Genomic DNA, 112,417 nt, shown 5'->3' on the forward strand with positions numbered 1-112,417 from the left:
AGGCCGTGGGCTTCACGGGCTCGCGCGCCGGCGGCCTGGCCCTGATGAACGTGGCCAACAGCCGCCCGGTGCCGATCCCCGTCTACGCCGAAATGAGCAGCATCAACCCGGTGTACCTGCTGCCCGAGGCGCTGGCCGCCCGCGGCGAGCAGATCGCCCGTGACCTGGTCGATTCGCTGGTGATGGGCGTGGGCCAGTTCTGCACCAACCCGGGCCTGCTGCTGGCCATCGAAGGCCCGGCGCTGGAGACATTCCGCGCCGCGGCGCACGGCGCGCTGACCGGCAAGCCGGCCGCCACCATGCTGACGCCGGGCATCCATGCCGCCTTCGAGCGTGGCGTGGCCCAGCTGTCGGAAATCTCGGGCCTGACCCGTGCCGCCTGCGGCGTGGATGCCACGGGCCCGAACCAGGCCCGCCCGGTGTTCTTCGAAACGTCGGCCGACAAGTTCGTGGCCGACCACCGCATGCATGCCGAAGTGTTCGGCCCGTCCACCGTACTGGTGGTCTGCAAGGACGCCGACGCGCTGGTGGATGTCACCCGCATCCTCGAAGGCCAGCTGACTGCCACGGTCCAGGCCGATGCCGGCGACCATGCCGTTGCCGCCAGGCTGCTGCCGGCCCTGGAGCGCAAGGTGGGCCGTATCCTGTTCAACGGCTTCCCGACGGGCGTGGAAGTGTGCTTTGCGATGGTCCACGGCGGCCCGTTCCCGGCCACGTCGGACACGCGCACCACGTCGGTGGGCACCACGGCGCTGGACCGCTTCCTGCGTCCGGTCTGCTATCAGAACTTCCCGGCCGCCCTGCTGCCCGAGGCGCTGAAGGACGGCAATCCGCTGAACGTGTGGCGCCTGAAGGACGGCGAGCTGGGCCACGCCTGATGTCCCGGCATCTGCCCCAATAGAAAACGGCCGCGTCTGCGGCCGTTTTTCATGGTGTCGTGCAGCGCGCGCTTGCCTTTCAGGCCGCGGCACGTTCCTTCTGCGGCGCCGCCACCGGCGCCGGCCCGATGGTCGTCACCGGCGAACTGGCGGGCGGCTGGATCACCGGCGCGGTGCCGCGCGAGCGGCCCGAGCTCAGGTAGTCGGCAATCGATTCCTGCGTGACTTCGCCCAGGTAGACGCCGTCCCCGTCGATTACCGGCAGCCAGCTGGTGTTGTGCTGGTACATGCGCGACAGCACGATGCGCAGGTGCTCGTCGAATGCGGCCGTGGTGGTGAACTGGCGCATCACGTCCGCGCACTGGCCGCCCTTGGCCAGCGCGTTGCGCACGTCGCGGCGCGTCACGTAGCCCAGCGCGCGCTGCGCGTCGTCCACCACGGGCAGGTGGCGCACGTCGGCATCGTCCATCACCCCGAACGCTTCGGCCAGCGTCATGTCGGGGCGGCAGCTTGGCGGCAGGGTGGCCGCGTCGCCGGCGCGCACCAGCAGCAGGCGCTTGAGCGTGTTGTCGTGGCCCACGAAGGCCTGCACGAAGTCGTCGGCCGGATGGGCCAGCAACGCGTCGGGATGGTCGAACTGCACCAGCCGGCCGGCGCGGAACACGGCCACCTTGTCACCGAGCTTGATGGCCTCGTCGATATCGTGCGACACCATGATCACGGTCTTGCCCAGCTGGCGCTGCATCTGGAAGAACTCGTTCTGGATGCTCTCGCGGTTGATCGGATCCACCGCGCCGAACGGCTCGTCCATCAGCAGCACGGGCGCGTCGGCGGCCAGCGCGCGAATCACGCCGATCCGCTGCTGTTGCCCGCCGGACAGCTCGCGCGGATAGCGTTTGAGCATCTTGTCCGGGTCCAGCTGCACCATGCGGATCAGCTCGCGCGCCCGTTCGCGGCATTGCTTCTTGTTCCAGCCCAGCAGGCGCGGCACGACCATGATGTTCTCTTCGATGGTCATGTTCGGGAACAGGCCGATCTGCTGGATTACGTAGCCGATCTTGCGGCGCAGCGTGACGCCGTCGATGCCGGTGGTGTCCTCGCCGTCGATGCGCACGGTGCCCGACGTCGGCTGGATCAGCCGGTTGATCATCTTCAGCGTGGTGGTCTTGCCGCAGCCTGACGGCCCCAGGAACACGCAGATCTCGCCGCGCGGCACGGTCATGCTGACCTCGTTGACGGCGCGCACTTCGGTGCCGTCCTTCTGCGGGAAGGCCTTGGTGAGTTTGTCGAGTTCGATCATTGTCGGATTCCTTTCGGTGTCAGGGCACGCTGCAGGCTTTGCAGCGCGACGTCGGCCACGATGGCGAGCAGGCTCACGAGAACGGCGCCCACGGCAAGCTTGCTCATGTTGCTCTGGCTGATCGCCTGCAGGATCAGCACGCCCAGGCCACCGGCGCCGATGATGGCGGCAATGGTGGCCACGCCAATATTCATGACCACCGCCGTGCGCACGCCGCCCAGGATCACGGGCACGGCCAGCGGCAGGTCCACCAGGCGCATGCGCTGCCACGTGGTCATGCCGATGCCGCGCCCCGCTTCCTGGATGCCGTCATCGATATGGGTCAGCGCGGTGTAGGTGTTGCGCATGATCGGCAGCAGCGAGTACAGGAACACCGCCGTCACGGCCGGCACGTAGCCCAGCGCGTGGCCGAAGCGCGCGAAGATCGGGATCATCAGCCCGAACAGCGCGATCGACGGCAGCGTCAGCACCACGGTGGCCAGCGCCAGCAACGGCGTGGCCAGGAAACGGTGGCGGGTGATCAGGATGCCCAGCGGCACCCCGATGACGATGGCCATGCCCACCGCGGAGCCCACCAGCGCGAGATGCTCGCCGGTGAGCCGCAGCAGCGTCGGCCAGCTATGGTGAAGGTAAGTCAGCAGATCCATGCGGCGCTCCTCAGATCAGGCCGTGGCTGCGCAGGAAGTCGCCTGCCACCTTGTCCACGGGTTGCTGGTCGATGTCGACCTTGTAGTTCATGTCGGTCATCGCCGCGTTGTCGAGCTTTGCTGCCAGCGCGTTGAGCAGCCCGCCCAGTTGCGGATGCGCGTCGAGCACCGCGCGGCGCACCACCGGCACCGCGTTGTACGGCGGGAAGTAATGCAGGTCGTCCTCCAGCAATACGAGGTCGAAGCCCTTCACGCGGCCGTCGGTCGTGTAGACCAGCCCCAAATCCACCTGGTTGTTCTTGAGCGCGGTGTAGACCAGGCCCGGATCGAGCTGGATCACGTCCTTGCGCGTGAACGGCAGCTTGTACGCGGCCTTCAGCGGCTCCAGGCCGTCAGGGCGGGCGGCGAATTCCATGTCCACGGCCAGCGGATGCTTCGTGCCCTCGCCCTCGGCGCGCATTTTCGCGGCGTAGGCCGACAGCGTGCGGATATCGCCGGCGCGCTCCTTCGGCATGGCGAATGCGTAGGTGTTGTTGACCTGCGAGGCATCGAGCCAGACCAGGCCCTTCGCGGCATCGAGCGTCTTCACGCGCTTGTAGCTTTCCGGGCCGTCGAGCTTTTCCTCGACCTTGTTGAACACGATCAGCGCGGTGCCGGTGTAGTCCCACACCACGTCGAGCTGGCCCGATTCCAGCGCCTGGCGCATCAGCGTGCTGCCCAGCCCCGAGGTCAGCGTCGTGTCGATGCCCTTGGCCTTCAGGTACTGCGTGGTCATCGACGACAGGATCAGCTGCTCGGTGAAGTTCTTGCCGCCCACCCGCACCGGGCCCGCGCCTTCCTGCGCGCGCGCCGGGGCCGTGGTCAGCAGCAGCACGGCCAGCGCGATCCCAATGGCGGCGGCCAGCCAGAACACGCGGCCTTCCATCAGACGATTCACGGATTTGGATTTCATACGATTCCTCACTGCGCCAGTCCGCGACGACGCAGGTAGATCTGGCCGGCGGCGGCGAACAGCGCGTCCAGCACCAGGGCCAGCAGCGCGGTAGCGGCGGCGCCCAGCAGCAGCAACGGCTGGTTGTTCAGGTAGATGCCCGGGAAAATCAGTTCGCCCAGGCTGTTCGCGCCGATCAGGAACGACAGCGGCACGGTGCCCACGTTGATCACCAGGCTGATGCGCACGCCGGCCAGGATCACGGGCAGCGCGTTGGGCAGTTCCACGCGCACCAGGCGCTGGCACGGCGTCATGCCGATGCCGCGCGCGGCTTCCTTGAGGGCGGGCGACACGGTGCGCAGCCCTTCGTAGGTGTTGCGCACGATCGGCAGCAGCGAGGCCAGCCACAGCGCCAGGATCGCCGGACGCTCGCCGATGCCCAGCACGGCCAGCGCCAGGGCCAGCACCGCCAGCGACGGCACGGTATTGCCGATGTTGAACACCTGCATGAGCCGGTCGGCCCAGCGGCGCATGCACGGGCGGCTCAGCGCGATGCCGGCCGGCACGCCGGTCAGCAGGGCCAGTGCCATCGAGATCGCCACCAGGCGCAGATGGTCGGCCACGTCGTAGAACAGGCGGTCCTGGTACTGGTGGATGACGTCAACGCCGATCCACGCGACCAGTCCGGCCAGCGCAACGGCAACGACGCCCCCCCAGGCCAACGCCCGGATGGTTCGTTTTGACATATTTCCCCTCTCCAACCCCGGTGCGGCCGACCATGCCAATGCAAATGCATGAATCACCACATCCCGGATGCGGAAAACAAAAGGGCCGGCGGAAATGTCGATGGGGTGCCCGCCGGGGCCCTGGTTCAGATTGCCTTGCCGCCATGACCGGCACGATTGCCAGCGGACGGACTATTGGGTGCGGCACCGGCCTGGAGACCGGCGAAACACCCGATTGATGGGGTCCAGGCATGAAGCCCAAACCCGCAGGAGCGGCGCAACCCCGAAAGGTTGGCCAGTGGCGGCGATTGATGCCCGACAGATGTCGTGTCGGTATGGCGCCGCCGGTCAATCGGCCGTTGCCAGACAACGGATTGCGGGGTTCGGGGTGCAGCCCCGACCACAGCAATTATTGGCAACGGATGACAAAGAGACCGCTATTCTACACAACTTCTGCGATCCTGTCATCTTCACCGTTTCCGTCTCCGAAATAACCGGGTTTCGCGCGAAATTTCCGAGTGCGGCTTCGTTGCATTAACGCGATCGATCGACGCCTCTCCGTTCCATCGGCAGAACAATCTGTTGCCTGCCGACCCTCTACCGCTTTCTGGCCAAACCCTTACATTGAGTGGGTAGACACGACGGCCGGAAGCCAGGGTTTCCAGGCCGTCCCAACAGGAGATTTCACATGACCACCCGTATCGCCACCGTTCCGGCCACCGCCACGGAAACCGTGCAGCGTTCGCGCGCCGTGGATCGCGTGGTTCGCGGCATCGCCACGTCTGACGGCGCCGGCGTGAAGCTGACCCGCGTGCTGACGCAGAACCTGCAACGCCGGCTCGACCCGTTCCTGATGCTCGACGCCTTTGGCACCGACAACAAGGACGACTACATCGGCGGCTTCCCCGATCACCCGCACCGCGGCTTCGAGACCATCACCTATATGCTGGCCGGCCGCATGCGCCATCGCGACAGCGCCGGCCACGAAGGCCTACTGGAAAACGGCGGCGCGCAGTGGATGGTGGCCGGCTCCGGCGTCGTGCACTCGGAATTGCCGGAGCAGGAAGACGGCCGGATGGAAGGTTTCCAGCTCTGGCTGAACCTGCCGGCGGCGGACAAGATGACCACGCCCTGGTATCGCGACATGCCGGCGGCGGCAATTCCGACCGTGGCCCTGCCGTCGGGTGGCACGGTGCGCGTGCTGGCCGGTGCCTCGCATGGCGTGGCCGGTGCCGTGACGCGTCCGGTCACCGAACCGCTGTACCTGGACGTGCATCTGCCGGCCGGCCAGTCGTTCACGCAGGCCCTGCCGGCCGGGCATAACGCGTTTGTGTACGTCTATCGCGGCGCCGTGACGATCGGCGACGCCGTGGTGGAAGCGCAGCGCATGGGCGTGCTGGACAACGCGGGCGAGTCCGATGGCGTGGTGGTCACCGCGAACGAGGACACCCGCTTCCTGCTGATCGCAGGCCAGCCGCTGAACGAGCCCATCGCGCAGTACGGCCCGTTCGTGATGAACACGCAGGACCAGATCTACCAGACCCTGGCCGATTTCCGAGACGGCCGGTTTGCGACGATCCCCGCCAGCGCCGCCTGACACGCGCAACTGATCCGGGTCAACCCTGACCGCCGCCCTGCCCTAGCCGGCAGCGCGGCGGTTTTTCTTTGCGGCTGTGGCCGGCACGCGACTTGCAACCTCCCGGTACCCGTTGTGGGGCATGGCTGGAGGGCCAAAGTGGTCCGCCCAGCCCCCACGCACTTATATAATCCACCCCAAATTCCGGGCATCACGCAATCATGATGATGACGACCTGCCTCGCGGCGATGCTGCGCCACGCACAGCCGTCGTCACGTGCTTAAAAACAGAACGTTGCTGCCACAACAATTCGAGCCGCCTCAGTGACATCACAACTCCCCCCCAGGCTGGCGCTTGCGCATATCACCAAGCGTTATCCCGGCGTGACCGCCAACGACGACGTCAGCCTGACCGTCGCGCCCGGCGAGATCCACGCCGTCCTTGGCGAAAACGGCGCCGGCAAGTCCACCTTGATGAAGATCATTTTCGGCGCGGTACGTCCCGACGCCGGCGAGATGCACTTCAATGGGGCGCCGGTTTCCATCGCCAGCCCCCACGACGCCCGCAACCTGGGCATCGCCATGGTGTTCCAGCATTTTTCTCTGTTCGACACGCTGACCGTGGCCGAGAACATCGCCCTGGGCCTGTCGCCCGCCGATGCCGGCAATATGAAGCAGCTTTCGGAACGCATCCGCGCCACGGCCGAGCGGTATGGTCTGCCGCTGGAACCGCAACGCCACGTGCATACCTTGTCCGTGGGCGAGCGCCAGCGCGTGGAGATCGTGCGCGCGCTGCTGGCCAACCCGCAGTTGCTGATCCTGGACGAACCCACCTCGGTGCTGACGCCGCAGGCCGTGGAAACGCTGTTTGTCACGCTGCGCCAGCTGGCGTCCGAAGGCACCAGCATCCTCTATATCAGCCACAAACTGGACGAAATCCGAGCTCTCTGCCACCACGCCACCGTGATGCGCATGGGCCGGGTGACCGGCAATTGCGACCCGCGCCAGCAAAGCGCGGCCGAGCTGTCGCGGCTGATGATCGGTGGCGAACCGCCGCGCGAAGCGCGTGTGGCCACCCAGCGCGGCGCGGTGAAGCTGTCGGTGCACAACCTGTCGATGCCGCGCGCGCACCAGTTCGCCACGGAACTGCAACACATTGCACTGGACGTGCACGCCGGCGAAATCGTCGGCATCGCGGGGGTGTCGGGCAATGGCCAGCAGGAGCTGCTGGCTGCGCTGTCCGGCGAGGATGCGCGCACGGCCGGCGCGGCCATCGATCTGGACGGCAAGCCCGTGGGCCGGCTCGATGCCCGCAGCCGCCGCCGGGCGGGGCTGGCCTTCGTGCCCGAGGAACGGCTCGGCCGTGGTGCGGTGCCGGGCATGAGCCTGGCGTCGAATGTGTGGCTGTCGCACCAGACGCCGCCCTACGTGCAAGGCGGCATGGTGTCGCCCAGGGCAGCCGAAGGCCTGGCCGCCAGCATCATCAGCCGTTTCCGCGTCAAGGCCAGCGGGCCCGCGGCACTGGCGCGCAGCCTGTCGGGCGGCAACCTGCAGAAGTTCATCGTCGGCCGCGAGATCGAGGCCGGCCCGAAGGTGCTGATCGTGGCGCAGCCCACGTGGGGCGTCGATGTCGGCGCGGCCGCGCAGATCCACAACGAGATCCTGTCGCTGAAGGCCGCCGGGTGCGCGGTGCTGGTGGTATCCGAAGAACTCGACGAACTGTTTGCCATCTGCGACCGCCTGCACGTGATCGCCAAGGGCCAGCTGTCGCCGTCGATCCCCGTGGATATCGCCACGCGCGAGCAGGTGGGCCTGTGGATGAGCGGGCTGTGGGACGGCGGGCCGGCCAGCCGGCGCGACAACGCCGACGCGGAGGTGCCGAGCCATGGCTAAAGTGCTATCTCCCGTTGTGCTGGCCCCGCGCGGCGTGCCGTCGCGCCCGATGGCCTATGCCTCGCCCGTGTTCGCGCTGGTGCTGACGCTGCTGTTCGGCGCGCTGCTGTTCCTGGCGCTGGGCAAGGACCCCGTGGCGGGCCTCAAGGTATTCCTGGTCGATCCGCTCAAGGACCAGCGCGCGATTGGCGAGGTGCTGCTCAAGACCGTGCCGCTGGTGCTGTGCGCGCTCGGGCTTTCGGTCTGCTATCGCGCCAACGTCTGGAATATCGGCGCCGATGGCCAGCTGATTGCCGGCGGCATCCTGGCCGGCGCCACGGTGCTCTGGTTCGATACGCCCGGCAGCACCTGGAACGGCCCGGTGGTGCTGGTGCTGGCCGCGCTGGCCGGCTGCGTCGGCGGCATGTTGTGGGCATCGCTGACGGCGCTGCTCAAGGACCGCTGCAATGCCAACGAGATCCTGGTGTCGCTGATGCTGACCTATATCGCCCAGCAGTTGCTGCTGTGGGTGGTCAACGGTCCGCTGAAGGACCCCAACGGCATGAACTTCCCGCAGTCGAAGGTGTTTTCGTCGATGTTCCTGCTGCCCAACCTGCTGCCCGGTTCGCGCCTGCATATGGGCTTTGCCGTGATGCTGGCGCTGGTGGCCGTCATGACCGTGTTCGTGTTCCGCAGCTTTGCCGGCTACCGCCTGCAGGTGGGCGGCACCGCGCCGCTGGCCGCGCGCTATGCCGGGTTCTCGTCGCGCAGCGCGCTGTGGACGGCGTTGATGATCTCCGGCGCCTTCGCGGGCCTGGCCGGCGCGTTCGAGGTGACCGGGCCGATCGGGCAACTGCTGCCGTCGATCTCGCCTGGCTATGGCTTTACCGCGATCATCGTGGCCTTCGTGGGGCGGCTGCATCCGGTGGGCGCCGTGTTCGGCGGCATCGTGATGTCGCTGTTCTATATCGGCGGCGAAATGGCGCAGTCCCGGCTGGGCCTGCCGTCGGCGCTGGGCTGGGTGTTCCAGGGCATGCTGCTGTTCTTCCTGCTGGCCTGCGACACACTGATCGACAACCGCCTGCGCTGGCGCGCGCGTGCCGCCTGATCCGGAGCTGACAACAATATGGAACAACTTGCTCCCCTGATCGCCACCGCGATCAACGCCGGCACCCCGCTGCTGCTGGCCGCGCTGGGCCTGCTGGTCAACGAGCGCGCCGGCGTGCTGAACCTGGGTGCCGAAGGCATGATGCTGGTGGCCGCCGCCTTCGGCTTCATGGTCGGGTATCAGACCCAATCCCCGCTGCTCGGCTTCGTCGCCGGCGCTGGGGCCGGCATGCTGATGGCCACGCTGTTCTCTTGGCTGGCGCTGGTGCTGGCCACCAACCAGGTAGCCACGGGCCTGGCGCTGTCGATCTTCGGCACCGGCTTGTCCGCGTTCATCGCCCAGCGGTTCGTCGGCTACGCCATGCCGGCCAAGGCCAGTGCCGTCCCGGGGCTGGCCGACATCCCGTTCATCGGCCCGGCATTCTTCCAGCATCACTGGATGGTGTATGTCAGCCTGCTGCTGTGCTTTGCCATCATGTGGTTCCTGTTCCGCACGCGCGCCGGCCTGACGCTGCGCGCCATCGGCGAATCGCCAGAATCGGCGCATGCGCTGGGCTATCCGGTGCGCTGGATCCGCTTTGGCGCGCTGCTGTTCGGCGGTGCCTGCTGCGGGCTGGCCGGGGCCTACCTGTCGCTGGTGTACACGCCGATGTGGGTGGAAAACCTCGTCGCCGGCCGTGGCTGGATCGCGCTGGCGCTGACCACGTTCGCCACGTGGCGGCCGGGCCGCGTGCTGGTGGGCGCGTGGCTGTTCGGCGGCGTGACGATCCTGCAGTTCTACCTGCAGGGCATCGGCGTATCGGTGCCGTCGCAATTCCTGTCGATGCTGCCCTACGCCGCCACCATCGTCGTGCTGGCCCTGATTTCGCGCAATCCGGCCTGGATTCGCCTGAACATGCCCGCATCGCTGGGCAAGCCGTTCCGTCCGGGCAACGCCTGAACACCCCTGTACCGCATCACCGAAGTCTTAAAAAAACAGCAGTATCCGAAGTACAACCTCATCACAAAAGACGTCTTACTAGGAGAGATCGAATGATCGTGACACGCAGGACCACGCTGGCTGCCCTGGCCGCCACCGCCGTGCTGGCCCTGGCCGGGTGCGGCAAGAAGGAAGCCGAGAAGCCGGCCGGGACCGCCGCGCCGGCATCCGCCCCCGCTGCTGCCGCCAGCGAACCGCTGAAGGTGGCCTTCGTCTACATCGGGCCGGTGGGCGACGCCGGCTGGACGTACGCCCACGACGCGGGCCGCAAGGCCGTGGAAGCGAAGTTCGGCGACAAGGTCAAGACCACGTACGTGGAAAACGTGCCCGAGTCCGCCGCCGACGCCGAGCGCGTGTTCCGCGATCTGGCCAGCCAGGGCAACAAGCTGATCTTCGGCACCACGTTCGGCTACATGGAATCGATGCTGAAGGTGGCCAAGGAATTCCCGGACGTGAAGTTCGAGCACGCCACGGGCTTCAAGACCGCCGACAACCTGGCCCAGTACGACGTGCGCACCTATGAAGGCGCGTACCTGGCGGGCGTGGTGGCCGGCAAGATGAGCAAGACCGGCAAGATGGGCGTGGTGGCATCGGTGCCGATTCCCGAGGTGATCCGCAACATCGATTCGTTCACGCTGGGCGCGCGCTCGGTGAACCCGAAGGCCACGGTCAAGGTGGTGTGGGTCAACAAGTGGTTCGATCCGGGCAAGGAACGTGAAGCCGCCACGACGCTGATCGGCCAGGGCGTGGACATGCTGATGCAGAACACCGACTCGGCCGCCGTGGTGCAGACCGCACAGGAAAAAGGCGTGTACGCGTTCGGCTGGGACAGCGACATGAGCAAGTTCGGCGAGAAGGCGCACCTGGCGGCATCGGTGATCTCCTGGGGCGTCTACTACACCAAGGTGGTGGACGACGTGCTCAACAACCAGTGGAAGAACAGCACCATCTGGTGGGGCCTCAAGGAAGGCATGATCGACCTGAAGGGCTTCAACGCCGCGGTGCCGGAAGACGTCAAGGCGCTGGTCGAGGAGCGCAAGAAGGGCATCGTCGACGGCAGCGCGCCGATCTGGAAGGGTCCGATCAAGGACAACGCCGGCAAGGAACAGGTCGCCGGTGGCGCCGTGGCCGACGACGCCTTCCTGCACAACGTGAAGTTCTACGTCGAAGGCGTGGAAGGCAACGTGCCGGGCTGATCGTTCAAACCCACCCGCCGGCTCCCCTCTCCCGCCCGGCGGGAGAGGGGAGAAAACCCTCAGGAACTTGAATCCCCCCTGATCGGCCCAAGCTACTCGTTCATGTCCTGCTGAACGTGTGACCAAGGAGGCCCATCATGTGGAAGCGACTGTCAGCCCTGTGGACGCTGGTACGGCGCGACGGCCGGCTGTTCTGGTTTGCCCTGCGCCACCCCGACGCGCCGCCCTGGCTCAAGCCAGCCGCGTTCGGCCTGCTGTGCTATGCGATTTCCCCCATCGACCTGATCCCCGACGTGATTGCCGGCCTTGGCATCGTGGACGACGTGGTCATCATTCCGCTGGCCGTTCATCTGATTCTGAAGCGCCTGCCGCCGCACATCCTGCGCCAGGCCGAGATGCGCGCCACCGCCACCACGGTCAGGCCGCGCTGACGCTGGCGCCCCCGGCGTCACCCAAAGAAAAACCGCTGCGGCAAGCAGCGGTTTTTTTCATGGGCGCGTGGCTGGCCGGCGATCAGGCCTTCGGCACGAAGCAGTGCCGCGCCAGTTCCACCACCAGCAACTCGGCCGTGGCCAGGTTGGTGGCGCACGGCACATTGTGGACGTCGCACGCCCGCACCAGCGCGTTGATGTCCGGTTCATGCGGCTGCGGGGTCATCGGGTCCCGCAGGAAAATCACCGCCGTGACCCGCCCTTCGGCCAGTTGCGCGCCGATCTGCAGGTCGCCGCCCCACGGGCCGGACAACATGCGGGTCACCTCCAGCCCGACCTCGGCCGCGATACGGCCGCCGGTCGTGCCGGTGGCGAGCAGGTCGCACCGGGCCAGGAAGTCGCGATGGCGGCCGGCAAAGGCGACGATGTCGTCCTTCTTGTGATCGTGCGCGATCAGCGCAATACGCGGCCGGGGCTCCGGCGCGATGTCCGATGGTCCCATCAGAACGTCCCCGGGTAGGCGCCGCCGTCCAGCAGCACGTTCTGGCCCGTCATGTAGGCGGCCTGCTTGCTGCACAGGAACGCGCAGGTGGCGCCGAACTCGGCCGGATCGCCGAAGCGGCGGCTCGGATTGGCGGCAGCGCGACGCTTGGCCATTTCCTCGATGCTGATGCCGGCCTTCTGCGCGCCGCCTTCCATCGTCTTCTTCAGGCGGTCGGTGTCGAACGGCCCGGGCAGCAGGTTGTTCACGGTGACGCCATGCTGCGCCACTTCGCGCGCCAGGCCGGCCACGAAACCGGTCAGGCCCGAACGGGCACCATTGGACAGGCCCAGCACGTCGATCGGCGCCTTCACGGCACCGCTGGTGATGTTGACGATGCGGCCCCAGCGGCGCGCGATCATGCCGTCGATGGTCGCCTTGATCAGTTCGATCGGCGTCAGCATGTTGGCGTCCAGCGCGGCGATCCACGCGTCGCGGCCCCAGTCGCGGAAGTTGCCCGGCGGCGGGCCGCCGGCGTTGTTCACCAGGATGTCCAGGTCGCCCAGCTTGGCCACGGCGTCCAGGGCCAGCTTGCGGCCTTCCGGCGTGGTGATGTCGGTGGCCACCGCGATCACGCGGCGGCCATGGCGGGCGCGCAGGTCGGCGGCGGCCTTCTCCAGCGCCTCGGCGCCACGGGCCACGATCACCACATCGACACCTTCCGCCGCGAGCGCATCGGCACACGCCAGCCCAAGCCCCTTGCTGGCGCCGCACACCAGCGCATGCTTACCGCGCAGTCCAAAATCCATGGCTTCCCTCTCCTTCCTTGGTTGGTTCTCTTCGAATGCGTTGTTTCAGGCCTTCCGGCTCGACAGCAGATACATACCACCCAGCACCAGTGCGCTACCGGCCAGCTGCACGCCCGTGACCGGCTCGCCCAGCAGCCAGAACGCCAGCGCCAGCGTGGACACCGGGCCGATCATGCCGGCCTGCGATGCCAGCGGCGCCCCGATGCGCGACACCGCGATCATCGTCAGCGACACCGGCAGCACGGTACAAAATACCGCGTTGATGACCGACAGCCACAGCACGGGCGCCGGCTGCGCCAGGTCGGCCAGCGGCCGGCCCAGCACCACGTACTGAATCACGCAGCACAGCGTGGAGACGCACATCGCATACGCCACCAGCCGCAGCGACCCCACGCGCTTGACCAGTTCGCCGCTCAGAATCAGATAAACACCATACGACATCGCGCTGGCCAGCACCAGCGCGCCGCCCAGCCAGACCTGCCCGCCGCTGACATCGAGGTCGTGCGCGAACACCAGCACGATGCCCGCATAGGCCAGCAGCAGCGATATCCACTGGCGGGCATGAATATGGCGGCGGAACACCAGCGCGGTGACCAGCAGCACGAACGATGGCGTCAGGAACAGGATCAGCCGCTCCAGCCCGGCCGTGATGTACTGCAGGCCCAGGAAATCCAGGAAGCTCGACAGGTAATAGCCGATGAACCCGAGGAACACCACCCGGCCGCGATCGGCCCATGACAGCGCCGGCAGCTTGCGCGCCTGCCACCACCCGATGGCCATGAACAGCGGCACCGCAAAGAGCATGCGCAGCGTGATGACCATCACGGCATCGACGCTGTAGCGGTACATGAGCTTGGCCACGATGGCCTTGGCGGAAAACAGCACGGCGCCGACGGCCGCGGTGGCAAGTCCGACGCGCTGTGCGGCAGGCACTTCGGCGGATGGGGAGAGGGACTTCTGGGAAGCAGGCACGGGGACGCGGGAATCTTGACGCCGGGCCGCGCCCACGCTCAACGCAGGCGGCACGGCGGAACCCGCCGATTGTATGTCAAAAGCCGCCAGGGCTCGGGGCACCGGCCCGCGGCGCCGGGGCATCCGGCGGCAATGCCTGCTTTCCCATACAATGGCTCGCGCCGGACCACGCACCGTCATGGTGCGTACGCTGGCCATATAACAACATTCCGGAGATTCCCGAGCCATGCCGCTCCATCGCCTTGCCGCGCGCCGTCGCGTTTTCCTGTCCGCCACCGTTCGTACCGCACTGGCCGCATCCGCCCTGCCGATGCTGGCCGGCGCCGGCAGTGCCCTGGCCGCCGACGCCTTCCCCAGCAAACCCATCCGCTTCGTCGTGCCCTACGCGGCGGGCGGCACCACCGACCTGGTCGCGCGCACCGTCGGCCAGCGCGTGGCCGAGAAGCTGGGGCAACCCGTGGTGATCGAGAACCGGCCCGGCGCGGGCGGCAACATCGGCATGGAAGCCGTGGCCAAGGCGCCTGCCGATGGCTACACGATCGGCTTTGGCGCCATTTCGACCAACGCGCTGAACCCGCATATCTACAAGCACGTACCGTTCGATCCGCGCCGCGATTTCACGGCCATCAGCCTGCTGGGCACCTCGACCATCGTGCTGGAAGTGAACAACGACCTGCCCGTGAAGACGGTGCCGGAACTGATTGCCTATGCCAAGGCGCATCCGGGCCTGACCTATGCCACGGCGGGCACCGGCACGTCGATGCACCTGGCCGGCGCGATGTTCTCGCAGATGACGCAGACCGGGCTGGTCCACGTGCCTTACAAGGGCAGCAGCCCGGCCATCAACGACATGCTGGGCGGCCATATCCAGGTGATGTTCGACAACCTGCCCGCGTCGCTGCCGCATATCCAGGCCGGCAAGCTGCGCGCGCTGGCCGTGGCGGGCAAGACGCGCTCGCCGTCGCTGCCCAACGTGCCCACGCTGGCCGAAGCCGGCCTGCCCGGCTACGCCGTGGAACCGTGGTTTGGCGTGTATGGCCCGGCCAACCTGCCCGCGCCGGTGACCCAGGCCCTGAACGCCGCCTTTGTCGAGGCCCTGGCCCGCCCCGACGTGCGCGACAAGCTGGCCCAGGCCGGTTTCAACCCGAAGGGATCGAGCGCCACCGAGCTGCAGACGCTGACGCAAACCGAGTACGAGCGGTTCGGAAAGGTCGCAAAATCGGCGGCCATCACGGTGGACTGACCGCCCAGCCGCCTCGCTCGGCCCGGCGCGCATCCATTACAATCGCGCTGCATCGGGCCCTCTCGCCTCAGGGAGGGCCCCTACCGTTTGCCGAGCCCGCCATGAAACAGGATCCCCGCTTCCCCAACCTCTTCATCCTCGATCACCCGCTGATCCAGCACAAGCTGTCGCACATGCGCGACAAGGAAACGTCGACACGCACGTTCCGCGAGCTGCTGCGCGAGATCACGCTGCTGATGGGCTACGAGATCACGCGCAACCTGCCGCTGACCACGCGCCGCATCGAGACCCCGCTGGTGGAAGTGGACGCCCCCGTCATCGCCGGCAAGAAGCTGACGATCGTGCCGGTGCTGCGCGCCGGCGTGGGCATGAGCGACGGCCTGGTGGAGCTGATTCCGTCGGCGCGGATCGGCCACATCGGCGTGTACCGCGACGAACAGCACCGCCCGGTGGAATATCTGGTGCGCCTGCCGGACCTGGAAGACCGCTCGTTCATCCTGTGCGATCCGATGGTGGCCACCGGCTACTCGGCCGCGCATGCGGTGGACGTGCTCAAGCGCCGGGGCGTCCCCGACGAAGCCATCACGTTCGTGGCGCTGGTCGCCGCGCCGGAAGGCGTCGAAGTGTTTCAAAAGGCACATCCGGGCGTGAAGCTGTTCGTGGCGTCGCTGGACAGCCATCTGGACGACCACGCCTATATCGTGCCGGGCCTCGGCGATGCGGGCGACCGCCTGTTCGGCACCAAGAACTGAGTGTCTGTGACGCCGGCTGGCGTTGTCCGAGCCGGCGGCATTTGATGCGCCTCAATGTTGATGGGGGCGGGCTGATCCAGACTGGAATGCCGTCTACGGCATATTCCAAGCAAGGAGCCACCCCATGGAAGCACTGAAAATCCTGACCTCCACGGCGACCGGCCTGGCCAGCCTGGCCGTCATCGCATTCATCATCGGCATGGCGGCCTTCTATGCCTGCCTGTTCGCCCGCAAGGCGCGCGAGGATGCGGAAGCCGCCAGGCGCGGCTCGGAATCATCGGGTCGCCCACAATAAAAGACGCCCGCGTAATGCGGGCGTTTCCACATGGCGGTCCTGGCGGATGACTACTTTCTCTTGCCGCCGCCCAGCAGGCTGCCCAGCACACCGCGTATCAGTTCGCGCCCGACCTGCGACCCCACCGTACGGGCCGCCGACTTGGCCACCGACTCCAGGATCGAATCGCCACGCCCGGTCTTGCCCGTGCCGCGCGTGAGCGAGCCCCAGACTTCACCGACCCAGCCGCCCTCTTCCTGTGCCGGGGCGCCGCCAGGCTGGGCGCCGGGCTTCGGGGGAACCTTCGCATCGGCCGGCGCGCCGTTGGGCGCCTGGGCCACGGCGCCGCGCAGTTTTTCGTAGGCCGATTCGCGGTCGATGGTCTGCTCGTACGTGCCGGCCACCAGCGAACTGGCGATCAGCGCCTTGCGTTCGTCGTCGTTGATTGGACCGATCCGGCCGCCCGGCGCCAGCACCCAGGCGCGCTCGGTCACGCCCGGCGTGCCCTTGGCATCGAGGCACGACACCAGCGCCTCGCCCACGCCGAGTTCACCGATCACCTGCTCCAGATCCAGCTTCGGATTGGCCCGCATGGTCGTGGCCGCCACCTTGACCGCCTTCTGGTCGCGCGGCGTGAAGGCACGCAGCGCGTGCTGCACGCGGTTGCCCAGCTGGCCCAGCACGGTGTCGGGGATATCCACGGGGTTCTGCGTCACGAAATACACCCCCACGCCCTTGGACCGCACCAGCCGCACCACCTGCTCGATCTTGTCGAGCAGCGCCTTGGGGGCGTCGTTGAACAGCAGATGCGCCTCGTCGAAGAAGAACACGAGCTTGGGCTTGTCGAGATCGCCGGCCTCGGGCAGCTTTTCGAACAATTCCGATAGCATCCAGAGCAGGAAGGTGGCATAGAGGCGCGGCGCGTTCATCAGCTTGTCGGCCGCCAGGATATTGACGACGCCCTGGCCCTTCTCGGTCTGGATAAAGTCGTCCAGGTTCAGCATCGGTTCGCCGAAGAACCTGTCGGCGCCCTGCGATTCCAGCGCCACCAGGCCGCGCTGGATGGCACCGATCGACGCCGACGAGATATTGCCGTACTCGGTGGTGAACTGGCTCGCGTTGTCGCCCACGTACTGCAGCATCGCGCGCAGGTCCTTGGCATCGAGCAGCAGCAGGCCGCCGGCATCGGCAATGCGGAACACCAGGTTCAGCACGCCCTGCTGGGTGTCGTTGAGTTCCAGCATGCGCGACAGCAGCAGCGGGCCCATGTGCGACACCGTGGCACGCACCGGATGGCCTTTTTCGCCGAACACGTCCCACAGCGTGGTCGGGCAGCCGCCCCACACCGGCTCGGGCAGGCCGTGTTCCGCCAGGCGGGCCTTGAGCTTGTCCGATGGCTGGCCCGGCTGGGAAATGCCGGTCAGGTCACCTTTGACGTCGGCCATGAACACCGGCACGCCCAGCCGCGAGAAGCCCTGCGCCAGGGTCTGCAGCGTGACGGTCTTGCCAGTGCCGGTGGCGCCGGTGATCAGGCCGTGCCGGTTGCCCATCTCGGGCAGCAGCACCATTTCGTGGTCGGCGTTCTTGGCGATGAGGATGGGATCGGCCATGGCGGGGTCTCGTCGGTCGGCGGTCAGGGCAGGAAACAGGTGCGCTGCGGACAGGGAACGGGTACGGGCGGGGCAAACAACCCATACATGGCACTGCGGCGGCAGGGGCGCGTGATAAAATCCTGCGCTGATTATAGCCAGCAGATTGGCACATCAATCACATGGCGTGGCCGCCGGATCGTCAGGATTCGTCCCAGAGACCCATCCGGCCCGGCCCCGCCGGCGCAATGCCGCCGGGTTCCCACACCACACGACACGTTTTCCGCTTCGGAGAGAAACATGGCCGGTCATTCCAAATGGGCCAACATCAAACACAAGAAAGCTGCCGCTGATGCCAAGCGCGGCAAGATCTGGACACGCCTGATCAAGGAAATCACCGTGGCCGCCAAGCTCGGCGGCGGTGACATCGATTCGAACCCGCGCCTGCGCCTGGCCATGGAAAAGGCCATGGACGCCAACATGCCCAAGGACAACATCCAGCGGGCGATCCAGCGTGGCGTGGGTGGCCTGGAAGGCGCCAACTACGAAGAAATCCGCTACGAGGGCTACGGCCTGGCCGGCGCCGCCATCATCGTTGACTGCCTGACCGACAACCGCACCCGTACCGTGGCCGAAGTGCGCCACGCGTTCTCGAAGCACGGCGGCAACATGGGCACCGAGGGTTCGGTGGCGTTCATGTTCACGCACTGCGGCCAGTTCCTGTTCGCGCCGGAAACGCCCGAGGACAAGCTGATGGACGCCGCGCTCGAAGCCGGCGCCGACGACGTGGTGACCAACGACGACGGCTCGATCGAAGTCACCTGCCCGCCCAACGATTTCGGCGCGGTCAAGGCTGCCCTGGAAGCGGCCGGCTTCAAGGCCGAACTGGCCGACGTGGTGATGAAGCCGCAGAACGAGGTCAGCTTTACCGGCGACGACGCCGTCAAGATGCAGAAGCTGCTGGACGCGCTGGAAAACCTGGACGACGTACAGGAAGTCTTCACCAACGCGGTGATCGAGGAATAAGTTTCTCGCGCCGCGCCCCACGGCGGCAGCCCGGATCCCGGTCCAGCTGCCGCTTTTCGCATGCGTTTCTTTTCTGGCAGTGGATCATGAAAGTTTTGGTTGTCGGTTCCGGTGGGCGTGAGCACGCACTGGCCTGGAAATTGGCCCAGTCGCCCAAGGTGCAGGTCGTCTACGTGGCGCCGGGCAACGGCGGCACGGCGCTCGACAAGCGCCTGCAGAACGTGCCGCTGACCGATCCCGAAGTGCTGGCCGCCTTTGTGGAGCGTGAAGGCGTGGCCTTCACCGTGGTGGGCCCCGAGGCCCCGCTGGCCGCCGGTATCGTCGATGTGTTCCGCGCCCGCGGCCTGCGCATCTTCGGGCCGACCAAGGCTGCCGCGCAGCTGGAATCGTCGAAGGACTTCGCCAAGGCGTTCATGCATCGCCACGGCATCCCGACCGCCTTCTACAAGACGTTCTCGGACGCCGCCGGCGCCCACGCCTATATCGACGCGCAGGGCGCGCCGATCGTGATCAAGGCCGATGGTCTGGCCGCGGGCAAGGGCGTGGTGGTGGCGATGACGCTGGAAGAAGCGCACGGCGCCGTGGACATGATGCTGGCCGACAACAAGCTTGGCGATGCCGGCGCCCGCGTGGTGATCGAGGAATTCCTGGAAGGCGAGGAAGCCAGCTTCATCGTGATGGTGGACGGCAAGAACGTGCTGGCCCTGGCCACCAGCCAGGACCACAAGCGCCTGCTGGACGCCGACGCCGGCCCCAATACGGGCGGCATGGGCGCCTATTCGCCGGCCCCGGTGGTGACGCCGGCCCTGCACGCCCGCGCGCTGCGCGAGATCATCCTGCCGACCGTGCGCGGCATGGAAAAGGACGGCATCCCGTTCACGGGCTTCCTCTACGCCGGCCTGATGATCGACAAGGACGGCAACCCGAAGACGCTGGAATTCAACTGCCGCATGGGCGATCCGGAAACGCAGCCGATCATGGCGCGCCTGAAGACCGACCTGGTCGACGTGATGGAAGCCGCCGTGGATGGCAAGCTGGACCAGATCGAGCTGGACTGGGACCGCCGCACCGCGCTGGGCGTGGTCATTGCCGCCTACGACTACCCGGAAAACCCCCGCAAGGGTGACGTCATCACCGGCATCCCCGCCGAAACCGACGACGCCGTGACGTTCCACGCCGGCACCACGCTGCAGGACGGCACGCTGCGCACGTCCGGCGGCCGCGTGCTGTGCGTGGTGGGCCTGGCCGACACGGTCAAGGCCGCGCAGAAGAACGCCTACGCCGCCGTGGAGCAGATCCACTTCGACGGCATGCAGTTCCGGACCGACATCGGCTACCGCGCCATCAAACGCTGACCGCGCCCGCGGCCGTCGTCAGACCGGTTTTGCCCGGATTCGCCCCGGTCCCCGTGGGGCGAATCCTGCCGGTACAATCGTGACACCGCGATGACGGCCGGCCCCGCCCGGCCGTCTTTGCCACCGGCCACCCTCACCCGCCCATCATGATCGATTCCCAGGCAGTCCGTGACTATCTGCTCGGCCTGCAAGACCGCATCACCGACGCCGTTGCCGCCATCGACGGCCAGGCGTTCCTGACCGACAGCTGGGAGAAGCCCCCCACCGAACGCCTGCGCGGCAGCGGCCGCACGCGCATCCTGGAGGGCGGTGCGGTCATGGAGCGGGCCGGCGTGGGCTTTTCGCACGTGCGCGGCGACACGCTGCCGCCATCGGCCAGCGCCAACCGGCCCGAACTGGCGGGGCGCAGCTTCGAGGCCCTGGGGGTGTCGCTGGTATTCCATCCGCGCAACCCGCATGTGCCCACCGTGCATATGAACGTGCGCTGCTTCATCGCCGTGAAGCCCGGTGCCGAGCCGGTCTGGTGGTTTGGCGGCGGCATGGACCTGACGCCCTACTACGGCGTCGCCGACGACTGCGCGCACTTCCACCGCACCTGCAAGGCAGCGCTGGCACCGTTTGGCGATGACCTGTACCCGCGCTTCAAGCAGTGGTGCGACGAGTATTTCTTCCTCAGGCATCGCGGCGAGGCGCGCGGCATTGGCGGCATCTTCTTTGACGATGTCTCCGCCCCGGGCTTCGACCAGAGCTTTGCGATGATGCGCTCGGTGGGCGATGCCTTCCTGGACGCCTACCTGCCGATCCTGCACGCCCGCAAGGACACGCCCTATGGCGAACGCGAGCGCGACTTCCAGGCCTATCGTCGCGGGCGCTACGTCGAGTTCAACCTGGTGTTCGATCGCGGCACGCTGTTCGGGCTGCAGTCGGGCGGCCGTGCCGAGTCGATCCTGATGTCGATGCCCCCGCAAGTGACCTGGCGCTACGACTGGCAGCCCCAGCCGGGCACGCCGGAAGCGGCGCTCTATACCGATTTCCTGCCGGCGCGCGCGTGGGCCTGAACCTGATGACCGAAGCCCCCCAAGCCGCCGCCCGGCTCGACGACCCGCAGCGCCCCTACCGCCTGGGTATCCTCGGCGGCACCTTCGACCCGCCCCATCGCGGCCATGTCGCGCTGGCGCAACTGTGCATCGACCACCTGGACCTGGACGAACTGGTCTGGATCCCGACCGGCCATTCGTGGCAGAAGGGCGACCACGTGACCCCGGCCGCCGACCGCTTCGCCATGACCGAACTGGCGGCCGCATCGCTGGTGCCGGGCCGCGCCAAGGTACGTGTCAGCCGCATGGAAGTGGACCGCGACGGCCCGAGCTACACGATCGACACCGTACGCCACCTGCGCGACGCCTACGGCCCGCATACGTCGATGGCGTGGCTGATGGGCGCCGACCAGTTGCTGCGGCTGCACACCTGGCACGGCTGGGAGGCGCTGTTCGAACAGGTGCACCTGTGCATCGCCACGCGGCCGGGCTTTCACCTGGAAGAACTGGGCGGGCCGGTGCTTGCCGCGCTGCAGGAACGCCTGGCGGACACGCACCTGATACAATGCTCGCCCTCCGGACATATGTGGATCGACCAGACGCTGGCCGTCGACCTGTCGTCCACCGGCCTGCGCGAGCACCTGGCCGAAGGCCTGTTGCCGGACCAGACGGATGACCGACTGCCGGCCGGCGTGGCACACTACATCGCGCGTCACGGGTTGTACCGACACCCCTCGCCCGACGCGCCCCTACCCGAATGAAGCTGAACAAGAAAGACACCATGGATATTCGTAAACTGCAGCGCGCGATCGTCGACGGGCTCGAGGATGTGAAGGCGCAGGACATCAAGGTGTTCGACACCACTCACCTGACCGAACTGTTCGACCGGGTGGTGATCGCCAGCGGCAATTCGAACCGCCAGACCAAGGCCCTGGCGGCGTCGGTACGGGAAACGGTCAAGGACGCCGGCGGCCATATCGTGGCCGTGGAAGGCCTGGAGACCGGCGAATGGGTGCTGGTGGACTGCGGCGACGCCGTGGTGCACATCCTGCAGCCCCAACTGCGCCAGTACTACAACCTGGAAGAAATCTGGGGCGACAAGCCGGTCCGCGTGAAGCTGGCCGCTGCCAAGGGCCTGGCCAAGGCCAGCGAGCCGATGGACGACGAGGACGCCGAACCGGCCCCACGCGTGCGCCGTGCGTCGAACCTGCGCCCGGCACTGGCCCGCCTGCCCGAAGGCATGAAGGAGCCGTCGCCGCCGATGGGCCACGAGGACACCGATCCGGACGCCATCGCCACGATCCGCAAGCCGGTCCGCAAGACCACCAGCACCGGCACGGCCGCCAAGGCGCCGGCGCGCAAGACCACCACGGCGCGCAAGACGTCGACCGGCACGGCCGCGAAGACCCCGGCCCGCAAGACGTCCGCCGGCACCACCGCCAAGGCCCCGGCCCGCAAGACCGCCACCGGCACGGCCACCAAGGCGCCGGCACGCAAGACGGCCGCCACCAAGACCGCAGCCGCCAAGACCGCCGCGCCGCGCAAGCGCGCCACGCGCTCGGCCTGAGCGCAGCCGGCCCACCGTCCTGAAGGTATTTCCACCGGGCATCGCACATGCAACTCGTGATCGTGGCCGTTGGCCACAAGATGCCCGCGTGGATCGAATCCGGCTTTGCCGAGTACACCAAGCGGATGCCGCCCGAGCTACGCATCGAGCTTCGCGAGGTCAAGCCCGAAGCGCGGTCGTCCAGCAACAACGCCGCCACGGTGATGCAGCGCGAAGCGGCGCGCATCGAGGCCGTGCTGGGTTCGCTGTCGAAGCAGTTGCGGATTGTCGCGCTTGACGAGCGCGGCAAGGACTGGACCACCGTGCAGCTGGCCGACCAGTTGACCGGGTGGCAGCGCGAAGGCGGCGACGTCGCCTTCCTGATCGGCGGTGCCGACGGACTCGATCCCGCGCTCAAGGCGCGCGCCCAGACGCTGGTGCGCCTGTCCAGCCTGACCCTGCCGCACGGCATGGTGCGCGTGCTGCTGGCCGAACAGCTATACCGCGCCTGGTCGGTCACGCAGAACCACCCCTACCATCGCGCCTGATCCAATCCCCCCCTGGCTCGCTCCCCTCTCCCGCTTGCGGGAGAGGGGCTGGGGGTGAGGGCATCGAGGTTCTGCTTGCCGACCCGTGGCAATTTGAACCGCCCTGCCCCCTCTCCCGCCATGCGGGAGAGGGGGACCAGGCCCACGCGGGCCGCGGAAGCCGATGCCGAGCCGGTACAATCGTCGCCAACAACTGCTGGCCGATCCCGTGACCTTCCTCCTCTATCTTGCTTCCCAAAGCCCGCGCCGCCGCGAACTGCTGACCCAGCTTGGCGTCCAGTACGAACTGCTGCTGGCCGATGCCGGCGAGGACGCCGAGGCGCTCGAAGCCATACTGCCCGGTGAATCGCCCGACGCCTACGTGCAGCGTGTCTGCGCGCTCAAGGCCGATGCCGCACTGCAGCGCCGCGTGCGGCGCGGCCTGCCCGATGCGCCGATCCTGACCTCCGATACCACCGTCTGCCGTGGTGGCGACATCCTCGGCAAGCCGACTGACGCCGCCGATGCCGCGCGCATGCTGGCCACGCTGTCCGGCACCACGCACCGCGTGCTGACGGCGGTGACCGTGGTGTCGGCGCTGGGCCAGCGCCATGCGCTGTCGATCTCGCACGTCACATTCCGCGCCATGGGCGCCGCCGAGATCGACCGCTACGTGGCCAGCGGCGAGCCGCTCGGCAAGGCCGGCGCCTATGGCATCCAGGGGCGCGCAGCCGAGTTCGTCGCGCGTATCGACGGGAGCTATTCGGGTATCATGGGCCTGCCCTTGTTCGAGACGGCGGCGCTGTTGCGCGAGGCGGGTCTGCGCTTCTGACCTCGCCCCCTCCGCCGCATCCGGCTAGGGCATGCAGGGGTCAGATGCCCGGTCTCCCCGGGCGACAACAACAAGCGCCGGCAGACCGGCGACGGCATCCATGGCTATGACCGAAGACATCCTCGTCAATATCACGCCGCAAGAGACCCGTGTGGCCATCGTGCAGCAGGCGGCCGTGCAGGAACTGCACGTCGAACGCACGCTCACGCGCGGGCTGGTCGGCAACATCTATCTGGGCAAGGTCGTGCGCGTGCTGCCGGGCATGCAGTCGGCATTCATCGATGTGGGCCTGGAGCGCGCGGCGTTCCTGCACGTGGCCGACATCTGGCATCCGCGCGACGGCGAGAAGAACGGCCACCTGGCCATCGAGAAGACGCTGTTCGAGGGCCAGGCGCTGATGGTGCAGGTGATCAAGGACCCGATCGGCACCAAGGGCGCGCGGCTGTCCACGCAGGTCAGCATCGCGGGCCGCACGCTGGTGTACCTGCCGCAGGACCCGCATATCGGCATCTCGCAGCGCATCGAAGGCGAAATCGACCGCGAGGCGCTGCGCTCGCGCGTGCAGGGCCTGGTGCCGGCCGACGAGCGCGGCGGCTTCATCGTGCGGACCATTGCCGAGGAAGCCAGCGACGAGGAACTGAGCAACGACATCGCCTACCTGCGCAAGATCTGGGCGTCGATCCGGCTGAACGCCACCACGCAGCCGGCGCCGAGCCTGCTGTACCAGGACCTGAACCTGGCCCAGCGCGTGCTGCGCGATTTCATCAACGACGCCACGGGCGTGATCCAGGTGGACTCGCGCGAAAATTTCGTGAAGCTCGTCGAGTTTGCCCAGGAATACACGCCGGCGGTGCTGTCGCGCCTGTCGCACTACACCGGCGAGCGCCCGATCTTCGACCTGTTCAATATCGACGCCGAGATCGAGAAGGCGCTGTCGCGCCGGGTGGACCTGAAGTCCGGCGGCTACCTGATGATCGACCAGACCGAGGCGATGACGACGATCGACGTCAATACCGGCGGCTACGTCGGCGCGCGCAACTTCGACGACACGATCTTCAAGACCAACCTCGAAGCCGCCCACACCATCGCGCGCCAGCTGCGCCTGCGCAACCTGGGCGGCATCATCATCATCGACTTCATCGACATGGAGAACGTGGAGCATCGCGACGCGGTGCTCTCGGAGCTCAAGCGCGCGCTGTCGCGCGACCGCACGCGCATCACGGTGAACGGCTTCTCGCAGCTGGGCCTGGTGGAAATGACGCGCAAGCGCACGCGCGAATCGCTGGCGCATGTGCTGTGCGAGCAATGCCCGGTCTGCACCGGCAAGGGCCAGGTCAAGACCGCGCGTACGGTCTGCTACGACGTGCTGCGCGAGATCATGCGCGAATCGCGCCAGTTCAACCCGCGCGAATTCCGCATCCTGGCCTCGCAGGAAGTGATCGACCTGTTCCTCGAAGAGGAAAGCCAGCACATGGCCATGCTGGGCGACTTCATCGGCAAGCCGATTTCGCTGCAGGTGGAATCGACGTTCCACCAGGAACAGTACGACATCATCCTGATGTAAGGCACAGCCCCGGCTCCTGCATGGAACCCGGGGCTGAACCACGGGCCTGACATCGGTCGCAGGGCCCGCCGCGCGCCGCCTCGGCCATCTTCCCGCCTCCCGCCCCGCCCTGCGCCCCATCGCGCACTCGCCTCCGCGCATCGAAAAACCTCTGCCTCACGTCATCGTTCTGTCATCCGCCCTCGCCAGAATGCGCAGGTCATTCAAGCAAGGGAGTCGACATGACGCATGCAATCGAAGTGCGCGGCCTGAGCAAGTCGTTCCGCGCGGACCGCAAGGCGCTTGACGACGTCACGCTGCACATCGCCCCCGGCGAGATGGTTGCCCTGCTGGGCGCCTCGGGTTCGGGCAAGTCGACGCTGCTGCGCCACGTGGCCGGCTTTGTCGCTGGCGACACCGGCTCGGGCGAGATTCTCGTCAACGGCCGCACGGTGCAGCGCAACGGCCGTCTGGCGCGCGATGTCCGCAAGGTGCGTGCAGAGATTGGATTCGTGTTCCAGCAGTTCAACCTCGTGGGCCGCCTGCCCGTGATCACCAACGTGCTGGTCGGCCTGCTGACCCGCGTGCCCAAGTGGCGCAGCCTGATCCGCTATTTCACGGCGGACGAAGTGCAGACCGGCCTCGATGCCTTGGCCCAGGTTGGTATAGACGACTATGCGTTTCAACGCGCCTCGACACTTTCGGGCGGCCAGCAGCAGCGCGCCGCCATCGCCCGCACACTGGTGCAGAACGCCCGCGTGATCCTGGCCGACGAGCCGATTGCGTCGCTGGACCCCGAATCGTCGCGCCGCGTGATGTCGCTGCTGACCCAGATCAACCGCACCCGCAAGGTAGCCGTGGTGGTGTCGCTGCACCAGGTGGACGTGGCCATGCGCTACTGCCCGCGCGTGGTGGCGCTGCGCCACGGCAAGGTGGTGTACGACGGTCCGTCGGCCGCGCTGACGCCGAAGATGCTGCGCGACCTGTACGGCACCGAGGCCGACGAGCTGCTGCACGACAGCGTGCCCGACGCCCCCGCGCCGGCCGCCGGCGTACCCGTCCCGGCCATGGTCCGGATGGACCTGGCCACCGCCTGATCGCATTTCTACGAATTATCCAGACCGCGTTTCCCCATCAGTCTTTCCAAACGGAGTTTTCGATGCTTCGCAGAACCTTCCTCGCCGTGGTGGCCTCGGGTGTCGTGGCGCTGCCCGCCTTTGCCCAGGATGCCAAGACCCTGAACATCGGCTTCATCTCGACCGAATCGTCGTCGAACCTGAAGAATGCCTGGCAGCCGGTCATCGACGACCTGAGCAAGACGCTGGGCGTGCCGGTCAAGCCGTTCTTTGCCTCGGACTACGCCGGCATCATCGAAGGCATGCGCTTCAACAAGGTGCAGATCGCCTGGTTCGGCAACAAGTCGGCCATGGAAGCCGTGGACCGCGCCAATGGCGAAGTGTTCGCGTCGGTGATCGACAAGGACGGCAACCCGGGCTACTGGTCGCTGCTGATCGTGCGCAAGGACAGCGACCTGAAGTCGGTCGAGGACGTGATCAAGCGCGGCCGCGATCTGTCGTACGGTGCCGGCGACCCGAATTCGACGTCGGGCACGGCCGTGCCCGGTTACTACCTCTGGGCCGCCAACAAGGTGGAGCCGAAGACGCTGTTCAAGGCCGTGCGCATCAGCAACCACGAAACCAACCTGCTGTCGGTGCTGAACAAGCAGGTGGATGTGGCCGTGAACAACACCGAGAACTTCGAACGCTATCGCATCAACACGGGCAAGAACGCCTATGACGAAGTGCGCGTGCTGTGGAAGTCGCCGCTGATCCCGGCCGATCCGCTGGTCTACCGCAAGGACCTGTCGCCGGAGATGAAGAAGAAGATCCAGACCTTCTTCGTCAACTACGGCAAGGGCGCCAACGCCGCGCGCGAGAAGGAAACGCTGGCCGCGCTGACGTACCAGGGCTTCCGCCCGTCGAGCGATGCCCAGCTGGTGCCGATCCGCCAGATCGAGCTGGCCAAGGAAAAGGCCAAGATAGAGACCGACACCACGCTGGCCGCCGCCGACAAGGAAAAGAAGCTGGCCGACGTGACGCGTCGCCTGGCCGACCTCGACAAGGCCGCCGCCGCCACCGTGCAGCAGTAAGCCGTACCGGAGACCGGCGATGCCCGATGCGGGCGCTGCCGGTCTTCCCCGTTTCCCGCCTTCCCTTCCGGATGCCCCATGACCGCCAAGCCTGGCCTGCCCCCTTCGCCCCAAAGCCACGTTCGGCCGCCGCGCACATCCCTGTCCGTGATGCTGATCTGGGCTGTGCTGCTGGCCCTGCTCGCCATGTCTTGGCAAGGCGCCGACATGCGCCCGCTGGACCTGTTGCGCGATTCCGGCAACATGGCAAAGTTCGCCGCCGATTTCTTCCCGCCCAACTTCCGCGACTGGCACAACTATCTCGACGAGATGCTGGTGACGGTACAGATCGCGCTGTGGGGCACCGCACTGGCCGTGCTGATGGCCGTGCCGCTGGGGCTGCTGTGCTCGGCCAACATCGTGCCGGTGTGGGTGTACCAGCCCGCCCGCCGCATCATGGATGCCTGCCGCGCCATCAATGAAATGGTGTTCGCGATGCTGTTCATCGTCGCCGTGGGCCTGGGTCCGTTCGCCGGCGTGCTGGCCATCTGGATCCACACCATGGGCGTGCTGGCAAAGCTGTTTGCCGAAGCCGTCGAGGCCATCGACCCGCGCCCCGTGGAAGGCGTGCGCGCCACCGGGGCCGGCCCGATCGAGGAAATCGTCTACGGCGTGATCCCGCAGGTGCTGCCGCTCTGGCTGTCGTTCGCGCTGTATCGCTTCGAATCGAACGTGCGCTCGGCGTCGGTGGTGGGCATCGTCGGTGCCGGTGGCATCGGCACCGTGCTGTGGGAGATCATTCGCAGCTTCCAGTACGCCCAGACCTGCGCGGTGATGATCATCATCATCCTGTTCGTGGTGGCCATCGACATGATGTCGGCCCAGATCCGCAAGGTGCTGGTATGACATCCGCGACGACGCCCGCCGCGCTGACTTTGCCCCGGATTGCCGCTGACCGCTACCTGTGCACCCTCGACCCGGGCGACGCGCTGCATGCGCCACGTGTGAGGCGCGATGCCTGACGCGGGGCGCGCCAGCAATTGAGACGCTGGCCCTCTCCCCCGCCCCTCTCCCGCCACGCGGGAGAGGGGAGAAAACCACGGGGACATCAGCCGCGATCTGGTCAGCCGCGCTCTGGTTGCTCCCTCTCCCGCCACGCGGAAGGGGAGAAAACCACGGGATATCAGCCGCGCTCTGGTTGCTCCCCTCTCCCGCCACGCGGGAGAGGGAGAAAACCACGGGATATCAGCCGCGATCTGGTTGCTGCCCTCTCCCGCCACGCGGAAGGGGGAGAAAACCACGGGATATCAACCGCGCTCTGGTTGCTCCCCTCTCCCGCCACGCGGGAGAGGGGCCGGGGGAGAGGGTGAGCCGGTCAACCGGCGATCAGGCTGGCAAACGCGTCAGCCGAATCCTTCAGTTCACCGCTGTTGTCGATTTCGACCAGCCGGCAGCCAGCCGGCACGTCGAAGGGCTGCGTCGCCCGTGCCAGCCGCCCGGCAATGGCCGCCTCGGTTTCGCGGCCACGATGGCGCAGGCGCACCGCCAGCACCTCGGGCTTCACGCGCACATGCACGGCACAGAGCTTGGGGTAGCGCGCCGCCGCATCCGGCAGGTATTCGCGCGATCCGTTGACGATGACCTTCAGGCCCCGCGCCAGCCACTGCTCGATCTCCACGCCGATGCCGTAATGCAGGCCGTGGCTCTGCCAGTGCATGGCCAGGCAGCCCAGACCGACGCGGCGCGTGAACTCATCGGCGGTCAGCGCCACCGACGCCTCGTTGGCATCGGCGGCGCGCGTGATATAGCGATGGGCGATGACCACCGGGTCGGCCGGCTTCAGCCGTTCGTGCAGGGCCCGCAGCAGTGAATCCTTGCCGCTGCCGGACGGGCCCATCACGTAGAACAGGCCATTGCCGTCGGTCTCGGGGCGCAGACTCATGCCAGCCAGCCCGCGCCGGCACCGTCCACCGTGGTGCCGTCGAAGCGATAGTGACGCGCGGCGACGAAGTCGGCGCCGGCCTCGGGTTGCACATAAAGACTGATGCTGTCCACGCGCAGCGGATGCTCCAGCAGCCGGCCGCCCGCCACCGACAGCATATCGAAGGCCGCGGCCTCGTCGGCCGCGTCGAGCATGCCGGTCAGCGTGATGTGGAAGGTGAACGTGTCGAACACATATGGATAGCCCCACGCTTCGAGATGCCGCCGTTGCGCCGGACTCAGCCGGTCCGGGTTGCGGCGTGCGATCTCGGCTTCGGTGGGCGGCGCGCGGAAGCGATCGAACCCGGTGACGCAGGCATCGGCCAGCGCATGCATCCGCCGGCCGCCCTCGCCGTCGGCATCGTCCAGACACCAGGCCAGGAAGCCGCGCAGCGCGCGCAGCGTCAGCGGGGCGTCGAACGGCTGGCGCGCCGCGGCGAAGGCGCGCATGGCGCCATCGAGCGTGGCCGCGTCCGTGCTGTCGGCCAACCGGAATGGCGGTTTCAAGGTCGCGTGCAGCGCGTAGTGCGCGGGGGCCTTGACCCACTCGGCGGGCCGCTGTGCGATGCCCGGGGGCAGCGGCAGCGCGGCCCCCGTATCGGCATCGCGGCCCAGCCATTGCGCGCCGAAGCTGCGGAATGGCTCGGCCGGCGCCAGGTAGATCGCATAGCGATGGGCCGATCGGGAGGGTCGGGTCGCCTGGCTCATGCGGCCAGGCTGGCCGGGTCGGCCAGGTCGATCAGCGGCAGCGCCACGGCGGCGTGGCGCAGTTCGCCGTTGACGATGGTGCCGCACACGCGCGGCAGGCCCGGCAGGCTGTCGTCGATCAGCACCGCATCGGCACGCATGCCCGGCACCAGCGCGCCACGGTCGCGCAGGCCAGCGGCGCGTGCCGGGTTACGCGACACCAGATGCCAGGCCTCGGGCAGGCTGCAGACACCCAGTTGCACGAGCTTGAATGCAGCCTGCAGCGGCGCGGGATAGTAATAATCCGAAGCCAGCACGGTGCAGAGGCCAGCGGCAATCATTTCGGTGGCATTGGGCGCGCCGGTGTGGCTCTGGCCGCGCAGCACATTGGGGGCGCCGAACACGGTCTCGTCGCCGATCTGGCGCGCCAGCCTGGCCACTTCCACGGTCAGCGGAAATTCGGCGATGGCGCAGCCCTGGCGATGGTAGTGCTGGCGCGTGGCCACATCGGGATCGTCGTGGGACGCCACCGGCAGGCCAGCCTCGCGCGCGGCGGTAATCAGCTGCGAAACGGCGGCCGGCACGTCCTGCGCGTGGCGGCTGGCCGTGCGCAGGCGGCTGCGGAATGCCTCCATGTCGCACTCGGCGCGTTCGGCGTACTGGGCCAGCTTGCGCTCGTCGTTCATGCGGCGCGCCATGGTCGGCAGATGGTCGTTGATGGCCAGCAGGCTCACGCGGCCGTCGGCCATCCATTGCAGGGCCGTCTCCACGCCGGCCAGGTGATAGGCCTCGAAGCGCAGGTGCACCTTGTGCGACGCACCGAGCACCGGCGCCAGTTGCGACAGCGCCTCGAACATGCGCACCGCGTAGGCTTCACCGCGCAGCCCCCCTTCCCAGGACAGCGTCACGCCGTGGAATTCGGTCGTGATGCCATGCGCCAGCAGCTGGCGATCCACATCGAGCAGCGCCGGGCCATACGGAAAGCTGACACCGGGACGCGGCATCACCGACCGTTCGAACGCATCGCCATGGATATCGACGATGCCGGGCAGCACCAGCAGGTCTCCGGCGTCGATGCAGGGGCCGCTGCCGCCGGCCTGCTGCGCGATGTTGCCTTGCTCGAAGCCCAGCGTGGCGGGGGCGATGGTACCGGCACCCAGCACACGGCGGCCAGTGATGCCGTGCAGCGGGAGCGAACAGGTTTGTATTGTCGTTTGCATGATGGGCGTTACGGGTTCGCCAGCAAGTTAGCGCCGGCACATGACATACATATGTCTAGACCAATGTGGTTGCATGCCGGATCAGGCCATGAGGCCGACTGTGCCGCCAGGGCACGCGGCCCGTCTGTCAGTCGTTGTCGGACACCGTAAGCTGCACCCAGTCGCCAGCGAATCGGGTCATGCTGTACTGCACGGGCACGCCGTCGATATCGACGTTGAGCGCCTCCACCTGCAGCACGGGGCGCGTCTTGGGCTGGTTCAGCAGCCGCGCCACCGGGGCGCTGGGCATGGCCGCGGTGATGCGCGACCACTTGCGCGTGTAGTCGGCAATGCCGAACTGCGTCAGCGCACGCGAAATGGACTGCGTCTCGCGCACGGCTTCTTCCAGGCCCGGAAACCGCTTCGGATCGAAATAATGCTCGGCGACGTCGATGGTGCGCGCTTCGGCCTTGCCCACCATCTGGATATGCAGGATATCGGCCGTGCGAGGCAGGCCCAGGTGCCTGGCAATCTCCGGCGCGCGCAGCGTCTGGCTGGCGACGATCTCCAGATGCCCGCGCATGCCCTGCGCCGCCAGATTCTGCGAAAAGCGCGTGCGGCGGCCGATCGCGTAGTCGATCGCATGCTCCTGCACGAAGGTGCCGCGGCCCTGCTCGATGCGCACCAGACCGCTCAGTTCCAGTTCGCCCATCGCGCGGCGGATGGTGTGCCGGTTCACGGCAAAGCGCGTGGCCAGTTCCGGCTCCGGCGGCAGCTGCTCGCCGGGGCCATAGAGTTTGTTGCGGATGTCCTCCGCCAGCGCCTCGCCAATCTGGCGCCACACCGCCACGCCGGAGCCCCGTTCCACTTCCCGATCAGACATCTTCGCTCTGCCCTGTGTCATCAAGCCTTAATGGTTGCCGTGCGATTGTGCCCGAGTCCCGGCGCGCCGGTGACGTGTCCGAGCAAAGTCCCCCACCCGTCACGAAACGTTCATGTGGCTGTGGTCTAGTATCGCCGTGTTGTGGTAGTTTACATCTAAACGTATAGACGTATAGGGGTGATCATGCAAAGTGAAACCGCCAACCACGCCAACGCGGCACGTGCCGCCTGGCTGCGGGTGCTGGCGCTGGCCCAGTCGGATGCGCTCGATGCGGCGTACACCCGGCTGCAGGAACAGGCCACCCTGCCGGGCTATCGGCTGCTGCGCAAGCCCGAATCGGGCATGGCCATGGTGCGCGCCCGTGCGGGCGGCACCGGCGCCCAGTTCAACCTGGGTGAAATGTCGGTCACACGCTGCGCCGTGGTACTGGACGAATCCGAAGAGGTGGCGGCCACGGCCGGCGTCGCGTATGTGCAGGGTCGCGGCCAGCGCCACGCCGAACAGGCCGCCGTGCTCGATGCCCTGCTGCAACGGCCGGCCTGGCACCAGCGCGTGCAGGAAGTGGTTGTCGCCCCGCTGGCGCAGGCCCTGACCGAACGCGCCGCGCGGCAGGCCGCCACCGCCGCGCAAACCCGCGTGGAATTCTTCACCATGGCCCGCGGAGAAGATTGAGATGCCGTCCCCCCAGAATACGATGCAGGCCTTCGCTCCCAGCCCTACCCCGGCCACTTCGCTGCTGCCCGGCTTCGACAACCCGGTCGATGATGCGCAGGCCGTGTTCCGCGCCACGCTCGAAGCGTTCGCGCATCCGGGCCGCCTGGCAGTGCTGCCCGTCGGCAGCGGCCAGCCCGAAGGCCTGTCCCCGGCGCTGACCGCGCTGCTGCTGACGCTGGCTGATCCGGATACCCCCGTGTGGCTGCCCGCCGACGTACCGGCCGCCGCGCGCGCTTTTCTGCGTTTTCACTGCGGCTGCCCGCTGGTCGATACCCCCGCCGACGCCACCTTCGTGTGCGTGCCCGCCGGGCATGCCATGCCCGCGCTGGCCGACTGCGCGCAAGGCCTGCCCGCCTATCCGGACCGCTCCGCCACGCTGATCGTCGAGGTCGATTCGCTGCACGACGGCGACGCGCTCACGCTGACCGGCCCCGGCATCGAGACCACGCAGGCGCTGCACGTGCGCGGCCTGCCCGCCGATTTCCGGCCGGCCTGGCGCGCCAACAACGCCCGCTTTCCGCTGGGCGTGGACCTGCTGCTGGCCAGCGGCCAGCAATTCTGCGCCCTGACGCGCACGACACGCGTGGAGGACTGACATGTACGTAGCCGTCAAGGGTGGCGAGCGCGCCATCCTCAATTCGTACCAGATGCTGGACACCTACCGCCGTGGCGACACGTCGGTGCCCGAACTCACGCTGGCGCAGATCCGCGAGCAGATGCCGCTGGCCGTGGCCCGCGTGATGGCGGAGGGCTCGCTCTACGACCCGCACCTGGCCGCGCTGGCCATCAAGCAGGCCGCCGGGGACCAGATCGAGGCCATCTTCCTGCTGCGCGCCTATCGCACCACGCTGGCCCGCTTCGGCTACACCGAGGCGATCGATACCGGCACGATGACGCTGCAACGCCGCATCTCGTCGACGTTCAAGGACGTGCCGGGCGGCCAGGTGCTGGGCCCGACCTACGACTACACGCAGCGCCTGCTCGACTTCACGCTCGAAGCGGGCCGCGACCCGGCCCCGCTGGCGCCGTCGCCGGAACCGCTGGCGTCGAACATGCCGCGCGTGACCGGCCTGCTCGAAGCCGAATCGCTGGTCGAAGCCGACACCATTCCCGCCGGCGACCCCGCCCCGCCCGACCTCACGCGCGAGCCGCTGACCTTCCCGGCCGAGCGCCCCGCGCGCCTGCAGAACCTGGCCCGCGCCGACGAAGGCTTCCTGCTGGCCATGGGCTACTCGACGCAACGCGGCTACGGCAACTCGCACCCGTTCGCCGCCGAGATCCGCTACGGCAGCACCGAAGTGGAAATGTTCATCGAGGAACTGGGCTTCGCCGTGACCATCGGCGAAGTGGAACTGACCGAATGCCAGATGGTGAGCCAGTTCGCCGGCAACGCCGACGAGGCGCCGCGCCTGACGCGCGGCTACGGGCTCACGTTCGGCTACAACGAGCGCAAGGCGATGTCGATGGCGCTGGTGGACCGCGCCATGCGCGCCGAAGAGCTGGGCGAAGCCGCCGACAACCCGGCCAACGATATCGAATTCATGCTGTACCACAGCGACAACGTGGAAGCGTCCGGCTTCGTGCAGCACCTGAAGCTGCCGCACTACGTGGACTTCCAGGCCAACCTGGAACTGCTGCGCCGGCTGCGCGCAGAGCAGGCAGGCCCGGCCGCCCCGGCCACCGCATCCACCGGCGCGCCGCAGCCGTCGCCATCGCCATCGCAAGAGGAGTCGCTGGCATGACCACCGCCAACCCCAACGCCAACCCTGGCGCCGCAACCGCCACCGCAACCATTGCGCGCGACGACCACTACAACTTCGGCTACCTGGACGAATCCACCAAGCGCATGCTGCGCCGCGCGCTGCTGAAGGCGGTGGCCATCCCTGGCTACCAGGTGCCGTTCGGCAGCCGGGAAATGCCGCTGCCGTATGGCTGGGGCACCGGCGGCATCCAGGTGACCGCCGCCATCATCGGCCGCCACGACGTGCTCAAGGTGATCGACCAGGGTTCGGACGACACCACGAACGCCATCAACATCCGCCGCTTCTTCGGCCGCGTGACCGGCGTGCAGACCACCGAGCGCACCGCCGAGGCGACCATCATCCAGACGCGCCATCGCATTCCGGAGACAAAGCTGCGCGCGGGCCAGACCATGGTGTACCAGGTGCCCATTCCCGAGCCGCTGCGCTGGCTGGAGCCGAGCGAGACCGAAACGCGCACGATGCACGCGCTGGCCGAATACGGATCGATGCACGTGAAGCTCTACGAGGACATCGCCCACCACGGCCACATCGCCACCACGTATGACTACCCGGTGATCGTCAACCAGCGATACATGATGCGCCCGTCGCCAATCCCGAAGTTCGACAATCCCAAGCTCGACCGCAGCCCCGCGCTGATGCTGTTCGGCGCCGGCCGCGAGAAGCGCGTCTACGCCGTGCCGCCGTACACGTCCGTCAAGAGCCTGGACTTTGTCGACCACCCGTTCACCGTCGAGACATGGTCGAGCTGCTGCGCGCAATGCGGCGCCACCGACAGCTACCTGGACGAGATCATCACCGACGATGCCGGCACGCGCATGTTCGTGTGCTCGGACACCGAATACTGCGCCGACCGCCAGGCGGCCCAGGCCGTCAAGACCGCCGCCGGAGGCCAACCATGAACGCCACGCCACTGCTTTGCGTCCGGCAGCTCACGCACACCTGGGACGGCGTGCACGGCTGCCACGACGTCACCTTCGACCTGTACCCCGGCGAAGTGCTGTGCGTGGTCGGCGAATCGGGCTCGGGCAAGAGCACGCTGCTGCAGGCGCTGTCGATGCAGGTGCGCGCGCAGCGCGGCAGCGTCAGCTACGACATGCGCGAAACCGGCCTGACCGACCTGGCCTCGCTGTCCAGCGCGCGCATGCGCCTGCTGGCGCGCACCGACTGGGGCTTCGTGCGCCAGCATGCCCGCGACGGCCTGCGCATGCAGGTCAGCGCGGGGGCCAACATCGCCGAGCGCCTGATGGCCGTGGGCAACCGCCACTACGGCGACCTGCGCGAGATCGCCGGCGCCTGGCTCGAAAAGATGGAAATCGACCTGGACCGCCTGGACGATGTGCCCAGCACGTTCTCGGGCGGCATGCAGCAGCGCCTGCAGATCGCGCGCAACCTGGTCACGCATCCGCGCCTGGTGTTCATGGACGAGCCCACCGCATCGCTGGATGTCTCGGTGCAGGCCCGCCTGCTGGACCTGATGCGCCGGCTGGTGACGGACCTGGGCCTGGCCGCCGTCCTCGTCACGCACGATCTGGCCGTGGCGCGCCTGCTGGCGCACCGCACGCTGGTGATGCAGGGCGGCCGCGTGGTCGAACAAGGCCTGACCGACCAGATCCTCGACGACCCGCAGCATCCGTACACCCAGCTGCTGGTGTCCTCCATCCTGCAAGGCTGATCACGATGCAAGCAGATACCCGGAAGCTGATCGAGGTCCGTGGCCTCGGCAAGATGTTCACGTTGCACAACCAGGGCGGCATCCGCCTGCCCGTGCTGCAGGCCATCGACTTCGACGCGTCGCGCGGCGAATGCCTGGTGCTGTCGGGCCGCTCGGGCACCGGCAAGAGCACGCTGCTGCGCTGCCTGTACGGCAACTACCTGGCCACCGAAGGCACCATCCGCCTGCGCGATACCAGCCAAGCGGGCGAGCCGTGGGTGGAGCTGACCCATGCGCCCGAGCAGCGCGTGCTGAAGCTGCGCCGCGACGTGATCGGCTATGTATCCCAGTTCCTGCGCGCCATCCCGCGTGTCCCGGCGCTCGATGTGGTGGCCGATCCGCTGCAGCAGCGTGGCGCCAGCCACGAGGAAGCCCGCGCCCGCGCCGCCGTGCTGCTCGAACGCCTGAACCTGCCGCGCCGCCTGTGGGACCTGCCCCCGGCCACCTTCTCGGGTGGCGAGCAGCAGCGCGTGAACATTGCGCGCGGCCTGATCGGCGGCCATCCGATCCTGCTGCTCGACGAGCCGACCGCTTCGCTCGATGCCGACAACCGCGCGGTGGTGATCGCGCTGATCCGCGAGGCGCTGGCCGAGGGCCGCGCGCTGATCGGCATCTTCCACGACGAAGCCGTGCGCGATGCCGTGGCCACACGTGCGCTGCCGCTGCAGCCGGTGGCGGCCGCCAACGCCTGACGCCCGACGCCTGCCAACATCGGCACCGCCCCCGACAACCCTGCCCTGAGCCCGACACGGAACCGGACATGTCCACCACCTACCTGACACACGCCACGCTCGTGCTGCCCGACGGCGTGCTGCACGACAGCGCCCTGCTGATCGCCGACGGCCAGATCGCCGCCATCGAACCCGAGTCGGCTCCCGCCCATGCCGCGGTGATCGACCTGCGCGGCCATACCGTGATGCCGGGCCTGATCGACGTGCATTGCGATGCCATCGAAAAGGAAGCCGAGCCGCGCGCCAACGTGCTGTTCCCGCTCGACTTTGCCGTGGCGCAGGTCGACCGCCGCAATGCCGCCGCCGGCATCACCACGCCGTACCACGCGCTCTCGTTCGCCAGCAACCAGTTCGGCGTGCGCAACAACGACACCGCCGCCACGCTGGTGCGCACAGTGGCCGAATACCGCAAGCACAGCCTGGTCGACAACCGCATCCACTGCCGCTACGAAGTGACCGACGCGGCCGCCGTGCCGGTGCTCGAAATGCTGATGGACGAAGGCGTGGTGGACCTGCTGTCGGTGATGGATCACTCGCCCGGCCAGGGCCAGTTCAAGACGCTCGACGCCTACCTGTCGTACATGATGGGCAACCATGGCATGAGCCGCGACGAAGCAGCCAACGCCGCCGCGAAGAAGGCGGCCGAGCTGGACGGCGCCACCGAGCGCGTCAACCGCCTGGTGTCGAAGGCCCACGCGCTGGGCGTGCCCACGGCCAGCCATGACGACGATTCGCCACAGCGCATCGCCGCCATGCATGCGCTGGGCGTGCGCATGAGCGAATTCCCGATCAACCTGGAAACGGCGCAGGCCGCCGCCGCGCATGCCCTCCCGACCATCCTGGGCGCGCCCAACGTGCTGCGCGGCAAGAGCCAGAGCGGATCGATGCGGGCCATCGACGCGATCCACGCCCGGGTCGGCAATATCCTCTGCTCGGACTACCAGCCCTCGACGCTGATCGCCGCCGCCTTCGCCGCCGCGCGCTTGGCCGAGCTGCCGCTCAACGACGCGCTGGCGCTGGTCAGTGCCAACCCGGCCGATGCGTGCATGCTCGACGACCGTGGCCGGCTGCTGCCCGGCAAGCGCGCCGACGTGATCGCCGTGGCCAGCGTGGCGGGCCAGCCGCTGGTCACGCATACGTGGTCGGCCGGCCGTCTGGTGTTTGCGGCAGGCTATCCGGCCGTCCACCCGGCGGCCTCGCATACCGCCGCGCGCGCGGCCGAAGCGCCGGCCGTGGCCTGACCCCGCGCGCCAGCGCGCGCTCGAACGCGCGTTCGGCAATGTCACCCGCCCAGCCATGAAAAAGGCCGCGCATCGTCGCGCGGCCACATTTATTGACTATAGGCGCTACGCGGGGCGCTGGCACGGTAGGACTAGTCCTCATCACTGGCGGCTGGCCTTTGCACCGCTATCCCCTACTCTGGAGATGCAGGTGGCGGAAGCTTGAAGGGGTCGACATGATGTCAATGCGGATCACGGTGCCAGCGATGCTGGCCATTTTTTTATGTGCGGGATGCGCCGATCTGCTGCCGCAGAAGGTCGATCGATCGCCGCCGCTGGCGGGCCCGCAGGTCAACGCCGACACGACTTACCCCCCTGCCCCGCTGGCCCGCCCCACGCCGATACCGCCGCATGAAATCAACATGACGGGCACCTGCAAGCGCACCGAGGAGGACGGCTTCCGCGAGGATGCCGTGGTACGCGTATCGCACAATGCCGTGCAGACGCTGACCTGGAAACTGTGGGTGTCGCGCAAGGGGTCGTGCCACTTCGACCTCGATGAATTCAAGCAGGTGCAGCAAACGCCGCATATCGAACTGCATGCCATCGACGGCAGCGGCTGCAAGCTGATGGTGTGGCAGGACCCGCGCCGCATCACGCTGGCCCACGCACGGTGCGAGAAGCACTGCACGCCCGGCATCTACGAGCAGGCGTGGCCGGTGCTGTTCGATCCACGTAACGGTAACTGCGCACAGATCCGCTGAAGATCGGCGGCCGGGCCGCCGCCACGCCCGACCTGCCTGCCGGCGTGCCTGGGTCGGGCTACTTCGCCTTGGGCACGCGGCCCATCAGGAAGAACTCGTCGTTCGGACGCATGCCGATGGTATTCGCCATGCGGTTCGACAGGCCAAAGAACGCCGTGATGGCGGCAATGTCCCACGCGTCCTCGTCGTCGAAGCCATGGACGCGCAGCGCGTCGAAATCGGCCTCGCCGATCGTATGCGACGCCTCGCACACCTTCATCGCGAAATCGAGCATGGCGCGCTGCCGCGGCGCAATATCGGCCTTGCGGTAGTTGACCGCCACCTGATCGGCCACCAGCGGCTTCTTTTCATAGATGCGCAGGATGGCGCCATGCGCCACCACGCAGTACAGGCACTGGTTGGCGCCCGAAGTGGCCACGACGATCATCTCGCGGTCGCCCTTGGTCAGGTTGCCGCTCTCCTTGAGCATCAGCGCGTCGTGGTACGCAAAGAAGGCCCGGCATTCGTCGGGCCGGTGCGCCAGCGCCAAAAACACATTGGGAACGAAACCCGCCTTTTCCTGCACTTCCAGCACGCGCTGGCGCAGGTCGTCGGGCAGGCCGGCAATCTCCGGGACGGGATAGCGGCTGATCGGGGGTCGATGGGACGGTGATGCCTGGGTCATGTCTGTCTCCTCCGGGTAGGTTTCCCGTGTGTGTGTACATGCCCGGCCATGGCAGGGCGCCATGGCCGTCAAAACCGTGTGTCGCTTACTCCGCCGCCGTGGCGAACTGGATCCGGTGCAGGCCGGCGTACAGCCCGTTGGCGGCCAGCAGGGCACCGTGGCTGCCCGCTTCGGCCACGCGGCCATGCTCCAGCACCACGATGCGGTCGGCGTTTTCAATCGTAGACAGCCGGTGGGCGATCACCAGCGTGGTACGGCCCACCATCAGCGATTCCAGCGCCGCCTGCACCTGGCGCTCCGATTCGGAGTCCAGCGCCGACGTGGCTTCGTCCAGAATCAGGATCGGGGCGTCCTTGTAGATGGCCCGCGCAATGGCCAGCCGCTGGCGCTGGCCACCCGACAGCTTCATGCCGTTGTCGCCGATGTTGGTTTCCAGCCCTTCGGGCAGGCCCTTGACCACATCGGTCAGGTAAGCCGCCGCCAGCGCGCGCTCGACGCGCGCCATGTCGATCTTCTCGCGCGGATGTACGCCATACGCCACATTGGCAGCCACCGTATCGTTGAACAGCACCACGTCCTGGCTCACGAAGGCGATCTGGCGACGCAGGTCGTTCAGGCCGAACTGGTCGATCGGCTTGCCGTCGAGCATGATGCGGCCTTCGGTCGGGTCGAAGAAGCGCGGCAGCAGGTTCACCAGCGTGGTCTTGCCACTGCCCGACGGCCCCACCAGCGCCACCACCTCGCCCGGTGCGGCGTGGAAGTTCACACGGTTCAGCGCCGGACGGGCGGCATCGCCATAGCGGAAGCCGACGTTTTCGAACACCAGGTCACCCCGGGCGCGCTCCAGCGGCAGCCCGCCGGTCTGCGGCTCGATCGGCTCGTCGATCAGCCCGAAGATCATCTCGGCGGCGGTCAGGCCGCGCTGCAGCGGCTGGTTCAGGTCGGTCAGGTGCTTGAGCGGCGAAATCAGCAGCAGCATGGCCATCACGAAGCCGGTGAACCCGCCGATGGTGGTCTGGTTGCCCTGTGCCTGGATCATCGCGATGGTCAGGATCACCGACAGCGCCAGCGACGCCAGGAACGCCGTCACGGGCTGGTTCAGGCCACCGGCCACGGCCATGCGCATCGAATAGCCGCGCAGGCGCTCGGCCATCGTGGCAAACCGCGCCGTTTCGTATGCCTCGCCGCCGTGCAGCTTGACGACCTTGTAGCCGCCAGCCGCTTCCTCGACCACGTAGGCCGCGGTGTTGGTCAGTGCCTGGTGCTCGCGGTTCAGCCGGCGCAGGCGGCGGTTCACCTTCGACATCACGAAGCCGATGGTCGGCAGCAGCACGGCCACCACCAGCGTCAGGCGCCAGTTCGTGTAGAACAGGTACACCAGCAGCGCCAGCACGGTCAGGGAGTCGCGCACCAGCGTGATCAGCACGCCGGTCAGGATCTGCATGACCTGGTTGACCTCGAAGATCACGGCGTTGATCAGCGATGCGGCGGTATTGCGGTGATAGAACAGCGCCGGCGCGTGCAGCATGCGCTCGAACATCTGCATGCGCATCTTGAGCAGCACCTTGTTCGAGATCAGCGACAGCAGATACCCGGACGCGAACTGCGCCACGCCGCGCACCAGCGCCACGCCGACCAGCAGCGCCGGCACGTGCCAGAGCTTGCCGGCGTAGCTGCCGCCAAAGCCCTTGTCGAGCAGGTCGTTGACCACCTTCGGGATAATGCCCTCGCTGGCCGCCACGAGTGCCATGGCCAGGATCGCCAGCACGAAGTTGCGCATCTCGGGCTTCAGGTATGCCCAGACGCGCTTGAGGGTGTCGGTTTCCTGGGGCGTTTGCTTTTTGCTGTCTTTCACGTTGGCTCCACTTGCCGATCGGGGCCCGCACCGACTGCCGCTAGAATGGCGGGCAAATCCGGTCTGCGGGATCCATCGCAAGCATGTCTATGAAAATCTCTGTCGTACTGATTACAAAGAACGAGGCACACAACATCCGGGACTGCCTCGAAAGCGTCTCCTGGTGCGACCGCGCGATTATAGTGGACTCCGGCAGCACGGACGGCACGCTGGAGATTGCCCGCGCCATGGGTGCCGAAGTTCATGAAACGGCTACCTGGCCCGGTTTCGGCCCCCAGAAGAACCTTGCCCTGTCCAAGGTCCAGAGCGAATGGGTGCTGTCGATCGACGCCGACGAGCGCGTCACGCCCGCCTTGCGCGACGAAATCCTGGCCGCCATCGACTCCGGCCGCGCCGACGCCTACGACATGCCGCGCCTGTCGCGCTTCTGCGGCCGCTTCATGCGCCACAGCGGCTGGTATCCCGACCGCCTGACACGCGTGTTCCGCGCCGGCCGCGCCCGCTTTACCGACGATATCGTCCACGAGAACGTGGTCACCGACGGCCCGGTCGGCCATCTGCAAACCCCGCTGCTGCACTACACCTACGACGATTTCTCGCAGGTGCTGCGCAAGATCGACCAATACTCCACGCTGGGCGCCAGACAGGCATTCCAGCGCGGCAAGCGCGCCACCGTGTTCAGCGCCTGGACCCACGGCAGCTGGGCGTTCCTGCGCACCTGGCTGCTGCGGCGCGGCTTTCTGGACGGCCCGCAGGGGCTGGCCGTCGCGCTGATGAACGGCCAGGCCAGCTATTACAAGTACATCAAGCTCTGGCTGCTGCACCAGCAGGCGAAACATCCGCCTGCGTCAGCCGATTGACCAGCGCGCCGAACGCCTGGCCCGTCGGGCCGAAGCCCATTTGTTCGATATGGCGTGCAGCGTGGGCCAGCAGCGACTGGCGCAGCGCGGCATCCTGCAGGCCACTGCGGATCGCCGCGGCCAGCCCTTCCACATCGCCCACCGGCACCAGCAGGCCGGCGCGGCCATCGTCAAGAATCTCGCGGGGGCCCGTCGGGCAATCGGTGCTCACCACCACCTGGCCCACCGCCAGCCCTTCCAGCAGGACGTTGGGCAGGCCTTCCATCTTCGAACTGAACGCCATCAGGCGCGCCTGGCGAATCCAGGCGTAGGGGTTCGACTGGAAACCGGCGAACGTCACGCGCCCGGCCAGGCCCAGCGACTGCGCCAGGGCTTCGAGCCTGGGGCGTGACGCGCCATCGCCCACCAGCACCAGTTGCTCGTCAATCCCCTGTTCGACCAGCCGCGCATAGGCATGCAGCAGCGAAGTGAAGTCCTTCTGGCTTTCCTCCAGCCGGCCTATCGAGACGATGAACGGCCCGGCGGGCGCCAGCCCCGGCTCCAGCGGCTGCGCGGCCCGGGCGCGAATATGGTCGAGGTCGATGGCGTTGTACAGCCGCACCAGCCTGGGCGCCGCGTCGGGCATCAGTTCGCGGGCATCGGCCAGCATGCTGTCGGTCAGCATGACCACCGCGTCGTAATCGACCTTGCACTGATGCCGCAGCTTGCGCAGCTTGCGGCCATGGCCGCGCGCCAGGTGCGCCACGCTGAAATGCTGGTAGCCGATCATCGGCACGGGTAGCGGCCCGGTTATGCGCGATAGCGACATGTCGTAGTCCACGACCATGTCGAAGCCCTGTTCCAGGATCGCCATGAAGCGGCGCCGGACGATCGGCTTGCGCACCGGGGGCAGCAGAACTTCCTCGTAGATCTTGCCCAGCACGCCCAGCTTGCGCTGTTTCTTCAGCTGGCGGCAATGCGACAGCCAGCGTTCGGGCGCCAGCACGTGGACTTCCACGCTGGCGGGCAGCCGGGCACGGAAGTGCGACGCCAGTTCCGGCGAGGGATACGTGACCGTCAGCGACAGATCGAACCTGTCCTGCAGCGATGTCAGCAGCGAGACCAGCGAGGTCTCGATGCCACCATGCAGGAAATGGGTGACGTGAAACAGAATGCGTTGCCTGCGCATGCCCACCGTCGCGCGCTCAGGCATATAGCATGCGCACACTGTCGCCCAGCGCATCGCGCAGGGTGGTCAGCGCCTCCTCGGAGGGGGTGATCTGCCACTGGTCGCCCAGCGTGGCTTCGCACTGGGCCGACTTGTTGACATAGCGGATGCGCACCGGCACGCCCGGCACCTGGCCCCCATTGGCCAGGAACGGCGTCAGCAGTTGCCGCAGGCGCTCGGTCGAGGCATTGCCGTTGAACCCCAGGCACACCGCATCGGCGTACCGGGCGCGCGCGGTCACCAGGTCCATCACCGACTCGGCCGTAAAGCGCACGCCGCCCCTGAACGTATCGTGCCGCGCGTTGCCCTGGGCGATGATCAGCTCGTCCTCGCGGAACATGTGGCGGTTGGCATCGTACAGCTCGTTGAACACGGTCATTTCGATCTGGGCCGTGCCGTCGTCGATCATGACGATGATCAGCTTGCCGCGCTGGGTCATCTGCGTGCGCACGCCCATGATGACGCCGGCGACCACCTTGCCGCGCACGTCGCGGCCGTAGCCGCCGCCGTTGCCCTGCACTTCCTTTTCCAGCGCGGCCAGCGTGCCCTTCACGAACTTGCGCACCTCGTCGCGCGAGGCGTCGAACAGGTGGCCCGAAAAGTAGTAGCCCAGCGCCTGCTTTTCTTCCTGCAGCGTGCGCTTGGCTGTCCAGCGCGGTTCGTCGATCAGTACCGGGCGATGGGCGTCGCCGGCATCGTCCATCAGATCGAACAGCGACACCTGGTTGGCCGACTCGGCCTTCTGCTCGGCCGCTTCCATGGCGATCGACACCGAGGCCAGCAGCTGCGCGCGGTTGTCATTGAGGCTGTCGAACGCGCCGGCGCGGATCAGCGCCTCGATCGTGCGGCGGTTGACCTGGCGGCGGTCCACCCGCTCGCAGAAATCGAACAGGTCCTCGAACGGCTTGTCTTCGCGCGCGCGCAGGATGTCCTCGATGGCGCCCTGGCCCGATCCCTTGATGCCGCCCAGGCCGTAGCGGATGGTCTTCGCATCGGTCGGGGCAAAGCGGTATTCGCTGGCATTGACGTCCGGCGGCAGGACCACGATCTTGTTCAGGCGGCAGTCCTCGTAGAGGATCTTGACCTTGTCGGTGTCGTCCATGGCCAGCGACATGTTGGCTGCCATGAATTCGGCCGGATGGTGCGCCTTGAGCCACGCCGTGTAGTACGCCAGCAGCGCATAGGCGGCCGCGTGCGACTTGTTGAAGCCGTAGCCCGCAAACTTCTCCATCAGGTCGAAGATGTCGTCGGCCTGCTGCGCGCTCAGCCCGTTTTTGGCGGCCCCCTCGCGGAACAGCTCGCGATGCTTGGCCATTTCCTCGGCCTTCTTCTTGCCCATGGCCCGGCGCAGCAGGTCGGCGCCGCCCAGCGAGTAGCCGCCGATGATCTGCGCCATCTGCATCACCTGCTCCTGGTAGACCATGATGCCGTAGGTCTCCTTGAGCACCGGCTCGACGCGCGGGTCCGGATATTCCACCTTCTCGCGGCCGTGCTTGCGGGCGCAGAAGCTGGGAATCAGGTCCATAGGGCCCGGACGGTACAGCGCCACCAGCGCGATGATGTCCTCGAAGCGGTCAGGCTTGGCGTCCTTGAGCATGCCCTGCATGCCGCGGCTTTCCAGCTGGAACACCGCCACCGTGTTGGCGCTCTTGAGGATCTCGAACGCGGGGCCGTCGTCGAGCGGGATCTGGCTGCAGTTCCAGTCGGTCTTGCTCGGGTCCAGGCGGCGGATGTAGCGTTCGGCCCAGTCCAGGATCGTCAGCGTGGTCAGGCCCAGAAAGTCGAACTTGACCAGGCCGGCCGCTTCCACGTCGTCCTTGTCGTACTGGCTCACCACACCGCTCATGCCGTCGGTGCCCTGCGTGTACAGCGGGCAGAAATCGGTCAGGCGGCCCGGCGCGATCAGCACGCCGCCGGCGTGCATGCCGACGTTACGCGTCATGCCTTCCACGCGCTGGGCAAGCTCCAGCAGCTGGCGGACTTCTTCCTCGTTGCGTTCGCGCTCGGCCAGCGCCGGCTCTTCCTTCTTGGCTTCCTCCAGCGTCACCAGCTTGCCCGGCTTGAACGGAATCAGCTTGGCCACGCTGTCGACAAAGCCGTAGCCCAGATCCAGCACGCGGCCCACGTCGCGCACCGCCGCCTTGGCGGCCATCGTGCCGAAGGTGGCGATCTGCGACACGGCTTCCTTGCCGTACTTTTCCTTCACGTACGTGATCACGCGATCGCGGCCGTGCTGGCAGAAGTCGATATCGAAGTCGGGCATCGACACCCGCTCCGGATTCAGGAACCGCTCGAACAGCAGCGCGTACTTGAGCGGGTCCAGGTCGGTGATGCCCAGCGCGTAGGCCACCAGCGAGCCAGCGCCCGAACCCCGGCCCGGCCCCACCGGCACGCCGTTGTTCTTGGCCCAGTTGATAAAGTCCGCCACGATCAGGAAGTAGCCCGGGAAGCCCATCTTGATGATGGTGCCGGTCTCGAATTCGAGCCGTGCGTAGTACTCGGGGCGCTTGCTCTCGCGTTCGGCCTCGTCGGGGAACAGCACGGCAAGGCGCTTTTCCAGGCCGTCCTTGGCCATGAACACGAGGTAGTCGTCCAGCGACATGCCATCGGGCGTCGGGAACAGCGGCAGGCGCGGCTTGCCCAGTTCCAGCGTCAGGTTGCATCGCTTGGCGATCTCGACCGAGTTCTGCAGCGCCGACGGGATGTCGGCGAACAGCGCGCACATCTCGTCCTGCGTCTTGAAGTACTGGTCGGTCGTGAACTTGCGGGTGCGGCGCGGATTGGCCAGCAGCTCGCCTTCGGCGATGCACACGCGCGCCTCGTGCGCGGTGAAATCGTCCGGCGTCATGAACTGCACCGGATGCGTCGCGACCACCGGCAGTTGCAGCGCGGCGGCCAGTTGCACGGCCTGCTGCACATAGGCGTCGGTGCCCGGATGCCCGGCGCGCTGCAGTTCGATATAGAACCGCTGCGGGAACACCGTGGCCCAATGGCGTGCCGCGCGGCGCGCCCCGTCGGGATTGCCGTTCGCCAGCGCCAGGCCGACGTCGCCGCCCATCGCGCCGGACAGCGCGATCAGCCCGGTGGCCAGCGGCAGGCCTTCCTCGCCCGGCTCCTCGAACCAGCCCGGCTCCAGCTCGGCACGGCCGCGATACTGGTTGCTCAACCAGGCGCGCGACAGCAGCGTGCAGAGGTTCAGGTAGCCGATGCGGTCCTGCACCAGCAGCTGCATGCGTGCCGGCTTGTCGCGGTCATCGGCGTTGGTCAGCCACACATCGGCGCCGACCACGGGCTTGATCCCGCCGCCACGGGCTTCCTTGTAGAAGCGGATCAGGCCGAAGGCGTTGGCCAGGTCGGTCAGCGCGAGCGCGCCCATGCCGTCCTTGGCAGCAGCCTTGACGGCGTCATCGAGACGGACGATGCCGTCCACCACCGAGTATTCGGAATGGAGGCGAAGGTGTACAAAGCGGGGTGCAGACATAGGGCGCCATTGTACCGGCTCCCCCCGCCGCTCACTCTGAGAGTTTTCGCAAAGTAACACCTCGGCATGCCCCGTGCGCCACTCACCGGGCCCGCACGCGGCGGGTATCGGGGGCGGCGCCAAGCGGCTATAATTTCGCCTTTCCAATCAGGCAGTTACCAAGCGCGCTGGCGCGCCCTGCAGCAACCCTGCGGCGCCCAGCCGGCGGCATCATTCCATGCAGATCGTCAACATTTCGGCTTACAAGTTCGTCACGCTCGACGATATCGAGACCCTGCGCCCCGCCATGCGCGAGTGCTGCGAGGCGGCGGGACTGAAAGGCACGATCCTGCTGGCGCCGGAAGGCATCAACATGTTCCTGGCCGGCACGCGCGAGCAGATCGACGGTTTCATGGCGTGGCTGCACGCCGATGCCCGCTTCGCCGATATCGCCCCCAAGGAAAGCCTGTCGGAAAACCAGCCCTTCAAGCGCATGCTGGTGCGCGCCAAGAAGGAAATCATCACCATGAAGATGCCGCTGATCCGGCCGGAAGCCGGCCGTGCGCCGTCGGTGCGCCCGGTGGATCTCAAACGCTGGCTCGACCAGGGCCATGACGACGAAGGCCGCCCGGTGGTGATGCTCGACACGCGCAACGATTTCGAAGTCGCGGTGGGCACGTTCGACGATGCGGTCGAGTACAACATCACGAAATTCAGCGAGTTTCCGACCGCCGTGGCCGAAAACCGGGCGGCGCTCGACGGCAAGACCGTGGTGTCGTTCTGCACGGGCGGCATCCGCTGCGAAAAGGCCGCCATCCACATGCAGGAAGTGGGCATCGAGCGCGTGTACCAGCTCGAAGGCGGCATCCTCAAGTATTTCGAGGAAGTCGGCGGCAGCCACTACCACGGCGACTGCTTCGTGTTCGACTACCGCACTGCGCTGAACCCGAACCTGGAGCCGGCCGGCCCGGTGCAGTGCTTTGCCTGCCGCGCCGTGGTGACGCCCGAGGAGCAGCAGCATCCGAAGTATGTCGTGGGCCAGAGCTGCCCCCACTGCGCCGACCCTGCCGTCGCCCCTGCCGCCGCCTGACCCTCAGGCGGCCAGCAGGTGGTAGAGATTGCGTAGCATGCCGGCCGTCGCGCCCCAGATGAAACGATGGCCGCCGCCCTCGCGCGGATACGGCATCGAATAGAACTGGCGCTCGCCGCCTTCCCAGCGCAGCAGGCGGCGCTCGTGCCGTGCGGGGTCCATCAGGAACGCCAGCGGCACCTCGAAGATTTCGGCCACCTCGCCCGCATCGGGCTGCAGCGTGAAGCCGGTATGCACCAGGCCCACCACCGGGCTCACATGGAAGCCCGTGCCGGTGATGTAGTCCGGCAACGATCCCAGAACCTCGATGAAATCCCGCTTGAGGCCGATTTCCTCCTCGGTCTCGCGCAGGGCCGTGGCGATGCGGTCGGCGTCAAAGGTTTCCTGGCTGCCGCCCGGAAAGCTGATCTGGCCGGCATGTGCGTTCAAGTTCGCATTGCGCTGGGTCAGCAGCACGGTCAGGCCGTCGGGGTGTTCCACCAGCGGCACCAGCACCGAAGCTTGCCGCAACCCGCGCGTGCGATCGTAGACGCGCGACTCGTCGGTCAGCTCGGGCTCCCATGCCGGCGGCGACAGCAGCCGGTGCCGGATGAAATCGGGTTGCATGCGCGGCGCACTGAGCGGCGCGCGGCGGCTGTCGGTCTCGATAACCGGCAGCGCCTCGGGATCGAATTTGGGGGGCATAACGTCGTCAAGTATGACAGAACGTCAGAATGTTGCATTGCAGCATACTGGTTCATCGCGCATCGCCGAAAATGCAAAAAGGACACCCGAGGGTGTCCTTCGCAATGCCGGCTGGGCACCGGTTGCCCGGTGCGTGGCGCGGAAAAGCTTATTCTGCGGCGACGGCAGCGGCCTTGGCCTTCGTCACCAGCTTTTCCTTGATACGTGCCGACTTGCCCGAACGCTCGCGCAGGTAGTACAGCTTCGCGCGACGGACGTCACCGCGACGCTTCACTTCGATGCCGGCGATCAGCGGCGAGTACAGCTGGAACGTACGTTCCACGCCTTCACCCGACGAGATCTTGCGCACGATGAAGGAGCTGTTCAGACCACGGTTACGCTTGGCGATCACCACGCCTTCGTAAGCCTGCACGCGCTTGCGGTTACCTTCCACCACGTTCACGTTGACGATCACGGTGTCGCCAGGTGCGAATGCGGGGATGGTCTTGTTCGCGGTCAGACGCGCGATCTCTTCCTGCTCGATTTGCTCGATGAGGTTCATCGTTTTCTCCTTAACCATCTTACCGGCGTTAATACCCATGTTCGGGCCCCGGCAGAGGATGGGGTTTCACTTGGCAGGAGCGAACTCCTGCCCTGCTTTCGCTGCCAGGGTCGACAGGTATTTCTCGTCGGCCTTGGACAACAACCCTTGCGCGCGCGCCGCCACGATCAGATCGGGACGCTTGCGCGCGGTATTGGCCAGCGCCTGCTGGCGCCGCCATTTTTCAATCTCGGCATGATGGCCCCCGAGCAACACATCGGGCACCCGCACACCTTCATATTCTTCCGGCCGCGTGTAATGCGGACAGTCGAGCAGGCCATTGACGAAGCTGTCCTGCACCGCCGACTGCGCATCGCCCAGCACACCGGGCAGATGCCGCACCACCGCGTCGATCAGCGCCATCGCGGGCAGTTCGCCCCCCGACAGCACGAAATCGCCGAGGCTGATTTCCTCGTCCACGCGACGGTCGATCAGACGCTGATCAATCGCCTCGTACCGCCCGCACAGCAGCACCAGCCCCGGGCGCTGCGCCAGTTCCATGACCTTGCCATGGCTCAGCGTCGCGCCTTGCGGCGACATCAGCACCACGTGCGGCCGCTCGACACCGGCGTCCGACTGTGCCGCGCTGGCGGCATCGATCGCATCTTCGAGCGGCTTGCCCAGCATCACCATGCCAGGCCCGCCGCCGTAGGGGCGATCATCGATCGTACGGTAATTGTCGACCGTGAAGTCGCGGGGATTCCAGGTGCGCAGCGCATAACGCTGCTGCTTCGCCGCCCGGCTGGTGATACCCCAGTCGGTCAGCGCGCGAAACATCTCGGGAAACAGCGTGATTACATCGAACTGCATCAGCGCCTCCCTCGACGGCAATTCAGGAACGTCAGTAGTCCAGCCCCCAGTCGACCACGATGCGCCGGGCCGACGTATCGACCGCGCGCAGGAATGCGTCGACAAACGGGATCAGCCGCTCAGCGGCCTTGCCGTCCGGCAGCTGGTATGCCACCTGTAGGATCTGGTGGGCGCCGTTGTCGATCAGCCCGGTCACGTCGCCGAGCGATTCGCCCTGCTCGTTGACCACGGCGCAACCGATCAGGTCGACCCAGTAAAACTCACCTTCTTCCGGCGCGGGAAAATCCGCACGCCGGATCCAGACGCGGCGGCCCTTGAGCATTTCCGCCACATTGCGATCCGAAACGCCGGTGGCTTGCGCCACCACGGTACCGCTATGTTCCCGCGACTGGGAAATCTTGACGCTGACAGCTTCCGCCGCCTCGGCAGGCGCCGTGACCACACCGGCAGCCGGCGCACGCAGCAGCCACCAGCGGCGGGCATGCAGCAATGCGGAGGCGTCGTCCGCATGCGGCTGGACCTTGATCCAGCCCCGGATGCCGTATGCGGCGCCCACGTAGCCAACCTCGACGAGATCGTCGGGCAGGCTGTCCGTGAACAGCAGCGAGGCAGGCAGCTTGGCTGGCCGGCCGGTGGCGTTGCCAGTCACGTTGGCGGAGCGTCTTTACGCGTCAGCGCGCACCGCCCGAGCGGTTGCGCCTGAACAGCTATCAGGCAGCAGCCTTGACGGCGGCTTGCTTGACCAGGCGGGCAACGGTCGGCGACAGTTGGGCGCCAACGCCTTGCCAGTAGGCCAGACGGTCTTGCGCAACGCGCAGGCCTTCTTCCTTGTCGGAAGCCAGCGGGTTGTAGAAGCCAACGCGCTCGATGAAACGGCCATCGCGACGGTTGCGCGAATCGGTAGCAACGATGTTGAAGAACGGGCGCTTCTTGCTGCCGCCGCGAGCCAGACGGATTACGACCATGTTAATTCCTCGAAAAAACGGGGTGTGCGAACACGAAACGCAAGAGTATAGCCCACTTCCCGAGTCCAAACAAACACTTAGGGCTTTCCAGCACGATACCGCCCCCGCGGAGCGCCGTTGACGCAACAATTGCGGCATGGCGCCGTGGCGAAACCGCGAACCGGCGGTATGCCGCAAGCCCGAACCGGCGCTTTTCCGCCGTGAGGGGCCTGTGCCGCGGGATGACCGCCCTCGCCCTGGCATTTTCGCCTGCAGGCAGCCTTTCTGCACGCCTCGAAACAGGCCTCTAATCGCCGCCAGCCGAGGCGCCACGCGGGGTCCCGGCGGACGCGCCAAACGTGGCAAAAATGACGAAACAATCCGTTACACCAGTAACGGGTTTCGCATAGGCCATCACAGCCCCGCTGCGTACCATGAACCCAACGCCTGACTCATCACCTGCTACAGGACTTTGGGATTCCGCATGCTTACACGCCCCCACCTGCGCCATCTGGTGGCTGGTGCCGTGGCCGTCATCGGCCTGGTTGGCACAGTTGCCACCAGCCACGCACAAGTTGCCTTCTGGCAGCGCGCCTTCGCCGAGCATCCGGTTCGTATGGGCCGTGTGGGCGCCGGATGGGACGTTGCCAGCGTGCGCGCGGAAAACCGCGATCACGTCCAGGCGCAGATCGACCGGATGGAACAGCGCGCGCGCAATGACGACCGGCTCAGCGGCCGCCCGCCCGGCCCCGGCGGCCAGAGCGATGAACGGTCCGCCCGCCAGGCTGGCGGCGCCGACCGCAACAACGGTGGCGACGCTTCGATGCGCGGCACCGAGATGCGCCCCGCCCACGTCGGCCCCGGCTGGCAGGCGCGCGGCCGCGACGGCGGACGCTGACGCACTTCCCCGGGCAGCCCACCCCAAAGGCCGGAACTTCCGGCCTTTTTTCATGGTCAGTCTAGACGTGCGTGCCAGAAAACGCCGCACAGGCTGCCGCCCGGCGCTGTCCGGGACCTCCAGCGTGCCGTTGTTGCGCAGACGGCAATCAAACTGACCTGCCTCTGCCCGGCACCCACTGTCCGGGTCCCGGAGGCTGGGCGCGGCCTCCACAAGAATGATCTGTCGAGGTTCATCATGTCTCCCCTTCTTCACGACCTGGCCCGACACGCGGGCCAGTTGTCATTGTCGCTGCTGTTCATGCTGATGCTGACCTTGGTGCTGTACAGCGAAACGCATATCTCCCAAATGGTGGCCGGCGCCCTGGCGTCGATCTGGCCGTCCTGACGCTACAATGGGCGCCGATGCCGCCGGCATCGAAGGGATTTTCCGTTCGCCTAGCCTCGCCTACGATGCCTGCCGCCAGCCAAGCCCCCGCCATTGCCCGTGAACCCGCCAGCCCCCCCACAGCGCGTGGCGGAAAATCCAAATTGATCACCGTCGCGCTGGCCTTCCTGCTTGGCAGCCTCGGAGCACATCGCTTTTATCTGAAGGGTCTGCGTGACCCGTTCGGCTGGGCCCATCTGCTGGCCACGGCAGCGGGTGCCATCGGCGTGACCTCGCTGATCGTGGGCGCCGGCAATCCGGCCCTGAACTGGATGTTTGCCGTGGCGGGTGGCGTATCGGTCATCGGCGCCTTCCTGACCGCCATCGTGTTCGGCCTGCGGCCCGACGACAAATGGGATGCCCGCTATAACGCACACGGTACGCCCACGCGCTCGGGCTGGCCGGTGGTGATTCTCGTCATCCTGTCGCTGATGATCGGCACGGGCCTGCTGATGGCCGGACTGGCGATCAGCTTCCAGACCTTCTTCGAATCGCAGGTGGAAGCCGCCAAGGCGCTGTCACAGGAATAGCGCCCCTTGACCGATCGCAAGACCCACGCAATAAGCCTGTCGATAACTCGTAAAACGACCATACTGCTTAGGTCCAAATGACAGGCGGCACTGCACCGCTGCAGGGCTGCGAAGGAGACGCTGATGGAACATCCCAGCTACGAGGAAGGACGCCTGGCGGCGATTGCCGTGCGCCTGGCCATGTCGTCGGGCTTGCCGCCCACCAGTGCCCGGGCGGCACTGGAACTTGCCTGCCGCATGATCGACGACAGCCTGGATGCACCGGCGACAGCCCGCAAGGACACTCAGAAGAGCGAGCCTTGCCTGTCTTCGTCGCCGCACGGCCGCATCGATCGCGTCGGTCTGGGCGGTGGCCTGAACCGCGACGTATCGAGCTCGAAGCGGTTATAGCGAAACCCGAGCCGATCCGCGGCCTTGTAGAACCGTTGCCGGATCAGATCGGCCCAGATCCCCGTGCCGCGCATGCGCGAAGCGAAATCGGCGTCGTAATCCTTGGCGCCACGCATGTCGCGTACGCGGTTCATGACCCGCTCGGCACGGTCGGGAAAATGCGCCTGCAGCCATTCCTGGAACAGCGGGCGCACTTCCCACGGCAAACGCAACACGACGTAGTTGGCGTAGACCGCCCCCGCGTCATGCGCGGCTTCCAGAATTTTCTCCAGATCGGGCTCCGTAATGAACGGGATGACCGGGGCCACACTCACGCCCACCGGAATCCCGGCATCGGTCAGTTCCCGGATCGTGCGCAGCCGGCGCGACGGGGTGGCGGCGCGGGGCTCCAGCGTGCGCGCCACGTCGGCATCGAGCGTGGTAATGGTCACGGCCGCCACCGCCAGCCGCTGTGCGGCCATCGGCGCCAGCAGGTCGATGTCGCGCTCGATCAGCGATGACTTGGTGATCAGCGCCACCGGATGATCGGTCTCGTGCAGCACTTCCAGAACGCCACGTGTGATGCGCTGCTCGCGCTCGATTGGCTGATAGGCGTCGGTATTCACGCCGAGCGCAATCGTCTCGCAGCGATACGATGGCCGGGACAATTCGTCACGCAGCCGCTCCGCGGCGTTGGCCTTGGCGTACAGCTTCGTCTCGAAATCGAGCCCCGGCGACAGGTCGAGGTAGGCGTGCGTCGGGCGCGCAAAACAGTAGATGCAGCCATGTTCACAGCCGCGATACGGATTCAGTGACGTATCGAACGGGATATCGGGCGATGCATTGCGCGACAGGATCGACCTGGCCTGCTCGCGCGTCACCTGCGTGACCAGCCGGGGCGGCAGCGCCGCGTCTGCGCCCGTCCCCTCGCCCGATGGGGATGCCTCAGGCGACAGCCAACCATCGTCGAACGCCTCGCGCTGATCGCGCTCGAAGCGTCCCTGCAGGTTGCTGACAGCGCCGCGGCCCTTTCGGGGCGGCATGGGAATCGGGGGCATGGGGTCGGTCAGGGGCGATCGAATACTGTACAAATATACAGTATCGATGACCGTGATCCAAGCCCGAATTCAGGTCGTGCCGGATACGCTACTTTCCTTGGCGTCCACCGCGATCGCCAGCGTTTCCTTGATTTCTTCCATCACGACATAGCTCTTCGACTGCGCGGCGCCGGGCAGTTGCAGCAGGATGTCCCCCAGCAGCCGGCGGTACTCGCCAATCTCCCGGATGCGGGCCTTGATCAGGTAATCGAAATCGCCCGACACCAGATGGCACTCAAGCACCTCGGGAATGCGCAGCACCTCGCGCCGGAACTGTTCGAACATGTTGCCCGACTTGTTGTTCAGCGATATCTCGACGAACACCAGCAGCGCGCTGCCCAGCAGGGCCGGGTTCAGCCGCGCGTAGTAGCCCATGATGACGCCGTCGCGCTCCAGCCGCTTCACGCGCTCGATGCAGGGCGTGATCGTCAGCCCAACGGCTTCCGCCAGGTCTTTCATCGATATCCGGCCATCGCCCTGCAGCACCCCAAGGATCTTGCGATCCAGGCGATCCAGCGAGCGCACCGGCTGGCGGCTTGTTCTCATGAATCTTTCCTGTTTTTGTAAGAAATTCGCGAACTAACACTGCTTCGAAGTCAATAGTATAGAAGCGAATTCTTCTATAGCCTGACTTGGCAGTATGGAGCCCCCGAAAATGCGCGTTCTTGTTCTTGGCAGTGGCGTGATTGGCGTCACCAGTGCGTGGTATCTGGCCCGTGCCGGTCACGAAGTGACCGTGGTGGACCGCGAAGGCGGCCCGGCACTGGGCACCAGCTTTGCCAATGCCGGCCAGATCTCGCCGGGCTATGCGTCGCCGTGGGCCGCGCCGGGCGTGCCGCTGAAGGCGATCAAGTGGATGTTCCAGGAACATGCGCCGCTGACCATCAAGCCTGATGGCTCGCTGTTCCAGCTGCAGTGGATGTGGCAGATGCTGCAGAACTGCACGGCCGACCGCTATGCCGTGAACAAGGAACGCATGGTGCGTCTGGCCGAGTACAGCCGCGACTGCATCCGCACGCTGCGCGCCGAGACCGGCATTGCCTACGAAGGCCGCCAGCAAGGCACGCTGCAGGTGTTCCGTACCGATGCGCAGATGGAAGCCGCGTCGCGCGACATCGCCGTGCTGGAAGAAGCCGGCGTGCCCTACGAATTGCTCTCGCGCGACGAACTCGGCGCGAGCGAACCGGCGCTTGCCGCCGCCGGCCAAAAGCTGGCGGGTGGCTTGCGCCTGCCGAACGATGAAACCGGGGACTGCCAGCTGTTTACCGAACGGCTGGCAGCCATGGCTGCGTCGATCGGCGTGCAGTTCCAGTACAACCGGTCGATCGACGGCCTGCTGACCCAGGGCGATGCCGTGACCGGCGCCATCGTCGGCGGCGAGCCGATGCTGGCCGATGCCGTGGTGGTGGCGCTGGGCAGCTGGTCCACGCCGTTCGTGAAACCGGTGCTGCCGGGCCTGTCGAATCTGCCGGTCTATCCGCTCAAGGGCTTCTCGATTACGGTGCCGCTGCGCGATGCCGACAAGAGCCCGGTGTCGACGGTGCTCGACGAAACCTACAAGGTGGCGATCACGCGCTTTGACGACCGCATCCGCGTGGGCGGCATGGCACAGATCGTCGGCTACGACCGCTCGCTCGATCCGAACAAGCGCCGTACGCTCGAACACGTGTTGACCGACCTGTTCCCGGGTGCCGGCGATGTGGGCCGCGCCACGTTCTGGACCGGCCTGCGTCCGATGACGCCGGACGGCACGCCCGTGGTGGGCCCTGCCGGCATTCGCGGCCTGTGGCTCAACACCGGCCACGGCACGCTGGGCTGGACCATGGCTTGCGGCTCGGGCCAGTTGCTGTCCGACCTGGTATCGGGCACGCGCCCGGCGATTCGCGCCGACGACCTGTCCGTGGATCGCTATCGCAAGCCGCCGCGCACGCACCACGTGCCGCGTCCGGTGCCGGCCTGATTGCCTGCGCTGCAAAAACAGGAAGGGCGACCCGCGGGTCGCCCTTTTCGCATTATTACGATGGCGTGATGCGCATCAGAACTGATCGGCCGTCATGGCCTTGACCGGCTCCGCGCCTTCCACGATGGCCGCGCGCAGCGACGAGGCCTGCGACAGGATGTGCTGGCCAAAGAAATACGCGGTGGCGATCTTGGCGTCGTAGAACGCCGGATCTTCCGCGCGCTTCGCGTCGGCCACCAGCATGGCGCGGCCCAGTTGCCAGCCCGACAGCACGATGCCGCAGAGCTTCAGGTAAGGCACGCTGCCGGCAAACACCGCATTCGGGTCGCCCTTGGCATTTTCCACCACGAACTGCACCACGGCTTCCAGCGCCTCGCGGCCCAGCTTCAGCTGCGTCTGCACGGCCTGGAACGACGCGCCGCCGTGTTTGCCCAGTTCGGCTTCGGTTTCGGCGATCTTCGCGCAGATGGCACGCGCCACGGCGCCGCCGTCGCGCACGGTCTTGCGACCGACCAGGTCGTTGGCCTGGATGGCCGTCGTGCCTTCGTAGATCGTCAGGATGCGGGCGTCGCGATAGTGCTGCGCCGCGCCCGTTTCCTCGATGAAGCCCATGCCGCCGTGCACCTGCACGCCCAGGCTCGTCACGTCGATCGACAGCTCGGTGCTCCAGCCCTTCACCACCGGCACCAGGAATTCGTAGAGCGCCATGTTCTCGCGGCGCACGGCTTCGTCGGGATGCTGGTGGGCGATGTCGCTGGCCGCGGCGGCCACGTAGGCCACGGCGCGGGCGCCTTCGATCAGCGCGCGCATCGTCATCAGCATGCGCTTGACGTCCGGATGATGGATGATCGTCACGGCCTCGCGCGCCGATCCATCCACGGGCCGGCTCTGCACGCGGTCTTTCGCGTACGCCACGGCCTGCTGGTAGGCGCGCTCGGAAATCGCAATGCCCTGCATGCCCACCGCGAAGCGCGCCGAGTTCATCATGATGAACATGTACTCGAGGCCGCGGTTTTCCTCGCCCACCAGCGTGCCGATGGCACCGCCGTGGTCGCCGAACTGCAGCACGGCCGTGGGACTGGCCTTGATGCCAAGCTTGTGCTCGATCGACACGCACTGCACGTCGTTGCGCTCGCCCAGCGACCCATCGGCGTTCACCTTGAACTTGGGCACGATGAACAGCGAGATGCCCTTCACGCCCTCGGGCGCGGTCGGCGTGCGCGCCAGCACCAGGTGGACGATGTTGTCCGCCATGTCGTGCTCGCCATAGGTGATGAAGATTTTGGTGCCGAAAATCTTGAACGTGCCGTCGCCCTGCGGCTCGGCGCGCGTGCGCACCGCAGCCAGGTCCGACCCGGCTTGCGGCTCGGTCAGGTTCATCGTGCCCGTCCACTCACCCGAGATCAGCTTGGGCAGGAAAGTCGCCTTCTGGTCATCGCTGCCCGCCGTCAGCAGGGCCTCGATGGCGCCGTCGGTCAGCAACGGGCACAGCGCGAACGACAGGTTCGCACTGTTCAGCATTTCGATGCACGGCGTGGCCACCAGCTTGGGCAGCCCCTGGCCTTCGAACTCTGCCGGATGCAGCACGCCCTGCCAGCCGCCTTCGCCAAACTGCCGGAATGCATCCTTGAAGCCGGCCGTGGTGGTGACCACGCCATCCTTCCAGCTGCTGGGGCTGAGGTCGCCCGGACGGTTCAGCGGCGCCACCACCTGTTCGTTGAACTTGGCGGCTTCTTCCAGCACGGCCTGCGCCGTATCGGGCGTTGCCTCTTCATAGCCGGGCAACTGGCTGATCTGTTCAAGCCCTGCCAGTTCGTTCATGACGAACTGCATGTCCTTGAGTGGTGCGCGATAGGTCATCGTATGTCTCCACGATCCTGCAAAAAAGCCGCTCGCGGGAAGCAACCCGGAACGGCTTTATAGTAGTTCTGCGTGCGGCCGGTTCAATGCGATGTCGAACCGGCCGGTCGGGCGTTATCAGCCCAGTGCTGCCACCAGCTCGGGCACCACGGTGTTCAGGTCGCCCACCAGGCCGTAGTCCGCCACCGAGAAGATCGGGGCTTCCGCGTCCTTGTTGATCGCGACGATCACCTTGGAGTCCTTCATGCCGGCCAGATGCTGGATCGCGCCCGAGATACCGACGGCGATGTACAGCTGCGGGGCGACGATCTTGCCGGTCTGGCCCACCTGGTAGTCGTTCGGCACGAAGCCGGCATCGACTGCGGCACGCGATGCGCCCAGCGCCGCGCCGAGCTTGTCGGCCAGCGGGGTCAGCACCTTGGTGTAGTTCTCGCCCGAACCCACGCCACGGCCACCGGAAACGATGATCTTGGCGGCGGTCAGTTCCGGACGGTCGCTCTTGGTCACTTCACGCGACACGAATTGCGAGATGCCCGCGTCGGCCACGGCCGGCAGCGTTTCCACCGCGGCAGAGCCACCTTCGGCGGCGGCCGGGTCGAATGCCGTGCCACGCACCGTGATCACCTTGATCTTGTCTTGCGACTTGACCGTGGCGATGGCGTTGCCGGCGTAGATCGGACGCTCGAACGTGTCGGGCGAATCCACCTTGGTGATGTCCGACAACTGGGCCACGTCCAGCTTGGCGGCCACGCGCGGCAGGATGTTCTTGCCCGAAGCGGTCGCCGGGGCAACGATGTGCGAATAGTCGCTGGCGATGGCCAGGATCTGTTCGCCCACGTTTTCGGCCAGGCCGTCGGCAAAGTACGGTGCGTCGGCCAGCAGGACCTTCGACACGCCGGCGATCTTCGCGGCCGCATCGGCCGCGGCGCGGGCATTGGCACCGGCCACCAGCACGTGGACGTCTCCGCCGCACTGGGCGGCAGCCGTCACGGCGTTCAGCGTGGCGGCCTTGATCGATTGATTGTCGTGTTCAGCAATGACAAGTGCAGTCATGTTCTTTTCTCCCCCGCGCTCAGATAACCTTGGCTTCCGACTTCAGCTTTTGCACCAGCGTGGCAACGTCCGGCACCATCACGCCGGCGCTGCGCTTGGCAGGCTCGACAACCTTGACGGTCTGCAGGCGCGGCTTCACGTCGACGCCGAGGTCTTCCGGCTTCACGGTATCCAGCGGCTTCTTCTTCGCCTTCATGATGTTCGGCAGCGTCACGTAGCGCGGCTCGTTCAGGCGCAGGTCGGTGGTCACCACGGCCGGCAGCTTGACCGACAGCGTTTCCAGACCGCCATCCACTTCACGCGTCACCGAAGCCTTGCCGTCGGCCACCACCACCTTCGAGGCGAACGTGGCTTGCGGCAGGCCGGCCAGCGCGGCCACCATCTGGCCGGTCTGGTTCGAGTCGTCGTCGATGGCCTGCTTGCCCAGGATCACCAGGCTCGGCTGTTCCTTGTCGATCAGTGCCTTCAGCAGCTTGGCCACGGCCAGCGGCTGCAGGTCTTCGTTCGACTCCACCAGGATGCCGCGGTCGGCGCCAATGGCCATCGCGGTACGCAGGGTTTCCTGGCACTGGGCCACGCCGCACGACACGGCGATTACCTCGGTGACGACGCCGGCTTCCTTCAGGCGCACGGCCTCTTCGACGGCGATTTCGTCGAACGGGTTCATGCTCATCTTGACGTTGGCCAGGTCAACGCCCGTGCCATCCGACTTCACGCGGACCTTGACGTTGTAGTCCACCACCCGCTTGACTGCGACGAGTACTTTCATGCGCTCACTCCACTGATAGCTGATAGTTCCAAAGTTTTTGAATCGCTCGCCATTATAACCACCGGGGTGGCGACTCTCTTGTTTTTCGAACGATCGTACTATTTTATCGACAAAGAATTGCCGGGCATAGCCGGCAATCCAAAAAAATCATCGCGATTGTGCCGCAGGATGCCCTGCCGGCGCACGGTTTGGATGAAAACCTCCAGAAATTACCAGGCGGTAATCACGGATTCCTTAAAAGTGCTCTGCACGTACTGCTTGATTTCAGGCGAGTGGTACGCCTTCACCAGCTTGGCCACCCAGGGCTTGTCCTTGTCGGCGGTACGGACGGCGATCAGGTTGGCGTACGGACCCTTCGGGCCTTCCATGGCGATGGCGTCACGCGTGGGCGACAGGCCGGCCGATTCGGCGTAGTTGCCGTTGATGGCAGCGGCGTCCAGGTCGTCGAGCGAACGCGGCAGCTGCGCGGCGTCCAGTTCCACGATCTTGATCTTCTTCGGGTTCTCGACGATGTCCAGCGGCGTGGCCTTCAGGCCGGCGTCCGGGCGCAGCTTGATCAGACCCTTGGCCTGCAGCAGCAGCAGACCGCGGCCACCGTTGGTGGGATCGTTCGGCACACCCACGCGGGCGCCCTGCTTGATCTGGTCGAGCGACTTGATCTTCTTCGAGTAGACGCCCATCGGGAACGTCACCGTGAAGGCGACATGCGTGAACTTGTAGCCGCGATCCTTGATCTGGGCTTCCAGGTACGGCAGATGCTGGTAGCTGTTGGCATCGAGATCGCCGGCGGCCAGCGCCGCGTTGGGCTGGATGTAGTCGCTGAATTCCACCACCTGGATATTCAGGCCGTCCTTGGCCGCCACCTTCTTGACCTGCTCCATGATCTGCGCGTGCGGACCACCCGTGACGCCGATCTTGATCGGCTTGTCCTGCGCGAACGCGCCGGCCGACACCACCACACCCAGCGCGACGATGGCGCTCTTGATCACACTACGACGTTGCATTGCGATTTACCCCTGAGTTTCCCTGCGTAGAAATTGTTATGGCTCATCGATGGCTCAGCGATGGCTCATCGATGGCTGATACGGCGGACCAGCCAGTCGCCAAAGCTCTGCACGGCCTGGACGAACACGATCAGGATCAGCACCACGGCCACCATGATCTCGGTGATGTACCGCTGGTAGCCATAGCGAATGCCCAGATCGCCGAGCCCGCCGCCGCCGATGGCGCCGGCCATGGCCGAATAGCCAACCAGGCTCACGAACGTGATCGTCAAACCCGCCACGATGCCGGGCATGGCCTCGGGCAGCAGCACCTTCCAGACAATCTGGCCCGTGGTGGCGCCCATCGATTGCGCGGCCTCCACCAGGCCCTTGTCCACCTCGCGCAGCGCGGCTTCCACCAGGCGCGCGATGAACGGCACGGCGGCGATCGTCAGCGGCACGATGGCCGCCGTGGTGCCGATCGATGACCCGACGATAAAGCGCGTGAACGGGATCACCACCACCAGCAGGATGATGAACGGGATCGAGCGCACCGCGTTCACGACCACGCCAATCGTGCGGTTGAACAGCGGATGCGACAGCACGCCGCCGCGATTGGTCAGGTGCAGCAGCACGCCCAGCGGCACGCCCAGCAGCGATCCGACCACGCCCGAGATGGCCACCATCAGCAAGGTCTCGCCGAACGACGACAGGAACAGGTCAAACATTTCAGACCACATGTTCGATCTCCTCCACGACCACGCCCTGCGTCTGCAGATAGTCCATCGCCGCGCGCACCGCGGCAGGTTCGCCCGTGGCCATGATCGCCAGCGAGCCAAATGCCTGGCCCTGGATCTCGTCGATATGGCCGTGCAGGATGTTGAAGTCCAGACCATGCTGGCGAATGGCTTGCGCCAGCACCGGCTGGTCCACGTTGTCGCCGGTGAATGCCAGGCGGTAGACATGGTCGCGGCCATTGCCCAGGCGGCTTTCCACCCGCTTGAGCACGCTGGCCGGCAGTTCCTGCGCAATCACGTCGCCGATCATCGCGCGGGTCACCTCGTGCTGCGGGCGCAGGAATACGTCGATCACGCGCCCCGATTCCACGACCTGCCCAGCTTCGAGCACGGCCACGCGGTCGCAGACCTGCTTGATGACCTCCATCTGGTGCGTGATCATCACGATGGTCAGGCCCAGTTCCCGGTTGATCTGCTTGAGCAGTTCCAGGATCGAGCGCGTGGTTTCGGGGTCCAGCGCCGACGTGGCTTCGTCCGACAGCAGCACCTTGGGCTTGCTGGCCAGGGCGCGGGCGATGCCCACGCGCTGCTTCTGCCCGCCGCTGATCTGCGCGGGATAGCGGTCGCGCAGCTTCGACAGGCCAACCAGTTCCAGCAACGGCTCGACGGTCGCGGCGATGTCCTGCTTCGACTTGCCCGCCAGTTCGAGCGGCAGCGCCACGTTGTCATACACGGTGCGCGACGACAGCAGGTTGAAGTGCTGGAAGATCATGCCGATCTCGCGGCGCGCCTCGCGCAGCGCGCCGTTGTTCAGCGCGGTGAGATCCTGGCCGTCGACGATCACGCGGCCGCTGGAAGGCCGGTTCAGCAGGTTGATGGCACGCACCAGCGTGCTCTTGCCGGCGCCGCTTCGGCCGATGATGCCGAAGATCTCGCCGGCGGCGATGGAGAGGCTGACATCGCGCAGGGCATGCACTTCCCCCGACCCGCCGGGGAACCGCTGCGAGAGTCCTTGCAGTTCGATCATGAAGAGAAAAGAAAACGGCAACAGCGCGGGGTCTCCTGCGGTGTTGCCGGTCTTATTTTTGTGAAGCCCGCATTTTATGCGATCCGCTTCATACCTCAAACGAGATTTTTCCGATGCCTTTATGCGCTCACGTCATATAGGGCGCCATTTTGAGCCGAATAAGGCATATTCAGGCTTCCATCAGCACCTTGAGATGGGCAAAGACGCTACGCGCGAGCGCGCTGAGGTTATAGCCGCCCTCCAGACAACTGACGATGCGGCCCTGGGCGTGGGTCTTGGCCACCTGCACCAGTTGCTCGGTGATCCAGGTGTAGTCCTGCTCGACCAGCCCCATCTGGCCCAGGTCGTCCTCGCGGTGCGCGTCGAAGCCCGCCGAGATGAAGATCATCTCGGGCTTGAACTCGTTCAGACGCGGCAGCCAGATGGTTTCCACCACTTCGCGCACGGCCATGCCGTTGGTGTACGCCGGCAGCGGAATATTCGACATGTTCGCCGCCAGGTGCTCGGTGCCGCTGTACGGATAGAACGGATGCTGGAAGAAGCTGCACATCATGACCTGCGGGTCGTCGCGGAAGGCCGCTTCGGTGCCGTTGCCGTGATGCACGTCAAAATCGACAACCGCCACGCGCTGCAGGCCGTGGGCCGCGATGGCGTGCCGGGCCGCAATGGCCACGTTGTTGAAGAAACAGAAACCCATCGCATGGTCGGGCTCGGCGTGATGGCCCGGTGGACGCACGCAGCAGAATGCGTTTTCGAGCTGGCCCGCGATCACCGCGTCGGTGGCGGCCACGGCTGCACCGGCCGCATGGGTGGCGGCGGTGAGGGTGTGGCAGTTCATGGACGTGTCGGGGTCGATCGGGTAGTAGCCGGTCGATGGACTGTTGGCGCTCAGGCTGGCAACGTAGTCGTGCCGATGCACGCGCTCGATCTGCTCGTCGGTGGCGGCCGGGGCATCGCGCCGGTCGAGCAGGCCGTCCATCCCATGCGAAATCAGATGGTCTTCGATGGCCTGCAGGCGTTCCGGGCATTCGGGATGGAAAAACCCCATCTCGTGCTGCAGGAACGACGGATGCGTGTAATAACCCGTTGGCATTTTGGATTGTGGGTCAAGTTTGTCTCCAGCCATTACGTTAGCACAGGACGTACCCGGACTCGGCGACGCCGGAACTTCGTAACCAATCCCCCCGGAACGGGGCGTCGCGTGTATCGCATCCGCTATACTCGGTGCGACTTGCAAAGGACATCATGACCGACCAACAGCGTTCCTTGCGCCGCCCGCTATTGGGCGCCGCACTCACCGCTGCCGCATTGGGCCTGTGCGGCGTTTCTCCAGGACTCCTGGCCGCCGGCCGACGCGTAAGTGTCCGGGAAGAGGAAATCGAACCGGGCCGCTACCGGAATCATCCGAAGACGCAGGCATTCATCGACGAGATGGTGGCGCGCAACGGCTTTCAGCGGGCCGAACTGGAATCGTATTTCAGCCAGGCCGTGTATTCCGCCACAGTCTCGCGGCTGATCATGCCGCCGACCACGCCGGGCAAGAAGAGCTGGCGTGCGTACCGGTCGCGCTTTATCGAACCGATCCGCATCAATGCCGGTGTCCGCTTCTGGCAACAGAACCGCGAGGCGCTGCGCCGCGCGGAGGCCGAGTTCGGCGTGCCGGCATCGGTCATCGTCGGCATCATTGGCGTGGAAACGATCTACGGCCGCGACATGGGCACGTTCCGCGTGCTCGACTCGCTGTCCACCCTGGCGTTCGACTACCCCGACACGCCGAATCGCGACGCCCGCACGACGCTGTTCCGCAACCAGCTGGCCGATTACCTGGTCTGGTGCCGCGACACCAGGACCGACGTGTACTCGGTCCTGGGCTCCTACGCCGGTGCCGTGGGCATTCCGCAATTCATGCCGACCAGCCTGCGCGAATACGCCATCGACTATGACGGCGACGGCCATGTCGATCTGCGCAACAGCCCCACCGACGCCATCGGCAGTGTTGGCCGCTTCCTGCAACTGCATGGCTGGGAACAGGGCCGGCCCGTGGTCTGGCGGATCGCCGGCGACGCCGGCAGCCTTGGCGTGGCCACGGCCGCGGCCGACGGCGAACCCTGGCCGACGCGCACGCTGAACCAGCTGACCAAGGCCGGGCTGCGCGTGGACGAACCGATCGACGTGCAGCGCGAAGGCGAAACAGGGGTGCTGGTCGTCGATTTGCCGACGCCGGACCAGCCGACCGAGTACATGATCGGCCTGCGCAACTTTTATGTCCTGACGCGCTACAACCGCAGCTTCTTCTACGCGCTGGCGGTGTATCAGCTGGGCGAAGCCGTCAAGGCCGCCATGGGTTGAGCGCCAAGGCCCCTGTCAGGCAAAAAGCCCCGCGGCGATGCCGGCGGGGCTTTTTGTTGGGCGGCGAGTGCCTGAGGCTCGGGTACCGCAATCAGGCCGGGAAGACCCCCGTCGACAGGTAGCGGTCGCCACGATCGCATACCACGAAAACGATCGTCGCATTCTCCACTTCCTCGGCAATGCGCAGCGCCACGCACAGGGCGCCAGCGGCCGAGATGCCGCAGAAAATGCCTTCCTCGCGCGCCATCCGGCGTGCCATGTGTTCCGCATCGGCCTGCGTGACAGGCTCCTGGCGATCAATGAACTTCGGATCGTAGATCTTCGGCAGATACGCTTCGGGCCACTTGCGAATACCCGGAATGCGCGACCCTTCGGCGGGCTGGGCACCGATGATCTGGATGGCGGGGTTCTTTTCCTTGAGGAAGCGCGAAACGCCGGTGATGGTGCCGGTCGTGCCCATTGCCGAGACGAAGTGGGTAATACGACCCTCGGTGTCCTGCCAGAGCTCCGGTCCCGTGGACTCGTAGTGTGCCAGCGGATTGTCCGGGTTGGCGAACTGGTCCAGGATCACGCCCTTGCCCTCGCGCTCCATGGCATCGGCCAGGTCGCGCGCATACTCCATGCCGCCCTTGACCGGGGTCAGGATGATTTCCGCGCCATAGGCCGCCATGCTCTGGCGACGCTCCAGGCTCAGGTCCTCGGGCATGATCAGCACCATGCGATAGCCACGGATGGCGGCCGCCATGGCCAGTGCGATGCCCGTGTTACCCGACGTGGCTTCGATCAGCGTGTCGCCAGGCTTGATGCGGCCACGCTCTTCCGCGCGGCGGATCATCGACAGCGCCGGGCGGTCCTTGACCGAGCCGGCCGGGTTGTTACCCTCGAGCTTGCCAAGGATCACGTTGCCGCGCGCTTCGATGGCAGCGCCGGGAATACGCTGCAGTCGTACCAGCGGCGTGTTGCCGATGGTGTCTTCAATCGTTTTGTAGGCCATGGTGCGGGGAGGTCGGTTTTCGTCGGCCATTGTAATGCACCAACCTTACCCGCACCGGCGGCCGGGCCATTCCGCCCCGGGCCGGCGCGCCGGATCAGTGCGTCAGGCCCTGGTCTTCCGGATGACGGCTGCCGAGCAGGTGGTACAGCAGGATCGCGCCGAACGTGGCCGTCCCGATGCCGCCCAGCGTCATGCCGCCGAATTTCAGCGTCAGGTCGCCAGCGGCCACGGTCAGCGTCGCACCGACCGTGATCAGGTTGCGCGAGCTCGAAAAATCCACGTGGTTCTGCACCCAGATGCGCCCGGCCGTGGCCGAGATCAGGCCGAACACGACGATGGTCAGGCCCCCGATGACCGGGCCGGGAATCGTCAGGATCAGCGCGCCGAACTTGGGCGAGAAACCGAGCAGGATCGCCACCGCCGCGGCCACCACGAAGATCAGCGTCGAATAGATGCGGGTGACGGCCATCACGCCCATGTTTTCGGCGTACGTGGTCACGCCGGTGCCGCCACCGGACGCCGACAGCATCGTGGCCACGCCATCGCCGATGAATGCGCGGCCGATGTACGGATCGAGGTTGCGCCCCGTCATCACGCCAATGGCCTTGATATGGCCCAGGTTCTCGGCCACCAGCACGATGGCCACCGGCGCGATCAGCAGCATCGCGTTGGCCTGGAAGACCGGCGTGGTGAACGCCGGCATGCCGAACCAGCTGGCGGCGGCCACGCCGGAGAAGTCGATGGGATGGCCCATGCCCATCAGGTTGGTCGCCACGAAATACGCCAGGTAGCCCGCCAGGCCGCCAAGCAGCACCGGCAGGCGCCCCAGCATGCCGGGCGCCCGTACCGCGATCAGCCCCACGGCCAGCACCGTCAGCAGGCCCACCCAGGTATCGAGTGCCGCCCCGCTGACCGCCTTGACGGCCACCGGCGCCAGGTTCAGGCCGATGGCAGCGACGATGGCACCCGTCACCACCGGCGGCATCAGTTTTTCCACCCACGCATAGCCCACGGTCTGCACGATCAGTCCGATGATCGTGTACACGGCGCCCGCGGCGATGATGCCGCCCAGGGCGACCGGGATATTCGCGTTCGGGCCGCTACCGCTGTAGCCGGTCGCCGCGATCACCACCGCGATGAACGCGAAGCTCGATCCCAGGTAGCTGGGCACGCGGCCGCGCACGCACAGAAAGAACAGCAAGGTGCCGATGCCAGAGAACAGGATCGCGATATTGGGAGGAAAGCCCATCAGGATCGGGGCAATCGCCGTGGAGCCGAACATCGCCACCACGTGCTGGATGCCCGCGAGAATCGTCTGACCTGCCGGCAGGCGTTCGTCGGGAGCGATCACCCCCTCGGTCTTGAGCCGCCACTTCGGCAGGAAACTCCCGTCGTCAATGCTGTCCTGGCCATTCGCCATGTTGTTCTCTCCCTGTCAGCGGTACGGCTGCGTTGCCGGTTGAATGATCGGTATGGAAATCTCGGGTTGCGGGCCGGCGCCAGGCGTCGGCCCGCAACGGCGATGCGCATGATACCCCGCACCCCCGGTGGTGCAAATCGGGACCGCGGCGCGCATGCCACGCCAGCGAAGCACAACGCATACCAGCCCCGGGCTGTTGACCCGGGGCGCAAGCGCCGGCCTCAGCGCGCTGGCGTGGTCTTCGGCGCGGCCTGCGGCGCCGGCTTCGGCGCGGGCTTGCCATCCTTGCGGGCGCCCGCCGTGCCAGCGGACGGCTTGCCGAACGTCAGGCCCGCTTCCTGGAGATTGGCCGCCGATTTCGCTCCCACTCCCGGCACGCGGTCTGCAAGGTCAGCCGCGTTCTGGAACGCCCCGTTCTTGTCGCGCTCCGCCAGAATCCGCTTGGCCGTTGCCGGGCCAATACCCTTGATCGTGGTCAGCGCCACCTCGTCGGCGCTATTCACGTCGACCTCGGCGTGGGCCGGCCCCATGCCAGCCATGGCCAGCGTGAACGCAAGGGCCAGGCCGGCGCGCCGCCACGCGCGGTGCGCGCTTCGGGATGTGCTGGTCAGAAAGTTGCCGGTCCGGGCCGCCGGCGCATTCGCCTGGCCAGCGTCGTACGTCTTGTGCATCGATGAAACTCCTTTCCTTTCGGGTTGCTGTCCGCCGCCGGATGGCAACGGAAGCGGTCAGGATAGGAGTCCGATTGGACGTCAGAAATGGCTGGACACATGAGTTCACAATATCCGCGCGTTTGTGTGTCCAAGCGCAATATTGGTGATGTACTGCCGGACTTCTACGAGTCCGGCCAGGTTGGACCGTGGCGCGGGCGCGACACGGCCATGCGCGGCCGCGCGCTTCAGCTACGGTCGAGCAGCCACTTGCAGTAGCGGCTCACGCCTTCCTGCACCGTCAGGAACGGCGCCTCGTAGCCGGCCGCGCGCAGGCGCGACACGTCGGACTGCGTGAAGCACTGGTACTTGCCGCGCAACGCATCGGGAAACTTCACGTATTCGACCAGCCCTTCCTGCACCATGTCATCCAGCGACAGGGGCGGCTTGTCCTCGGACTCGCGCAACGCATTCACCACCGACACCGCAATATCGTTAAACGGCTGCGAGCGGCCGGTGCCAAGGTTGAAGATGCCGGACTTTTCCGGATGATCCAGGAAGTACAGGTTGACCTTGACCACGTCTTCCACCGACACGAAGTCGCGGCTTTGGGTGCCCGGCGCGTAGCCGTTGTACTCGCCGAACAGCTTGACCGAGCCTTCGGCGCGGAACTGGTTGAAATGGTGGAACGCCACCGACGCCATGCGGCCCTTGTGGAATTCGCGCGGGCCGTAGACGTTGAAGTAGCGGAAGCCGACGATCTGCGAATGCGCGGACGGCAGCCGGCGGCGCACCACCTGGTCGAACAGGAATTTCGAATAGCCGTAGACGTTCAACGGCTTTTCGTACTCGCGATCCTCGCGGAACATCGTAGAAGCGCCATAAGTGGCGGCCGACGACGCATAGAGGAACTGGGTGCCCTGCTCCAGGCAGGCTTCCATCAGCGCCAGCGTGTAGCGGTAGTTGTTCTCCATCATGTAGCGGCCGTCCGTTTCCATGGTGTCGGAGCAGGCGCCCTCATGGAATACCGCGCGCACATGGCCGAAATCGCCGCGCTTGAAACGCTCGACGAATTCGGCCTTGTCCAGGTAGTCGGCAATCTCGCAGTCCACGAGATTGTTGAATTTCTCGGCTCGCGTCAGGTTGTCGACCGCGACGATATGCGATTCGCCGCGTTCGTTCAGGCCCTTGACGATGTTGCTGCCGATAAAGCCGGCAGCGCCGGTCACGATGATGGTCATGGCGGATTCAGGCTGGCAGGCGCGCCTCAGGCAGCGCCAAACAATTCGGGATAAGTGACAACGGCGGTACCCAGCTTGCCGACGACGATGCTGCCGGCGCGGTTGGCATGCTGCACGGCTTCCTTGAGCGGCACACCGGCGCCCAGCATGGTGGCCAGCGTGGCAATTACCGTGTCGCCGGCCCCCGATACATCATAGACTTCGCGCGCCTGGGCCGAGACATGCAGCACTTCGGCCTCGGTATAGAGCGTCATGCCCTCTTCCGAGCGCGTCAGCAGCAACGCTTCGAGCTGAAGCGCGCGGCGCAGGTTCTGGGCGCGGATGGTCAGGTCGGCCTCGGTCTTCCAGGCGCCCACCACGGCGCGCATTTCGGCGCGGTTCGGGGTGATCAGCGTGGCGCCGCGGTAGCGCGAGTAATCGTCGCCCTTGGGGTCGATCAGCACGGTGCGGCCGGCCGCGCGGCCCGCGTCGACCATGCGGCCGACATGGGTCAGGCCGCCCTTGCCGTAGTCCGACAGCACCAGCACCTGGTAGTCGTTGACCAGGGTCTGGTAGCGGTCCTGTACCGAAGCCAGCACTTCGCTGGCCGGCGCGTTCTCGAAATCCACCCGCAACAGCTGCTGCTGGTGGGCCACCACACGCAGCTTGATGGTGGTGTTCAGGCTGGCGTCGCGATGCAGGTACGGCTGGACGTGGCTTTCGTTGAGCAGCGCCTCCAGCGTGCGGCCGGGCTCGTCGTCGCCCACCACGCCAAGCATGCCCACGCGGGCGCCCAGCGCGGCGGCGTTGCGGGCCACGTTGGCGGCGCCGCCCAGGCGCTCGTCGCTGCGCTTGATCTGCACCACGGGCACGGGCGCTTCCGGCGAGATGCGCTCCACATCGCCGAACCAGTAGCGGTCCAGCATCATGTCGCCCACCACCAGCACCTGAGACTGGCGGATCTGGTCCTGCGGAATCGTGTTCTTGCTCATGAACTTCCCTTTGCGACACGCCGTGCCGGGACGGTGCGGCGGGTCGGTCTGGTTACGCGGTTGAAACGAATCAGTGCGCGGCGGTGGAGCGCCCGATCGCGTGATACTCGATGCCGGCCTGCGCCATGGCATCCGGTTCATAGAGGTTGCGGCCGTCGATGATGACCGGCGTCCTGAGCAACGCGCGGATCTGCGTGAAATCGGGGCTGCGGAACACCTTCCACTCCGTCACGATCACCAGCGCATCGGCGTCCTTCAGCACGTCCATCTGGGCGTCGCAGAATTGCACGCGATCCATGCCGCCGGGGATGTCGGCCAGGTCGGTCTCCAGCACGCGGCGGGCCTCGTGCATCGCCACGGGGTCGTGCACGCGCAGCGACGCGCCGCGCGATACCAGTTCACGGGCCAGCACGCGGGCCGGCGCCTCGCGCATGTCGTCGGTATTGGGCTTGAACGCCAGGCCCCAGACGCCGAACGTCTTGCCGGTCAGATCCTCGCCAAAGCGATTGACCACCCTGCGGCCCAGCACCTGCTTCTGTGCATCGTTGACGGCCTCCACGGCCTCCAGCACCCGCATCGGCTTGCCGTAGGCGCTGGCCGTGCGCATCAGCGCCTGCACATCCTTGGGAAAACAGGAGCCACCGTAGCCGGCGCCCGCATACAGGAAGCTGTAGCCGATGCGGGGGTCCGAGCCGATGCCCATCCGCACCAGTTCGATGTCGGCGCCCACTTCGTCGGCCAGGTTGGCCAGTTCGTTCATGAACGAGATACGCGTGGCCAGCATCGAATTGGCCGCGTACTTGGTGAACTCGGCAGAACGCACGTCCATATAGAACGTGCGCTCGTGGTTGCGGTTGAACGGCGAGTACAGCTGACGCATGATGGCCTGCGCGTGGCGGCCGGCGACGTCGGGCGCGCAGCCCAGCACGATGCGGTCCGGACGCATGAAGTCTTCCACGGCCGCGCCTTCCTTCAGGAACTCGGGGTTGGACACCACCGAGTACTGCAGGTCTTCCAGCCCGCGCGCCGTCAGTTCCTCGCGGATCACGGCGGCCACGCGGTCGCCGGTGCCCACGGGCACGGTCGACTTGTCCACCACCACCTTGAAACCGGTCATATGGCGGCCGATGTTGCGTGCGGCGGCCAGCACGTATTGCAGGTCGGCCGAGCCGTCCTCGTCAGGCGGGGTGCCCACGGCGATGAACTGGACATCGGCATGCTCGACGCTGGCGGCGACATCGGTGGAAAACGTCAGCCGGCCCGCCGCGCGGTTGCGGTCGATCAATTCCTTCAGGCCCGGTTCGTAGATGGGCACGCCACCGGCGTTCAGCAGGGCGATCTTCTTTTCGTCGACATCGAGGCAGAACACGGAATTGCCGAGTTCGGCCAGACAGGCACCGGTCACCAGGCCAACATAGCCGCTGCCGATAATCGTAACTTTCATTGCGGAAGCTCCAGGGAATTCAGGGTCGCTTGAGATGGATTAGCCAAGCGCTTCGGAGCGGCGCGGCGCATAGGTCTCCCAGCGGTTGCAGCCGGGGCACTGCCAGTAGAAGAGCCGGGCGCGGAAGCCGCATTCGCGGCAGGTATAGCGCGCCAGGTTACGGGTGCGAAGTTGCAGCAGGTCGCGGATCGCCTCGATTTCCTTCGTCTGGTCGTCCGGATCGGCGTCTGCGTCCGCGCCATCGGCCGGCGCCTCGCCATTGGCGCCGACAGGCTGCTGCGCCTTGGTCTCGGCCGCCTGCGCCTCGAAATACCGGGTCAGGGCCAGCAGCGTCGGCTGGCGGCGCAACTGGTCGCGCATCAGCGCGGTGGCAGCCACCGGGCCGTTCGCTTCGAGTTCGGTGCGATAGGCGGTATCGAGCAGTTCCGGCGCCAGCTTGGTCTTGAGCAGGTCGCGCAGCCACTGCAGGGCCTTGCCCTGCTCGCCCAGCGTCGCGTAGGCCTTGACCACCCGGTCGGCCACCAGCGGCAGATAGGCCGCATCCTGGCTTTCGATGCCGAGCCAGTGCTCCAGCGCGCCGGTCTGGTCGCCGGCCGCGGCGGCCACGTCGCCCAGCAGGATCGGCGCACGGACGTTGGCCGGATTTTCCTCGCGGGCACGACGTAGCCATTCGACGGCTTCTTCGGGTTTCTTCTTCTGCAGCGCGTCCTGCGCCAGTTCACAGCAGAACTGGGCAATCTGCACGCGGTAGTCCTTCTGGTCCAGCGTCTGCAGTTCGCGTGCGGCGTCGATGGCCTTCGACCATTCCTTCTCGACTTCGTACAGTTCCAGCAGCACGCGCTTGGCCGATGCCGCGTACGGGCCCGACATCAGCCGGCGCAGCGACTCCTCGGCACGGTCCAGCAGGCCGGCGCGCAGGAAGTCCTGCCCCAGTTCATAGAGTGCGTGCTCACGTTCGGGCTCGGGAAGGTCTGGCCGGGTGGCCAGGTTCTGATGCACGCGGATCGCGCGTTCGGTCTCGCCGCGTCGGCGGAACAGCGCGCCCAGCGCAAAGTGCAGCTCGGTGGTCTCGGGGTCGAGACGCGCCACCTCGACAAAGGCGTCGATGGCCTTGTCGGGTTGCTCGTTGAGCAGGAAATTGAGGCCCTTGAAATACGAACGCGGCAACGCGCCCTGTTCGCTCATCAGCTGGCGCAGGTCGAAGCGCGCAGCCATCCAGCCAAGGCCAAATACAAGTGGCAGCGCCAGCAGCCACCAGGTTTCAAACATCATGGGTCAGACTTTCGGACCGACTACGTTATAAGGTACGCCCGGCTTGGCCTCGGGCGGCACGACATCCACCGCCGGCGTGGCCCGCACCGCGCCCAGGGCACGGCGCAGGCGCGACGCTTCCATGCGCTGGCGCATCAGCCCCGGCGCCACGGCAGCCAAAGCGGCCACGATGCCCAGCCCGAACGCCGCCAGCAGGATCAGGATCAGCGGGGCATGCCAGACTGCACCGAAGAACAGCTGCAGGTCGGCATCGCCGGTATTGCGCAGTGCCAGCACGAACAGCAGCACGAACAGGACGATGCGGAAGATCCAGGTGATGAGTTTCATGCGGTGAATGCCATCGGATCAGGGGTGCACAACCGGTCACGCAACAGCGATCCGGCGCACCCGGCCAAGGATTCCCGGCATTGTAGCGGAATCACTTCTCGCAAACGGTAACGATTGGTCGCCGGGCGCGCCGCCCACCGCGGGAGGCGGCCTGTCATCCGCGCGCAAACAAAAAACGCCCCCGAAGGGGCGTTTTCCACAAACTTGCCAGTATGGCGAGCATGCATCAGGAACGGACCAGATTGAGCTGGTTGTCCTCGTGCAGGCCGGCCGGAGCCGTTTGCGACGGGGCCAGCGACTGCCCTGCCTTGCCGTGCGGCGCCTGACCGTTGACGGTCGCGACGCCACCCTGTGGCGATACAGGGCGGTCTACCCGCTCCCGCAACTCCTTGCCCGCCTTGAAATGCGGCACCCGTTTTTCGGGCACCAGCACGCGTTCGCCGGACTTGGGGTTGCGGCCCACGCGAGGCGGCCGCCGGTTCAGACCAAAGCTGCCGAAGCCACGGATCTCGATGCGATGGCCATCGGCCAGGGCTTCGGACATCGCGTCGAGAATCGTTTTCACCGAGATGTCCGCATCCCGCAGCAGCAACTGCGGAAAACGGGCAGCCAGTTTTTCGACGAGCTCGGACTTGGTCATGGGCGGTCTCGCTTCGCGCGGCGCTCTAAATTACTGGTTTTCCTGGCCCAGCTTGGCCTTCAGCAGCGCGCCCAGGTTGGTCGTGCCAGCCGTGCCGGTGTCAGCCTGGAACTTCTGCATCGCTTCCTGCTGCTCTGCGCTGTCCTTGGCCTTGATCGACAGGTTGATGTTGCGCGACTTGCGGTCGACGTTCACCACCAGGGCGGTGATCTGCTCGCCTTCCTTCAGCACGTTGCGGGCATCTTCCACGCGGTCAGCGGAGATTTCCGATGCGCGCAGGTAGCCTTCGACGTCATCAGCCAGTTGCACCACGGCGCCCTTGGCATCCACAGCCTTGATCGTGCCATTGACGAGCGAACCCTTGTCGTTGGCCGAGATGAAGTTGTTGAACGGATCGCCCGACAGCTGCTTGATACCCAGCGAGATGCGTTCCTTGTCGACGTCGATGCCCAGGACGACAGCTTCCACTTCGTCGCCCTTCTTGTACTTGCGCACGGCTTCTTCGCCCGACTCTTGCCACGACAGGTCCGACAGGTGCACCAGGCCGTCGATGCCGCCCGGCAGACCGATGAACACGCCGAAGTCGGTGATCGACTTGATCTGGCCGGTCAGCTTGTCGCCCTTCTTGTGGTTGCGGCTGAAATCGTCCCACGGATTGGCCTTGCACTGCTTCATGCCCAGGCTGATACGACGCTTGTCTTCGTCGATATCCAGAACCATGACTTCGACTTCGTCGCCCAGCTGGACAACCTTCGACGGGGCCACGTTCTTGTTGGTCCAGTCCATTTCCGACACGTGGACCAGGCCTTCGATACCGGCTTCGATTTCCACGAATGCGCCGTAGTCGGTCAGGTTCGTCACCTTGCCGAACAGACGCGTGCCTTGCGGGTAGCGGCGCGAGATGCCCACCCACGGATCTTCGCCCAGTTGCTTCACGCCCAGCGAGACGCGGTTCTTTTCCTGGTCGAACTTGAGGATCTTGGCGGTGATTTCCTGGCCAACCGACAGCACTTCGCTCGGGTGACGCACACGACGCCATGCCAGGTCGGTGATGTGCAGCAGGCCGTCGATACCACCCAGGTCCACGAACGCGCCGTAGTCGGTGATGTTCTTGACGATACCGTTGACGATCGCGCCTTCCTTCAGCGTTTCCATCAGCTTCTGGCGCTCTTCGCCCAGCGTGGCTTCCACCACGGCACGGCGCGACAGCACGACGTTGTTACGCTTGCGGTCGAGCTTGATGACCTTGAATTCGAGGGTCTTGCCTTCGTACGGCGTGGTGTCCTTGATCGGACGCACGTCGACGAGCGAACCGGGCAGGAAGGCACGGATGCCGTTGACCATGACGGTCAGGCCGCCCTTGACCTTGCCGGTCACGGTACCCGAGATGATCTCGCCGTCTTCCAGCGCCTTCTCGAGGTTCAGCCACGATGCCAGGCGCTTGGCCTTGTCGCGGGACAGGATGGTGTCGCCATAGCCGTTCTCGAGCGCATCGATGGCCACGGAGACATAGTCGCCGGCCTGCACTTCGAGCTCGCCCTGGTCGTTCAGGAACTCCTCCACCGGCACAAATGCTTCGGACTTGAGCCCGGCGTTGACGACCACGAAATTGTGGTCGATGCGCACGACTTCAGCGGAAATCACTTCGCCAGCCTTCATATTGGAGCGGGCGATCGATTCCTCGAACAGTGCGGCAAAGGATTCGTTAGTTTGCAGGTCGGACATAAACGTAAAGTAGCAATCCGCAGTACGTAGGCCGGCACGCGTATCGTGCACAGTCTGCCTTACGCAGCGGGGTCAGGTTGAACAACCTGTACCGGACGGGTTGGGTTCCGATACAGGCCCGGTTCGGCGCCTCCTGGTTTTACTCACCGCACCGCGGCGAACCACTCCAGCACCTGCGCCACCGCCTCGTCCACCGTCATTTCGGAGGTGTCCAGGCGTTGCGCGTCTTCCGCGGGACGCAACGGTGCGGCGGCACGGGAACGGTCCCGCGCGTCGCGCGCCTCGAGGTCACGCAAAAGGTCTTCGATATTAGCAGAAATTCCCTTATCAATCAATTGTTTATAGCGCCTGCGGGCGCGCGCCTCGACACTCGCGGTCAGGAACACCTTGAGGCGGGCCTCCGGGAAGATCACCGTGCCCATGTCGCGGCCGTCCGCCACGAGGCCCGGCAGCTTGCGAAAGCCGCGCTGAAGTGCGGTCAGCGCATCACGCACGGGCTGATGGACGGCCAGCGCCGACGCCCGGTTGCCGATCGCCTCCTGGCGAATCAGCTGGCTGACCTCTTCGCCTTCGAGCCAGACCCGGTCGGGGCCGAACTTCACATCGAGGCGCAAGGCGATCTTTGCAAGGGTATCGACGTCGCCGATGTCCACGTCGGCACGGTCGCTGGCCAGCGCCACCAGCCGATACAGCGCGCCGCTGTCCAGCAGATGGAAGCTCAGGGCATCTGCCACCTTGTGGGCCACCGTTCCCTTGCCGGAAGCGGTTGGCCCATCTATGGTGATGACGTCAATGATAGTCATTCTTAATTGGTTAGCTTGAAACTATTGATTTTCGACTTTGATTGAGAGTCGTTATCATTTGATCCATGGTTGCGCGGCTGCAGCGTTCCCGTTCCCTACAAAAGGCGCTGCGCGACCATCCCGACATTTTTCGAGCGAGCAATCCACCATGGCCAAAACCCTGACCTTCGGCATCATGCACCTGGGCATCGCCTTCAGCGTGACCTACGCACTGACCGGCAGCCTGGCCATCAGCGGCGCCATCACCTTCATCGAACCGGCCGTCAACACGGTCGCCCACTATTTCTTCGACAAGTACTGGGAGCGCCGTGAACGTCGCGGAAATCCCGCAAGGGCCGAAGCCAGCCATGAAGCGCTGGCGGCGCCCCACCTGGCCGCCGCCTGAACACTGCTATTGAACCGGAGTGGCCGCTTACCGCGCCACCCCGGCAAACACCGAGAAATACTCCGGGAACGTCTTCGCCACGCAGCCCGGATCGTTGATCCGCACCGGCAGCGGCCCAAAAGCGGCCAACGAGAAACACATTGCCATCCGGTGATCATCATAGGTGCCAATGCCGTCGGCCGGGGTCTGCCACGCGTTTGATGCCGGAGGCGTCACTTTCAGGTAGTCGGCGCCCTCTTCCACCGTGGCGCCCAGTTTGCGCAGTTCCGCCGCCATGGCCGAAATACGATCGGTTTCCTTGACGCGCCAGCTGGCGATATTGGTCAGCGTGGTCGAGCCTTCGGCGAACAGTGCCGCCACGGCCAGCGTCATCGCGGCGTCGGGAATATGGTTGCAGTCGAGTTCGATGCCATTGAGCCGGCCGTCGTCGCGCTCGGTGCCGCGTACCTCGATCCAGTTGTCGCCAGCCATCACGTTGGCGCCCATCCGGTTCAGCGCATCGGCAAAGCGCACATCGCCCTGGATGCTCGACAAACCCACACCTTCGACCCGCACCGGACCGCCGCCAATCGCGCCGGCGGCCAGGAAATACGAGGCGGTCGAGGCATCGCCCTCGACGTAGATCTCGCCCGGCGAGCGGTACTGGGCGCCGGCCGGCAGGATGAAACGTTCCCAGCCCTGCCGCTCGACCTCGATGCCAAAGCGCGCCAGCAGGTTCAGCGTGATCTCGATGTACGGCTTCGAGATCAGCTCACCCACCACTTCGATCTCGATCCGCCCCGACGGCGCCGACGCCATCGGCAGCGTCATCAGCAGCGCGGTCAGAAACTGGCTCGACACATCGCCACGCACGCGGATCGGCGTATCGATGCGGATCTGCGCCGGCTTGATCTCCAGCGGCGGATAGCCGGGTGTGCCCAGGTATTCGATGGCGGCGCCAACCTGTCGCAGGCCGTCCACCAGATCGCCGATCGGCCGCTCGTGCATGCGCGCCACGCCGCTGAGCGTGTAGGCGCCGCCCTGCAGCGCCAGCGCCGCCGTCAGCGGACGAATCGCCGTACCGGCATTGCCCATGAACAGGTCGGCGGCCTTGTTCGGAAAATGGCCACCCACGCCGGTGACGATGCAGTCGCCGCCGTCACGGCGCCAGTTCACGCCCAGCACCTTCAGTGCCTCGAGCATGACCTGGGTGTCGTCGGAATCGAGCAGATCGCGAACGCGTGTCTCGCCGGTTGCCAGTGCGGACAGCAGCAGCACGCGGTTGGAGATGCTCTTCGAGCCGGGCAGGCGCACGGTGCCCGTTGCGCGGGTCAGCGGGCCGAGGGTCAGATGTTCCATGGTCTTTGCAGCGTCGGCCTGGCGCCCGGAAAGGCGCCACGGCATCAGGGTTCTACGTTATGGGTGGCGGCGCGCGCCGCGCCCCACTTCAGGCGCGTGTCGCTGGCGCGCGCGAAGATCCGCTCCAGCGCGGCACCGTCGCCCGCCTTGATCTGGGCCTTCAAGTGACCCAGCACGGCTTCGTACGTGTTGATCTCGCGCAGCAGCGCCTCCTTGTTGGCGATGCAGATGTCGCGCCACATCTCCGGCGACGACGCGGCGATGCGCGTGAAGTCGCGGAAGCCACCGCCCGCGAAATCGAGCTTCAGCGCCGCGTCCTCGGCATTGGCCACCTGCGCCACCAGCGCATACGACAGCACGTGCGGCAGATGGCTGACCGATGCGAACACGGCGTCATGCTGCACGGCCGACATCACGTGGACATCGGCACCCGTGGACTCCCACATGGCGCGCACCGCCGCCACATCGACGCGGCTGTTTTCCTGCAGCGGGCACATCACCACCTTCTTGCCCAGGTACAGGTCGTTCAGCGCGGCCTCCACACCATGCAGCTCGCGGCCGGCAATGGGGTGGGCGGGTACGAACTGCGCCACCTTGTCACCGAGCGCCGTCTTGGCGGCCATGATCACGTCGGACTTGGTGCTGCCGGCGTCCGTCACGATGGTGCCGGGCTGCAGATGCGGCTCCAGCGCATGGAGCAGCGCAAAGTTCTGCGCCACCGGCGCGCACAGCACGACCAGGCTGGCGCCGCGCGCGGCGTCGGCCAGCGATTCGGCGGCCTCGTCGATGACGCCCAGCATCTTCGCCTTTTCGAGCGACGCCGCCGACCGGCCCACCCCCACCACGGTGCCGACCACGCCGGCACGCTTGAGCGACAACGCCAGCGATCCGCCAATCAGGCCGACGCCGACAATCACAACACGGGAAAAATGCAGAGCACTCACGGCTTCAGATCGATTCGGTTTCACTTCAATGCCTGTTCGAGCGCCGCGATGCAGGCGGCGTTCTCCTCAGGCAGGCCAATCGTGATACGCAGCCACTGCGGCAGACCGTAGTTCGCCACCGGGCGCACGATCACGCCCTGCTTGAGCATGGCCAGGTTCACACGGGCGCCGGCACCGTCGTCCGTGCCCACGCGGACCATGACGAAGTTGCCCGACGACTTCACGTACTCCAGCCCCATGCGTTCGAAGGCCGCCACCAGCTGGGCCTTGCCGGCACGATTGAGCTCGGCGCTGCGCTGCAGGAATGCCGCATCGCCCAGCGCCGCCACGGCCGCGGCCTGCGCCAGGCTGTTGACGTTGAACGGCTGCCGCACGCGGTTCAGCAGGTCGGTCAGCGGCAGCTGGGCCACGCCATACCCGACCCGCAGTCCCGCCAGGCCGTAGGCCTTCGAGAACGTGCGCGACACCATCAGGTTCGGATACTTGCGCACCCAGGCAATCGATTCGTACTGCTGGTCGGCGTCCAGATATTCGTTGTACGCCTCGTCCAGCACCACCACCACGTGCGGCGGCACCTTGGCCAGGAACGCCTCGATCTCGGCGGCCGACACGAAGGTGCCGGTCGGGTTGTTCGGATTGGCGATAAACACGAGCTTCGTGTCCGGCGCAATCGCGGCGGCCATCGCGTCGAGGTCATGGCCGTACTGGCGCGACTTCACCTCGATGGCGCGCGCACCCACCTCCTGCGTGGCCAGCGCGTAGACCGCGAACGAGTATTCGGCGTAGACGATCGACTCGCCGGCGCGCACCAGCGCATGCGCGGCCAGCTCCAGAATGTCGTTGCTGCCGTTGCCCAGGGTCAGCCACTCGGCCGGGACATCGAATTTTTCCGAAAGCTTGGCCTTCAGTTCGAAGCCGTTGCTGTCCGGATAACGCCCCAGGTCTGCCGTGGCCGCCGCGATGGCGGTCCTGGCCGATGCCGGCATGCCGAGCGGATTCTCATTCGAGGCCAGCTTGACGATGCGTGCTTCGTCGAGCCCGAACTCGCGGGCGACTTCCGAAATTGGCTTTCCTGCGATGTACGGAGAAATCTTGCGGACGTAGGTCGGGCCGAAATAATCCGCCACATTGGCCGCCACATTCGCCGCCCCGCTTTCCTGCTGTGCCATGCGTGTCTCCTGCCTGCGTTATTTGCTCGACGGGTAGGACCCGAGCACCTTCAGGTACGCGGCGTTGGCGCGCAGCGCCTGGATCGCGCGTGCCACGGACGGGTCGTGCTGATGGCCTTCCACATCGACATAGAAGTAGTACTCCCACGCGCCGCTACGGGCCGGCCGCGACTCGAACCGGCACATCGACACGCCGTTGTCCGCCAGCGGCGCCAGCAGCTGGTACACGGCACCGGCCTTGTTCGGCACCGACAAGATCATCGATGTCTGGTCGCTGCCCGACGGCTCGGTCTCGTAGCGGCCGATCACGGCAAAGCGCGTGCGGTTGTGCGGATCGTCCTGGATGTTGGCCCGCACGATATGCAGGTGATAGCGGTTGGCGGCCGTTTCGCCGGCAATCGCCGCCACCGTGGGGTCCTCGCTGGCCATGCGCGCCGCCTCGGCATTGCTGGACACGGCCTGGCGCTCCAGATGCGGATAGTTGGCGGTCAGCCAGTGCTGGCACTGCGCCAGCGCCTGCGCATGCGCGCGCACCACGGTCACGCCCTTCATGTCGGGCGACGAAGCCATCAGGTTGTGATGGACCTTCAGCGCGATCTCGCCGCTGATCTTCAGCGACGTCTGCAGGAACAGGTCCAGCGTGCGCGACACGGCGCCCTCGGTCGAATTCTCGACCGGCACCACGCCGTATTCCACCGTGCCGGATTCCACCGACCGGAACACCTCGTCGATGCTCGGGCACGGCACGCCCGAGACCTCGTGGCCAAAGTGCGCGTACAGCGCCTGCTCGGAAAACGTGCCGGCCGGGCCCAGGAAGGCAATCTCCAGCGGCTTTTCCAGCCCGCGACAGGCGGACATGACCTCGCGCCAGATCGACGCCACGCTTTCGCCAAGCAGCGGGCCCGGATTGGCGCCCTGCACCTTGCGGATCACCTGCAGCTCGCGTTCGGGACGGAACACCGGCGCGCCGTACTTCTTCTTGACCTCGCCCACGTCGAGCGCCAGTTGCGCGCGACGGTTCAGCAGGGCCAGCAGTTCGCGGTCGACGGCGTCGATCTGGTCGCGCAGCGGCGCCAGGTCGGCGGACAGCGCCTGCTCCTGGGGGCTTGGTGCGGCATTGTCATTGCCGGAGGCGGCCACCCCCGGCTTGTCTTGCTGTGTCATAGGCCTGTGGGCCGCGCATCGCGCAGCCGCGAAAAGTCTGGGCTGATGCCGGGCCCTCGCGCTGCGGGGGCCGCGACAGAAAGCACCACCGTCAGGCGGCGGTGCGCTCGAACTCGCGCATGAATTCCACCAGCGCGGTCACACCTTCGAGTGGCATCGCGTTATAGATGCTGGCGCGCATGCCGCCCACGGACTTGTGGCCCTTGAGCTGTACCAGGCCATTCGCGCGCGCCTGGGTCAGGAACGCTTCGTTGCGCGATTCATCGCGCAGGAAGAACGGTACGTTCATGCGCGAGCGGCTGCCGGGATCGATTTCGTTACGGTAGTAGTCGCTTTGGTCCAGGAAGCTGTACAGCGCGCGCGCCTTGGCAATATTGCGCTGTTCGATCCCGGCCACGCCGCCCTGGGCCTTGAGCCACTGGAACACCAGCCCGGCGATGTAGATCGCATAGGTGGGCGGCGTGTTGTACATCGAGTCGTGCTCGGCCACCAGGCGCCAGTTGAACGCCGAAGGGCAAAGGGGATGCGCGAAACCGATCAGGTCTTCGCGCACGATGACGATCGTCACGCCGGCCGGGCCGATGTTCTTCTGCGCGCCGCCGTACACCACCTGCACGCGCGACCAGTCAATGGGGCGCGACAGGATATGGCTCGACGCGTCGGCCACGACGATGCGGCCCTTGTCATGCGTGCCGGTCTGGCCGATGTCGGGAATGTCCTGGAATTCCACGCCGACGATGGTCTCGTTCGTGCACAGGTGCACATAGGCGGCATCGTCCGACAGATTCCACGTTTTCACGTCGGGAATCTTGTGCCACTTCTGGTCCTTGCTGGACGCGGCGATATTCACCTCGCCATAGCGGCGCGCTTCCTGCTCGGTCTTGACCGACCACGTGCCGGTCACCACGAAGTCCGTCTTCGGCTTGGCGGCATTGACGCGATTGGCCAGGTTCAGCGGCACGATGCCGTTCTCGCCGATGGCGCCACCCTGCAGGAACAGAATCTTGAAGTTCTTCGGCACATGCAGCAGTTCGCGCAGATCCGTCAGCGCCTGCTGGTGGATGCTCTCGAATTCCTTGCTGCGGTGGCTCATCTCCATCACCGAAACGCCAGTTCCGCGCCATGACAGCATTTCCTCGGCGGCCTGCTGCAGGACTTCGGTCGGCAACGCGGCCGGGCCAGGCGAGAAATTGAAGACGCGCTCGGCCAGGGAACGTTGCAGGCCGGCGAGGGCGGGGTTCTGGGGATCGTTCATGGAGGGAGAAAAGAAAAATGGCTGCCGGATGGAACCAGGCAGCCATTATCGCCCAAAACCCGCGCCCCTTGGACACCCAGGGCATCCGGAGCGGGTCCGGACCTGCGACCTCCCCGGCCCGAGGGGCCCGGGAGGTCAGCCGTCGATCACTTCGAAGCGGCGGCGATTTCCTTCTCGGCGGCGTCGCGCATCGACTTGCCAACCTGCGGGCCGTACTTCTGCATCATCGAACCCCAGATTTCCTGGGTGGCCTTGCCCTGGTTGGCCATGAACTTCTGGCCCGTCGGCGACTTCAGGAACGTGGTCAGATCCTTGATTTCCTGCGTCGAGTAGTACTTGCCGAAGGCATCGTAGTGCGCCTTGATGGCGTCCTGACGGAAGCCGTCGGTGTTGAACGCCGTACCGGCGCCGTCGACCATGCGCTGCACGGCGCCGTTCTTCTTGAGCTTGTCGACAGCGGCCTGCTTCTGCTTGTCGTTCAACGTCTTGTTCTCGACAAGAACCTGCTCCAGCACCAGCGGCGCTTCCTGCTTGGCGCCCTGTTGCCAGTTGTCGGCCTGACCCTTGACAGCCTGGTCGGCCTGCATGACGGACAGCAGTTCCTTGATGGCCGCGGTCTTGTCCTTGTCTTCCTGAGCGTGCGCGCCTTGCGCCAGCATCATCATCGGAGCGAAAGCAGCCAGAACAGCGATACGTCGATAGGTTTTGAGCATTATGACTCCCTGGTAAATACGTCCGGATTAGTCCGAACGGCCGTCTGGCGAGTTCCGGCCGTCGTCCCGTTGTTGCAACAAATTACGAATTCGCGTCCGCGTCGGCGGCGCCCGCTCCGGTATCGCCATCCGCATTGGTCGCACCGCTGGCATGATCCGCCACGTCTTCGTCTTCGCCGTTGCTGCTGTTATCAGCATCTGACTCGACGATTCGCTGCAGGCCGGACAGCTTCGTCCCCTCGTCCACGTTGATCAGCGTCACGCCCTGCGTGGCCCGACCCATCTCGCGAATCTCGGCCACGCGGGTGCGGATAAGCACGCCACCCGTGGTGATCAGCATGATCTCGTCTTCGGGCGAAACCAGCGCCGCGGCCACCACCCGGCCATTGCGCTCGCTCGTCTGGATCGCAATCATGCCCTTGGTGCCACGGCCGTGTCGAGTGTACTCGGAGATCGGCGTGCGCTTGCCGTAGCCGTTCTCGGTGGCGGTCAGCACGCTGCCCACCGCGCCGATCGAAACGCCGTCGGCCGCCGCGCCCTCGCCCTCGGGCGTTTCCGCCGGGGCCACCAGCATGGCGATCACGGACTGGCCCTCGTCGAGGTTCATGCCACGCACGCCACGCGCCTGACGGCCCATCGGACGCACGTCGTTCTCGTCGAAACGCACCGCCTTGCCGGCATCGGAGAACAGCATCACGTCGTGCTGGCCATCGGTGATGGCGGCGCCGATCAGGAAGTCGCCCTCGTCGAGGTCGACCGCAATGATGCCGGCCTTGCGCGGGTTCGAGAAATCGGTCAGCACCGTCTTCTTGACCGTGCCGCGAGCGGTGGCCATGAAGATGAAGTGCTCGGCGTCGAACTGGCGCACCGGCAGGATCACGTTGATCTTCTCGCCGTCGGCCAGCGGGAACATGTTCACGATCGGACGGCCACGCGAGTTACGCGACCCTTGCGGCACTTCGTAGACCTTGAGCCAGTATAGACGGCCGCGATTCGAGAAGCAGAGGATGTAGTCGTGCGTGTTGGCCACGAACAGCGTGTCGATCCAGTCGTCTTCCTTGGTCGCCGTGGCCAGCTTGCCGCGGCCACCACGCTTCTGCGCGCGATATTCGGAAATCGGCTGGCTCTTCATGTAGCCCGAGTGCGACAGCGTGACCACCATGTCCTGCGGGGTGATCAGGTCTTCCGTGTCGAGTTCGGTCGCGTTGTGCTCGATCTGCGAGCGGCGCTCGTCGCCAAACTCGGCGCGGATGGCGCCCAGTTCCTCGGTGATGATCGTGGTGATGCGCTCCGGGCGGGCCAGGATGTCGAGCAGGTCGGCAATCAGGCCCATCACTTCGCGGTATTCCTGGACGATCTTGTCCTGCTCCAGGCCCGTGAGGCGTTGCAGGCGCATTTGCAGGATTTCCTGCGCCTGGCCGTCGGACAGGCGATACAGGCCATCGGGCTGCATGCCGAACACGGCCGGCAGGCCATCCGGGCGATACGAGGCGCGGCCGCCTGCCGTGTCGCTCTCGGCACGCGACAGCATTTCGCGCACCAGGCCCGAATCCCAGGCCTTGGCCATCAGCTCCTGCTTGGCCAGCGGCGGCGTCGGCGCAGCCTTGATGATCGCGATGAACTCGTCGATGTTCGCCAGCGCCACGGCCAGGCCTTCCAGCACGTGCCCGCGCTCGCGCGCCTTGCGCAGCTCGAACACCGTGCGGCGCGTCACCACTTCGCGGCGATGCGACAGGAAGGCATCCAGCATCTGCTTCAGGTTCAGCAGGCGCGGCTGGCCATCGACCAGCGCCACCATGTTCATGCCGAACGTGTCCTGCAGCTGGGTGTTCTTATATAGGTTGTTCAGCACAACCTCGGGCACTTCGTTGCGCTTGAGCTCGATCACCACGCGCATGCCTGACTTGTCAGACTCGTCGCGGATGTCGGAGATGCCCTCGATCTTCTTCTCGGTCACCAGCTCGGCAATGCGCTCGAGCAGGGTCCGCTTGTTCACCTGGTACGGCAGTTCATCGACGATGATCGCCTGGCGCGCGCCACGGTCGATATCCTCAAAGTGCGTGCGCGCGCGCATGACCACGCGGCCCCGGCCGGTACGGTAACCCTCGCGTACGCCCTGGATGCCATAAATAATGCCGGCCGTCGGAAAATCAGGCGCCGGTACCAGTTCGATCAGTTCGTCGACCGTGGTATCGGGATTACGGAGCAGATGCAGACAGGCGTCGACAACCTCATTGAGGTTATGCGGCGGGATATTGGTGGCCATACCCACGGCAATACCCGACGAACCATTGATCAGCAAATTCGGGATTCGCGCCGGCAAAATACCGGGCTCTTTCTCCGAACCGTCATAGTTCGGTTCGAAATCGACAGTTTCCTTGTCGATATCGTGGAGCATTTCATGGGCGATCTTCGCCAGGCGGATTTCGGTATAACGCATCGCCGCAGCGTTATCTCCATCCACCGAACCGAAGTTACCCTGGCCGTCGACCAGCATATAGCGCAGCGAGAAATTCTGCGCCATGCGGACGATCGTGTCGTAGACGGCAGTATCACCGTGCGGGTGATACTTACCAATCACATCACCGACGATACGCGCCGATTTCTTGTAGGCCCGGTTCCAGTCGTTATTCAGCTCATGCATCGCAAAGAGCACGCGCCGGTGTACCGGCTTCAGGCCGTCCCGGACGTCGGGAAGCGCGCGCCCCACGATAACGCTCATTGCGTAATCGAGGTAAGAGCGGCGCATTTCCTCTTCCAGCGAGACCGGAAGGGTTTCTTTGGCGAATTGATCCATTGCGGCGTGGTTTATGCGGCGGGTTTAAGCAAATGAAGCCCGTGAATCTGACGGCATGAAGTGACCATGCCGGCGACGGGCGAACATGGCATTCTATCACGCGCGGAACCCCTTCCCGCCCCCGCCGGAACCACCCCTCCACGGCCCCCGCCGGCGCACCACGCGCCCCACCCCGATGCCCTGCAACCCATACAGGACAAGGGTTTGCAGGCGCCGCAAGACCGATGTTGCACAAACACCACAGGCCTAAAACCACGTGGTTGAATCGAATATATTTACTTCTTAGGAAACGAGCCTTGTGGCACAATTCCCCAGCGAAGAGCCAGACATTGTTCGAAGTGGAGCATCCACCACATCGAGAATGTTATACTCCGAAGAATGTATGACTTGTTTTCGTCCATTTGCTCGCAGTAACCCTGCGGTGATCTCATCCTGAGAGGAGAAATATGAAAAAATTTGCCAAGCTCGCGCTCGTTGCAGCTACCGCAGTAATGGCTGCATCCGCTCAAGCCCAGTCCGTCCCCTACGAAAAGAAGGCAGTGAACGATAACTGGGGCAACGGTACGAGCGAGTACGTGTGGAAGAATGGCACGAACGAGCTCTGCTGGCGCGACAGCTCCTGGACCCCGGCAACGGCCAATGCCCTGTGCGATGGCGCACTGGCTCCGGCTGCTGCTCCGGCTCCGGCACCGACCCCGGTCGCTCCGCCGGTTGTGTCCAGCGAGAAGGTCACTTTTGCTGCTGACACCCTGTTCGACTTCGACAAGGCTGTTCTGAAGCCCGAAGGCAAGGCCAAGCTGGACGACCTGGTCTCGAAGCTGCAAGGCATCACGCTGGAAGTCATCATCGCCGTTGGCCACACCGACTCGTTCGGTTCGGACAAGTACAACGATCGCCTGTCGATCCGTCGTGCCGAATCGGTCAAGGCTTACCTGGTGAGCAAGGGCGTCGAAGCCAACCGCGTGTACACGGAAGGCAAGGGCAAGCGTCAGCTGAAGGTGGATCCGAAGTCGTGCAAGGGCAACCGCACCGCTCAGATCGCCTGCCAGCAGCCGAACCGCCGCGTGGAAGTCGAAGTGGTCGGCACCCGCAGCGCACGTTAATCGGATCCTCTCCGATGAAGAAAAGCCCAGCGTACGCTGGGCTTTTTTTTCGCCCTGCGGCCGACGGTTTTCGCCGGCAGCGCGTCAGACCCGCCATATTCGGCGCGGCACCGTTTTTTTGGTAAAGTTGCCGCAGCCTTCTCATCAGACCTGCCGCCTGCGCGGCGCCCACGATGTCGCATTCGACCACCCTCAACGCCTCGCCCCAAACTGGCCGCAATGCCGATCCCAAAGAGATCGACAAGTTCAGCGAGCTGGCCCACCGCTGGTGGGACCCGAACAGTGAATTCAAGCCATTGCATGATCTGAATCCGCTCCGCCTGGGCTGGATCGACGGTATCGCGCACCTGTCGGGCAAGCAGGTCGTCGATGTGGGTTGCGGCGGCGGCATCCTGTCGGAAAGCATGGCGCGCCTTGGCGCCACGGTCAGGGGCATCGACCTGTCCAGCAAGGCGCTGAAGGTGGCCGACCTGCACAGCCTGGAATCGGGCGTGGCAGTGACCTACGAGGAAATCGCCGTGGAAGACCTGGCGGCCCGCATGCCAGCCAGCGTCGACGTGGTGACCTGCATGGAAATGCTCGAGCATGTGCCCGATCCGCAGTCGATCGTTCGCGCCTGCATGACGCTGGTCAAGCCGGGCGGACATGTGTTTTTCTCGACGATCAACCGCAACCTGAAGGCCTACCTGCTGGCTATCGTCGGCGCGGAGTACGTACTGAACATGCTGCCGCGCGGCACGCACGACTATCAGAAATTCATCACGCCCTCCGAGATGGCACGCTTCGCGCGCAACGTCGGCCTGGAGATGGTCGAGATGCGCGGCATGACGTTCAATCCCTTGACGCAGATCTATTCGCTCAGCCGCGATACGGACGTCAACTACATGATGGCGTTCCGGAAGGTGGCATGACGATGGCGAAGTTCGACGCGGTTTTCTTTGATCTCGACGGCACGCTGGCCGATACGGCCCCCGACCTCGCGGCAGCGGCCAACCGGCTTGTCGTGGAGCACGGCATGGCACCCGTCGCCTACGAAAAGCTTCGGCCCGTGGCCTCGCACGGCGCGCGCGGGCTGATCGGCGCGGCCTTCGGCAAGCGTCCGGAAGACCCCGAATTCCCCGCGCTGCGCGATACCTTCCTCGATTACTACGAGGCCGACATCGCCGTGCATACCCGGCTGTTCGAAGGCATGGATGCAGTGCTGGCCAGGCTCGAGGCCGATGGCGTGCCCTGGGGCATCGTCACGAACAAGATCGCGCGCTTCACGGTGCCGCTGGTCCGGGCCATCGGCCTGGCACCGCGCGCCTCGGCCGTGGTCAGCGGCGATACCACGCCCCACGCCAAGCCTCACCCTGCCCCGCTGCTGCACGCCGCCGAACTGAGTGGCGTGGCCGCGGCGCGCTGCCTCTATGTCGGCGACGACCTGCGCGACATCCAGGCCGGCAAGGCCGCAGGCATGGCGACGGTCTCCGCCGCCTACGGCTACTGCGGCGACGGTGAGCCGCCCGAAACCTGGGGCGCCGACTACCTGATCCATCACCCGGCCGAACTGCTTGAATTGCTGGGATAAGCCCCCAGCTTGCACTACGGAACCGGAGACACGCCATGGGCGTCGAAACCGGGTACAATCCGTTTTCTTCGCGTTTCACAGCGCACATTGGGGCCGACCTGGTTTCGACGTGGGTTACGAAGCAGTGAGGGCATACCGAGGACCCGTCACCTCGTTAATCAATGGGAATGCAATAACTGCTAACGACGAACGTTACGCACTGGCAGCCTAAGGGCCGCCGTCCTCGCACTGGCTCGCTGACGGGCTAGGGTTCGCAAGAACCAGCGAGGTCATTTACGTCAGATAAGCTTCGGGAGTGTCACGGGCCCGAGGACGAAAACCTAGTGACTCGCCGTCGTAGAGCGTGTTCGTCCGCGATGCGCCGGTTAAATCAAATGACAGAACTAAGTATGTAGAACTCTCTGTGGAGGGCTTGCGGACGCGGGTTCGATTCCCGCCGGCTCCACCAGTACACCGCACCGCTCCGGGCACGCAGCACGTCCGGGGCCATGAAAAACGGGCCTTGCGGCCCGTTTTTTTATGCTTCGCGGTTCCGTTCAGTGCACCACCACCCCATCGACCGGCATGCTTTCGAGTCGGGCGGCGTAGTAGCGGTCCACGGGCAGGCTGACGCCCAGGTGCAGGTAAAGGCTTTTCGCGTGATCCACGGAGCCGATCATGCCCGGCATCCATAGCCGCTGCAGCCGCGCGTGCGACTCGCCCGAGTGTGCCGCGAAGGCCTCGACCCCGAATTCCTGGATGGCCTTGAACAGCACCAGCCCAACCAGGTACATGTCGCCCGTATCCAGCGCGATGGCTGCCTGGGCAGTCCAACGCTCGGCGCGATCTTCGATTTTTTCCGCCTCGGCAAACCGTTCCGTCATGGTCGGCATGAATGCGTCGCCTGGCGGGAGAAAGGTAAAACTCATCAGACGGCTCCTAACCCCGTATGCCAACAATGACGGCCAATTTCGCCGAAAACTGAAGCGATCGGAACAGATTCGAACAGTTTCCGGCGAAAAAACAACACTTAGCGGATCAAACGCCACAGGGCCGGTGTCACGGCAGGGGTCCATCCTGCACCGCGCCAGGCGGTATGACGTTGCAGGCAGACGTAGCGTTTGCCTTGGTACGTGACGGCCTGACCGATTTCATAGGCCGGCCCCTCGCGCCACGTATCGAGCGTGCTCCCGTCCGGCTGGCCCGTTGAAGCGGCGCCACCCCTGCCACTGCCGGAACGGCCGCTGGCGCTGGGCGCTTCCTTGTCGATCTCGAAGCGGTATCCGGGATACGACTTGCTCAGGTAGACGCGATTGGCCGTGGTGGAACTCAGCGGCACGATACTCGACGCGCCATTGCGTGCCTGCAACTCGCCGATGCGGAAGATCTGGGACTCGACGTTGACCTTCTGCGCCAGCTGATACGCCCACGTGCGCGCCTTGGCATTGGCGGCGGTGATCGTCAGCACATGCTTGCCTGCATCGCGCCCCATGGCGTCCATGGCCCGGAACGTCAGCTTGGTGCCCACCACCAGATCGCCCTTGGCCGCCAGCACACCTTGATCCTCCCAGCCAATCTCGCGCACCGCCAGACCGTCTCCGGGGAACTTGACGTCGGCGCACGCGTAGAACGCCTCGGGGCTGTCGCCGCGCTGCCAGATGCTGTAGATGATGTGGCTGCCCTTCTTGCCCGCCGGCAGTTGCACTTTCATGCGGTACTTGCCGCTTTCCTGCACCGCCTGCGCGCCGGGCACCGTCGCAAATTCTTCAAGATCGGCCCAGCGCAGCGGCATGCCGGGGTCCCAGTCATCGCGGGTGATGTAGTACTTGAAATACTGCGAGGCATGCGGCGCGGAAGCTCGCCAGACGAATGTGTAATCACCGCTGGCGGTGGGCACGATCGAGGTTTGCGGCCAGTCGAGCCGCGCAAGGTCCAGCCCGCGGAAGCTTGCCGATCCACCCGAGCAAAGCTCGCCATCGGCGATGAATGCGCGGTGATTGCCGGCGGCGCTGCCCTGGCGCACGCCGTTCCAGTCGTAGAACTGCTGCGCACCGCCGACCGCGCGCGCCGCCTGGCAGGCTCCCGATTTCGGTTGCTCGGCACCTTCGTTGTAGCAGGTCAGCACCCGGCTGGCGGGCAGCTCCATCGTGCCGTGTGCTTGCGCGGAAAGCGGCACAGCGGTCGCGGCAAGCGCCAGACAGGTGATACCGATTGCTTTATGGGACATCGCGATTTTCCTAAAAACGTGGTTCAACGTCCTCGCCTTGGGCGGGAACGGCTGCGCGATTTGACGCGCCTCACAACACTTCGGAAATCGGAATCGTCCTAAAATGGCCAGTGCCATGCCGGCGATCAATCCATCGGCAAAAACGAATCCATGCGGTTGGCGCCGGCATGAACGCTACAATAGGCCGTCGCTGTCCTACGCCCTGCCCTCATGTCCGACCACCCCCGTTTCACTGTCAGCCGATCCATGGTCATGCTCCTGCCCGAGCAACCCTTTCTTGACTGGATTCAGGCGGTGGACCCCGACCCCGTCCCCACGCTGACGCTCAGTGACGTGCGCGACGATGCGAGCGTTTTCCTGTTGCCCGCGGAGGTGGCCGACACGCCCGAGAACGCGCTGCGCTGGGTGGAAAAACGGTGGCGTCCGTTTTTCGAATTCATGCTGGGCGAGTGGTTCGACGATTCGGTCTGGCCCGAAGCGCTGTCGCTGTCCATGTTCCGCGACTGGTTCACGGTCCGCTTCCATTCGATGGTCTGGGACATGGCACCCGACGCGCCGCTCGAATACGAGGACTGGGACGACGAGGAAGACGACGACGCGCCCACCGTCCTGCACTGACCGCCCGCAAACAACAACGGCACGCCAAGGCGTGCCGTTTTGCATGCGACCGGAGGCGCGATCAGAGGAAGCGATCCAGAATCTTCCGGCTGTGCTTGTCCAGCGCGAACTGGTCGCGGATCAGGTAGTGGATGCCGTGGCTGTCCGAAATCAGCAATGTGGTCCCCGTCAGCCGCCGGATGTTCTCTTCGCCGCGCAATACCAGATCGGTCTGGCCGCGATCGGTCTGTACGGTCCACACGCTGGGTGTGGCGTAGGTTGATACACCCAGAATCTTCTGAATCTCGGGCATGAACTCGCGCGATGCCAGCTCGGCTTCGATCAACGCACGGGTCTGCGTGGGCAGTTTGTCCAGCCGCGGAATCCACGCCAGCTCCTTGCCATCGGTGCTCATCATCCCCACGCCATCGTCGGCAGCGGAAATGGGAAACGCGCGCACGGGCACCACGCCCTCGTGCTGGGCGCCGTCAGCCGTTGTCAGCACGAGCTTGCCGAGGCTGTTGCGGGACAGGTGGAATTCGGGCGTTTGCATGGCCGTTTCTTTAACTGATGGATTACTGGGCACTGACGGCCTCCGCGACTTCGGCACGGTTGCCGGCGCTCGTGTCATCGGGGTCGGTATCGACATTGCGCGCCTGCGCCTGATACAGCCTGTAGTACGCCCCCTCGCGCGCCAGCAGTTCGTCGTGGCTGCCCACTTCGACGATCTGGCCGCGGTCCATCACCACGAGTCGATCGGCCTTGCGCAAGGTGGAGAGCCGGTGCGCAATGGCGATCGTGGTGCGACCCTGCACGAGGTTGTCCAGCGCCTTCTGAATCTCCTTCTCCGTGGACGTATCCACCGACGACGTGGCCTCGTCCATGATCAGGATGCGCGGATCGATCAGCAGCGCGCGGGCAATCGAGATACGTTGCCGCTCGCCGCCGGACAGCGCCTGGCCGCGCTCGCCGACGAGCGAGTCATAGCCGTGCGGCAGCCGCAGGATGAACTCGTGCGCATGCGCGGCGCGTGCGGCGGCGATGATCTCCTCGCGCGTGGCTTCGGGCTTGCCGTAGGCGATGTTGTCGGCAATCGTGCCAAAGAACAGGAACGGCTCCTGCAGCACCAGGCCAATGTTCTGGCGAAAATCCGATACCGGCAGCGAGCGGATATCGACACCGTCCACCCGGATCGCGCCTTCCGAGACATCGTAGAAACGGCAAATCAGGTTCACCAGCGTGCTCTTGCCCGATCCGCTGTGGCCGACCAGGCCGATCATCTCGCCCGGCTCGATGGTCAGGTTCAGGCCGCGGATCACGGCGCGATTGCCATAGCGGAAGCCGAGGTCGCGCATCTCGATGGCGCCTCGCACATTCTCCAGGCGCACGGGCTTCTGCGGCTCGGGCACGCTCGACACGTGATCGAGGATATCGAAGATCCGCTTGGCGCCGGCGGCGGCTTTCTGGGTCACCGACACGATGCGGCTCATCGAATCGAGGCGCGTATAGAACCGGCTGATATAGGTCAGGAACGCCACCAGCACGCCGACGGTGATCGCGTTGTGGCTGACCTGCCAGATACCGAAGATCCAGACCACCAGCAGGCCCACTTCGGTGAGCAGCGTCACGGTTGGCGTGAACAGCGACCACACGGCGTTCACCCGGTCATTGATCGCAAGATTGTGACGATTGGCCTCGCGAAAGCGCACCACCTCGCGCTTTTCCTGCGCGAACGCCTTGACCACGCGGATGCCCGGAATCGTATCGGCCAGCACGTTGGTGATTTCGGACCAGATGCGGTCGATTTTCTCGAAGCCGTGACGCAGGCGGTCACGCACCATGTGGATCATCCACGCGATGAACGGCAGCGGCACCAGCGTGACCAGCGCCAGCCACGGATTGATGGAAATCAGGATGATCGACGTCATGGCGATCATCAGCACATCGGTGGCGAAGTCGAGCAGATGCAGCGACAGGAACACGCTGATGCGGTCGCTCTCGGACCCGATGCGGGCCATCAGGTCGCCAGTGCGCTTGCCGCCGAAGTATTCGAGCGACAGCTTGAGCAGGTGTTCATACGTGGTGGTGCGCAGGTCGGCGCTGATGCGCTCCGACACGCGCGCCAGCAGGTAGGTACGGGCCCAGCCCAGCGCCCAGGCCACCAGCGCGGCGCCCAGCAGGCCGGCCAGATAGAGTTTGACGAGGTGGTAGTCGATCGGCACACCGTTCTGATACGGGATCAGCACCTTGTCCATCAGCGGCATGGTCAGGTAAGGCGGCACCAGCGTGGCGGCCGTACCCAGCAGCAGCAGCGCGAAGCCGCCCAGCAGTTCCCAGCGGTAGGGCCGGGCAAAACGCCACAGGCGCAGCAGCGCCCAGGTGGAAGGCGGGGTCTCCAGCTCCCGGCTGCATTGCGGGCACTGCTCTTCTCCCGGCGGGATGGGCGCCTTGCAGGTCGGGCAGATCTCGGCATCGGGCTCGGCGGAATGCCCGGTGGCCAGCAGATTGCGGCGTGCATCGAACTGGTCGGCCAGCCGCAATGCGTCAGGATTGTAACCAAGCGTGTAGCGCCAGGTGGCCAGGCGCTCCCGGCCATCGCCCAGTTCCAGCGTGCCCACCCCGGCATGGTCGCCGTGGGCAAGCGTCAAATCAGGCGTGATGTCCCAGCTTCGCAGGGCGGTTTCCCCGGGGGCGCGACAGATCAGACGACGATCCGTCACAACCAGCCACCCTTGGGTAAAATGCAGCCTTGCGTCCAGGTCCAGCATGAGCCCGGCCAGGACGATTTCCCCGGGCAGCAGGCCGGCGCCGAGTTCGGCGGCCCAGGGACCTTGCGGGCCGGGGGGGTTGGAAGCAGACGGGGAGGACTGGGTCATTGTTGGCGCAAAAAGCGATAAAAGCGCGTCCGCAGACCCAAAAACAGATCAAATACGGACATAACTTGAAACAATTAAGCGGTTCGCCAGGCTGGCGGCCCGCAATTTTGCCCGCAAGTATACATAACGCAAACCCGCGGGCACCTTGGTGCGCTGCACAATGCGTTGCCGGTCTCAAAGGGTAATGACGGGTCAACCCTGAGGCTACAGTAACGTTAACGAAAGATTAGCTTTCCATTTCCCGGGCACTCGCCCACTGCCTCAAGCAAATTCAATGAAAAAGAAGGACATTGAGATTTTCGATGTCATGTCGCTGCGCGGCCCGAATATGTGGACATATCGGCCAGTGCTGGAGGCATGGGTCGATATCGGCGAACTGGAGGATTTTCCCTCCAACAAGATTCCGGGGTTCTACGAGCGCCTGTCGGCGTGGCTGCCCACGCTGATCGAGCACCGCTGCAGCCCGGGCGTGCGCGGCGGCTTCCTGATGCGGTTGAAGGAAGGCACCTGGCCCGGCCATATCCTGGAACACGTCACGCTTGAGCTGCAGAACCTGGCCGGGATGCCCGGCGGTTTCGGCAAGGCGCGCGAGACCCCGGTCCGCGGCGTCTACAAGGTCATCGTGCGGGCCTGGCACGAGCAGGTGACGCGCGCCGCGCTGTTTGCCGCGCGCGACCTGGTCATGGCCGCCATCGAGGACCGCCCGTTCGACGTGGACGCCGCCGTGGAAACGCTGCGCGACCTCGTCGACGAACACTGTCTCGGCCCCAGCACCGCCTGCATCGTCGATGCCGCCGACGACCGCGACATTCCGTCGATCCGCCTGTCCGACGGCAACCTGGTGCAGCTTGGCTACGGTGCGCGCCAGCGCCGCATCTGGACGGCCGAGACCGACCGCACCAGCGCCATCGCCGAATCGATCTCGCGCGACAAGGACCTGACCAAGTCGCTGCTGGAATCGTGCGGCGTGCCCGTGCCGGAAGGCCGCATGGCCGATAGCGCCGAAGACGCCTGGGACGCCGCCGAAAGCATCGGCCTGCCGGTGGTGGTCAAGCCGTACGACGGCAACCATGGCCGCGGCGTGTTCACCAACCTGATGACGCGCGACGAAGTGCTGACCGCCTACGCCGTGGCCATCGAGGAAGGCAACGGCGTCATCGTCGAACGCTTCGTGCCCGGCAACGAGCACCGCCTGCTGATCGTGGGCGGCCGCATGGTGGCCTGCGCGATGGGCGAGACCGCCTCCGTGGTCGGCGACGGCAAGCAGACCATCGACGAACTGATCGAATCGCAGATCAATTCCGACCCGCGCCGCGGCAGCACCGAGGATCATCCGCTGAACCGCGTACGCCTGGATTCGGCCGCGCGCCTGGAACTGAAGCGCCAGGGCTATGCCGATGGCAGCGCCGTACCGCCCGAGGGCCGCACCGTGCTGATCCAGCGCAACGGCAACGTGGCCTTCGACGTGACCGACCGCGTGCACCCGAGCGTGGCCGCGCATGCCGCGCTGGCCGCGCGCATCGTCGGGCTGGACATCGCCGGCGTGGACCTGGTGGCCGAGGACATCTCGCGCCCGCTCGCCGAGCAGCGCGGTGCCATCGTCGAGGTCAACGCCGGCCCCGGCCTGCTGATGCACATCAAGCCCGCCGACGGCGAACCGCGCCCCGTGGGTCCCGCCATCGTCGAGCACCTGTTCCCGACCCGCAACGGCGTGGCCGACGACGGCCGCATTCCCGTGGTGGGCATCACCGGCACCAACGGCAAGACCGTGGTGGCCAAGCTCGTGGCGCGCCTGCTGCAGTTGTCGGGCAAGCATACGGGCCTGTCGTGCAGCGATGGCCTGTTCCTGGACCGCCGCCAGGTGGAAAAGGGCGACCGTGGCGAAAAGGCTACCTGGGACGCCGGCCACCGCATCCTGATGAACCGCGCGGTGGAAGCCGCCGTGTTCGAGAACGACAGCGGCATGATCCTGTCGCAGGGCCTGCCGTACGACCGCTGCCAGGTAGGCGTGGTCACGAACTTCGGCCAGCCCGATCACCTTGGCGACTACTACGTCGAGGATGAAGACCGCATGTACAACGTGCTGCGCACGCAGATCGACGTGGTGCTCAAGACCGGCGCGGCCGTGCTCAACGCCGCCGATCCGCGTCTGGTCGAGATGGCCGGACTGTGCGATGGCGACGTGATCTTCTTCGGCCTGTCCGCCGACCTGCCCGCCATCGTCGAGCATCGCGCCGCCGGCCGCCGCGCCGTGTTCGTGCGCGACGGCAAGGTGGTGATGGCCACCGGTGCCAGCGAAAGCGCGCTGACCGACGTGTCGGCCATTCCGCTGACCTACGCCGGCCGGGTCGCCTTCCAGATCGAGAACGTGCTGGCCGCCGTGGCCACCGGCTGGGCACTGGGCATTTCCAACGACCTGATCCGCGCCGGCATCGTCACCTTCGACGTGGGCCAGGTGGACGTGCCGGGCCGCTTCACGTTGTTCGAGCGCCAGGGCGCCACGGTGATCGTGGACGATGCGCACAACGCGCCGGCGCTGGAAGCCATGGCCGCCGCGCTGGACCGCTTTCCGGCCGAGCGCCGCATGCTGGTGTTCGGTGCCGGCGTGCAGCGCCGCGACGAAGACCTGGTGCAGCAAGGCAAGGTCATCGGCAAGACGTTCGACCGCGTGTTCCTGTGCGAAGACCACAGCGTGCGCCGCGACCTGCCCGACGCCGAAGCCCGCGCGCTGCTGAAGAAAGGCCTGTACGAAGGCCGCCGCGTGACGAAGATCATCGACGAGGCCGGCCGGCGCGAGGCGGTGGAAGCCGCGTTGTCGCAACTGGTGGCCGGCGACCTGCTGGTCCTGCAGTGCGACGAGGCCTCGACCGAGAGCACCGTCGAGCAGGTACACCAGTGGATGGGCCGCAGCGGACGCCGCGCGTAATCCCGCCCGGAAGAACAACGGACAAACGATTCTATGGAAGTCTCTCGTATCCGGGCTCTGCGTGGCCCGAATCTCTGGTGCCGGCATACCGCCATCGAAGCCATCGTGGCGTGCTCGGACCAATCGCATCTGCTGGCCGAACTGCCGGGCTTCGAGGATCGGCTGCGCGCCCGCTTTCCGGCCATCCCCCCGATGCGCCCCGACGACGAGGCCGGCTCGCCGTCGATGGCCCACGCGCTGGAAGCCGCCGCGCTCGGCCTGCAGGCCGCCGCCGGCTGCCCGGTGACGTTCAGCCACGCCGCGCCGACGCTGGAACCGGGCACCTACCAGGTGGTGGTGCAGTACAGCGAGGAAGAAGTGGGCCGCCTGGCCTTCGAGCTGGCCGAGCAGCTATGCCTGGCCGCGCGCGACGACAAGCCCTTCGACCTGGACGACGCGCTGCATCGCCTGCGCGAACTCGACGAAGACGTGCGGCTGGGACCCAGCACGGGCTCGATCGTCTACGCCGCCGTGGCGCGCGGCATTCCGTATCGCCGCCTGACGCAGGGCTCGATGGTGCAGTTCGGCTGGGGCAGCAAGCAGCGCCGCATCCAGGCCGCCGAGACCGACATGACGAGCGCGGTGTCCGAATCGATCGCGCAGGACAAGGAACTGACCAAGGCGCTGCTGCATGCGGCAGGCGTGCCCGTGCCGCTGGGCCGGTCGGTGCGCAGCGCCGAGGAAGCCTGGGCCGCCGCGCAGGAGATCAACGGCCCGGTGGTGGTGAAGCCGCGCGACGGCAACCAGGGCAAGGGCGTGGCGGTGCGCATCCGCACGCGCGAGGAAGTGATGACGGCCTACGAAGTGGCCGCCGACATTTCGTCTGACGTGCTGGTCGAACGCTATATCCCGGGCCACGACTTCCGTCTGCTGGTGGTGGGCAAGCATCTGGTGGCCGCGGCGCGCCGCGATCCGCCGCAGGTCATTGGCGATGGCACGCATACGGTGCGCCAGCTCGTGGAGGAAGTGAACCGTGACCCGCGCCGCGGCGAGGGCCACGCCACGTCGCTGACCAAGATCCGCTTCGATGACATCGCGCTGGCCACGCTGGCCAAGCAGGGCCTGAGCGCCGATGCGGTGCCGGCCAAGGGCGCACGCGTGGTCCTGCGCAACAACGCCAACCTGTCCACCGGCGGCAGCGCCACCGATGTGACCGACGACGTCCACCCGGACATCGCCGCACGGGCGGTGGCCGCCGCCCAGATGGTAGGGCTGGATATCTGCGGCGTGGACGCCGTGTGCGAGACGATGCTCAAGCCGTTCGAGGAACAGGCCGGCGGCATCGTGGAAGTGAATGCCGCGCCGGGCCTGCGCATGCACCTGCAGCCGTCGTACGGCAAGGGTCGCGCGGTCGGCGAAGCCATCATCTCGACCATGTTTGCCGATGGCGACGATGGCCGTATTCCCGTGGTGGCCGTATCGGGCACCAACGGCAAGACGACCACCGTGCGCCTGATCACCCATATCCTGGCCTCCAACGGCCTGCGCATGGGCATGACCGGCACCGACGGCGTGTACATCCAGGGCCAGCGTATCGACACCGGCGACTGCAGCGGCCCGCGCAGCGCGCGCAACGTGCTGCTGCATCCCGACGTGGACGCCGCCGTGTTTGAAACGGCCCGTGGCGGCCTGCTGCGCGAAGGCCTGGCCTTCGACCGCTGCGACGTGGCCGTGGTGACCAACGTGGGCGAAGGCGACCACCTGGGGCTGTCGTACATCAGCACCGTGGAAGACCTGGCCGTGCTCAAGAGCGTGATCGTGCAGAACGTCGCGCCGCATGGCATGGCCGTGCTGAATGCCGCCGACCCGATGGTGGCGCGCATGGCCGATGCCTGCCCGGGTTCGATCACGTTCTTCGCGCATGATGCGGGCCTGCCGACCATGGCGTTGCACCGCGCCCAGGGCAAGCGCGTGGTGTTTGTCGAGGGCGCCGAGATCGTGGCCGCCGAGGGTGACACCAGCGTGCGGTTTGCGCTGGCCGATATCCCGCTGACGCGCAACGGCTCGATCGGCTTCCAGGTGGAAAACGCCATGTCGTCGATTGCCGCCGCCTGGGCGCTGGGCATCGACTGGAACGTGATCCGCCGGGCGCTGACCACGTTCGTCAACGACGCCGCCACCGCGCCGGGCCGCTTCAACGTGTTCGACTACAAGGGCGCCACGCTGATTGCCGACTACGGCCACAATCCCGATGCCATCCAGGCGCTGTGCAACGCCGTGGAGACCATGCCGTCGAAGAAGCGCGTGGTGGTCATCAGCGGCGCGGGCGACCGTCGCGACGAGGACATCCGCAAGCAAACCCAGATCCTGGGTGGCGTGTTCGACGACGTGCTGCTGTATCAGGACCAATGCCAGCGCGGCCGTGAAGACGGCGAAGTGCTGGCGCTGCTGCGCGAAGGCCTGGTCGGTGCGCAACGCACCAGCCATACCGAGGAAATCCGCGGCGAATTCCTGGCCATCGACACGGCGCTGGCACGCCTGCAGCCGGGCGACCTGTGCCTGATCCTGATCGACCAGGTCGAGGAAGCCCTGGACCACATCGCCAAACGCGTCGCCGGGCAGTAATCGGGCCCGCCCTCTCCGCCCTCTCCCGCCCGCCGGGAGAGGGTTTTCTCCCCCGCCTCGCCCCTTGCCGTCCACCGTCATTCGGTGCGACAGTATCCCGTACCGACTCCCCATCGCCACGCCCACGGCCGCCGCCCCGCCCGTCGACGAGGAGACCGCATATGTCTACGCCGCAAACCGTTGTCGTCACCTATATCGCCGCGACGGCGGAACAGGTCTGGCAGGCCCTGACCGACCCCGTGCTAAGCGTGAAGTACTTTTTCGGGCGCCGCGTCGAATCCGACTGGCAGGTAGGCAGCCCGTTCGTGCTGCGCATGGACGACGGCAAGGTCGATTCGCAGGGCGTTGTACTGGCCGCCGAGCCGCCCTACCGGCTGTCGGTCACGTGGCGCGTGGAATGGCTCGAAGCGTTCCGCCAGTTGCCCGAGGTGGTCGTCACCTGGCAGATCGACGCGCTTGGCGACCAAGCCGTGCGGCTGACGGTCAGCGAACGGCATCAGGAACCGGTGGACGAGCAGATCCTGCAGGGCGGGCGCAACGGCTGGCCGCTGATCCTGGCCGGCCTGAAGACGCTGCTGGAAACGGGGCGCCCGCTCAATGTCGAGGCGCCCAAGCCGCCGCCGGCCCCCTCGGCAAAATCGCCGGCGATGCAGGCTCAGTGACGCGTCGGCAGCGACAGGCGCCGTTCCAGCACGTGCTGGAACGCCGATAGGGCCGTACTGAGGATCCAGTAGATCGCGGCGGCCGCCAGATACAGCGGCAGCGGCTGGTAGGTGGCCGCAATGATCTCCTGCGACGTGCGCAGCAGTTCCGTCACGGTAATCACCGACACCAGCGACGTATCCTTGATCAGGCTGATCAGGCTGTTCGACAGGCTCGGCACGGCCAGCCGCAAGGCCTGCGGCCCCACCACGTGGCGCAGCGTCTGCACCGGGGTCATGCCCAGGCTGTAGGCGGCCAGCCACTGGCCGCGCGGCACGCCCAGGATGGCCCCGCGCATGCTTTCCGACAGATAGGCGCCCACGTTGAGGCTCAGCGTCAGCACGCCGGCGGGCGTGGGCTCCAGCGCAATGCCGATGCCCGGCAATCCGTAATAGACGACGAAGATCTGCACCAGCAGCGGCGTGCCGCGCATGATGCTGACGTACACGCGCGCCATCACTTTGAGAATCCGCTGATTTCCAATCCCCATCAGCGCCACCAAAATCCCGATTACCAGGCCGAAAGCCATCGACAACACGGCGAACTTCAGCGTGAGCAGCGTGCCCTGCAGCAATACGGGAAGCGAATCAATGACGAGCTGGAGGGCGGACATGGCTAGGCTGGGATCGGTCAATCTGGGGCCGGAATGCCGCGATCATACGTGAAACGCGGCGCCGGGCGACAGGTTGGCGGTTTTCGTCTTACGGGAATGATGCAGACGGAGGTGGTCATGAAGATGAAGGAAACGTACCTGCAGGTCGACGACCTGTCAGGAAACGGCGGCGACGCGCCCGGGGCAGGCACCATGCAGGACGACGTCCCGGTGCCGCGTATCAAGGCAAGCGAAGTGGTGGCGCTGGCGCGGGACATGGGGGTATCGAAGAAGAAGCTCATCCGGGCGCTGGGGTTCGACCGGGGGGAGATCATGCGGAAGACGCGCAACGACGAATACCTCGACGCGCAGCAGAGCGAACTGGTCGGGCACATGCTCGGCATCATCGCCACCCTCAACCACTTCTATTTTGACGGCACGCACGACCATACCTCGCTGGCGGCCCGGCGCGAGTGGGGCGAGTATCTCGACTGGGAACCGTTCTCCCTGGGCTATCGCCCGGTTTCCGAGTTTCTGCGGACCATCGAGGGACAGGAACAGGTGGCGAGCGAAATCCACGCAGGCTTCTATGGGATGTGCCTATGACCACCGTATGGAGAATTGCCACGGAAGCGGCGTCGCACCCCGCGGACGACATCAGCGGAGACGGTGCATACCGGCATGGGGGCCGATGGAACCGGCGCGGGACGTCGGTGCTGTACTGCACCGGCTCGGTCGCCCTGGCCTGTCTTGAAACACTGGCGCATGTGCGGAAAGGCAAGCCGCCGGCGAACAAGTATCTGGTCCGGCTGGACATACCCGACGAGCTTTGGCAGAAAGCCTGCAAGCCACCGGCCGACACCATCCCGGTCGGCTGGGACGCCGTGCCGCCAGGCAAGACCAGCCACGACTTTGGCGAACAATGGATTGCCGAGGCCCGGTCGGCAATCCTGGTCGTGCCGTCGGTGATCGCGCCGGAGGAATGCAACATCCTCATCAACCCGTATCACGTTGACTGGCAGCGCATCCGGAGCCGGAAGCTCCGCAAGTGGGTCTACGACTTCCGGCTGTTGCGGCGGCTCTTTACTTGAGCGGCTTGGTCACGTCCGAGCCGAACCACTTGTTCGACAGCTTGGCCAGCGTGCCATCCTTGCGGAGGTCGTCCAGCGCCTTGTCGATGGCTGCGGCGAACTTCGGATTGTCCTTGCGGAACGGGATGGCCACTTCGCTGTTGGCGCCCGGCAGCACGGCACCGGGGCGCAGCGGCAGGTTGGCCTGCTTGATCAGGTAGTTGACCATCAGGCGGTCATTGAGCGCAGCGTCCACGCGCTGGGCGGCCAGATCGCGCAGGTATTCGGGGGCGCCGGGGTAGGTCTTGACGTCGATGCCCGGCACGGACTTGGCCAGGTCGTTGTAGTTGCTGCCCAGGCTCACGCCGAGCTTGTGGCCCTTGAGCGCGTCCAGCGATGCAAACTCGCGCTTGTCGTCCTTGCGCTGGATCAGTTGGGCCGCCGAATAGACGTACGGCGTCGAGAAGTCCAGCACCTGCTTGCGCTGGGGCGTGACCGAGACCTGGTTGACGATGATGTCGAACTTGCCGGCTTGCAGGCCCGCGATGATCGCGCTCCATTCGGTCGTCACGAATTCGGGCTTGACGCCGAGCTTGCCGGCCACGGCGCGCGCGACTTCGACATCGAAGCCGTCCAGTTCATTGTTGGCGCCGCGATATCCGAACGGCGGGTAGGTTCCTTCCAGGCCAACCTTGAGCACGCCTGCCTGTTTGACCGTGTCCAGCAGGTCGGCGGCTTGTGCAGCCGTCGCGGCAAGGCCAGTGGCGCCAGCTACCAGGGCGGTAGCCAGCAGGGACTTGAACCAACCCGATCGAATCGTTCGCATATGTTCTCCAGTGGGATGCGGTTTGCGTGCCGGTGCCCCTTTTGAGGGAAATCCGACGGCTCTATGAGCCTATAACGGGCTCCAAGGTACCGCAAATACTATCGATGGCGAAATAACGATTCGATATGGCTATATAACCAATTCTGCACAGCGGGCAACCCGCCCTATGCGAACGCGGGCGGCGGGCCACCGGCTGGCTGGCGACTTACTGGAATGCCTTGTCGTTCGGCTCCGCAAACAGCTGCTTCATTTCCGGCGACAGCGCGTAGTTCATATTGATGTTGCGCGGCGGGATCGGCTGCAGGAACCACTTGGTGTAGAGCTTTTCGGCACGGCCGCTCTTCTGGATATCGCTCACCACGCCGTCCACGAGCTTCTTGAACGACGGATCGTCCTTGCGGAACATGCAGGCATAGTTCTCGGTCTGCAGCGGCGTACCGGCCACGACCCAGTCGGCGGCGTTCTTGGCCTTGGTGCGTTCGCCGTACAGCAGCGGTTCGTCCATCACGAACGCCACGGCGCGGCCCGATTCCAGGATCAGGAAGGCCTGGCCATGGTCCTTGGCGCTGGTCAGGTTCATGTTCATGCCTTCGCCGTTCATCTTCACCAGCAGGCGCTCGCCGGTGGTGCCAGCCGTGGTCACCACGTTCTTGCCCTTGAGCTGCGGGAAATCGGTCACGCCCGAGTCCTTCTTGGTCAGCATGCGGATGCCGTAGATGAACAGGCTGTTCGAGAAGGCCACCTGCTTCTGGCGCTCGGTGTTGTTGGTGGTGCTGCCGCACTCGATATCGATCGTGCCGTTCTGTACCAGCGGGATGCGGTTCTGCGACGTGATCGGGGTCATCTTGACCTGCAGGTTCGGCATGTTCAGCGTCGACTTCACCTTGTCGACGATGGCCAGCAGGTAGTCGTGCGAATAGCCCATCACCTGGTTGCCGTCCGAATACGAGAACGGAATGGACGATTCACGATATCCCAGCGAAATCACACCGCTGTCCTTGATCTTCTTGAGCGTATCGCCATCGGCGGCGTGGGCGCCGGCGGCGGCACCGGCCAGCACGGCGGCAGCCAGCAGGCGGTGGATGGGGGTCGAACGGACAGACAGTGACTTCATGGTTCGCTCCTTCAAGGGGCTTGGTTTAATAGACTTCAGATCGAGGCAATCTCACTACCCAACGTACTGCTCAACTTCCAGCACAACCCGTGTTGCGTCCGCCTGGCCCCAGGGCCTCAGGCCGCCGCTGCACTGAAATCTTCCGCGTCGATGGCCGGCGTGCGGCCGGCCAGCCGGTCGGCCAGCAGGCCCGCGCTGCCCATGGCCAGCGTAAAGCCGAGCGCGCCATGGCCCAGGTTCAGCCACAGGCCGCGCAGGCGCGATTCGCCGATCATCGGCAGGCCGGTCGGCGTGGCCGGGCGCAAACCGGCCCAGGGCTGCAGCCCATCGAGGTCGGCGCCGTTCATCACGTTGCCGAACACCGCGCGCGTCTGCGTGACCAGCGTCTGGGCCCGCTCGCGGTCGATGACCGCGCCGCCGCGCACGATATCGGCCATGCCTGCCACGCGCAGCGTATTGCCGATGCGCGCGTAGACGATCTTGTTGGCGAAGTCCGTCACGCTGATGTGGGGAGCCCGCGCGCCATCGGCAATCGGCACCGTGATGCTGTAGCCCTTGAGCGGCCACAACATGGGCCGGATGCCGGTCGGCCTCAGCAGCGGCACGCTGCCGATACCGCCAGACACGATCACCACATCGGCGACGATATCGCCATGATCGGTGCGCAGCCCGGTCACCCGGTCGCCGCTGCGCACCAGTTCGGTCACCCGCGTGCCAAACTTCAGCGTCACGGCCGGGTTGCCTTGCAACAGATGGGCCAGCGACACGCAGAACAGATGGCAATCGCCCACTTCTTCGCTCGGCGTATAGATGGCCCCGGCGATGTCCTCACGGATGCCCGCCAGCGCCGGCTCCAGCGCCACGGTGGCATCACGGTCCAGCGCCTGCTGCTCGCAGCCCAGGCTGGCCTGGTAGTCCAGCAAGCGGCATGCCGACGCGTACGCTGCCGCGTCGCGATGCACCACCAGCTTGCCGCGCCGCGCAAAATCGAATCCCCCCCCCTCCTCGCGCGCCTCGGGCCGGTTCACGAACGCCTGCATCAGGTCGCGCGAATAAAAGGCCAGCCGCAACAGCTTGCGCGTGGTGGCCTCGCTGGTCGTGGCATTGCACGCCTGCACGAAGGCCATCAGCCAGCGCCATTGGTCGGGGTCCATCGACGGCCGGAAGCGCATCGGCGAATCGCGGTCGAGCAGCCAGCCCGGCACCTTCGACAGCACGCCCGGCCCGGCCAGCGGCGCCACATAGCTGTAGCTGAGCTGGCCACCGTTGGCAAAGCTGGTTTCCTCGCCGGGACCGTCGTGGCGTTCGACCACCGTCACCTCATGGCCATCATTGGCCAACCGCCACGCGGTAGTCATGCCCACCACCCCGGCACCCACGATCGCTACGCGCATCTGACTTCGCCCTTGCCTTCCCTTTCCAACGATGGGGCAGAGCGTAGAACACTGCGCACGGCTTGCCCAATGCCAATACGTGCCAGAATATGTCTCCAGGCTATAGGTAGCGCCACCCGGGTCTACCCGTAGTGCAAAGCACCATTTTTCGCACCAAACCGGTCATTTTCGGGCACTACAACGATGCGTTTGCGTCAGATCGAGGTTTTTCGCGCCGTCATGCTGACCGGCACCGTCAGCGAGGCCGCGCGCCTGCTCCATGTCTCGCAACCCGTGGTGACGCGCGTCCTGCAGCATGCCGAGGCCTCCTTGGGCTTCCGGCTGTTCGACCGGCAGCGCGGCCGGCTGCAGCCCACCCCCGAGGCGCAGGCCCTGTATGGCGATGTCGAAAGGCTATATGGCGAGATCGAACGGGTGCGGCGCGTGTCCGAAAGCCTGCGCCACAAGGGCGCGGGGCGCCTGCGCGTGGCCGCCACGCCCAGCCTGGCCAACCCGCTGCTGGTGCCCGCCGTGCGCCGCTTCTGCGCGCGGCACCCCGACACCCAGGTGCAGGTGCTGACCCACCACACCAACGAAATCGTGGCGGCGCTGCTGGCCAACCAGATCGACGTGGGTTTCGCGTTCTCGCCGCCCCGGCACGAGGCCATATCGAGCGTGCCCGTGGCCACCGGCCGCATGCTGCTGGCCGTTCCGCGCGCCCAGCCGCTGCCGGCCGGCGGCAAACGCGGCGTGGTGCCGATCCGCAAGGTGCTGGAGCGTCCGTTCATCGGCTATGACGACGACAGTTCGCTGGGCCTGCTGGTGCGTCAGACACTGGCCCGCCATGCGCTGGAGCCCCATTCGACGCTGGAGGTGCAAACCTATTCGCTGGCGCTGGCCCTGGTGGACGCCGGCCTGGGCCTGACGTTGCTGGACCAGTACACGGCGCTCAGTGCCAATCCGGCCCATGTGGCGCTGCACGATGTCCAGCCCGAGCTGGGTTTCGAGATCCAGATGCTGCGCGCCAGCCATCGGGGCGCATCGAGCCTGGTGGACGATATGCATGCCCAGTTCGCCGCGGCGGCGCAGGCCCTGGATGCCACGCTGGATCACAGGCTGGAAGCCCCGGCCGCGCAGTTCGACGCGACGGTCCGGCAGGCGCCATGACATCGAACAAACGCCGGACAGACATTGCGCAGACAATTGACAGCGCACCACGGCGTACACCATCATCAATCCGCCCCGACGGGCGCGTGACCTTCCTATGTTCGTCCTGACCCTAGTCCTGCTGGTGCTGGTGAGCGCGTTCTTCTCGATCTCCGAGATCGCCCTGACCGCGGCCCGGCGTACCAAGCTCCAAGTCCTCTCCGATCGCGGCGACCGCCGCGCCACCAAGGTATTGCTGCTCAAGGAAGAGCCCGGCAACTTCTTCACCGTCGTGCAGATCGGCGTGAACAGCGTGGCGATCCTGGCCGGTATCCTGGGCGAGAAACACGTCTCCGACCTGCTCTTCGACGCCCTGCTGCCCTGGCTCAGCCCCGACATCGCCCAGCGCGTGGCCAATATCGGATCGTTCCTGGTGGTGACGCTGCTGTTCATCCAGTTTGCCGACCTGATTCCGAAGCGCGTGGCCATGACCTTCCCCGAGACCTGCGCGGTCCACGTGATCGGTCCGATGCTGACGATGCTGAGGCTGTTCAAGCCCGTGGTGTGGGTGTTCAACGCGGCCGCCGACGCGATGCTGAAGCTGCTGGGCATCCCGACCAAGCCCGTGGACCAGATCACGACCGAGGACATCGCGGCCATGGTCGATGCCGGCGCCGAGGCCGGCGTGCTGCACAAGCACGAGCTGCACCTGATCGAAAACGTGTTCGAACTGGACTCCAAACCGATCACCGCGATCATGACCCCGCGCGACGACGTGGTGTTCCTGACGCTCGACGAATCGGCCGACAGCGTGCGGCGCAAGCTGGTCAAGCAGCCGCACGCGCAGTACCCGGTCTGCGGCAAGACCATCGACGACGTGCTTGGCTGCATGGATTCCAAGGACATCCTGCAATTGCTGCTGGCCAACGAGAACGCGTCGGTGCTGGACGACATCGGCAAGCACTACGACAAGAACGTGCTGGTGATCCCGGACACCCTGACGCTGTCCGAGTCGCTGACGCGCTTTCGCGAGATGCACGAGAGCTTTGCCGTGGTGATGAACGAATACGGGCTGGTGGTGGGTATCGTCACGCTGGACGATATCGTCGGCGCGGTGATGGGCGACATCCTCTACTCGGCCGAGGACGAACAGATCGTGCGGCGCGACGCCACGTCGTGGCTGGTGGACGGCCTGACGCCGCTGGTGGACCTGAAGAAGGCGCTGGAACTCGATACGCTGCCCGGCGAGGACTACGTCGACACCGCGGCCGGGCTGGTCATCTATTCGCTGAAGCGCATCCCGAAGAAATCGGAGTCGATCAGCGTGGCGGGCTTCCGCTTCGAAGTGCTCGACATCGACCATCACAAGATCGACCAGTTGCTGGTGTCGCGGCTCGGTGCAAGGCAGGGTCAGCCCGCGGAACCGCCGCGGGGCCTGGCCTGACCGGGCAGCCTGCCGCTTGCCGTGCCAGGCTCAGCACTGGCCGCGCAACTGCTGCTCGCGCAGCCGCCGGTACTGGTCGCTGGCCTGCTCGATCGACTGCCGCGTGTGGCGCTGCTGCATGTCGGTCTCCAGCGCACGCATCTGGTCGGCAATCGCACCGCACATCAACGCTTTCGAGGCGGGCTGCTGCTGGACGGCGGCCTGATCGGCCTGCGCGGCCCTGGCCTTGTTGGCAGCCCGTGCCTGGGCGCCGCTGTCCAGAATCGACTGCTCCTGCTGAAGCACCGAGTCATCCTTGCCAATCGTGGAGAAATTGCCACCCATCGAGCTGGTGACGTTGGCATAGCCGGCCGGGCAGGCGGCCGACTCGGTATAGAGCGTGCTGGCGCCCTGCTGGCATTTGGTCGTGGCAAGCGCCTCGCCGCCGGCAAGCGCGCCCAGCATGGCGATGACCATCACGAAACGTCCCCGAACCGCGTGCATGTCGTTACCTCTGTTGTTGTTTGCACGCAAGGTAACACGGCGGATTCGAACGCACAAAAACAAAACCGACGTCTGCTTTCACAGTACGTCGGCTTGAGTTTTACTACGCTGTTTTTGTCTGCCGGTGGTCGAATCAGTCAGCAGCTTCTTGTTTGGCGGAGAGGGTGGGATTCGAACCCACGGTACCGTTGCCGGTACGCCTGATTTCGAGTCAGGTACATTCGACCACTCTGCCACCTCTCCGGTAACTTGGTCGTTGCGTTAGCAGCGAAACCAAGATTATAGGGACATTGCCATCTGCTGCGCAAGCCCCTTTGCACAAATTTTTTACGCTTCCGGCTCCAGGCGCTCGATGCCGCCCATGTACGGCTGCAGCGCCTTGGGCACGGTGAGCGAACCATCGGCGTTCTGGTAGTTCTCCAGAATGGCCACCAGCGTGCGGCCCACGGCCAGGCCGGAACCGTTCAGCGTATGCACCAGTTCCGGCTTGCCCTGGCCGGCGCGGGCACGGGCCTGCATGCGGCGGGCCTGGAAATCGCCCATGCTGGAGCACGAGCTGATCTCGCGGTAGGTGTTCTGCGCCGGGATCCACACCTCGATGTCATAGGTCTTGGTGCTGCCGAAGCCCATGTCGCCAGTACACAGCACCACGGTGCGGAACGGCAGTTCCAGCTTCTTCAGGATCGCCTCGGCGTGGCCGGTCATCTGCTCCAGCGCGTCCATCGACTGGTCGGCCGGCACCACCTGCACCATCTCGACCTTGTCGAACTGGTGCTGGCGGATCATGCCGCGCGTGTCCTTGCCGTACGAACCGGCTTCCGAGCGGAAGCACGGCGTATGGGCCACGAAGCGCAGCGGCAGCTTTTCGGCCGCGACGATCGCATCGCGCACGATGTTGGTCAGCGGCACCTCGGCAGTCGGGATCAGGTAGAAGTTCTCGATCGTGTCCTGGCCGTCCTCGCCACCCACCTTGCGCGGCACCTTGAACAGGTCATCCTCGAACTTCGGCAGCTGGCCCGTGCCACGCATCGACGCGGCATTGACGATGTACGGCACGTACATCTCGGTGTAGCCGTGTTCCAGCGTGTGGGTATCCACCATCAGCTGCACCAGCGCGCGATGCATACGCGCCACGCCGCCACGCAGGAACGAGAAGCGCGAGCCGGTCACCTTCGAGGCCGTCTCGAAGTCGAGACCCAGCCGGGCGCCGACGTCGACGTGGTCCTTCACCTCGAAATCGAACGTGCGCGGCGTGCCGACGCGGCGCACTTCCACGTTCTGGGTTTCGTCCTTGCCCACCGGCACGCTCTCGTGCGGCAGGTTCGGGATCGACATCATCGCGTCGTTGAGCTGGCTCTGGATCTGCGCCAGGCGCTCGGCCGACGCCTTCAGCGTGTCGCCGATGCCGGCCACTTCGGCCATCGGGGCCGAGGCGTCCTCGCCCTTGCCCTTGAGCATGCCGATCTGCTTGGACAGCGTGTTGCGACGGGCCTGCAGGTCCTCGGTCTGGGTCTGCAGCTGCTTGCGTTCGGCCTCCAGGGCCTGGAACGTGGCCACGTCGAGTTGAAAGCCGCGCGTGGCCAGGCGCTGGGCCACGGCGTCGATGTCTTTACGGAAAAGCTGGATGTCGAGCATGTTGCAATCGGTGTGCAGTGCCGGCGACATGCCGGCGAACGCGACATTTTACTGCACCGGCATGGCCGCACAGCACCGAATCTGCCCGGATTTCCTGTGCTTTTCGGGCGTTCGGCGCCCGATCCTGCCCGCGAACGGCCCGCTCAGCCCTTGTTGCCGTCTTCCGGCTTGCCCCCGCTGCCCCGGTTATCCCGGTTATCCCGGTGCCAGGCGGCGTCCAGGTCGCGCAGATGGCGCAGCTTGTCGCCAATCTTGCCCTCCAGCCCGCGCGGCGTGGGCTGGTACCAGTCCTGGCGGCGCAGGTCGTCCGGCAGGTAGTGCTCGCCGGCCGCATAGGCCTCCGGTTCGTCGTGCGCGTAGCGGTAGGCGTGGCCGTAGCCCAGTTCCTTCATCAGCTTGGTCGGCGCGTTGCGCAGATGCACCGGCACCGGGCGCGACTTGTCCTTCGACACAAAGGCGCGCGCCGCGTTGTAGGCGTTGTAGCCGGCATTCGACTTGGGCGCCACGGCCAGATAGATCAGCGCCTGGGCCAGGGCCAGCTCGCCTTCGGGCGATCCCAGCCGCTCGTAGGTTTCCGCCGCATCGAGCGTGATGCGGGCGGCGCGCGGATCGGCCAGGCCGATGTCTTCCCACGCCATCCGCACGATGCGGCGCGCCAGGTAGCGCGGATCGGCGCCGCCATCGAGCATGCGGCAGAACCAGTACAGCGCGCCATCGGGGTCGGAGCCGCGCACCGACTTGTGCAGCGCGCTGATCTGGTCGTAGAACGCGTCGCCCCCCTTGTCGAAGCGCCGCAGGTTCTCGGACAGCGCGCTGCCCAGCAGCGCCGTGTCGATCGTCTGCACGCCGGCGTTGCGCGCGGCGCGCACCACGATTTCCACGTTGTTGAGCAGCTTGCGCCCGTCGCCGTCGGCCGACGCGACGATCAGGCCCATCGCCTCGTCGTCCCACTGCACACCGCCCAGCTCCTCGCTGGCGCGCTGCACCAGCTGCTTCAACTCCGCCTCGTCCAGGGTCTTGAGCACGTAGACCGCGGCCCGCGACAGCAAGGCGCCGTTGACCTCGAACGACGGGTTCTCGGTGGTGGCGCCGATAAACACGAACAGCCCGCTTTCCACATGCGGCAGGAACGCGTCCTGCTGGCTCTTGTTGAAGCGATGCACTTCGTCCACGAACACCAGCGTGCGGCGGCCATGGGCGCGGTACTGTTCGGCACGCTCCACCGCCTCGCGGATGTCCTTGACGCCCGACAACACGGCCGACAGCGCGATGAATTCCG

General features: G+C 65.9%; 107 protein-coding genes, 1 tRNA gene and 1 other RNA gene (2 of these 109 cut by a window edge). 49 read left to right on the plus strand and 60 right to left on the minus strand.

From position 1 onward, the window contains the following. Window positions 1–878, plus strand: partial view of an aldehyde dehydrogenase (NADP(+)) gene (locus AC24R4_RS12625; RefSeq protein WP_400393764.1) — the 3' portion only. 700 nt of this gene lie to the left of the window's left edge; only the last 878 of its 1,578 coding nucleotides appear in the window; its start codon lies off the left edge, out of view; its stop codon occupies window positions 876–878. 79 nt (window positions 879–957) lie between these two features. Here AC24R4_RS12625 and AC24R4_RS12630 read toward each other — a convergent pair whose 3' ends face one another. Genes AC24R4_RS12630 through AC24R4_RS12645 form a run of 4 tightly spaced genes read right to left on the minus strand, consistent with a single transcriptional unit; the run spans window position 958 to window position 4,502 of the window. Next, on the minus strand, window positions 958–2,178 hold the full coding sequence (locus AC24R4_RS12630) for an osmoprotectant ABC transporter ATP-binding protein OsmV (protein WP_400393766.1): 1,221 nt from the start codon (window positions 2,176–2,178) through the stop codon (window positions 958–960). Beyond that, entirely contained in the window at window positions 2,175–2,825 is a 651-nt protein-coding gene (locus AC24R4_RS12635) for an ABC transporter permease (protein WP_153947516.1), read from the minus strand. Before AC24R4_RS12635 ends, AC24R4_RS12630 begins: the two co-directional genes overlap by 4 nt. A 10-nt stretch (window positions 2,826–2,835) precedes the next feature. Continuing rightward, a complete protein-coding gene (locus AC24R4_RS12640) occupies window positions 2,836–3,777 on the minus strand; it encodes a glycine betaine ABC transporter substrate-binding protein (protein ID WP_487523201.1) in 942 nt (313 codons plus the stop codon). 8 nt (window positions 3,778–3,785) lie between these two features. Further along, complete coding sequence (locus AC24R4_RS12645; protein ID WP_400393768.1) at window positions 3,786–4,502, minus strand: ABC transporter permease; 717 nt, start codon at window positions 4,500–4,502, stop codon at window positions 3,786–3,788. A 667-nt stretch (window positions 4,503–5,169) separates the two neighbouring features. Here AC24R4_RS12645 and AC24R4_RS12650 point away from each other — a divergent pair. The 6 genes from AC24R4_RS12650 to AC24R4_RS12675 all read left to right on the plus strand — a co-directional run bounded on the left by AC24R4_RS12650 (window position 5,170) and on the right by AC24R4_RS12675 (window position 11,641). After that, window positions 5,170–6,078, plus strand: coding sequence for a pirin family protein (locus tag AC24R4_RS12650; RefSeq protein WP_400392195.1), 909 nt, complete (start codon window positions 5,170–5,172; stop codon window positions 6,076–6,078). A 302-nt stretch (window positions 6,079–6,380) separates the two neighbouring features. After that, on the plus strand, window positions 6,381–7,949 hold the full coding sequence (locus tag AC24R4_RS12655; RefSeq protein ID WP_400392193.1) for an ABC transporter ATP-binding protein: 1,569 nt from the start codon (window positions 6,381–6,383) through the stop codon (window positions 7,947–7,949). After that, window positions 7,942–9,036 (plus strand): ABC transporter permease, encoded by a 1,095-nt coding sequence (locus AC24R4_RS12660; protein ID WP_400392190.1) that lies wholly within the window; start codon window positions 7,942–7,944, stop codon window positions 9,034–9,036. Before AC24R4_RS12655 ends, AC24R4_RS12660 begins: the two co-directional genes overlap by 8 nt. Before the next feature lie 18 nt (window positions 9,037–9,054). Next, complete coding sequence (locus tag AC24R4_RS12665; RefSeq protein ID WP_153947511.1) at window positions 9,055–9,975, plus strand: ABC transporter permease; 921 nt, start codon at window positions 9,055–9,057, stop codon at window positions 9,973–9,975. A 92-nt stretch (window positions 9,976–10,067) separates the two neighbouring features. Beyond that, window positions 10,068–11,210: a BMP family ABC transporter substrate-binding protein gene (locus AC24R4_RS12670; protein ID WP_153947509.1), complete on the plus strand. Its 1,143-nt coding sequence runs from the start codon at window positions 10,068–10,070 to the stop codon at window positions 11,208–11,210. Window positions 11,211–11,347: 137 nt separating this feature from the next. After that, window positions 11,348–11,641 (plus strand): YkvA family protein, encoded by a 294-nt coding sequence (locus AC24R4_RS12675; RefSeq protein WP_153947508.1) that lies wholly within the window; start codon window positions 11,348–11,350, stop codon window positions 11,639–11,641. Window positions 11,642–11,723: 82 nt separating this feature from the next. Here AC24R4_RS12675 and AC24R4_RS12680 read toward each other — a convergent pair whose 3' ends face one another. From AC24R4_RS12680 to AC24R4_RS12690, 3 genes are read right to left on the minus strand one after another with little or no spacing between them, the layout of a single operon-like run. Further along, on the minus strand, window positions 11,724–12,143 hold the full coding sequence (locus tag AC24R4_RS12680; RefSeq protein WP_400392185.1) for a methylglyoxal synthase: 420 nt from the start codon (window positions 12,141–12,143) through the stop codon (window positions 11,724–11,726). Continuing rightward, complete coding sequence (locus AC24R4_RS12685) at window positions 12,143–12,931, minus strand: SDR family oxidoreductase (protein ID WP_400392182.1); 789 nt, start codon at window positions 12,929–12,931, stop codon at window positions 12,143–12,145. Before AC24R4_RS12685 ends, AC24R4_RS12680 begins: the two co-directional genes overlap by 1 nt. Window positions 12,932–12,976: 45 nt before the next feature. After that, a complete protein-coding gene (locus AC24R4_RS12690) occupies window positions 12,977–13,864 on the minus strand; it encodes a DMT family transporter (RefSeq protein WP_400392198.1) in 888 nt (295 codons plus the stop codon). A gap of 265 nt (window positions 13,865–14,129) precedes the next feature. Here AC24R4_RS12690 and AC24R4_RS12695 point away from each other — a divergent pair, with 265 nt between their 5' ends. The 3 genes from AC24R4_RS12695 (at window position 14,130) to AC24R4_RS12705 (ending at window position 16,193) form a co-directional block, all read left to right on the plus strand. Further along, window positions 14,130–15,146, plus strand: a complete 1,017-nt coding sequence (locus AC24R4_RS12695) for a Bug family tripartite tricarboxylate transporter substrate binding protein (protein WP_400392179.1) — start codon at window positions 14,130–14,132, stop codon at window positions 15,144–15,146. A 101-nt stretch (window positions 15,147–15,247) separates the two neighbouring features. Next, window positions 15,248–15,898, plus strand: coding sequence for a uracil phosphoribosyltransferase (gene upp / locus AC24R4_RS12700; RefSeq protein WP_400392176.1), 651 nt, complete (start codon window positions 15,248–15,250; stop codon window positions 15,896–15,898). Between the two features lie 124 nt (window positions 15,899–16,022). After that, entirely contained in the window at window positions 16,023–16,193 is a 171-nt protein-coding gene (locus AC24R4_RS12705) for a DUF3149 domain-containing protein (protein WP_092594764.1), read from the plus strand. Window positions 16,194–16,243: 50 nt separating this feature from the next. On the opposite strand, the gene AC24R4_RS12710 is transcribed toward AC24R4_RS12705, so the two are convergent. Then, entirely contained in the window at window positions 16,244–17,782 is a 1,539-nt protein-coding gene (locus tag AC24R4_RS12710; RefSeq protein ID WP_400392172.1) for a helicase HerA-like C-terminal domain-containing protein, read from the minus strand. Window positions 17,783–18,061: 279 nt separating this feature from the next. Here AC24R4_RS12710 and AC24R4_RS12715 point away from each other — a divergent pair, with 279 nt between their 5' ends. From AC24R4_RS12715 to phnE, 11 genes are all read left to right on the plus strand, one after another. Beyond that, window positions 18,062–18,787 (plus strand): YebC/PmpR family DNA-binding transcriptional regulator, encoded by a 726-nt coding sequence (locus AC24R4_RS12715; protein ID WP_092594768.1) that lies wholly within the window; start codon window positions 18,062–18,064, stop codon window positions 18,785–18,787. 86 nt (window positions 18,788–18,873) lie between these two features. Then, on the plus strand, window positions 18,874–20,142 hold the full coding sequence (gene purD / locus AC24R4_RS12720; RefSeq protein WP_153947496.1) for a phosphoribosylamine--glycine ligase: 1,269 nt from the start codon (window positions 18,874–18,876) through the stop codon (window positions 20,140–20,142). Window positions 20,143–20,288: 146 nt separating this feature from the next. Then, complete coding sequence (gene hemF / locus AC24R4_RS12725) at window positions 20,289–21,200, plus strand: oxygen-dependent coproporphyrinogen oxidase (RefSeq protein ID WP_400392169.1); 912 nt, start codon at window positions 20,289–20,291, stop codon at window positions 21,198–21,200. 5 nt (window positions 21,201–21,205) lie between these two features. Next, complete coding sequence (locus AC24R4_RS12730) at window positions 21,206–21,940, plus strand: nicotinate-nucleotide adenylyltransferase (RefSeq protein WP_400392166.1); 735 nt, start codon at window positions 21,206–21,208, stop codon at window positions 21,938–21,940. A gap of 20 nt (window positions 21,941–21,960) precedes the next feature. Beyond that, window positions 21,961–22,746 (plus strand): ribosome silencing factor, encoded by a 786-nt coding sequence (gene rsfS / locus AC24R4_RS12735; RefSeq protein ID WP_400392163.1) that lies wholly within the window; start codon window positions 21,961–21,963, stop codon window positions 22,744–22,746. Between the two features lie 47 nt (window positions 22,747–22,793). Further along, complete coding sequence (gene rlmH / locus AC24R4_RS12740; RefSeq protein WP_066739089.1) at window positions 22,794–23,273, plus strand: 23S rRNA (pseudouridine(1915)-N(3))-methyltransferase RlmH; 480 nt, start codon at window positions 22,794–22,796, stop codon at window positions 23,271–23,273. A gap of 163 nt (window positions 23,274–23,436) precedes the next feature. Next, window positions 23,437–24,084 (plus strand): Maf family protein, encoded by a 648-nt coding sequence (locus tag AC24R4_RS12745; RefSeq protein ID WP_400395046.1) that lies wholly within the window; start codon window positions 23,437–23,439, stop codon window positions 24,082–24,084. A gap of 106 nt (window positions 24,085–24,190) precedes the next feature. Then, window positions 24,191–25,648: a ribonuclease G gene (rng, locus tag AC24R4_RS12750; RefSeq protein ID WP_400395047.1), complete on the plus strand. Its 1,458-nt coding sequence runs from the start codon at window positions 24,191–24,193 to the stop codon at window positions 25,646–25,648. Window positions 25,649–25,869: 221 nt separating this feature from the next. Beyond that, the gene (gene phnC, locus AC24R4_RS12755; RefSeq protein ID WP_400395041.1) at window positions 25,870–26,724 is read left to right on the plus strand and encodes a phosphonate ABC transporter ATP-binding protein; all 855 of its coding nucleotides are present in this window, start codon (window positions 25,870–25,872) and stop codon (window positions 26,722–26,724) included. Between the two features lie 62 nt (window positions 26,725–26,786). After that, entirely contained in the window at window positions 26,787–27,776 is a 990-nt protein-coding gene (gene phnD / locus AC24R4_RS12760) for a phosphonate ABC transporter substrate-binding protein (RefSeq protein ID WP_400395042.1), read from the plus strand. A gap of 78 nt (window positions 27,777–27,854) precedes the next feature. Further along, window positions 27,855–28,661, plus strand: coding sequence for a phosphonate ABC transporter, permease protein PhnE (gene phnE / locus AC24R4_RS12765; protein ID WP_400395044.1), 807 nt, complete (start codon window positions 27,855–27,857; stop codon window positions 28,659–28,661). Window positions 28,662–29,130: 469 nt separating this feature from the next. On the opposite strand, the gene phnN is transcribed toward phnE, so the two are convergent. The 4 genes from phnN to phnF form a co-directional block, all read right to left on the minus strand. Further along, window positions 29,131–29,697: a phosphonate metabolism protein/1,5-bisphosphokinase (PRPP-forming) PhnN gene (gene phnN / locus AC24R4_RS12770; RefSeq protein ID WP_487523202.1), complete on the minus strand. Its 567-nt coding sequence runs from the start codon at window positions 29,695–29,697 to the stop codon at window positions 29,131–29,133. Then, window positions 29,694–30,443: a DUF1045 domain-containing protein gene (locus AC24R4_RS12775; RefSeq protein WP_487523203.1), complete on the minus strand. Its 750-nt coding sequence runs from the start codon at window positions 30,441–30,443 to the stop codon at window positions 29,694–29,696. Before AC24R4_RS12775 ends, phnN begins: the two co-directional genes overlap by 4 nt. After that, window positions 30,440–31,642: an alpha-D-ribose 1-methylphosphonate 5-triphosphate diphosphatase gene (locus tag AC24R4_RS12780; RefSeq protein ID WP_400394017.1), complete on the minus strand. Its 1,203-nt coding sequence runs from the start codon at window positions 31,640–31,642 to the stop codon at window positions 30,440–30,442. Before AC24R4_RS12780 ends, AC24R4_RS12775 begins: the two co-directional genes overlap by 4 nt. A 127-nt stretch (window positions 31,643–31,769) precedes the next feature. Next, the gene (gene phnF / locus AC24R4_RS12785) at window positions 31,770–32,504 is read right to left on the minus strand and encodes a phosphonate metabolism transcriptional regulator PhnF (RefSeq protein ID WP_400394015.1); all 735 of its coding nucleotides are present in this window, start codon (window positions 32,502–32,504) and stop codon (window positions 31,770–31,772) included. Between the two features lie 183 nt (window positions 32,505–32,687). Between phnF and phnG the strand changes: the two genes are divergently transcribed. The 8 genes from phnG to AC24R4_RS12825 all read left to right on the plus strand — a co-directional run bounded on the left by phnG (window position 32,688) and on the right by AC24R4_RS12825 (window position 39,407). After that, the gene (gene phnG, locus AC24R4_RS12790; RefSeq protein ID WP_400394013.1) at window positions 32,688–33,176 is read left to right on the plus strand and encodes a phosphonate C-P lyase system protein PhnG; all 489 of its coding nucleotides are present in this window, start codon (window positions 32,688–32,690) and stop codon (window positions 33,174–33,176) included. Between the two features lies 1 nt (window position 33,177). Beyond that, a complete protein-coding gene (phnH, locus tag AC24R4_RS12795; protein WP_400394012.1) occupies window positions 33,178–33,813 on the plus strand; it encodes a phosphonate C-P lyase system protein PhnH in 636 nt (211 codons plus the stop codon). Between the two features lies 1 nt (window position 33,814). Further along, entirely contained in the window at window positions 33,815–34,960 is a 1,146-nt protein-coding gene (locus AC24R4_RS12800) for a carbon-phosphorus lyase complex subunit (protein WP_400394010.1), read from the plus strand. Then, a complete protein-coding gene (locus AC24R4_RS12805) occupies window positions 34,957–35,880 on the plus strand; it encodes an alpha-D-ribose 1-methylphosphonate 5-phosphate C-P-lyase PhnJ (protein ID WP_400394008.1) in 924 nt (307 codons plus the stop codon). Before AC24R4_RS12800 ends, AC24R4_RS12805 begins: the two co-directional genes overlap by 4 nt. After that, window positions 35,877–36,653, plus strand: a complete 777-nt coding sequence (gene phnK / locus AC24R4_RS12810; RefSeq protein WP_400394006.1) for a phosphonate C-P lyase system protein PhnK — start codon at window positions 35,877–35,879, stop codon at window positions 36,651–36,653. Before AC24R4_RS12805 ends, phnK begins: the two co-directional genes overlap by 4 nt. A gap of 5 nt (window positions 36,654–36,658) precedes the next feature. After that, complete coding sequence (gene phnL, locus AC24R4_RS12815) at window positions 36,659–37,384, plus strand: phosphonate C-P lyase system protein PhnL (RefSeq protein ID WP_400394004.1); 726 nt, start codon at window positions 36,659–36,661, stop codon at window positions 37,382–37,384. Window positions 37,385–37,452: 68 nt separating this feature from the next. Then, complete coding sequence (locus tag AC24R4_RS12820) at window positions 37,453–38,664, plus strand: alpha-D-ribose 1-methylphosphonate 5-triphosphate diphosphatase (protein ID WP_400394002.1); 1,212 nt, start codon at window positions 37,453–37,455, stop codon at window positions 38,662–38,664. A 245-nt stretch (window positions 38,665–38,909) separates the two neighbouring features. Further along, window positions 38,910–39,407: a hypothetical protein gene (locus AC24R4_RS12825; RefSeq protein WP_487523204.1), complete on the plus strand. Its 498-nt coding sequence runs from the start codon at window positions 38,910–38,912 to the stop codon at window positions 39,405–39,407. Window positions 39,408–39,465: 58 nt separating this feature from the next. Here the strand turns inward: AC24R4_RS12825 and AC24R4_RS12830 are convergent, their stop codons facing one another. Both AC24R4_RS12830 and msbA read right to left on the minus strand, forming a co-directional pair. Next, window positions 39,466–40,071: a peroxidase-related enzyme gene (locus AC24R4_RS12830; protein ID WP_400392911.1), complete on the minus strand. Its 606-nt coding sequence runs from the start codon at window positions 40,069–40,071 to the stop codon at window positions 39,466–39,468. An 85-nt stretch (window positions 40,072–40,156) separates the two neighbouring features. Beyond that, window positions 40,157–41,926 carry a lipid A export permease/ATP-binding protein MsbA gene (gene msbA / locus AC24R4_RS12835; RefSeq protein ID WP_283780787.1) on the minus strand — a complete coding sequence of 590 codons (1,770 nt, stop codon included), beginning with the start codon at window positions 41,924–41,926 and terminating at the stop codon, window positions 40,157–40,159. 89 nt (window positions 41,927–42,015) lie between these two features. Here msbA and AC24R4_RS12840 point away from each other — a divergent pair, with 89 nt between their 5' ends. Further along, window positions 42,016–42,786: a glycosyltransferase family 2 protein gene (locus tag AC24R4_RS12840; RefSeq protein ID WP_400392925.1), complete on the plus strand. Its 771-nt coding sequence runs from the start codon at window positions 42,016–42,018 to the stop codon at window positions 42,784–42,786. On the opposite strand, the gene AC24R4_RS12845 is transcribed toward AC24R4_RS12840, so the two are convergent. Beyond that, a complete protein-coding gene (locus tag AC24R4_RS12845) occupies window positions 42,731–43,978 on the minus strand; it encodes a glycosyltransferase (RefSeq protein ID WP_400392913.1) in 1,248 nt (415 codons plus the stop codon). The two genes, AC24R4_RS12840 and AC24R4_RS12845, sit on opposite strands and share 56 nt — an antisense overlap. Next, window positions 43,971–47,474: a DNA polymerase III subunit alpha gene (dnaE, locus tag AC24R4_RS12850; protein WP_400392915.1), complete on the minus strand. Its 3,504-nt coding sequence runs from the start codon at window positions 47,472–47,474 to the stop codon at window positions 43,971–43,973. The genes AC24R4_RS12845 and dnaE overlap by 8 nt, the downstream gene beginning before the upstream one ends. 217 nt (window positions 47,475–47,691) lie before the next feature. On the opposite strand from dnaE, the gene AC24R4_RS12855 reads away from it, so the two are divergent. Further along, the gene (locus AC24R4_RS12855; RefSeq protein WP_400392917.1) at window positions 47,692–48,543 is read left to right on the plus strand and encodes a sulfurtransferase; all 852 of its coding nucleotides are present in this window, start codon (window positions 47,692–47,694) and stop codon (window positions 48,541–48,543) included. A gap of 3 nt (window positions 48,544–48,546) precedes the next feature. Here the strand turns inward: AC24R4_RS12855 and AC24R4_RS12860 are convergent, their stop codons facing one another. From AC24R4_RS12860 to rpsP, 5 genes are all read right to left on the minus strand, one after another. After that, window positions 48,547–49,227, minus strand: coding sequence for a CoA pyrophosphatase (locus AC24R4_RS12860; RefSeq protein ID WP_400392919.1), 681 nt, complete (start codon window positions 49,225–49,227; stop codon window positions 48,547–48,549). 148 nt (window positions 49,228–49,375) lie between these two features. Beyond that, entirely contained in the window at window positions 49,376–49,768 is a 393-nt protein-coding gene (rplS, locus tag AC24R4_RS12865; RefSeq protein ID WP_400392921.1) for a 50S ribosomal protein L19, read from the minus strand. 66 nt (window positions 49,769–49,834) lie between these two features. Continuing rightward, a complete protein-coding gene (gene trmD / locus AC24R4_RS12870) occupies window positions 49,835–50,617 on the minus strand; it encodes a tRNA (guanosine(37)-N1)-methyltransferase TrmD (RefSeq protein WP_092594822.1) in 783 nt (260 codons plus the stop codon). A gap of 31 nt (window positions 50,618–50,648) precedes the next feature. Next, on the minus strand, window positions 50,649–51,266 hold the full coding sequence (gene rimM / locus AC24R4_RS12875; protein ID WP_400392923.1) for a ribosome maturation factor RimM: 618 nt from the start codon (window positions 51,264–51,266) through the stop codon (window positions 50,649–50,651). Window positions 51,267–51,327: 61 nt separating this feature from the next. Beyond that, window positions 51,328–51,582: a 30S ribosomal protein S16 gene (rpsP, locus tag AC24R4_RS12880; RefSeq protein WP_092594826.1), complete on the minus strand. Its 255-nt coding sequence runs from the start codon at window positions 51,580–51,582 to the stop codon at window positions 51,328–51,330. A gap of 463 nt (window positions 51,583–52,045) precedes the next feature. On the opposite strand from rpsP, the gene AC24R4_RS12885 reads away from it, so the two are divergent. The 3 genes from AC24R4_RS12885 (at window position 52,046) to AC24R4_RS12895 (ending at window position 53,415) form a co-directional block, all read left to right on the plus strand. Further along, the gene (locus AC24R4_RS12885) at window positions 52,046–52,459 is read left to right on the plus strand and encodes a hypothetical protein (protein ID WP_487523205.1); all 414 of its coding nucleotides are present in this window, start codon (window positions 52,046–52,048) and stop codon (window positions 52,457–52,459) included. A gap of 237 nt (window positions 52,460–52,696) precedes the next feature. Further along, window positions 52,697–52,846: a hypothetical protein gene (locus tag AC24R4_RS12890; RefSeq protein WP_487523206.1), complete on the plus strand. Its 150-nt coding sequence runs from the start codon at window positions 52,697–52,699 to the stop codon at window positions 52,844–52,846. A 65-nt stretch (window positions 52,847–52,911) separates the two neighbouring features. Continuing rightward, a complete protein-coding gene (locus AC24R4_RS12895) occupies window positions 52,912–53,415 on the plus strand; it encodes an NINE protein (RefSeq protein WP_487523207.1) in 504 nt (167 codons plus the stop codon). Window positions 53,416–53,699: 284 nt separating this feature from the next. Here the strand turns inward: AC24R4_RS12895 and AC24R4_RS12900 are convergent, their stop codons facing one another. Beyond that, window positions 53,700–54,842, minus strand: a complete 1,143-nt coding sequence (locus AC24R4_RS12900; RefSeq protein ID WP_487523208.1) for a PA0069 family radical SAM protein — start codon at window positions 54,840–54,842, stop codon at window positions 53,700–53,702. A 69-nt stretch (window positions 54,843–54,911) separates the two neighbouring features. After that, window positions 54,912–55,427, minus strand: coding sequence for an Lrp/AsnC ligand binding domain-containing protein (locus AC24R4_RS12905; protein WP_153947457.1), 516 nt, complete (start codon window positions 55,425–55,427; stop codon window positions 54,912–54,914). Window positions 55,428–55,536: 109 nt separating this feature from the next. Between AC24R4_RS12905 and AC24R4_RS12910 the strand changes: the two genes are divergently transcribed. Further along, window positions 55,537–56,841 (plus strand): D-amino acid dehydrogenase, encoded by a 1,305-nt coding sequence (locus tag AC24R4_RS12910; RefSeq protein WP_400396060.1) that lies wholly within the window; start codon window positions 55,537–55,539, stop codon window positions 56,839–56,841. 75 nt (window positions 56,842–56,916) lie between these two features. On the opposite strand, the gene AC24R4_RS12915 is transcribed toward AC24R4_RS12910, so the two are convergent. The 7 genes from AC24R4_RS12915 to AC24R4_RS12945 all read right to left on the minus strand — a co-directional run bounded on the left by AC24R4_RS12915 (window position 56,917) and on the right by AC24R4_RS12945 (window position 64,363). Then, window positions 56,917–58,701 (minus strand): acyl-CoA dehydrogenase, encoded by a 1,785-nt coding sequence (locus tag AC24R4_RS12915; protein WP_487523209.1) that lies wholly within the window; start codon window positions 58,699–58,701, stop codon window positions 56,917–56,919. Window positions 58,702–58,818: 117 nt separating this feature from the next. Beyond that, on the minus strand, window positions 58,819–59,754 hold the full coding sequence (locus AC24R4_RS12920) for an electron transfer flavoprotein subunit alpha/FixB family protein (RefSeq protein ID WP_400393251.1): 936 nt from the start codon (window positions 59,752–59,754) through the stop codon (window positions 58,819–58,821). A gap of 19 nt (window positions 59,755–59,773) precedes the next feature. Next, a complete protein-coding gene (locus AC24R4_RS12925; protein WP_066739205.1) occupies window positions 59,774–60,523 on the minus strand; it encodes an electron transfer flavoprotein subunit beta/FixA family protein in 750 nt (249 codons plus the stop codon). 209 nt (window positions 60,524–60,732) lie between these two features. Continuing rightward, window positions 60,733–61,527 carry a MetQ/NlpA family ABC transporter substrate-binding protein gene (locus tag AC24R4_RS12930; protein WP_400393252.1) on the minus strand — a complete coding sequence of 265 codons (795 nt, stop codon included), beginning with the start codon at window positions 61,525–61,527 and terminating at the stop codon, window positions 60,733–60,735. A 65-nt stretch (window positions 61,528–61,592) separates the two neighbouring features. Continuing rightward, entirely contained in the window at window positions 61,593–62,246 is a 654-nt protein-coding gene (locus tag AC24R4_RS12935) for a methionine ABC transporter permease (protein WP_092594846.1), read from the minus strand. Further along, entirely contained in the window at window positions 62,236–63,270 is a 1,035-nt protein-coding gene (locus AC24R4_RS12940) for a methionine ABC transporter ATP-binding protein (protein WP_400393254.1), read from the minus strand. The genes AC24R4_RS12935 and AC24R4_RS12940 overlap by 11 nt, the downstream gene beginning before the upstream one ends. A gap of 169 nt (window positions 63,271–63,439) precedes the next feature. Continuing rightward, complete coding sequence (locus tag AC24R4_RS12945) at window positions 63,440–64,363, minus strand: histone deacetylase family protein (protein ID WP_400393256.1); 924 nt, start codon at window positions 64,361–64,363, stop codon at window positions 63,440–63,442. 152 nt (window positions 64,364–64,515) lie between these two features. On the opposite strand from AC24R4_RS12945, the gene mltB reads away from it, so the two are divergent. Continuing rightward, window positions 64,516–65,619, plus strand: coding sequence for a lytic murein transglycosylase B (gene mltB, locus AC24R4_RS12950; RefSeq protein WP_153947444.1), 1,104 nt, complete (start codon window positions 64,516–64,518; stop codon window positions 65,617–65,619). 91 nt (window positions 65,620–65,710) lie between these two features. On the opposite strand, the gene cysM is transcribed toward mltB, so the two are convergent. The 11 genes from cysM to cmk form a co-directional block, all read right to left on the minus strand. Then, window positions 65,711–66,613 (minus strand): cysteine synthase CysM, encoded by a 903-nt coding sequence (gene cysM, locus AC24R4_RS12955; protein WP_092594854.1) that lies wholly within the window; start codon window positions 66,611–66,613, stop codon window positions 65,711–65,713. A 94-nt stretch (window positions 66,614–66,707) separates the two neighbouring features. Further along, window positions 66,708–68,033 carry a solute carrier family 23 protein gene (locus AC24R4_RS12960; RefSeq protein WP_400393259.1) on the minus strand — a complete coding sequence of 442 codons (1,326 nt, stop codon included), beginning with the start codon at window positions 68,031–68,033 and terminating at the stop codon, window positions 66,708–66,710. Window positions 68,034–68,254: 221 nt separating this feature from the next. Beyond that, window positions 68,255–68,704, minus strand: coding sequence for a ComEA family DNA-binding protein (locus AC24R4_RS12965; RefSeq protein WP_487523210.1), 450 nt, complete (start codon window positions 68,702–68,704; stop codon window positions 68,255–68,257). A 227-nt stretch (window positions 68,705–68,931) separates the two neighbouring features. Continuing rightward, complete coding sequence (gene rfaD / locus AC24R4_RS12970) at window positions 68,932–69,924, minus strand: ADP-glyceromanno-heptose 6-epimerase (RefSeq protein ID WP_400391716.1); 993 nt, start codon at window positions 69,922–69,924, stop codon at window positions 68,932–68,934. 26 nt (window positions 69,925–69,950) lie between these two features. Beyond that, a complete protein-coding gene (gene rfaE1, locus AC24R4_RS12975; RefSeq protein ID WP_400391713.1) occupies window positions 69,951–70,895 on the minus strand; it encodes a D-glycero-beta-D-manno-heptose-7-phosphate kinase in 945 nt (314 codons plus the stop codon). Between the two features lie 70 nt (window positions 70,896–70,965). Further along, on the minus strand, window positions 70,966–72,339 hold the full coding sequence (locus tag AC24R4_RS12980; RefSeq protein WP_400391710.1) for a UDP-glucose dehydrogenase family protein: 1,374 nt from the start codon (window positions 72,337–72,339) through the stop codon (window positions 70,966–70,968). A gap of 39 nt (window positions 72,340–72,378) precedes the next feature. Beyond that, window positions 72,379–73,611 (minus strand): lipopolysaccharide assembly protein LapB, encoded by a 1,233-nt coding sequence (gene lapB / locus AC24R4_RS12985; protein ID WP_400391707.1) that lies wholly within the window; start codon window positions 73,609–73,611, stop codon window positions 72,379–72,381. A 3-nt stretch (window positions 73,612–73,614) separates the two neighbouring features. After that, window positions 73,615–73,938: a LapA family protein gene (locus tag AC24R4_RS12990; protein ID WP_153946793.1), complete on the minus strand. Its 324-nt coding sequence runs from the start codon at window positions 73,936–73,938 to the stop codon at window positions 73,615–73,617. Between the two features lie 226 nt (window positions 73,939–74,164). Then, window positions 74,165–74,578, minus strand: coding sequence for an integration host factor subunit beta (locus AC24R4_RS12995; protein ID WP_400391704.1), 414 nt, complete (start codon window positions 74,576–74,578; stop codon window positions 74,165–74,167). A 30-nt stretch (window positions 74,579–74,608) separates the two neighbouring features. Continuing rightward, the gene (gene rpsA / locus AC24R4_RS13000; protein WP_092594869.1) at window positions 74,609–76,303 is read right to left on the minus strand and encodes a 30S ribosomal protein S1; all 1,695 of its coding nucleotides are present in this window, start codon (window positions 76,301–76,303) and stop codon (window positions 74,609–74,611) included. Between the two features lie 143 nt (window positions 76,304–76,446). Next, entirely contained in the window at window positions 76,447–77,106 is a 660-nt protein-coding gene (cmk, locus tag AC24R4_RS13005) for a (d)CMP kinase (RefSeq protein WP_400391700.1), read from the minus strand. Window positions 77,107–77,254: 148 nt separating this feature from the next. On the opposite strand from cmk, the gene AC24R4_RS13010 reads away from it, so the two are divergent. Beyond that, entirely contained in the window at window positions 77,255–77,491 is a 237-nt protein-coding gene (locus AC24R4_RS13010) for a DUF2061 domain-containing protein (RefSeq protein WP_400391697.1), read from the plus strand. 27 nt (window positions 77,492–77,518) lie between these two features. Here the strand turns inward: AC24R4_RS13010 and aroA are convergent, their stop codons facing one another. From aroA to gyrA, 7 genes are all read right to left on the minus strand, one after another. Then, entirely contained in the window at window positions 77,519–78,829 is a 1,311-nt protein-coding gene (gene aroA / locus AC24R4_RS13015) for a 3-phosphoshikimate 1-carboxyvinyltransferase (protein ID WP_400391694.1), read from the minus strand. Window positions 78,830–78,873: 44 nt separating this feature from the next. Beyond that, window positions 78,874–79,773, minus strand: coding sequence for a prephenate dehydrogenase (locus tag AC24R4_RS13020; RefSeq protein WP_400391692.1), 900 nt, complete (start codon window positions 79,771–79,773; stop codon window positions 78,874–78,876). A gap of 20 nt (window positions 79,774–79,793) precedes the next feature. Continuing rightward, window positions 79,794–80,942, minus strand: coding sequence for a histidinol-phosphate transaminase (hisC, locus tag AC24R4_RS13025; protein WP_400391690.1), 1,149 nt, complete (start codon window positions 80,940–80,942; stop codon window positions 79,794–79,796). An 18-nt stretch (window positions 80,943–80,960) separates the two neighbouring features. Beyond that, a complete protein-coding gene (gene pheA / locus AC24R4_RS13030; RefSeq protein WP_400391687.1) occupies window positions 80,961–82,106 on the minus strand; it encodes a prephenate dehydratase in 1,146 nt (381 codons plus the stop codon). Window positions 82,107–82,197: 91 nt separating this feature from the next. Next, window positions 82,198–83,361: a 3-phosphoserine/phosphohydroxythreonine transaminase gene (gene serC, locus AC24R4_RS13035; protein ID WP_400391686.1), complete on the minus strand. Its 1,164-nt coding sequence runs from the start codon at window positions 83,359–83,361 to the stop codon at window positions 82,198–82,200. A 146-nt stretch (window positions 83,362–83,507) separates the two neighbouring features. Continuing rightward, on the minus strand, window positions 83,508–84,074 hold the full coding sequence (locus AC24R4_RS13040) for a DUF2059 domain-containing protein (protein ID WP_400391684.1): 567 nt from the start codon (window positions 84,072–84,074) through the stop codon (window positions 83,508–83,510). 82 nt (window positions 84,075–84,156) lie between these two features. Continuing rightward, window positions 84,157–86,871, minus strand: a complete 2,715-nt coding sequence (gyrA, locus tag AC24R4_RS13045; protein WP_400391681.1) for a DNA gyrase subunit A — start codon at window positions 86,869–86,871, stop codon at window positions 84,157–84,159. 446 nt (window positions 86,872–87,317) lie between these two features. On the opposite strand from gyrA, the gene ompA reads away from it, so the two are divergent. From ompA to ssrA, 4 genes are all read left to right on the plus strand, one after another. Next, window positions 87,318–87,974 (plus strand): outer membrane protein OmpA, encoded by a 657-nt coding sequence (ompA, locus tag AC24R4_RS13050; protein WP_066739225.1) that lies wholly within the window; start codon window positions 87,318–87,320, stop codon window positions 87,972–87,974. Between the two features lie 173 nt (window positions 87,975–88,147). Further along, the gene (gene ubiG, locus AC24R4_RS13055; protein ID WP_400391678.1) at window positions 88,148–88,885 is read left to right on the plus strand and encodes a bifunctional 2-polyprenyl-6-hydroxyphenol methylase/3-demethylubiquinol 3-O-methyltransferase UbiG; all 738 of its coding nucleotides are present in this window, start codon (window positions 88,148–88,150) and stop codon (window positions 88,883–88,885) included. Between the two features lie 2 nt (window positions 88,886–88,887). Then, complete coding sequence (gene gph, locus AC24R4_RS13060; protein ID WP_400391719.1) at window positions 88,888–89,544, plus strand: phosphoglycolate phosphatase; 657 nt, start codon at window positions 88,888–88,890, stop codon at window positions 89,542–89,544. A gap of 89 nt (window positions 89,545–89,633) precedes the next feature. Further along, window positions 89,634–89,992: a transfer-messenger RNA gene (ssrA, locus tag AC24R4_RS13065) on the plus strand. Between the two features lie 88 nt (window positions 89,993–90,080). Here the strand turns inward: ssrA and AC24R4_RS13070 are convergent. After that, window positions 90,081–90,416 carry a hypothetical protein gene (locus AC24R4_RS13070; RefSeq protein ID WP_400391675.1) on the minus strand — a complete coding sequence of 112 codons (336 nt, stop codon included), beginning with the start codon at window positions 90,414–90,416 and terminating at the stop codon, window positions 90,081–90,083. A 137-nt stretch (window positions 90,417–90,553) separates the two neighbouring features. Next, window positions 90,554–91,867, minus strand: a complete 1,314-nt coding sequence (locus AC24R4_RS13075) for a lytic polysaccharide monooxygenase (RefSeq protein WP_487523211.1) — start codon at window positions 91,865–91,867, stop codon at window positions 90,554–90,556. Between the two features lie 93 nt (window positions 91,868–91,960). Here AC24R4_RS13075 and AC24R4_RS13080 point away from each other — a divergent pair, with 93 nt between their 5' ends. Then, window positions 91,961–92,368 (plus strand): hypothetical protein, encoded by a 408-nt coding sequence (locus AC24R4_RS13080; protein WP_400393477.1) that lies wholly within the window; start codon window positions 91,961–91,963, stop codon window positions 92,366–92,368. Between the two features lie 61 nt (window positions 92,369–92,429). Here AC24R4_RS13080 and AC24R4_RS13085 read toward each other — a convergent pair whose 3' ends face one another. Together AC24R4_RS13085 and AC24R4_RS13090 are read right to left on the minus strand one after the other, a co-directional pair. Further along, window positions 92,430–92,900 (minus strand): cyanophycin metabolism-associated DUF1854 family protein, encoded by a 471-nt coding sequence (locus tag AC24R4_RS13085; protein ID WP_400393479.1) that lies wholly within the window; start codon window positions 92,898–92,900, stop codon window positions 92,430–92,432. A 22-nt stretch (window positions 92,901–92,922) separates the two neighbouring features. After that, complete coding sequence (locus AC24R4_RS13090; RefSeq protein WP_400393481.1) at window positions 92,923–95,223, minus strand: cyanophycin metabolism-associated ABC transporter; 2,301 nt, start codon at window positions 95,221–95,223, stop codon at window positions 92,923–92,925. Between the two features lie 274 nt (window positions 95,224–95,497). Between AC24R4_RS13090 and cphA (AC24R4_RS13095) the strand changes: the two genes are divergently transcribed. The 3 genes from cphA (AC24R4_RS13095) (at window position 95,498) to AC24R4_RS13105 (ending at window position 101,415) form a co-directional block, all read left to right on the plus strand. Further along, the gene (gene cphA / locus AC24R4_RS13095; RefSeq protein ID WP_400393483.1) at window positions 95,498–98,149 is read left to right on the plus strand and encodes a cyanophycin synthetase; all 2,652 of its coding nucleotides are present in this window, start codon (window positions 95,498–95,500) and stop codon (window positions 98,147–98,149) included. A gap of 33 nt (window positions 98,150–98,182) precedes the next feature. After that, on the plus strand, window positions 98,183–100,753 hold the full coding sequence (gene cphA / locus AC24R4_RS13100; RefSeq protein WP_400393485.1) for a cyanophycin synthetase: 2,571 nt from the start codon (window positions 98,183–98,185) through the stop codon (window positions 100,751–100,753). A 161-nt stretch (window positions 100,754–100,914) separates the two neighbouring features. After that, complete coding sequence (locus AC24R4_RS13105; protein ID WP_400393487.1) at window positions 100,915–101,415, plus strand: SRPBCC family protein; 501 nt, start codon at window positions 100,915–100,917, stop codon at window positions 101,413–101,415. Here the strand turns inward: AC24R4_RS13105 and AC24R4_RS13110 are convergent. After that, window positions 101,409–102,068, minus strand: coding sequence for an amino acid ABC transporter permease (locus AC24R4_RS13110; RefSeq protein ID WP_092594902.1), 660 nt, complete (start codon window positions 102,066–102,068; stop codon window positions 101,409–101,411). The two genes, AC24R4_RS13105 and AC24R4_RS13110, sit on opposite strands and share 7 nt — an antisense overlap. A 117-nt stretch (window positions 102,069–102,185) precedes the next feature. Here AC24R4_RS13110 and AC24R4_RS13115 point away from each other — a divergent pair, with 117 nt between their 5' ends. Together AC24R4_RS13115 and AC24R4_RS13120 are read left to right on the plus strand one after the other, a co-directional pair. Then, window positions 102,186–102,653, plus strand: coding sequence for a hypothetical protein (locus tag AC24R4_RS13115; protein ID WP_487523212.1), 468 nt, complete (start codon window positions 102,186–102,188; stop codon window positions 102,651–102,653). After that, window positions 102,650–103,138, plus strand: a complete 489-nt coding sequence (locus AC24R4_RS13120) for an RES family NAD+ phosphorylase (protein WP_487523213.1) — start codon at window positions 102,650–102,652, stop codon at window positions 103,136–103,138. The genes AC24R4_RS13115 and AC24R4_RS13120 overlap by 4 nt, the downstream gene beginning before the upstream one ends. Here the strand turns inward: AC24R4_RS13120 and AC24R4_RS13125 are convergent. The 3 genes from AC24R4_RS13125 to AC24R4_RS13135 all read right to left on the minus strand — a co-directional run bounded on the left by AC24R4_RS13125 (window position 103,131) and on the right by AC24R4_RS13135 (window position 106,451). Next, window positions 103,131–103,943: a transporter substrate-binding domain-containing protein gene (locus AC24R4_RS13125; RefSeq protein ID WP_092594904.1), complete on the minus strand. Its 813-nt coding sequence runs from the start codon at window positions 103,941–103,943 to the stop codon at window positions 103,131–103,133. The genes AC24R4_RS13120 and AC24R4_RS13125 overlap by 8 nt on opposite strands. A 205-nt stretch (window positions 103,944–104,148) precedes the next feature. Further along, window positions 104,149–105,057 carry a glutamate/aspartate ABC transporter substrate-binding protein gene (locus AC24R4_RS13130; RefSeq protein WP_153946775.1) on the minus strand — a complete coding sequence of 303 codons (909 nt, stop codon included), beginning with the start codon at window positions 105,055–105,057 and terminating at the stop codon, window positions 104,149–104,151. A gap of 116 nt (window positions 105,058–105,173) precedes the next feature. Beyond that, window positions 105,174–106,451, minus strand: coding sequence for a D-amino acid dehydrogenase (locus AC24R4_RS13135; RefSeq protein ID WP_400395433.1), 1,278 nt, complete (start codon window positions 106,449–106,451; stop codon window positions 105,174–105,176). Between the two features lie 183 nt (window positions 106,452–106,634). Between AC24R4_RS13135 and AC24R4_RS13140 the strand changes: the two genes are divergently transcribed. Continuing rightward, window positions 106,635–107,597 (plus strand): LysR family transcriptional regulator, encoded by a 963-nt coding sequence (locus tag AC24R4_RS13140; protein WP_487523214.1) that lies wholly within the window; start codon window positions 106,635–106,637, stop codon window positions 107,595–107,597. A 97-nt stretch (window positions 107,598–107,694) separates the two neighbouring features. Next, window positions 107,695–109,020: a polyamine export protein PaeA gene (gene paeA / locus AC24R4_RS13145; RefSeq protein WP_400397063.1), complete on the plus strand. Its 1,326-nt coding sequence runs from the start codon at window positions 107,695–107,697 to the stop codon at window positions 109,018–109,020. A gap of 30 nt (window positions 109,021–109,050) precedes the next feature. Here paeA and AC24R4_RS13150 read toward each other — a convergent pair whose 3' ends face one another. The 4 genes from AC24R4_RS13150 to AC24R4_RS13165 form a co-directional block, all read right to left on the minus strand. Continuing rightward, window positions 109,051–109,503, minus strand: coding sequence for a hypothetical protein (locus tag AC24R4_RS13150; RefSeq protein ID WP_487523215.1), 453 nt, complete (start codon window positions 109,501–109,503; stop codon window positions 109,051–109,053). 153 nt (window positions 109,504–109,656) lie between these two features. Beyond that, a tRNA-Ser gene (locus AC24R4_RS13155) sits at window positions 109,657–109,746 on the minus strand. Window positions 109,747–109,830: 84 nt separating this feature from the next. Continuing rightward, on the minus strand, window positions 109,831–111,138 hold the full coding sequence (serS, locus tag AC24R4_RS13160; protein WP_153946823.1) for a serine--tRNA ligase: 1,308 nt from the start codon (window positions 111,136–111,138) through the stop codon (window positions 109,831–109,833). 143 nt (window positions 111,139–111,281) lie between these two features. Beyond that, a protein-coding gene (locus AC24R4_RS13165; protein ID WP_400395879.1) for a replication-associated recombination protein A crosses the window boundary here: on the minus strand, window positions 111,282–112,417 show its 3' portion. 229 nt of this gene lie beyond the right edge of the window; the window shows 1,136 of its 1,365 coding nt (coding positions 230–1,365); its start codon lies off the right edge, out of view — the gene reads right to left on this strand; it ends in the stop codon at window positions 111,282–111,284.

Source organism: Cupriavidus sp. CER-90, assembly GCF_057652055.1.

Bases quoted from the DNA above. Each gene is read 5' to 3' on its own strand.
- phnC (WP_400395041.1), top strand. From the start codon at position 25,870: ATGACGCATGCAATCGAAGTGCGCGGCCTGAGCAAGTCGTTCCGCGCG.
- AC24R4_RS12895 (WP_487523207.1), top strand. From the start codon at position 52,912: ATGCCTGCCGCCAGCCAAGCCCCCGCCATTGCCCGTGAACCCGCCAGC.
- AC24R4_RS12650 (WP_400392195.1), top strand. From the start codon at position 5,170: ATGACCACCCGTATCGCCACCGTTCCGGCCACCGCCACGGAAACCGTG.
- AC24R4_RS13080 (WP_400393477.1), top strand. From the start codon at position 91,961: ATGTCCGACCACCCCCGTTTCACTGTCAGCCGATCCATGGTCATGCTC.
- AC24R4_RS12915 (WP_487523209.1), bottom strand. From the start codon at position 58,701: ATGACCTATCGCGCACCACTCAAGGACATGCAGTTCGTCATGAACGAA.
- pheA (WP_400391687.1), bottom strand. From the start codon at position 82,106: ATGACACAGCAAGACAAGCCGGGGGTGGCCGCCTCCGGCAATGACAAT.
- AC24R4_RS12980 (WP_400391710.1), bottom strand. From the start codon at position 72,339: ATGAAAGTTACGATTATCGGCAGCGGCTATGTTGGCCTGGTGACCGGT.
- phnK (WP_400394006.1), top strand. From the start codon at position 35,877: ATGAACGCCACGCCACTGCTTTGCGTCCGGCAGCTCACGCACACCTGG.
- AC24R4_RS13115 (WP_487523212.1), top strand. From the start codon at position 102,186: ATGAAGATGAAGGAAACGTACCTGCAGGTCGACGACCTGTCAGGAAAC.
- AC24R4_RS13070 (WP_400391675.1), bottom strand. From the start codon at position 90,416: ATGCCGACCATGACGGAACGGTTTGCCGAGGCGGAAAAAATCGAAGAT.
- AC24R4_RS12695 (WP_400392179.1), top strand. From the start codon at position 14,130: ATGCCGCTCCATCGCCTTGCCGCGCGCCGTCGCGTTTTCCTGTCCGCC.
- AC24R4_RS12710 (WP_400392172.1), bottom strand. From the start codon at position 17,782: ATGGCCGATCCCATCCTCATCGCCAAGAACGCCGACCACGAAATGGTG.
- rfaE1 (WP_400391713.1), bottom strand. From the start codon at position 70,895: ATGAGCAAGAACACGATTCCGCAGGACCAGATCCGCCAGTCTCAGGTG.
- AC24R4_RS13150 (WP_487523215.1), bottom strand. From the start codon at position 109,503: ATGCACGCGGTTCGGGGACGTTTCGTGATGGTCATCGCCATGCTGGGC.
- AC24R4_RS12775 (WP_487523203.1), bottom strand. From the start codon at position 30,443: ATGAGCCAGGCGACCCGACCCTCCCGATCGGCCCATCGCTATGCGATC.
- rfaD (WP_400391716.1), bottom strand. From the start codon at position 69,924: ATGACCATCATCGTGACCGGCGCTGCCGGCTTTATCGGCAGCAACATC.
- AC24R4_RS12965 (WP_487523210.1), bottom strand. From the start codon at position 68,704: ATGCACAAGACGTACGACGCTGGCCAGGCGAATGCGCCGGCGGCCCGG.
- AC24R4_RS12715 (WP_092594768.1), top strand. From the start codon at position 18,062: ATGGCCGGTCATTCCAAATGGGCCAACATCAAACACAAGAAAGCTGCC.
- lapB (WP_400391707.1), bottom strand. From the start codon at position 73,611: ATGATGTTTGAAACCTGGTGGCTGCTGGCGCTGCCACTTGTATTTGGC.
- phnH (WP_400394012.1), top strand. From the start codon at position 33,178: ATGCCGTCCCCCCAGAATACGATGCAGGCCTTCGCTCCCAGCCCTACC.
- upp (WP_400392176.1), top strand. From the start codon at position 15,248: ATGAAACAGGATCCCCGCTTCCCCAACCTCTTCATCCTCGATCACCCG.
- AC24R4_RS13090 (WP_400393481.1), bottom strand. From the start codon at position 95,223: ATGACCCAGTCCTCCCCGTCTGCTTCCAACCCCCCCGGCCCGCAAGGT.
- AC24R4_RS12940 (WP_400393254.1), bottom strand. From the start codon at position 63,270: ATGATCGAACTGCAAGGACTCTCGCAGCGGTTCCCCGGCGGGTCGGGG.
- AC24R4_RS12820 (WP_400394002.1), top strand. From the start codon at position 37,453: ATGTCCACCACCTACCTGACACACGCCACGCTCGTGCTGCCCGACGGC.
- paeA (WP_400397063.1), top strand. From the start codon at position 107,695: ATGTTCGTCCTGACCCTAGTCCTGCTGGTGCTGGTGAGCGCGTTCTTC.
- AC24R4_RS13105 (WP_400393487.1), top strand. From the start codon at position 100,915: ATGTCTACGCCGCAAACCGTTGTCGTCACCTATATCGCCGCGACGGCG.
- rlmH (WP_066739089.1), top strand. From the start codon at position 22,794: ATGCAACTCGTGATCGTGGCCGTTGGCCACAAGATGCCCGCGTGGATC.
- AC24R4_RS13085 (WP_400393479.1), bottom strand. From the start codon at position 92,900: ATGCAAACGCCCGAATTCCACCTGTCCCGCAACAGCCTCGGCAAGCTC.
- AC24R4_RS13120 (WP_487523213.1), top strand. From the start codon at position 102,650: ATGACCACCGTATGGAGAATTGCCACGGAAGCGGCGTCGCACCCCGCG.
- AC24R4_RS12705 (WP_092594764.1), top strand. From the start codon at position 16,023: ATGGAAGCACTGAAAATCCTGACCTCCACGGCGACCGGCCTGGCCAGC.
- AC24R4_RS12995 (WP_400391704.1), bottom strand. From the start codon at position 74,578: ATGACCAAGTCCGAGCTCGTCGAAAAACTGGCTGCCCGTTTTCCGCAG.
- AC24R4_RS12830 (WP_400392911.1), bottom strand. From the start codon at position 40,071: ATGACCCAGGCATCACCGTCCCATCGACCCCCGATCAGCCGCTATCCC.
- hisC (WP_400391690.1), bottom strand. From the start codon at position 80,942: ATGGCACAGCAGGAAAGCGGGGCGGCGAATGTGGCGGCCAATGTGGCG.
- AC24R4_RS12825 (WP_487523204.1), top strand. From the start codon at position 38,910: ATGCTGGCCATTTTTTTATGTGCGGGATGCGCCGATCTGCTGCCGCAG.
- AC24R4_RS12935 (WP_092594846.1), bottom strand. From the start codon at position 62,246: ATGTGGTCTGAAATGTTTGACCTGTTCCTGTCGTCGTTCGGCGAGACC.
- AC24R4_RS12675 (WP_153947508.1), top strand. From the start codon at position 11,348: ATGTGGAAGCGACTGTCAGCCCTGTGGACGCTGGTACGGCGCGACGGC.
- cmk (WP_400391700.1), bottom strand. From the start codon at position 77,106: ATGACTATCATTGACGTCATCACCATAGATGGGCCAACCGCTTCCGGC.
- phnN (WP_487523202.1), bottom strand. From the start codon at position 29,697: ATGAGTCTGCGCCCCGAGACCGACGGCAATGGCCTGTTCTACGTGATG.
- AC24R4_RS12780 (WP_400394017.1), bottom strand. From the start codon at position 31,642: ATGCAAACGACAATACAAACCTGTTCGCTCCCGCTGCACGGCATCACT.
- AC24R4_RS12930 (WP_400393252.1), bottom strand. From the start codon at position 61,527: ATGCAACGTCGTAGTGTGATCAAGAGCGCCATCGTCGCGCTGGGTGTG.
- AC24R4_RS13010 (WP_400391697.1), top strand. From the start codon at position 77,255: ATGGCCAAAACCCTGACCTTCGGCATCATGCACCTGGGCATCGCCTTC.
- AC24R4_RS12665 (WP_153947511.1), top strand. From the start codon at position 9,055: ATGGAACAACTTGCTCCCCTGATCGCCACCGCGATCAACGCCGGCACC.
- dnaE (WP_400392915.1), bottom strand. From the start codon at position 47,474: ATGTCTGCACCCCGCTTTGTACACCTTCGCCTCCATTCCGAATACTCG.
- AC24R4_RS13075 (WP_487523211.1), bottom strand. From the start codon at position 91,867: ATGGCACTGGCCATTTTAGGACGATTCCGATTTCCGAAGTGTTGTGAG.
- AC24R4_RS12680 (WP_400392185.1), bottom strand. From the start codon at position 12,143: ATGGGACCATCGGACATCGCGCCGGAGCCCCGGCCGCGTATTGCGCTG.
- AC24R4_RS12855 (WP_400392917.1), top strand. From the start codon at position 47,692: ATGCAGATCGTCAACATTTCGGCTTACAAGTTCGTCACGCTCGACGAT.
- AC24R4_RS13140 (WP_487523214.1), top strand. From the start codon at position 106,635: ATGCGTTTGCGTCAGATCGAGGTTTTTCGCGCCGTCATGCTGACCGGC.
- rsfS (WP_400392163.1), top strand. From the start codon at position 21,961: ATGGATATTCGTAAACTGCAGCGCGCGATCGTCGACGGGCTCGAGGAT.
- AC24R4_RS13130 (WP_153946775.1), bottom strand. From the start codon at position 105,057: ATGAAGTCACTGTCTGTCCGTTCGACCCCCATCCACCGCCTGCTGGCT.
- AC24R4_RS12910 (WP_400396060.1), top strand. From the start codon at position 55,537: ATGCGCGTTCTTGTTCTTGGCAGTGGCGTGATTGGCGTCACCAGTGCG.
- phnD (WP_400395042.1), top strand. From the start codon at position 26,787: ATGCTTCGCAGAACCTTCCTCGCCGTGGTGGCCTCGGGTGTCGTGGCG.
- AC24R4_RS12805 (WP_400394008.1), top strand. From the start codon at position 34,957: ATGACCACCGCCAACCCCAACGCCAACCCTGGCGCCGCAACCGCCACC.
- AC24R4_RS12745 (WP_400395046.1), top strand. From the start codon at position 23,437: ATGCCGAGCCGGTACAATCGTCGCCAACAACTGCTGGCCGATCCCGTG.
- phnE (WP_400395044.1), top strand. From the start codon at position 27,855: ATGACCGCCAAGCCTGGCCTGCCCCCTTCGCCCCAAAGCCACGTTCGG.
- rpsA (WP_092594869.1), bottom strand. From the start codon at position 76,303: ATGTCCGACCTGCAAACTAACGAATCCTTTGCCGCACTGTTCGAGGAA.
- phnL (WP_400394004.1), top strand. From the start codon at position 36,659: ATGCAAGCAGATACCCGGAAGCTGATCGAGGTCCGTGGCCTCGGCAAG.
- AC24R4_RS12860 (WP_400392919.1), bottom strand. From the start codon at position 49,227: ATGCCCCCCAAATTCGATCCCGAGGCGCTGCCGGTTATCGAGACCGAC.
- rplS (WP_400392921.1), bottom strand. From the start codon at position 49,768: ATGAACCTCATCGAGCAAATCGAGCAGGAAGAGATCGCGCGTCTGACC.
- phnF (WP_400394015.1), bottom strand. From the start codon at position 32,504: ATGTCTGATCGGGAAGTGGAACGGGGCTCCGGCGTGGCGGTGTGGCGC.
- gyrA (WP_400391681.1), bottom strand. From the start codon at position 86,871: ATGGATCAATTCGCCAAAGAAACCCTTCCGGTCTCGCTGGAAGAGGAA.
- AC24R4_RS13040 (WP_400391684.1), bottom strand. From the start codon at position 84,074: ATGCTCAAAACCTATCGACGTATCGCTGTTCTGGCTGCTTTCGCTCCG.
- AC24R4_RS12885 (WP_487523205.1), top strand. From the start codon at position 52,046: ATGCTTACACGCCCCCACCTGCGCCATCTGGTGGCTGGTGCCGTGGCC.
- AC24R4_RS12640 (WP_487523201.1), bottom strand. From the start codon at position 3,777: ATGAAATCCAAATCCGTGAATCGTCTGATGGAAGGCCGCGTGTTCTGG.
- AC24R4_RS12990 (WP_153946793.1), bottom strand. From the start codon at position 73,938: ATGAAACTCATCACCTGGATCTTCCGCATCGTCCTGTTCGTGCTGCTG.
- serC (WP_400391686.1), bottom strand. From the start codon at position 83,361: ATGAACGATCCCCAGAACCCCGCCCTCGCCGGCCTGCAACGTTCCCTG.
- ompA (WP_066739225.1), top strand. From the start codon at position 87,318: ATGAAAAAATTTGCCAAGCTCGCGCTCGTTGCAGCTACCGCAGTAATG.
- trmD (WP_092594822.1), bottom strand. From the start codon at position 50,617: ATGCAGTTCGATGTAATCACGCTGTTTCCCGAGATGTTTCGCGCGCTG.
- AC24R4_RS12730 (WP_400392166.1), top strand. From the start codon at position 21,206: ATGACCGAAGCCCCCCAAGCCGCCGCCCGGCTCGACGACCCGCAGCGC.
- cysM (WP_092594854.1), bottom strand. From the start codon at position 66,613: ATGGCCTACAAAACGATTGAAGACACCATCGGCAACACGCCGCTGGTA.
- AC24R4_RS12630 (WP_400393766.1), bottom strand. From the start codon at position 2,178: ATGATCGAACTCGACAAACTCACCAAGGCCTTCCCGCAGAAGGACGGC.
- AC24R4_RS12890 (WP_487523206.1), top strand. From the start codon at position 52,697: ATGTCTCCCCTTCTTCACGACCTGGCCCGACACGCGGGCCAGTTGTCA.
- AC24R4_RS12900 (WP_487523208.1), bottom strand. From the start codon at position 54,842: ATGCCCCCGATTCCCATGCCGCCCCGAAAGGGCCGCGGCGCTGTCAGC.
- AC24R4_RS12920 (WP_400393251.1), bottom strand. From the start codon at position 59,754: ATGACTGCACTTGTCATTGCTGAACACGACAATCAATCGATCAAGGCC.
- cphA (WP_400393483.1), top strand. From the start codon at position 95,498: ATGAAAAAGAAGGACATTGAGATTTTCGATGTCATGTCGCTGCGCGGC.
- AC24R4_RS12925 (WP_066739205.1), bottom strand. From the start codon at position 60,523: ATGAAAGTACTCGTCGCAGTCAAGCGGGTGGTGGACTACAACGTCAAG.
- AC24R4_RS12960 (WP_400393259.1), bottom strand. From the start codon at position 68,033: ATGGCGAATGGCCAGGACAGCATTGACGACGGGAGTTTCCTGCCGAAG.
- AC24R4_RS12685 (WP_400392182.1), bottom strand. From the start codon at position 12,931: ATGGATTTTGGACTGCGCGGTAAGCATGCGCTGGTGTGCGGCGCCAGC.
- AC24R4_RS12660 (WP_400392190.1), top strand. From the start codon at position 7,942: ATGGCTAAAGTGCTATCTCCCGTTGTGCTGGCCCCGCGCGGCGTGCCG.
- rpsP (WP_092594826.1), bottom strand. From the start codon at position 51,582: ATGGTCGTAATCCGTCTGGCTCGCGGCGGCAGCAAGAAGCGCCCGTTC.
- AC24R4_RS12945 (WP_400393256.1), bottom strand. From the start codon at position 64,363: ATGCCAACGGGTTATTACACGCATCCGTCGTTCCTGCAGCACGAGATG.
- cphA (WP_400393485.1), top strand. From the start codon at position 98,183: ATGGAAGTCTCTCGTATCCGGGCTCTGCGTGGCCCGAATCTCTGGTGC.
- AC24R4_RS13125 (WP_092594904.1), bottom strand. From the start codon at position 103,943: ATGCGAACGATTCGATCGGGTTGGTTCAAGTCCCTGCTGGCTACCGCC.
- AC24R4_RS12845 (WP_400392913.1), bottom strand. From the start codon at position 43,978: ATGCCTGAGCGCGCGACGGTGGGCATGCGCAGGCAACGCATTCTGTTT.
- AC24R4_RS13135 (WP_400395433.1), bottom strand. From the start codon at position 106,451: ATGCGCGTAGCGATCGTGGGTGCCGGGGTGGTGGGCATGACTACCGCG.
- AC24R4_RS12635 (WP_153947516.1), bottom strand. From the start codon at position 2,825: ATGGATCTGCTGACTTACCTTCACCATAGCTGGCCGACGCTGCTGCGG.
- purD (WP_153947496.1), top strand. From the start codon at position 18,874: ATGAAAGTTTTGGTTGTCGGTTCCGGTGGGCGTGAGCACGCACTGGCC.
- AC24R4_RS12905 (WP_153947457.1), bottom strand. From the start codon at position 55,427: ATGAGAACAAGCCGCCAGCCGGTGCGCTCGCTGGATCGCCTGGATCGC.
- AC24R4_RS12670 (WP_153947509.1), top strand. From the start codon at position 10,068: ATGATCGTGACACGCAGGACCACGCTGGCTGCCCTGGCCGCCACCGCC.
- phnG (WP_400394013.1), top strand. From the start codon at position 32,688: ATGCAAAGTGAAACCGCCAACCACGCCAACGCGGCACGTGCCGCCTGG.
- hemF (WP_400392169.1), top strand. From the start codon at position 20,289: ATGATCGATTCCCAGGCAGTCCGTGACTATCTGCTCGGCCTGCAAGAC.
- gph (WP_400391719.1), top strand. From the start codon at position 88,888: ATGGCGAAGTTCGACGCGGTTTTCTTTGATCTCGACGGCACGCTGGCC.
- AC24R4_RS12800 (WP_400394010.1), top strand. From the start codon at position 33,815: ATGTACGTAGCCGTCAAGGGTGGCGAGCGCGCCATCCTCAATTCGTAC.
- aroA (WP_400391694.1), bottom strand. From the start codon at position 78,829: ATGGAACATCTGACCCTCGGCCCGCTGACCCGCGCAACGGGCACCGTG.
- ubiG (WP_400391678.1), top strand. From the start codon at position 88,148: ATGTCGCATTCGACCACCCTCAACGCCTCGCCCCAAACTGGCCGCAAT.
- AC24R4_RS12645 (WP_400393768.1), bottom strand. From the start codon at position 4,502: ATGTCAAAACGAACCATCCGGGCGTTGGCCTGGGGGGGCGTCGTTGCC.
- mltB (WP_153947444.1), top strand. From the start codon at position 64,516: ATGACCGACCAACAGCGTTCCTTGCGCCGCCCGCTATTGGGCGCCGCA.
- serS (WP_153946823.1), bottom strand. From the start codon at position 111,138: ATGCTCGACATCCAGCTTTTCCGTAAAGACATCGACGCCGTGGCCCAG.
- AC24R4_RS12840 (WP_400392925.1), top strand. From the start codon at position 42,016: ATGAAAATCTCTGTCGTACTGATTACAAAGAACGAGGCACACAACATC.
- rng (WP_400395047.1), top strand. From the start codon at position 24,191: ATGACCGAAGACATCCTCGTCAATATCACGCCGCAAGAGACCCGTGTG.
- AC24R4_RS13110 (WP_092594902.1), bottom strand. From the start codon at position 102,068: ATGTCCGCCCTCCAGCTCGTCATTGATTCGCTTCCCGTATTGCTGCAG.